106 protein-coding genes, 1 pseudogene and 1 riboswitch (2 of these 108 cut by a window edge) are annotated in these 113,968 nt (G+C 63.7%); of the genes and pseudogenes, 46 read left to right on the top strand and 61 right to left on the bottom strand.

Translation table 11 applies throughout. The annotated features are described in order from the left end of the window. A protein-coding gene (locus GGR44_RS09965) for an NADP-dependent malic enzyme (RefSeq protein WP_183955434.1) crosses the window boundary here: on the bottom strand, positions 1–1,885 show its 5' portion. 377 nt of this gene lie to the left of the window's left edge; only the first 1,885 of its 2,262 coding nucleotides appear in the window; it begins with the start codon at positions 1,883–1,885; its stop codon lies off the left edge, out of view. A gap of 123 nt (positions 1,886–2,008) precedes the next feature. Between GGR44_RS09965 and mutS the strand changes: the two genes are divergently transcribed. Both mutS and GGR44_RS09955 read left to right on the top strand, forming a co-directional pair. Beyond that, positions 2,009–4,630 carry a DNA mismatch repair protein MutS gene (mutS, locus tag GGR44_RS09960; RefSeq protein ID WP_246344527.1) on the top strand — a complete coding sequence of 874 codons (2,622 nt, stop codon included), beginning with the start codon at positions 2,009–2,011 and terminating at the stop codon, positions 4,628–4,630. 9 nt (positions 4,631–4,639) lie between these two features. Next, entirely contained in the window at positions 4,640–7,402 is a 2,763-nt protein-coding gene (locus GGR44_RS09955) for a [protein-PII] uridylyltransferase (protein ID WP_183955433.1), read from the top strand. A 9-nt stretch (positions 7,403–7,411) separates the two neighbouring features. On the opposite strand, the gene putA is transcribed toward GGR44_RS09955, so the two are convergent. Then, a complete protein-coding gene (gene putA, locus GGR44_RS09950; RefSeq protein ID WP_183955432.1) occupies positions 7,412–10,519 on the bottom strand; it encodes a bifunctional proline dehydrogenase/L-glutamate gamma-semialdehyde dehydrogenase PutA in 3,108 nt (1,035 codons plus the stop codon). A gap of 93 nt (positions 10,520–10,612) precedes the next feature. Between putA and GGR44_RS09945 the strand changes: the two genes are divergently transcribed. Next, complete coding sequence (locus GGR44_RS09945) at positions 10,613–11,092, top strand: Lrp/AsnC ligand binding domain-containing protein (protein WP_183955431.1); 480 nt, start codon at positions 10,613–10,615, stop codon at positions 11,090–11,092. Positions 11,093–11,101: 9 nt separating this feature from the next. Here the strand turns inward: GGR44_RS09945 and GGR44_RS09940 are convergent, their stop codons facing one another. The 3 genes from GGR44_RS09940 to GGR44_RS09930 form a co-directional block, all read right to left on the bottom strand. Beyond that, on the bottom strand, positions 11,102–11,857 hold the full coding sequence (locus GGR44_RS09940) for a hypothetical protein (RefSeq protein ID WP_183955430.1): 756 nt from the start codon (positions 11,855–11,857) through the stop codon (positions 11,102–11,104). A gap of 83 nt (positions 11,858–11,940) precedes the next feature. Then, a complete protein-coding gene (locus GGR44_RS09935) occupies positions 11,941–12,969 on the bottom strand; it encodes an NAD(P)H-dependent flavin oxidoreductase (protein ID WP_183955429.1) in 1,029 nt (342 codons plus the stop codon). 237 nt (positions 12,970–13,206) lie between these two features. Next, positions 13,207–14,472, bottom strand: coding sequence for an aspartate kinase (locus tag GGR44_RS09930; RefSeq protein WP_183955428.1), 1,266 nt, complete (start codon positions 14,470–14,472; stop codon positions 13,207–13,209). A gap of 179 nt (positions 14,473–14,651) precedes the next feature. On the opposite strand from GGR44_RS09930, the gene ubiG reads away from it, so the two are divergent. From ubiG to GGR44_RS09910, 4 genes are read left to right on the top strand one after another with little or no spacing between them, the layout of a single operon-like run. Continuing rightward, positions 14,652–15,386, top strand: a complete 735-nt coding sequence (gene ubiG, locus GGR44_RS09925) for a bifunctional 2-polyprenyl-6-hydroxyphenol methylase/3-demethylubiquinol 3-O-methyltransferase UbiG (protein ID WP_183955427.1) — start codon at positions 14,652–14,654, stop codon at positions 15,384–15,386. A gap of 41 nt (positions 15,387–15,427) precedes the next feature. Then, the gene (locus tag GGR44_RS09920; RefSeq protein WP_183955426.1) at positions 15,428–15,682 is read left to right on the top strand and encodes a type II toxin-antitoxin system Phd/YefM family antitoxin; all 255 of its coding nucleotides are present in this window, start codon (positions 15,428–15,430) and stop codon (positions 15,680–15,682) included. Then, entirely contained in the window at positions 15,679–15,972 is a 294-nt protein-coding gene (locus GGR44_RS09915) for a Txe/YoeB family addiction module toxin (RefSeq protein WP_183955425.1), read from the top strand. Before GGR44_RS09920 ends, GGR44_RS09915 begins: the two co-directional genes overlap by 4 nt. A gap of 4 nt (positions 15,973–15,976) precedes the next feature. Then, on the top strand, positions 15,977–16,747 hold the full coding sequence (locus GGR44_RS09910) for a DUF3800 domain-containing protein (protein WP_183955424.1): 771 nt from the start codon (positions 15,977–15,979) through the stop codon (positions 16,745–16,747). Positions 16,748–16,939: 192 nt separating this feature from the next. Here the strand turns inward: GGR44_RS09910 and thiC are convergent, their stop codons facing one another. After that, complete coding sequence (gene thiC, locus GGR44_RS09905; protein ID WP_425511314.1) at positions 16,940–18,838, bottom strand: phosphomethylpyrimidine synthase ThiC; 1,899 nt, start codon at positions 18,836–18,838, stop codon at positions 16,940–16,942. A gap of 49 nt (positions 18,839–18,887) precedes the next feature. Continuing rightward, positions 18,888–18,993, bottom strand: a riboswitch (TPP riboswitch). Positions 18,994–19,092: 99 nt separating this feature from the next. On the opposite strand from thiC, the gene GGR44_RS09900 reads away from it, so the two are divergent. Continuing rightward, a complete protein-coding gene (locus tag GGR44_RS09900; RefSeq protein WP_183955423.1) occupies positions 19,093–20,775 on the top strand; it encodes a hypothetical protein in 1,683 nt (560 codons plus the stop codon). A 61-nt stretch (positions 20,776–20,836) separates the two neighbouring features. Here GGR44_RS09900 and GGR44_RS09895 read toward each other — a convergent pair whose 3' ends face one another. Next, the gene (locus GGR44_RS09895; protein WP_246344526.1) at positions 20,837–21,238 is read right to left on the bottom strand and encodes a hypothetical protein; all 402 of its coding nucleotides are present in this window, start codon (positions 21,236–21,238) and stop codon (positions 20,837–20,839) included. 215 nt (positions 21,239–21,453) lie between these two features. On the opposite strand from GGR44_RS09895, the gene GGR44_RS09890 reads away from it, so the two are divergent. After that, positions 21,454–21,912 (top strand): MEKHLA domain-containing protein, encoded by a 459-nt coding sequence (locus tag GGR44_RS09890; RefSeq protein ID WP_183955421.1) that lies wholly within the window; start codon positions 21,454–21,456, stop codon positions 21,910–21,912. A gap of 56 nt (positions 21,913–21,968) precedes the next feature. After that, positions 21,969–22,253: a hypothetical protein gene (locus GGR44_RS09885; RefSeq protein ID WP_343052321.1), complete on the top strand. Its 285-nt coding sequence runs from the start codon at positions 21,969–21,971 to the stop codon at positions 22,251–22,253. On the opposite strand, the gene GGR44_RS09880 is transcribed toward GGR44_RS09885, so the two are convergent. The 4 genes from GGR44_RS09880 to GGR44_RS09865 form a co-directional block, all read right to left on the bottom strand. After that, complete coding sequence (locus GGR44_RS09880; protein ID WP_183955420.1) at positions 22,234–22,569, bottom strand: DMT family protein; 336 nt, start codon at positions 22,567–22,569, stop codon at positions 22,234–22,236. The two genes, GGR44_RS09885 and GGR44_RS09880, sit on opposite strands and share 20 nt — an antisense overlap. 380 nt (positions 22,570–22,949) lie before the next feature. After that, on the bottom strand, positions 22,950–26,480 hold the full coding sequence (locus GGR44_RS09875) for an error-prone DNA polymerase (protein WP_183955419.1): 3,531 nt from the start codon (positions 26,478–26,480) through the stop codon (positions 22,950–22,952). Beyond that, complete coding sequence (locus tag GGR44_RS09870) at positions 26,477–28,063, bottom strand: Y-family DNA polymerase (protein ID WP_183955609.1); 1,587 nt, start codon at positions 28,061–28,063, stop codon at positions 26,477–26,479. Before GGR44_RS09870 ends, GGR44_RS09875 begins: the two co-directional genes overlap by 4 nt. Further along, a complete protein-coding gene (locus tag GGR44_RS09865; protein ID WP_183955418.1) occupies positions 27,969–28,847 on the bottom strand; it encodes an ImuA family protein in 879 nt (292 codons plus the stop codon). The genes GGR44_RS09870 and GGR44_RS09865 overlap by 95 nt, the downstream gene beginning before the upstream one ends. Before the next feature lie 107 nt (positions 28,848–28,954). On the opposite strand from GGR44_RS09865, the gene GGR44_RS09860 reads away from it, so the two are divergent. Together GGR44_RS09860 and GGR44_RS09855 are read left to right on the top strand one after the other, a co-directional pair. Continuing rightward, positions 28,955–29,695, top strand: coding sequence for a hypothetical protein (locus GGR44_RS09860; RefSeq protein ID WP_246344524.1), 741 nt, complete (start codon positions 28,955–28,957; stop codon positions 29,693–29,695). A 119-nt stretch (positions 29,696–29,814) separates the two neighbouring features. Continuing rightward, the gene (locus GGR44_RS09855; RefSeq protein ID WP_183955417.1) at positions 29,815–30,252 is read left to right on the top strand and encodes an acyl-CoA thioesterase; all 438 of its coding nucleotides are present in this window, start codon (positions 29,815–29,817) and stop codon (positions 30,250–30,252) included. A 2-nt stretch (positions 30,253–30,254) separates the two neighbouring features. On the opposite strand, the gene GGR44_RS09850 is transcribed toward GGR44_RS09855, so the two are convergent. From GGR44_RS09850 to GGR44_RS09820, 7 genes are all read right to left on the bottom strand, one after another. Next, entirely contained in the window at positions 30,255–30,632 is a 378-nt protein-coding gene (locus GGR44_RS09850; RefSeq protein ID WP_183955416.1) for a DUF983 domain-containing protein, read from the bottom strand. Then, complete coding sequence (locus tag GGR44_RS09845; protein ID WP_183955415.1) at positions 30,629–32,695, bottom strand: transglycosylase domain-containing protein; 2,067 nt, start codon at positions 32,693–32,695, stop codon at positions 30,629–30,631. Before GGR44_RS09845 ends, GGR44_RS09850 begins: the two co-directional genes overlap by 4 nt. Positions 32,696–32,795: 100 nt before the next feature. Beyond that, positions 32,796–33,191, bottom strand: coding sequence for a peptide-methionine (R)-S-oxide reductase MsrB (gene msrB, locus GGR44_RS09840; protein ID WP_183955414.1), 396 nt, complete (start codon positions 33,189–33,191; stop codon positions 32,796–32,798). Positions 33,192–33,239: 48 nt separating this feature from the next. Continuing rightward, positions 33,240–34,274 carry a DNA polymerase III subunit delta gene (holA, locus tag GGR44_RS09835; protein ID WP_183955413.1) on the bottom strand — a complete coding sequence of 345 codons (1,035 nt, stop codon included), beginning with the start codon at positions 34,272–34,274 and terminating at the stop codon, positions 33,240–33,242. Next, positions 34,261–34,770 carry an LPS assembly lipoprotein LptE gene (lptE, locus tag GGR44_RS09830; protein WP_183955412.1) on the bottom strand — a complete coding sequence of 170 codons (510 nt, stop codon included), beginning with the start codon at positions 34,768–34,770 and terminating at the stop codon, positions 34,261–34,263. Before lptE ends, holA begins: the two co-directional genes overlap by 14 nt. Before the next feature lie 98 nt (positions 34,771–34,868). Next, complete coding sequence (gene leuS, locus GGR44_RS09825; protein WP_183955411.1) at positions 34,869–37,397, bottom strand: leucine--tRNA ligase; 2,529 nt, start codon at positions 37,395–37,397, stop codon at positions 34,869–34,871. 102 nt (positions 37,398–37,499) lie between these two features. Next, on the bottom strand, positions 37,500–37,949 hold the full coding sequence (locus GGR44_RS09820) for a DUF3576 domain-containing protein (RefSeq protein WP_183955410.1): 450 nt from the start codon (positions 37,947–37,949) through the stop codon (positions 37,500–37,502). Between the two features lie 238 nt (positions 37,950–38,187). On the opposite strand from GGR44_RS09820, the gene GGR44_RS09815 reads away from it, so the two are divergent. Beyond that, positions 38,188–38,910 (top strand): hypothetical protein, encoded by a 723-nt coding sequence (locus GGR44_RS09815; RefSeq protein WP_183955607.1) that lies wholly within the window; start codon positions 38,188–38,190, stop codon positions 38,908–38,910. 165 nt (positions 38,911–39,075) lie between these two features. Here the strand turns inward: GGR44_RS09815 and GGR44_RS09810 are convergent, their stop codons facing one another. The 5 genes from GGR44_RS09810 to GGR44_RS09790 form a co-directional block, all read right to left on the bottom strand. Then, on the bottom strand, positions 39,076–39,309 hold the full coding sequence (locus tag GGR44_RS09810; RefSeq protein ID WP_183955409.1) for a hypothetical protein: 234 nt from the start codon (positions 39,307–39,309) through the stop codon (positions 39,076–39,078). A 453-nt stretch (positions 39,310–39,762) separates the two neighbouring features. After that, positions 39,763–40,143, bottom strand: coding sequence for a VOC family protein (locus GGR44_RS09805; RefSeq protein ID WP_183955408.1), 381 nt, complete (start codon positions 40,141–40,143; stop codon positions 39,763–39,765). Positions 40,144–40,158: 15 nt separating this feature from the next. Then, positions 40,159–41,382 (bottom strand): cytochrome P450, encoded by a 1,224-nt coding sequence (locus GGR44_RS09800; RefSeq protein ID WP_183955407.1) that lies wholly within the window; start codon positions 41,380–41,382, stop codon positions 40,159–40,161. Positions 41,383–41,471: 89 nt separating this feature from the next. Next, positions 41,472–42,635 (bottom strand): acyl-CoA dehydrogenase family protein, encoded by a 1,164-nt coding sequence (locus tag GGR44_RS09795; protein WP_183955406.1) that lies wholly within the window; start codon positions 42,633–42,635, stop codon positions 41,472–41,474. Between the two features lie 32 nt (positions 42,636–42,667). Continuing rightward, positions 42,668–43,381, bottom strand: coding sequence for a GntR family transcriptional regulator (locus GGR44_RS09790; RefSeq protein WP_183955405.1), 714 nt, complete (start codon positions 43,379–43,381; stop codon positions 42,668–42,670). A gap of 87 nt (positions 43,382–43,468) precedes the next feature. Between GGR44_RS09790 and GGR44_RS09785 the strand changes: the two genes are divergently transcribed. The 3 genes from GGR44_RS09785 (at position 43,469) to GGR44_RS09775 (ending at position 45,297) form a co-directional block, all read left to right on the top strand. Further along, entirely contained in the window at positions 43,469–43,915 is a 447-nt protein-coding gene (locus tag GGR44_RS09785; RefSeq protein WP_246344522.1) for a hypothetical protein, read from the top strand. A gap of 168 nt (positions 43,916–44,083) precedes the next feature. Beyond that, the gene (locus GGR44_RS09780; RefSeq protein ID WP_183955404.1) at positions 44,084–44,470 is read left to right on the top strand and encodes a carboxymuconolactone decarboxylase family protein; all 387 of its coding nucleotides are present in this window, start codon (positions 44,084–44,086) and stop codon (positions 44,468–44,470) included. An 11-nt stretch (positions 44,471–44,481) separates the two neighbouring features. After that, the gene (locus tag GGR44_RS09775) at positions 44,482–45,297 is read left to right on the top strand and encodes an SDR family oxidoreductase (protein WP_183955403.1); all 816 of its coding nucleotides are present in this window, start codon (positions 44,482–44,484) and stop codon (positions 45,295–45,297) included. Between the two features lie 44 nt (positions 45,298–45,341). On the opposite strand, the gene GGR44_RS09770 is transcribed toward GGR44_RS09775, so the two are convergent. Both GGR44_RS09770 and GGR44_RS09765 read right to left on the bottom strand, forming a co-directional pair. Then, positions 45,342–47,765: a TonB-dependent receptor gene (locus GGR44_RS09770; RefSeq protein WP_183955402.1), complete on the bottom strand. Its 2,424-nt coding sequence runs from the start codon at positions 47,763–47,765 to the stop codon at positions 45,342–45,344. Positions 47,766–47,904: 139 nt separating this feature from the next. After that, positions 47,905–48,555: a TetR family transcriptional regulator gene (locus GGR44_RS09765; RefSeq protein ID WP_183955401.1), complete on the bottom strand. Its 651-nt coding sequence runs from the start codon at positions 48,553–48,555 to the stop codon at positions 47,905–47,907. A 215-nt stretch (positions 48,556–48,770) separates the two neighbouring features. Between GGR44_RS09765 and GGR44_RS09760 the strand changes: the two genes are divergently transcribed. After that, on the top strand, positions 48,771–49,229 hold the full coding sequence (locus tag GGR44_RS09760) for a VOC family protein (protein ID WP_183955400.1): 459 nt from the start codon (positions 48,771–48,773) through the stop codon (positions 49,227–49,229). Between the two features lies 1 nt (position 49,230). Here GGR44_RS09760 and GGR44_RS09755 read toward each other — a convergent pair whose 3' ends face one another. The 3 genes from GGR44_RS09755 to GGR44_RS09745 are packed head-to-tail and all read right to left on the bottom strand — an operon-like array spanning position 49,231 to position 51,619. Next, positions 49,231–49,977, bottom strand: coding sequence for a TetR/AcrR family transcriptional regulator (locus tag GGR44_RS09755; protein ID WP_183955399.1), 747 nt, complete (start codon positions 49,975–49,977; stop codon positions 49,231–49,233). An 8-nt stretch (positions 49,978–49,985) separates the two neighbouring features. Beyond that, on the bottom strand, positions 49,986–50,354 hold the full coding sequence (locus GGR44_RS09750; protein ID WP_183955398.1) for a nuclear transport factor 2 family protein: 369 nt from the start codon (positions 50,352–50,354) through the stop codon (positions 49,986–49,988). A gap of 14 nt (positions 50,355–50,368) precedes the next feature. After that, positions 50,369–51,619, bottom strand: a complete 1,251-nt coding sequence (locus GGR44_RS09745) for an acyl-CoA dehydrogenase family protein (protein ID WP_246344512.1) — start codon at positions 51,617–51,619, stop codon at positions 50,369–50,371. Between the two features lie 207 nt (positions 51,620–51,826). Here GGR44_RS09745 and GGR44_RS09740 point away from each other — a divergent pair, with 207 nt between their 5' ends. From GGR44_RS09740 to GGR44_RS09730, 3 genes are read left to right on the top strand one after another with little or no spacing between them, the layout of a single operon-like run. Next, positions 51,827–52,663 carry an SDR family NAD(P)-dependent oxidoreductase gene (locus GGR44_RS09740; RefSeq protein WP_183955396.1) on the top strand — a complete coding sequence of 279 codons (837 nt, stop codon included), beginning with the start codon at positions 51,827–51,829 and terminating at the stop codon, positions 52,661–52,663. Between the two features lie 17 nt (positions 52,664–52,680). Beyond that, on the top strand, positions 52,681–54,258 hold the full coding sequence (locus GGR44_RS09735) for a phytoene desaturase family protein (RefSeq protein ID WP_183955395.1): 1,578 nt from the start codon (positions 52,681–52,683) through the stop codon (positions 54,256–54,258). Positions 54,259–54,268: 10 nt separating this feature from the next. Next, positions 54,269–55,363: a phosphotransferase gene (locus tag GGR44_RS09730; RefSeq protein WP_183955394.1), complete on the top strand. Its 1,095-nt coding sequence runs from the start codon at positions 54,269–54,271 to the stop codon at positions 55,361–55,363. Between the two features lie 40 nt (positions 55,364–55,403). On the opposite strand, the gene GGR44_RS09725 is transcribed toward GGR44_RS09730, so the two are convergent. After that, on the bottom strand, positions 55,404–55,790 hold the full coding sequence (locus tag GGR44_RS09725; RefSeq protein ID WP_183955393.1) for a hypothetical protein: 387 nt from the start codon (positions 55,788–55,790) through the stop codon (positions 55,404–55,406). A gap of 127 nt (positions 55,791–55,917) precedes the next feature. On the opposite strand from GGR44_RS09725, the gene GGR44_RS09720 reads away from it, so the two are divergent. The 4 genes and pseudogenes from GGR44_RS09720 (at position 55,918) to GGR44_RS09705 (ending at position 58,793) form a co-directional block, all read left to right on the top strand. Beyond that, positions 55,918–56,700, top strand: coding sequence for an SDR family NAD(P)-dependent oxidoreductase (locus tag GGR44_RS09720; protein WP_183955392.1), 783 nt, complete (start codon positions 55,918–55,920; stop codon positions 56,698–56,700). Between the two features lie 106 nt (positions 56,701–56,806). Then, positions 56,807–57,955: a protein kinase family protein gene (locus GGR44_RS09715; protein WP_183955391.1), complete on the top strand. Its 1,149-nt coding sequence runs from the start codon at positions 56,807–56,809 to the stop codon at positions 57,953–57,955. A gap of 36 nt (positions 57,956–57,991) precedes the next feature. Beyond that, positions 57,992–58,132: pseudogene (locus tag GGR44_RS17095) on the top strand (GMC family oxidoreductase N-terminal domain-containing protein); the annotation flags it as partial. 133 nt (positions 58,133–58,265) lie between these two features. Beyond that, entirely contained in the window at positions 58,266–58,793 is a 528-nt protein-coding gene (locus GGR44_RS09705; RefSeq protein ID WP_246344510.1) for an aldehyde dehydrogenase family protein, read from the top strand. On the opposite strand, the gene GGR44_RS09700 is transcribed toward GGR44_RS09705, so the two are convergent. The 6 genes from GGR44_RS09700 to GGR44_RS09675 all read right to left on the bottom strand — a co-directional run bounded on the left by GGR44_RS09700 (position 58,757) and on the right by GGR44_RS09675 (position 63,990). Beyond that, positions 58,757–59,134 (bottom strand): carboxymuconolactone decarboxylase family protein, encoded by a 378-nt coding sequence (locus GGR44_RS09700; RefSeq protein WP_183955390.1) that lies wholly within the window; start codon positions 59,132–59,134, stop codon positions 58,757–58,759. The genes GGR44_RS09705 and GGR44_RS09700 overlap by 37 nt on opposite strands. A gap of 109 nt (positions 59,135–59,243) precedes the next feature. Further along, the gene (locus tag GGR44_RS09695; protein ID WP_183955389.1) at positions 59,244–60,005 is read right to left on the bottom strand and encodes a glucose 1-dehydrogenase; all 762 of its coding nucleotides are present in this window, start codon (positions 60,003–60,005) and stop codon (positions 59,244–59,246) included. A 3-nt stretch (positions 60,006–60,008) separates the two neighbouring features. Next, a complete protein-coding gene (locus tag GGR44_RS09690; protein ID WP_183955388.1) occupies positions 60,009–61,313 on the bottom strand; it encodes an MFS transporter in 1,305 nt (434 codons plus the stop codon). Next, a complete protein-coding gene (locus tag GGR44_RS09685; protein ID WP_183955387.1) occupies positions 61,310–62,383 on the bottom strand; it encodes an SDR family oxidoreductase in 1,074 nt (357 codons plus the stop codon). The genes GGR44_RS09690 and GGR44_RS09685 overlap by 4 nt, the downstream gene beginning before the upstream one ends. Before the next feature lie 51 nt (positions 62,384–62,434). Then, a complete protein-coding gene (locus GGR44_RS09680; RefSeq protein ID WP_183955386.1) occupies positions 62,435–62,656 on the bottom strand; it encodes a hypothetical protein in 222 nt (73 codons plus the stop codon). A 119-nt stretch (positions 62,657–62,775) separates the two neighbouring features. After that, positions 62,776–63,990, bottom strand: a complete 1,215-nt coding sequence (locus tag GGR44_RS09675; protein WP_183955385.1) for an aromatic ring-hydroxylating oxygenase subunit alpha — start codon at positions 63,988–63,990, stop codon at positions 62,776–62,778. A 241-nt stretch (positions 63,991–64,231) separates the two neighbouring features. Here GGR44_RS09675 and GGR44_RS09670 point away from each other — a divergent pair, with 241 nt between their 5' ends. Further along, positions 64,232–65,326, top strand: coding sequence for a phosphotransferase (locus tag GGR44_RS09670; protein WP_183955384.1), 1,095 nt, complete (start codon positions 64,232–64,234; stop codon positions 65,324–65,326). A 30-nt stretch (positions 65,327–65,356) separates the two neighbouring features. Here GGR44_RS09670 and GGR44_RS09665 read toward each other — a convergent pair whose 3' ends face one another. Together GGR44_RS09665 and GGR44_RS16945 are read right to left on the bottom strand one after the other, a co-directional pair. Continuing rightward, complete coding sequence (locus GGR44_RS09665; protein ID WP_246344508.1) at positions 65,357–65,710, bottom strand: SDR family NAD(P)-dependent oxidoreductase; 354 nt, start codon at positions 65,708–65,710, stop codon at positions 65,357–65,359. Further along, positions 65,707–65,892: an SDR family NAD(P)-dependent oxidoreductase gene (locus GGR44_RS16945; protein ID WP_246344506.1), complete on the bottom strand. Its 186-nt coding sequence runs from the start codon at positions 65,890–65,892 to the stop codon at positions 65,707–65,709. Before GGR44_RS16945 ends, GGR44_RS09665 begins: the two co-directional genes overlap by 4 nt. Positions 65,893–66,139: 247 nt before the next feature. Here GGR44_RS16945 and GGR44_RS09660 point away from each other — a divergent pair, with 247 nt between their 5' ends. From GGR44_RS09660 to GGR44_RS09640, 5 genes are all read left to right on the top strand, one after another. After that, the gene (locus GGR44_RS09660; protein ID WP_183955383.1) at positions 66,140–66,490 is read left to right on the top strand and encodes an SDR family NAD(P)-dependent oxidoreductase; all 351 of its coding nucleotides are present in this window, start codon (positions 66,140–66,142) and stop codon (positions 66,488–66,490) included. A 23-nt stretch (positions 66,491–66,513) separates the two neighbouring features. After that, complete coding sequence (locus tag GGR44_RS09655; RefSeq protein ID WP_183955382.1) at positions 66,514–68,661, top strand: molybdopterin-containing oxidoreductase family protein; 2,148 nt, start codon at positions 66,514–66,516, stop codon at positions 68,659–68,661. A gap of 10 nt (positions 68,662–68,671) precedes the next feature. Then, entirely contained in the window at positions 68,672–68,926 is a 255-nt protein-coding gene (locus GGR44_RS09650; RefSeq protein WP_183955381.1) for a hypothetical protein, read from the top strand. Beyond that, complete coding sequence (locus tag GGR44_RS09645) at positions 68,923–69,087, top strand: nuclear transport factor 2-like protein (RefSeq protein WP_183955380.1); 165 nt, start codon at positions 68,923–68,925, stop codon at positions 69,085–69,087. Before GGR44_RS09650 ends, GGR44_RS09645 begins: the two co-directional genes overlap by 4 nt. A gap of 75 nt (positions 69,088–69,162) precedes the next feature. Then, the gene (locus GGR44_RS09640; protein ID WP_183955379.1) at positions 69,163–70,047 is read left to right on the top strand and encodes a helix-turn-helix transcriptional regulator; all 885 of its coding nucleotides are present in this window, start codon (positions 69,163–69,165) and stop codon (positions 70,045–70,047) included. A gap of 70 nt (positions 70,048–70,117) precedes the next feature. On the opposite strand, the gene GGR44_RS09635 is transcribed toward GGR44_RS09640, so the two are convergent. The 5 genes from GGR44_RS09635 to GGR44_RS17210 form a co-directional block, all read right to left on the bottom strand. Beyond that, the gene (locus tag GGR44_RS09635; protein WP_183955378.1) at positions 70,118–70,900 is read right to left on the bottom strand and encodes a hypothetical protein; all 783 of its coding nucleotides are present in this window, start codon (positions 70,898–70,900) and stop codon (positions 70,118–70,120) included. A gap of 42 nt (positions 70,901–70,942) precedes the next feature. After that, a complete protein-coding gene (locus GGR44_RS09630; protein WP_183955377.1) occupies positions 70,943–71,776 on the bottom strand; it encodes an SDR family NAD(P)-dependent oxidoreductase in 834 nt (277 codons plus the stop codon). 48 nt (positions 71,777–71,824) lie between these two features. Continuing rightward, on the bottom strand, positions 71,825–73,192 hold the full coding sequence (locus GGR44_RS09625) for a phosphotransferase (RefSeq protein ID WP_183955376.1): 1,368 nt from the start codon (positions 73,190–73,192) through the stop codon (positions 71,825–71,827). Next, positions 73,189–73,581: a nuclear transport factor 2 family protein gene (locus GGR44_RS09620; RefSeq protein ID WP_183955375.1), complete on the bottom strand. Its 393-nt coding sequence runs from the start codon at positions 73,579–73,581 to the stop codon at positions 73,189–73,191. The genes GGR44_RS09625 and GGR44_RS09620 overlap by 4 nt, the downstream gene beginning before the upstream one ends. 102 nt (positions 73,582–73,683) lie before the next feature. Beyond that, positions 73,684–74,241 carry an MBL fold metallo-hydrolase gene (locus GGR44_RS17210; RefSeq protein WP_425511313.1) on the bottom strand — a complete coding sequence of 186 codons (558 nt, stop codon included), beginning with the start codon at positions 74,239–74,241 and terminating at the stop codon, positions 73,684–73,686. 149 nt (positions 74,242–74,390) lie between these two features. On the opposite strand from GGR44_RS17210, the gene GGR44_RS09610 reads away from it, so the two are divergent. Together GGR44_RS09610 and GGR44_RS09605 are read left to right on the top strand one after the other, a co-directional pair. Beyond that, entirely contained in the window at positions 74,391–75,626 is a 1,236-nt protein-coding gene (locus GGR44_RS09610; RefSeq protein WP_183955373.1) for a cytochrome P450, read from the top strand. 430 nt (positions 75,627–76,056) lie between these two features. Next, on the top strand, positions 76,057–76,740 hold the full coding sequence (locus tag GGR44_RS09605) for a TetR/AcrR family transcriptional regulator (RefSeq protein WP_183955372.1): 684 nt from the start codon (positions 76,057–76,059) through the stop codon (positions 76,738–76,740). Positions 76,741–76,879: 139 nt separating this feature from the next. Here GGR44_RS09605 and GGR44_RS09600 read toward each other — a convergent pair whose 3' ends face one another. The 6 genes from GGR44_RS09600 to GGR44_RS09580 form a co-directional block, all read right to left on the bottom strand. Beyond that, positions 76,880–79,231 (bottom strand): TonB-dependent receptor, encoded by a 2,352-nt coding sequence (locus GGR44_RS09600; RefSeq protein WP_183955371.1) that lies wholly within the window; start codon positions 79,229–79,231, stop codon positions 76,880–76,882. Between the two features lie 247 nt (positions 79,232–79,478). Then, positions 79,479–80,027, bottom strand: a complete 549-nt coding sequence (locus GGR44_RS16935) for a class I SAM-dependent methyltransferase (protein ID WP_246344504.1) — start codon at positions 80,025–80,027, stop codon at positions 79,479–79,481. 15 nt (positions 80,028–80,042) lie between these two features. Beyond that, complete coding sequence (locus tag GGR44_RS16930; RefSeq protein ID WP_246344502.1) at positions 80,043–80,381, bottom strand: hypothetical protein; 339 nt, start codon at positions 80,379–80,381, stop codon at positions 80,043–80,045. A gap of 175 nt (positions 80,382–80,556) precedes the next feature. Then, complete coding sequence (locus tag GGR44_RS09590) at positions 80,557–80,931, bottom strand: limonene-1,2-epoxide hydrolase family protein (RefSeq protein WP_246344500.1); 375 nt, start codon at positions 80,929–80,931, stop codon at positions 80,557–80,559. Between the two features lie 124 nt (positions 80,932–81,055). Then, entirely contained in the window at positions 81,056–83,458 is a 2,403-nt protein-coding gene (locus GGR44_RS09585; protein ID WP_246344498.1) for a TonB-dependent receptor, read from the bottom strand. Positions 83,459–83,592: 134 nt separating this feature from the next. Continuing rightward, positions 83,593–84,207, bottom strand: a complete 615-nt coding sequence (locus GGR44_RS09580) for a TetR/AcrR family transcriptional regulator (protein ID WP_183955370.1) — start codon at positions 84,205–84,207, stop codon at positions 83,593–83,595. Positions 84,208–84,380: 173 nt separating this feature from the next. Between GGR44_RS09580 and GGR44_RS09575 the strand changes: the two genes are divergently transcribed. The 3 genes from GGR44_RS09575 to GGR44_RS09565 are packed head-to-tail and all read left to right on the top strand — an operon-like array spanning position 84,381 to position 88,258. After that, positions 84,381–85,757, top strand: coding sequence for a hypothetical protein (locus tag GGR44_RS09575; RefSeq protein WP_183955369.1), 1,377 nt, complete (start codon positions 84,381–84,383; stop codon positions 85,755–85,757). Between the two features lie 10 nt (positions 85,758–85,767). Next, positions 85,768–87,183, top strand: a complete 1,416-nt coding sequence (locus GGR44_RS09570; RefSeq protein ID WP_183955368.1) for an acyl-CoA reductase — start codon at positions 85,768–85,770, stop codon at positions 87,181–87,183. Positions 87,184–87,190: 7 nt separating this feature from the next. Further along, positions 87,191–88,258: an aldo/keto reductase gene (locus GGR44_RS09565; RefSeq protein ID WP_221214335.1), complete on the top strand. Its 1,068-nt coding sequence runs from the start codon at positions 87,191–87,193 to the stop codon at positions 88,256–88,258. On the opposite strand, the gene GGR44_RS09560 is transcribed toward GGR44_RS09565, so the two are convergent. From GGR44_RS09560 to GGR44_RS09540, 5 genes are all read right to left on the bottom strand, one after another. Then, a complete protein-coding gene (locus GGR44_RS09560) occupies positions 88,259–89,971 on the bottom strand; it encodes an N-acyl-D-amino-acid deacylase family protein (protein ID WP_183955367.1) in 1,713 nt (570 codons plus the stop codon). 15 nt (positions 89,972–89,986) lie between these two features. Beyond that, the gene (locus GGR44_RS09555; protein WP_183955366.1) at positions 89,987–91,444 is read right to left on the bottom strand and encodes an acyl-CoA reductase; all 1,458 of its coding nucleotides are present in this window, start codon (positions 91,442–91,444) and stop codon (positions 89,987–89,989) included. 8 nt (positions 91,445–91,452) lie between these two features. Continuing rightward, the gene (locus GGR44_RS09550) at positions 91,453–92,868 is read right to left on the bottom strand and encodes a long-chain-fatty-acid--protein ligase (RefSeq protein WP_183955365.1); all 1,416 of its coding nucleotides are present in this window, start codon (positions 92,866–92,868) and stop codon (positions 91,453–91,455) included. Between the two features lie 195 nt (positions 92,869–93,063). Beyond that, positions 93,064–93,951, bottom strand: a complete 888-nt coding sequence (locus GGR44_RS09545) for a helix-turn-helix domain-containing protein (RefSeq protein WP_183955364.1) — start codon at positions 93,949–93,951, stop codon at positions 93,064–93,066. A 90-nt stretch (positions 93,952–94,041) separates the two neighbouring features. Further along, positions 94,042–95,355, bottom strand: coding sequence for a spinster family MFS transporter (locus GGR44_RS09540; protein ID WP_246344495.1), 1,314 nt, complete (start codon positions 95,353–95,355; stop codon positions 94,042–94,044). 301 nt (positions 95,356–95,656) lie between these two features. On the opposite strand from GGR44_RS09540, the gene GGR44_RS09535 reads away from it, so the two are divergent. After that, entirely contained in the window at positions 95,657–96,457 is an 801-nt protein-coding gene (locus tag GGR44_RS09535) for an SDR family NAD(P)-dependent oxidoreductase (RefSeq protein WP_183955363.1), read from the top strand. Between the two features lie 33 nt (positions 96,458–96,490). On the opposite strand, the gene GGR44_RS09530 is transcribed toward GGR44_RS09535, so the two are convergent. The 5 genes from GGR44_RS09530 to GGR44_RS09515 form a co-directional block, all read right to left on the bottom strand. Next, complete coding sequence (locus GGR44_RS09530) at positions 96,491–96,652, bottom strand: hypothetical protein (RefSeq protein ID WP_183955362.1); 162 nt, start codon at positions 96,650–96,652, stop codon at positions 96,491–96,493. Next, positions 96,622–96,861, bottom strand: coding sequence for a DUF6282 family protein (locus GGR44_RS17205; protein WP_221214333.1), 240 nt, complete (start codon positions 96,859–96,861; stop codon positions 96,622–96,624). Before GGR44_RS17205 ends, GGR44_RS09530 begins: the two co-directional genes overlap by 31 nt. Before the next feature lie 348 nt (positions 96,862–97,209). Next, a complete protein-coding gene (locus tag GGR44_RS09525; RefSeq protein WP_183955361.1) occupies positions 97,210–98,562 on the bottom strand; it encodes a phosphotransferase in 1,353 nt (450 codons plus the stop codon). Further along, complete coding sequence (locus tag GGR44_RS09520) at positions 98,559–98,987, bottom strand: limonene-1,2-epoxide hydrolase family protein (RefSeq protein ID WP_183955360.1); 429 nt, start codon at positions 98,985–98,987, stop codon at positions 98,559–98,561. Before GGR44_RS09520 ends, GGR44_RS09525 begins: the two co-directional genes overlap by 4 nt. A gap of 24 nt (positions 98,988–99,011) precedes the next feature. Then, positions 99,012–101,369 (bottom strand): TonB-dependent receptor, encoded by a 2,358-nt coding sequence (locus GGR44_RS09515; protein ID WP_183955359.1) that lies wholly within the window; start codon positions 101,367–101,369, stop codon positions 99,012–99,014. A gap of 223 nt (positions 101,370–101,592) precedes the next feature. Between GGR44_RS09515 and GGR44_RS17160 the strand changes: the two genes are divergently transcribed. Further along, positions 101,593–102,477, top strand: coding sequence for a helix-turn-helix domain-containing protein (locus tag GGR44_RS17160; RefSeq protein WP_183955358.1), 885 nt, complete (start codon positions 101,593–101,595; stop codon positions 102,475–102,477). A gap of 1 nt (position 102,478) precedes the next feature. On the opposite strand, the gene GGR44_RS09505 is transcribed toward GGR44_RS17160, so the two are convergent. Together GGR44_RS09505 and GGR44_RS09500 are read right to left on the bottom strand one after the other, a co-directional pair. Further along, complete coding sequence (locus GGR44_RS09505; protein ID WP_183955357.1) at positions 102,479–103,756, bottom strand: MFS transporter; 1,278 nt, start codon at positions 103,754–103,756, stop codon at positions 102,479–102,481. Positions 103,757–103,927: 171 nt separating this feature from the next. After that, positions 103,928–104,800: a LysR family transcriptional regulator gene (locus GGR44_RS09500; protein WP_183955356.1), complete on the bottom strand. Its 873-nt coding sequence runs from the start codon at positions 104,798–104,800 to the stop codon at positions 103,928–103,930. A gap of 144 nt (positions 104,801–104,944) precedes the next feature. Here GGR44_RS09500 and GGR44_RS09495 point away from each other — a divergent pair, with 144 nt between their 5' ends. The 9 genes from GGR44_RS09495 to GGR44_RS09455 all read left to right on the top strand — a co-directional run bounded on the left by GGR44_RS09495 (position 104,945) and on the right by GGR44_RS09455 (position 113,805). After that, entirely contained in the window at positions 104,945–107,356 is a 2,412-nt protein-coding gene (locus GGR44_RS09495) for a membrane-bound PQQ-dependent dehydrogenase, glucose/quinate/shikimate family (protein WP_183955355.1), read from the top strand. Positions 107,357–107,403: 47 nt separating this feature from the next. After that, positions 107,404–108,870, top strand: a complete 1,467-nt coding sequence (locus GGR44_RS09490) for an aldehyde dehydrogenase family protein (RefSeq protein ID WP_183955354.1) — start codon at positions 107,404–107,406, stop codon at positions 108,868–108,870. Positions 108,871–109,047: 177 nt separating this feature from the next. Continuing rightward, the gene (locus tag GGR44_RS09485) at positions 109,048–109,509 is read left to right on the top strand and encodes a cytochrome P450 family protein (protein ID WP_183955353.1); all 462 of its coding nucleotides are present in this window, start codon (positions 109,048–109,050) and stop codon (positions 109,507–109,509) included. 198 nt (positions 109,510–109,707) lie between these two features. Continuing rightward, complete coding sequence (locus GGR44_RS09480; RefSeq protein WP_183955352.1) at positions 109,708–110,364, top strand: hypothetical protein; 657 nt, start codon at positions 109,708–109,710, stop codon at positions 110,362–110,364. After that, the gene (locus GGR44_RS09475) at positions 110,361–110,963 is read left to right on the top strand and encodes a cytochrome c oxidase subunit 3 (RefSeq protein WP_183955351.1); all 603 of its coding nucleotides are present in this window, start codon (positions 110,361–110,363) and stop codon (positions 110,961–110,963) included. The genes GGR44_RS09480 and GGR44_RS09475 overlap by 4 nt, the downstream gene beginning before the upstream one ends. Beyond that, positions 110,960–111,220: a cytochrome C oxidase subunit IV family protein gene (locus GGR44_RS09470; protein WP_183955350.1), complete on the top strand. Its 261-nt coding sequence runs from the start codon at positions 110,960–110,962 to the stop codon at positions 111,218–111,220. Before GGR44_RS09475 ends, GGR44_RS09470 begins: the two co-directional genes overlap by 4 nt. 378 nt (positions 111,221–111,598) lie before the next feature. Continuing rightward, positions 111,599–111,925, top strand: coding sequence for a nuclear transport factor 2 family protein (locus tag GGR44_RS09465; protein WP_183955349.1), 327 nt, complete (start codon positions 111,599–111,601; stop codon positions 111,923–111,925). Next, the gene (locus tag GGR44_RS09460; protein WP_183955348.1) at positions 111,868–113,157 is read left to right on the top strand and encodes a cytochrome P450; all 1,290 of its coding nucleotides are present in this window, start codon (positions 111,868–111,870) and stop codon (positions 113,155–113,157) included. The genes GGR44_RS09465 and GGR44_RS09460 overlap by 58 nt, the downstream gene beginning before the upstream one ends. Before the next feature lie 156 nt (positions 113,158–113,313). Continuing rightward, a complete protein-coding gene (locus GGR44_RS09455; protein ID WP_183955347.1) occupies positions 113,314–113,805 on the top strand; it encodes a hypothetical protein in 492 nt (163 codons plus the stop codon). A 14-nt stretch (positions 113,806–113,819) separates the two neighbouring features. On the opposite strand, the gene GGR44_RS09450 is transcribed toward GGR44_RS09455, so the two are convergent. Further along, positions 113,820–113,968, bottom strand: partial view of an SDR family NAD(P)-dependent oxidoreductase gene (locus GGR44_RS09450; protein ID WP_183955346.1) — the end only. It continues 610 nt past the right edge of the window; only the last 149 of its 759 coding nucleotides appear in the window; its start codon lies off the right edge, out of view — the gene reads right to left on this strand; the stop codon is at positions 113,820–113,822.

Raw genomic sequence — 113,968 nt, 5'->3', positions numbered from 1 at the left:
CGACGCGCGGATCATGGCCCATGCGGCGGGCGACCGCCACCGTGCCTTCGGCGATGTCGGCCAGTTCGCTGGCCGTGGGCCGTTCATTGACGGTGGTGTCGGCCAGGAACACGGTCTGGTTCTTTGACACCATGACATGAATGCCAAAGGGGGTGCGGCCTTCGGCCGGGTCGATCACCCGCTTCACCTCGCGCATGGTCTGCGCATAGGGGCGGGTCATGCCGGAAATCATGGCGTCCGCATGGCCCATCTTCACCAGCAGCGCGCCAAAGATGTTGCGGTCGCGATTGACCATCCGCTCGCAATCGCGGCGCAGATAGCCGCGACGCTGGAGCCGGGCATAGAGCAGGTCGACCATGGCGGGCACCAGCGGCGAATTGACGCTGTTGTGCAGCTCGAACCCCTGGGGATCGCGGACGCCCAGCGCCTTCAGCTTGTCGAACACCTGATCGCGGCCGACCAGCACCGGGATGCCGTAGCCAAGGTCGCGGAACTGGATGGCGGCGCGCAGGACCACTTCCTCTTCCGCTTCTGCGAAAACCACGCGCTTGGGATTGGCCTTGGCCACTTCATAGGCGCTGGTGAGGACCGAGGTGGTGGGGTTGAGCCGCGCCTTGAGCGACTGGCGATAGGCCGCCATGTCGGGAATCGGCTTTTGCGCAACACCGCTGTCCATCGCCGCCTGCGCGACGGCGGAGGGCACGACCTCCATCAGGCGCGGGTCGAACGGCGCGGGGATGATATAGTCGGGGCCGAAACTGTGCGACTTGCCGTAAGCCTTCGCCACTTCTTCCGGCACCTGTTCACGCGCCAGTTCGGCAATGGCGTGGGCGGCGGCGACCTTCATCGCTTCATTGATCGTCGTCGCGCGCACATCGAGCGCGCCGCGAAAGATGAAGGGGAAGCCAAGGACATTGTTGACCTGGTTGGGATAATCCGACCGGCCGGTGGCGACGATGGCGTCGGGGCGCACCGCCTTCGCATCGGGCGGGGTGATTTCCGGGTCGGGATTGGCCATGGCGAAGATGATCGGCTTTTCGCCCATCCCCTTCACCATCTCCTGCGTCACCGCCCCGGCGACGGACAGGCCCAGAAATACGTTCGCGCCCTCCATCGCATCGGCCAGCGAGCGCGCGTCGGTCCGCACCGCATGGGCGGACTTCCACTGGTTCATGCCCTCGGTGCGGCCCTGATAGATGACGCCCTTGCTGTCGCACATGATGACGTTTTCATGCGGCACGCCGATCGCCTTGATGAGTTCGGTGCAGGCGATGGAGGCGGCGCCCGCGCCGTTCACCACCACCTTCATGTCCTTCATCTCGCGCCCGGTCAGCATCGCCGCGTTGATGACGCCGGCTGCCGCGATGATGGCGGTTCCATGCTGATCGTCGTGGAAGACGGGGATGTTCATCCGTTCTTTCAGCGCCTGTTCAATGATGAAGCATTCGGGCGCCTTGATGTCTTCAAGATTGATGCCGCCGAATGTCGGCTCCATCAGTTCCACCGCTTCGATGAAGCGGTCGACATCCTCTGTCTTGAGTTCGATGTCGATGGAATCGACGTCGGCGAACCGCTTGAAGAGCACGGCCTTGCCCTCCATCACCGGCTTGGACGCCAGCGCGCCCAGATTGCCCAGGCCCAGGATCGCCGTGCCGTTGGAGATCACCGCGACAAGATTGCCCTTGGCGGTATAATCATAAGCGGTGGCGGGATCGGCGGCGATGGCGCGCACCGGCACGGCGACGCCGGGGGAATAGGCCAGCGACAGATCGCGCTGCGTCGCCATCGGCTTGGACGCGATGATCTCGATCTTGCCCGGCCGCATGGTCGAATGGAAGAACAGCGCCTCGCGCTCGGAAAATTCCACACTCGACTTGTCGGTCATCGCTCGCCCATCCTGTGTCAGTCAAATCGGCCCTAGCGGCAAGGGATGCTTGGGGGCAAGCGCGAGAAAGGCTTTTTTCCGCACCCTTCCACCAAAGGGCGGTTCGGGCTATCGGCTGATGCGATGTCCGACAAGATCGCCCAGCCCACCCCCATGATGGCGCAATATTTCGCGCTGAAGGCACAGGCCGACGACTGCCTGCTTTTTTACCGCATGGGCGATTTTTTCGAACTGTTCTTCGACGACGCCAAGGCCGCGGCGGCGACGCTGGACATCGCGCTGACCAGTCGGGGGGAACATGACGGCGCCCCCATCCCGATGTGCGGCGTGCCGGTGCACAGCGCCGAATCCTACCTCGCGCGGCTGATCCGCGCCGGGCACCGGGTCGCTATCGCCGAACAGACCGAGAGCCCGGCACAGGCGAAGGCGCGCGGCGGCAAGGCGCTCGTGAACCGGGCCATCGTGCGCTATGTGACGGCGGGCACGCTGACCGAGGATACGCTGCTCGATGCGCGCAGCGACAATATGCTGGTCGCGCTCGCTCCGCTGGCAAGCGATGACGCGATCGGCCTTGCCGCCGCCGACATTTCCACCGGCCGGTTCGAAACCATGACGCTGCGCGCCGCCGACCTGTCCGCCGAACTCGCGCGCCTGCGGCCGAGCGAAACGATCATGCCCGAAGGCGCTGACATCGCGCTGGCCGACGCCCATATATTCAGCCGCGCGGCCTTTTCCAGCGCGGGCGCGGAAACCCTGCTCAAACGGCTGTTCGGCGTCGCCACGCTGGACGGCTTCGGCCAGTTTTCGCGCGCCGAACTGGCGGCGATGGGGGGCCTCGTCACCTATCTCGACCATGCGGGCAAGGGCGCATTGCCCTTCCTCGCGCCGCCGGTCCGCCGGACCAGCGACGGCCATGTCGCCATCGACGCGGCGACGCGCGAAAGCCTGGAGATCACCGCGACGCAGGCGGGGACGCGCGCGGGCAGCCTGCTCGCCGCCATCGACCGGACGGTCAGCGGCGCGGGCGCGCGGTTGCTGGCGCAGGATCTGTCGGCGCCGCTGATGGACGAGGGCGCCATCGGAGAACGGCTCGACCTGGTGCAGTTGTTCCACGATAGCGCCGCCACGCGCGACCATCTGCGCGCCGCCTTGCGCGCGCTGCCCGACATCGGCCGGGCGTTGGGGCGGATCGCCATGGGTCGCGGTTCGCCCCGCGACCTTGGCGCGCTGCGCGACGGCCTCAATGAAGCGCGGATGCTGCGCGAAAAACTGGGCCGGATGGAGGCGCAGCCGCCGCTGCTGCGCGCGTTGCTGCCCGCGCTCGACGGCCATGGCGCGCTGGTCGACCGCCTGTCCCGCGCGCTGGTGCCGACGCCACCGACAGAAACGGCGAGCGGCGGCTATATCGCCGATGGCTATGACGCGGCGCTCGACGAACTGCGCGCCATGGCGGGTGACGGCCGCCGCGCCATCGCCGCGCTGGAGGCGCAATATCGGGCGCAGACCGGCATAGCCAGCCTCAAGATCCGGCATAATGGCGTGCTCGGCTATCATGTCGAGGTGCCCGCCCGCGCCGCCGACCCGCTGATGCAGGCGGACAGCGGCTTTACCCACCGCCAGACGCTGGCCGGGGTGGTGCGGTTCAATTCCATCGACCTGCATGAACAGGCGGGCCGGGTGGCGCAGGCGGGCGCGCACGCACTGGCCGCCGAAGCCGCGCATCTGGAGGAACTGATCGAAATGGCGCTGGCCGACAAGGCGCGGATCGCCGGGGCGGCGCAGGCGCTCGCCCGGCTGGACGTCGCCGCAGCGCTGGCCGAACGCGCGGCCGAAGGCGGCTGGACGCGCCCGTATTTCGTGCCGGGCCAATGTCTCGACATCGTCGGCGGGCGTCATCCGGTGGTGGAGGACGCGCTGGCGCGGCAGGGGCAGGCGTTCGTCGCCAATGACTGCCGCCTGGTCGCGGACGATCGGCTGTGGCTGGTCACCGGCCCCAATATGGGCGGCAAATCGACCTTCTTGCGCCAGAATGCGCTGATCGTGCTCCTCGCGCAGGCGGGCGGCTTCGTGCCCGCGCAGGCGGCGACGCTCAGCCTGGTCGACCGGTTGTTCAGCCGCGTCGGCGCGTCCGACAATCTGGCGCGCGGCCGGTCGACCTTCATGGTCGAGATGGTCGAGACCGCGGCCATATTGGCGCAGGCGACCGAACGCAGCTTCGTGATCCTGGATGAAGTGGGCCGGGGCACGTCGACCTATGACGGGCTGGCGCTCGCCTGGGCGGTGGTGGAGGCGGTGCATGAGGTCAACCGCTGCCGGTGCCTGTTCGCCACCCATTATCACGAACTGACGCGGCTGGCCGAAAGCCTGTCCGCCCTTTCGCTGCACCATGTCCGCGCGCGCGAGTGGAAGGGCGATCTGGTTCTGCTGCACGAAGTGTCGCAAGGTCCGGCCGACCGCAGCTATGGTCTGGCCGTCGCGCGGCTGGCGGGCCTGCCGCCGATGGTGCTGAAACGCGCGAAGGATGTGCTCGCCCGGCTGGAGGCGGGCAAGGCGAAGACCGGCGGCATCGCGGCCGGGCTGGACGACCTGCCCCTGTTTGCGTCGGTCGCGGCGCAGGTGGAGCAAAAGGTCGATCCGCTACGCGCCGCCATCGACGCCATTGATGCGGATTTACTCTCGCCGCGCGACGCGCTCGATCACATATATCGGTTGAAACAACTGGCCGCCAGCGAGCGGCCGGACTAGAAACAGGCGATGGTCATGCACTTTCCCGCCCTCGGGTCACGCCGGGCGATTATTGATCGCCGCGCGATTTCGGACAATATCGTCGCGCTGGCGCAGGCGCATAATGGCGACCCGATGAAATTGCGCTTGGCGATCGTCGGCGAACTGCGAACCGCGCTGGAACAGGGGCGCAAGGAAGTGGCGCGGAGGCTGGAAGCCAAGCCGACGCGCGGGCGCGAAACGGTGAGCGCCTTCGCCTTCCTGATCGACCAGATATTGCGCCTGCTTTACGACGCAACGACCCACCATCTTTATCCGGCAAGCAATCGCAGCACTGGCGAACGCATCGTCCTGATCGCGGTGGGCGGCTATGGCCGGGGCGAAATGGCGCCCTACAGCGATATCGACATCGGCTTCATCACGCCATGGAAGCCCACCGGGTGGACCGAGCAGGTGATCGAATCCATGCTCTATTCGCTCTGGGATCTGGGCTTGAAGGTCGGGCATAGCAGCCGTTCCATCGACGAAACGATGCGCATGGCCAATGCCGACCTGACCGTGCGCACCGCATTGCTGGAGGCGCGCTATATCTGGGGCGACCGACCGCTTTATGAGGAAACCGCCGCGCGCTTTGGTGCGGAGGTGGTGCAGGGCACGGCGCGCGCCTTCATTGCAGACAAGCTGGCCGAGCGCGAGGAGCGCCACAAGCGCATGGGCGACAGCCGCTATGTCGTCGAACCCAATGTCAAGGAAGGCAAGGGCGGGCTGCGCGACCTGCACACATTGTTCTGGATCGGCAAATATGTCCACCGCGTGCAATCCGTCGCGGAGCTGGTTGACTCGGGTCTGCTCACCCAGGCGGAACTGCGCCAGTTTCAGAAGGCTGAGGATTTCCTGTGGGCGGTGCGGTGCCACCTGCACACCATCACCGGCCGGGCGGAGGATCGCCTGACCTTCGACCTGCAACTGGAGATTGCGACACGCATGCGCTTCACCGCGCGGCAGGGCCAGTCCGGCGTCGAGCGGTTCATGCGCTATTATTTCCTCAACGCCAAGACGGTGGGGGATTTGACGGCGGTGTTCCTGGCCCATCTGGACGACCAGTTCGCCGCGAAGGGCCGCCGCTATATCCCCGCCTTTTTCCGGCGGCCCAAGAAGCTCGACGGCTTCATCCTCGATCGCGGTCGGCTGGCCTTGCCCGACGATAATTTCTTTCGCGACGATCCGGTCCGCCTGCTGGAGATATTTGCGCTGGCCGATCGCCATGGTCTGTCCATCCACCCGTCGGCCATGCGCGCGGCCAGCCGCGACGCGCCGCATATTACGGCAAAGGTGCGGCGCGATCCCCGCGCGAACGCGGCCTTTCTGGATGTGCTGACGAGCCCGCGCGACCCGGAAACGGTGCTGCGCTGGATGAACGAATCGAGCGTGTTCGGCCGTTTCATCCCCGATTTTCGCCGCGTCGTGGCGCAAATGCAATTCGACATGTATCACCACTATACTGTCGACGAGCACACCATCCGCGCCATCGGCCTGCTGTCGCGCATCGAAAAGGGCGAGCTGGCCAGCGAGCATCCGCTGTCGTCCGAAATCATGGCCAAGCTGATTTCCCGCCGGGCGCTCTATGTCGCGGTGCTGCTGCACGACATCGCCAAGGGCCGGGGCGGCGACCACAGCATATTGGGCGCGGAAGTCGCCGAACATCTGTGCCCGCGCCTGGGGCTGAGCGATGCTGAGACCGAAACCGTCGCCTGGCTGGTGCGATACCATCTGTTGATGTCGGCCACGGCGTTCAAGCGGGATCTGGCCGATTACAAGACCATCCTGGATTTCGCCGATGTGGTGCAGAGCGCGGAGCGACTGAAGCTGCTGCTGTGCCTGACCATCGTCGATATTCGCGCCGTGGGGCCGGGCGTGTGGAACAGCTGGAAGCGGCAGCTGCTGGGCGACCTGTATGAATCGGCGGAAGAAGTGCTGCGCCTGGGGCACAAGCTGCGCGGCCGCGAGGAACGCGTCGCCGCCAAACAGGCCGCGCTGCAACAGGCGCTGGGCCTGTCCGATGACGATTTTCGTCAGTTCGCCAAGCGCCTGCCCGAAAGCTACTGGATCGCCGAGCCTGACGACATATTGGTGCACAATGCGCGCCATATCCTGGCGTCGGACGGCAGCCCCCTGTCCATCGCCGCCGAATATTATCCGCAGCGCGGCGCGACGCTCGTCACCGTCTACGCCACCGACCATCCGGGTCTGTTCTATCGCATCGCGGGCGCGATCCATCTGGCGGGCGGCAACATCATCGACGCGCGCATTCACACGACGCGCGACGGGGTGGCGGTCGACAATTTCCTGGTGCAGGACCCGCTGGGCGGCGCTTTCCACAGCCCCGAACAGCTACAGCGGATCAAGGTGGCGATCGAGGATGCGCTCGCCAATCGCCATCGCCTGATCACCAAGCTGGAGGCCCGCCCCCTGCCCCGCACCCGGGCGGAGGCGTTCCGCATCGCCCCCAATGTGCTGATCGACAACAAGGCGTCGAACCGCTTCACCGTGGTGGAGGTCAACGCCCGCGACCGGCCCGCCCTGCTGTTCGCGCTGGCCAACGCGCTGTTCCAGTCGAAGGTCACGGTGCACAGCGCCCATGTCGCCACCTATGGCGAACGGGCGGTCGACACTTTCTACATCACCGACCTTCTGGGCGGAAAGATCGAGGCGAAGGGCCGGCTCCAGACGCTGGAGCGCCGCCTGCTGGAAGCCGCGGGCGGCGATGTCGACATTGCGCTGCAAATGGCCTGATGTCAGAATCTACAGATTGAGCAGCGCCGGGTCGCCCCCCTGTGCGGCGATGTTGACCGACAGGGCGCGTTCGACGGCATAGCGCATCAGCGCATGGGGGCCGCCCGCCTTGGGTCCGGTGCCCGACAGCCCCTCCCCGCCGAAGGGCTGGACGCCGACGACCGCGCCGATGATCGAGCGGTTGACGTAGCAATTGCCGGCGGGGACGAGATCGCGCACCTCGCGCGCAAAGCCCTCTACCCGGCTGTGGATGCCCAGCGTCAGGCCATAGCCGCGCGCCGCCAGCGCCCGCGCCACGGCGGGCAGGTCGGCCCGGCGATAGCGATGGATGTGCAGGATCGGCCCGAACACCTCGCGCTCCAGAAAATCGGGCGTCGGTATTTCGGCGATTAGCGGCGCGAAGAAGCTGCCCCCTGCGGGCGCATTCTCCATCGCCTTTTCATGCAGGATCGCCGCTTCGCGCGACAGGCGATCGCGATGGGCGATCAGGGCGGCGCGCGCCTCCTCATCGATCACCGGACCGACATCGCTCGCCGGATCGGCTGGGTCACCGATCACCAGAGCATCGAGTGCGCCCTTCAGCGTCTCGATCAGGTGATCCGCCGATTCCTCCGGCACGAACAGCAGGCGCAGCGCCGAACAACGCTGCCCCGCCGATCCGAAGGCAGACAGGATGACATCGTCGACCACCTGTTCCCTGAGCGCGGTCGTGTCGACAAACATGCCGTTCAGCCCGCCGGTTTCGGCGATGAAGGGGATGATCGGCCCCGGCCGCGCGGCGAGCGCGCGGTTGATGCTGGCGGCGGTGTCGGTGCCGCCGGTGAAGGCGACGCCGTCGACGCCGGGGTGCGCCGTCAGCACCGGGCCGATCACGCCGCCTTCCCCCGGCAGCAGCGCCAGCAGATCGGGGGAGAGGCCGGCGCGATGGAACAGCCGCACCGCCGCGCCAGCAACGAGCGGCGTCTGCTCAGCGGGCTTGGCGATGACGGCGTTGCCTGCCGCCAGCGCGGCGGCGATCTGGCCTGTGAAGATGGCGAGCGGGAAGTTCCACGGCGAAATGCACAGGAACACGCCGCGTCCGCGCAGCTCCATGCTGTTGGTCTCGCCCACGGGGCCGGGCAGCGGCGCCAGCCCCGCAAATTGCCGTTCGGCAAGGTCGGCATAATAGCGGCAGAAATCGACCGCCTCACGCACTTCGGCGACGCCGTCGTTCAGCGTCTTGCCGGCCTCCAGCGAGAGGAGCGCGACCAGCGAGTCCGTCTCCGCCTCCAGCGCGTCGGCCATGGCGCGCAGCGTCGCGGCGCGGGCCGGGCCGCCCGCCCTGTCCCACTTGGGCTGGGCGGCGCGGGCGGCGGCGATGGCGCGGTCCGCCATGTCTGCGGCGGCCGGCCAGACGGTGCCGATGCGGCGGCCGTCGGTGGGGCTGGTCACGGCCTCGCCATCGCCCGCCTGAAGCAGCGTTCCGCCAATGATCGGGCCGGAAAGCAGATGCTCCTTCGCCATCAACAATCGCTCGCGGTCGGCCACGGCGCGCGCTGCGGCGATGCTGTAATCGCGGCCGGGCGGATTGCGGCGGCTGGCCCCGTAGATGTCGCCGGGCGCGGGAATGCGCGGGTGGCGGCCGGGGTGCATCGTCACCGTCTCGATGGGGTCGGCGACGATACGGTCGGCGGGCACGGCCTCATCCAGCAGGGCGTGGACGAAGCTGGTGTTCGCGCCATTTTCCAGCAGGCGACGGACCAGATAGGGCAGCAGATCCTCATGCCCGCCCACCGGCGCATAGGCGCGCAGGCGCAAGGGGCCATAATGCTTCTCCGCCGCATCATAGAGCCCCTCGCCCATGCCGTGCAGTCGCTGATGCTCGACGGCGACGCCCGCGTCGGCCGCCATCGTCCGCACGGCCGCCAGCGTGTGGGCGTTGTGCGTCGCAAATTGCGGATAGAGATGCGGCGCGGCGTCGATCAGCGCGCGGGCGCAGACGAGGTAGGACAGGTCGGTCGCCGCCTTGGTCGTGAAGACGGGATAATCGGGCCGCCCGGCGACTTGCGCCTTCTTGATCTCGCTGTCCCAATAGGCGCCCTTGACCAGCCGCACCATGATGCGCCGCCCGGTCGCCTGCGCCAGCGCGGACAGGCGGGCGATGACGTCGCGCCCCCGCTTCTGATAGGCCTGCACGACGATGCCCAGCCCCTGCCATCCGGCCAGTTCGGGCGCGCGGGCGAGCCGTTCGAAGAGTTTGAGGGAGATGACGAGACGGTCCGCCTCCTCCGCGTCAATGGCGAAGTTGAGGTCGTAGCGCGCGGCCAGCCCCGCCAGCCGCAACATGCGCGGATATAGCTCCGTCCAGACCCGCTTTTCCTGCACAGCCTCATAACGAGGGCAAAGGGCCGACAGCTTCACCGACACGCCATGGCCGTTTTCCGGCCCCGCGCCATCGGCCGCACGACCCACCGCCTGGATCGCGGCGGCGTAAATCTGTTCATAGCGTTCCGCGTCCGCCGCCGTGCGCGCGCCTTCGCCCAGCATGTCGAAGGAACAAAGCATAGCTTCCTTCTTCGCGCGGGCCAGCGCCGCATTGATGGTGCGGCCGAGCACGAACTGTTCGCCCATGATCCGAACCGCCGCGGCCACCGCCTGCCGGATCACAGGTTCGCCCACGCGCTGCGTCAGCCGGGTCAGCCAGCCCTTGAGGTCGCGGCGCGGCTCATCGTCGACATCGATCAGCTTGCCGGTCAGCATCAACCCCCAGGTGGAGGCGTTGACGAACAGGCTGTCGGACTGGCCCAGATGGCTCGCCCAGTCGGCCGAACCGATCTTCTCCGCGATCAGCCGGTCGCGCGTCTCCGCATCAGGCGTGCGCAGCAGCGCTTCGGCCAGACACATGAGCGCCAGCCCTTCCTTTGTGCCCAGCGAAAATTCAGCGAGGAAACTTTCCACCACCCCCTGTTTGCGGGCCGCCCTGCGCGCCGCCTCCACCAGAGCGACGCCGTCGCGCACCGCATCGGCGCGTTGGGCAAGGGACAAGGAGGGCGCGGCGAGCAAGTCGGCGACCGCCTCCCCTTCCTCCCGATATTTGCCGTCGTCCAGACTGTCCCAGGGGGAAAATGTGGGGATCATGCGCGCTCTCCAAAGGGCTTTGTTTGATATTATGTCTTTTTCATCCGAAGGTGCTTCGTATCTTGTCCGTGAAAATGGATATGGGAGGCAAAAATGGCGTCATCGGACGAAGAAATTACCCTGGATGACGCCAATCGCCGAATATTGCGGATATTGCAGGAAGACGGCCGAATCACCAATCAGGCGCTGGCGCAGCGCGCAGGCCTGTCCCCCGCCGCCTGTTTCGAGCGCGTCAAAAGGCTGCGCGCCAGCGGCCTCATCCGCCAGTTCACCGCCATATTGGAGCCCGCCGCCGTCGACCGGGCGCTGATGATCTTCATCGAAGTGCTGCTCGACCGCACGACCGACGATGTTTTCGCCGCCTTTGCCGCGCATGTGCGCGATGTGCCCGACGTGCTGGAATGCCACATGGTCGCGGGCGGGTTCGACTATCTGCTGAAGGTGCGGGTGTCGGACATGGCCGCCTATCGCGCCTTTCTGGGCGAGATATTGGCGGCGATGCCCGGCGTGCGCGAAACCCGCACCTATGCGGTGCTGGAGGAGGTCAAGCAGACCAGCATGTTGCCGCTCTGATCCGATGCTTCAGGGCTGACCGGTGGACGTAGACGGCAGCGAGAAGGGCAAGGGCGGCGGCGGGCTACCTGCGGGCGCGGCCGGTGGCGCTGGCGGTTCCTCATCATCCGGGCCGAGCACCATCACCTGCGCGCCGAAACGCTTGCGCCATTCCGCCAGCCGCCGCAGATAATCGGCATAGGCGGCGTAAAATTCCTGAAACGGCTTTTCCAGTTCCGCCAGCGCGGTCGGCGCATAGCCGAGCAGGGCGTCGGACGTCATCCCGTTGACGATCGTGATGACATCCAGCGACTTCTGGCAAAAGGCCTTCTGCACCGGCGGCAGGGCGAAGAAATTATAGACAGTGGTGTTGAGCTGTTCGCGCGCCGCGACGAAATTGGCCTGATTGCGGCCGAAATAGATCGCCTCGATAGCATTGTTGGCGTGGGCAAGAGGGGCCGCGTGGATCCGCAGCATCTGGTTATACTGCACCCGCACCCGGTCGCCCCACTGCTGGCAGGAGAGGGCGGCGACATTCAGCGCCATGCGCACGTGCCACAATGCCTGTTCGCCGCGCATCCCGCGATTGGGGGTGATGTAGCTGCCGTCGGCCGCCTGGTCGGGCAGGTCCATGTCGGGCGCCGCGCTGTTGGGCGGGGTCGGCATGATGGTCGGCACGACCGGCGGCGGCGGCGTGGGCGGCGCTTTCTCCTTCACTGCACAACCGGCCAGCGCGAGCGCGCAGGCGAGCGGCGGCAACAGAAACAGGCGACGAAAGGCACGCATCAATGGTCTCCGGTCAGGCAGACATCGTTAATGCCCTGACCGGCGCGACAAGGGAATAGCTGTTTGCTGCAACGCAAACCGGATCAGACAGCCCGACGCTCCAGCGCGGCGGCCGCCTGCTCCATCAGTTCCGCGATGATGGCCGCAACCGGCTCTTCCTTCGTCACCATGCCGACCGACTGGCCCGCCATCAGCGATCCGCCTTCGACATCGCCGTCGATCACCGCCTTGCGCAGCGCGCCGGCCCAGTAATGTTCGATCTGCAACTGCGCTTCGCCCATGTCGACCACGCCGCCGTCCAGCAGGTTGGCGACTTCGCGCTGCTTGGCGGTAAAGGCTTCGGTGCCCGCGTTCCTGAGCGCGCGCACGGGGATGACCGGCAGACGCGGGTCGATCTGCACACTCGCCACCGCATCGCGGGCGGAGGCGCGGAAAAACGCCTTCTTGAACGCCGGGTGGGCGATGCTCTCGCTCGCGCAAGCAAAGCGCGTGCCCAGTTGAACCCCCGCCGCGCCCATTTCCAGATAGGCGGCGATCGCCTCGCCCCGGCCGATGCCGCCCGCCACGAACACCGGCAGAAGCTGCGCCATTTCGGGCAGGATTTCCTGCGCCAGCACGCTGGTCGCCACCGGGCCGATATGGCCGCCCGCCTCCATCCCCTCGATAACCAGCGCGTCGACTCCCGACCGCGCCAGCTTCTTCGCCAGCGCCAGCGCCGGGGCGAAGCAGATCAGCTTTGCGCCCGCCTTGCCCTCTCTCGGCGCCTTGATCGCCTCTATGCTGCCCTTGGGCGGCAGGCCGCCGGCCAGCACGACATGACCGACATCATGCTTCGCGCATATCTCGATCAGTTCGAACAACTGCGGGTGCATGGTGATGAGGTTGACGCCGAACGGCCTGTCGGTCAGCGCCTTCGTCGCCGCGATTTCCGCGTCCAGCAGCGCGGGCGTCATCGCGCCGCAGGCGATGACGCCGAAACCGCCCGCATTGGACATGGCCGACACCAGATGGCGCTCGCTCACCCAGCTCATCGCCCCGCAGAGAATGGCGGTGTCGCAGCCCAGAAATTCGGCGCCGCGGGCCATCAGGGAAGCGAGTTTGGCGGTAGTCATCTGTCGTAAGCCTTCGAGAATCAAAAAAGCATCTCCGAACGGGACGCCCGGAGATGGATCCCCGCCTTCGCGGGGATGACGATTGAAGTAAAGAGGGAAGCCGGCTTGGTCGATATTTGGCTCAGGCCGAGGCGAAAATGTCGCTTTTTGAGAATCGGCGCGCAGCGTGCTTAAAGCACGTGAGCACCGGAAGCGCAGAAAAGTGGCATTTGCAGCCTAGCATCAGCCAAATAGCGATCAAGCCGCCGGCGCGTCGAGGCCATAGGCCGTGTGCAGCACGCGCACGGCCAGTTCGGTTTCGTCCTCGTCGATCAGCACCGAAACCTTGATCTCGCTAGTCGAGATCGCTTCGATATTGATGCCGCGGTCGGCGAGCGTCTTGAACATGGTGGCGGCGACGCCCGCATGGCTGCGCATGCCCACGCCGACAACGCTGATCTTGGCGACTTCGGCGTCGGTGATGATGCGGCGGAAACCGATGGCGTCCTTGCGCGCTTCGAGAATGTCGACGCTGCGGGCGAGGTCCGCGCGCGGCACGGTGAAGGTGACGTCGGTCTCTTCCTTCTCCTTACTGTCATTCTGGATGATCATGTCGACGTTGATCGCGGCGTCGGCCAGCGGCGTGAAGATGCTGGCGACGGCGCCCGGCCTGTCGGGCACGCGGGTGACGATGATCTTCGCCTCATTCTTGTCATGGGCGATACCGGTGATGAGCTGACGTTCCATCTTGCTGTCCTTGAGCTTGGCTTCCAGTTCCGCGTCGCTGACGATCAGCGTGCCGGGCAGGTCATCCTGGGTGGGATCATCGAAGGAGGACAATACCTGAACGACCACGCTTTCCTTCATGGCGAGGCCGACCGAACGGGTCTGGAGCACCTTGGCGCCGACCGAGGCCAGTTCCAGCATTTCCTCATAGGTGACGAGGTCGAGCTTGCGCGCGCGCGCCACGATGCGCGGGTCAGTGGTGTAGACGCCGTCGACGTCGGTATAGATGTCGCAGCGGTCCGCCTTCACCGCCGCCGCCACCGCGACCGCCGATGTATCCGAGCCGCCCCGGCCCAGGGTGGAAACGCGCTGATCGGCCATCATGCCCTGAAAACCGGGGATGACGGCGACCTGCCCCGCCTGCATCGCGGCGACCAACGCGCCGGTGTCGATACTTTCGATCCGCGCCTTGGCATGAGCCTCCACCGTGCGGATAGGCAATTGCCAGCCCAGCCAGCTGCGCGCGTCGACGCCCATGGCCTTGAGCGTCATCGCCAGCAGGCCGCTCGTCACCTGCTCGCCAGCGGCGACGACGACATCATATTCGGCCGGATCGTAAAGCGGCGAGGCTTCCTTGCAGAAGCCGACCAGCCGGTCTGTCTCGCCCGCCATGGCGGAAACGACGACGGCGACCTCATGCCCCTGATCCACCACATATTTGACGCGCGCGGCCACGTTGCGAATCCGCTCCATCCCCGCCATGGAGGTGCCGCCGAATTTCATTACGATGCGCGCCATTTCCGTGCCGAACCCTGCCGTTGCCGTGAAAGATTATGTCGCCAGTGGACAAAAACGGCGCTCCTATTAGCAGCAGCGGCGGATATGGCAAGCAATCCGCGCGGGCGCGGGCGGCGTGGCGCATTGGTTTGCGTTGGCCATCCTGCTAAAGACCACGATTGCCAGGAAAGAAAGCGACCATGACCCCCTCAGCCCCCGCCACCATCGACCCGAAGGAAGCCGCGCATTTTGGCGCGATGGCGGCGGAGTGGTGGGATCCCAGGGGCAGCAGCGCGATGCTGCACAAGCTCAATCCGGCGCGGCTGTCCTACATCCGCGCGGCGATCGACGCGCGCTGGCCGGGGAGCGAGCATGGATTCCGGCCCTTGCGCGGCAAGCGCGTGCTTGACGTGGGGTGCGGCGCGGGGTTGCTCGCCGAACCGCTGGCGCGGCTGGGCGCGGCGGTGACGGGGCTGGACGCGGCGCCCGAAAATATCGCGGCGGCGCAGGCCCATGCCGCGACGCAGGGGATCGCCATCGATTATCGCGCGACTCCGGTCGAGGAACTGGCCGAGGACGGATTTGACCTGGTGACGTCGATGGAGGTGATCGAGCATGTCGCCGACCCCGCCGCTTTCGTGCGCGCGCTGGCGGACAAGCTGGCGCCCGATGGCCTGATGATCCTCTCCACCCCCAACCGCACGCCCATGTCGCGCATCGCCATGATCACCATCGGCGAAAGCGTCGGCGGCATCCCCAGGGGGACGCATGACTGGGGCAAGTTCATCACGCCCGAAGAACTGACCGCGCTGCTCGACGCGGCGGGGATGGAGGTGACCGACAGCAGCGGCCTCAGCTTCGACCCGCGCACCGGCTTCACGCTCAGTGACAACAAGGCGATCAACTATCTGCTGACGGCGCGAAGGAAGGGGTGATCGCCCTTGTCAATTTGTACAAATTTATGTACGAATAAGCCATGCAAACTGTCAGCGTTTCCGAAACCCGCGCCAATCTGAAGGCCGTCCTCGACCGCGTTGTCGCAGACAAGGCGCCGATCCAGATCGTGCGCCCCAAGGGCGAGGGCGTGGTGATGATTGCCCAGAGCGAATGGGAAGGGATGCAGGAAACCATCCACCTGATGGCCTCCCCCCGCAATGCGGAGCGCCTTTTGGAAGCCGTTCGCGGACTGGAAGCCGGCGGCGGCGAGGAGCATGAGCTGATCGAACCGTGAAGATCGTCTTCTGGTCCACGGCGTGGGAAGACTATCTTCATTGGCAGGACACGGACGCGAAGATGATCGCGCGGGTCAATGCCCTGCTGAAAGAGTGCATGCGCGATCCGTTTCGCGGCACCGGCAAGCCCGAACCGCTCGGCGGCAATTTGTCAGGCTGGTGGTCGCGGCGGATCAATCAGGAACATCGGCTGGTCTACAGGGTCAGCGGCACGGGCGATGCACAGGCGCTGGAAGTGGCGCAGTGCCGGTATCATTATTGGACTTCATGCACTGACAGTGTAAATTGAACAAATGCATCTCCTTTTCATCGATGAAAGCGGAACGCCTCCAAAACCAACGAACAACGATCAATCATATTTCGTTATTGCAGGCTTGGTTATTCCAGAGGACCGCTGGCAGGGAATGAACGATAAGTTGAGTGGTTTGAAGCTGCGTTTGCAGTACCGTGGCGAAGTAAAATGGCGATTCTTTGCACCAAACAATCATGATCCCGAAAATCCCATGAAAGATTGGGAACAAGACCGACGAAATAATTTCCGAAATGACATTTTCTCAATCATAACGGAAACAAAATCATGCAAGATAATTGCGTGTGTGAGTGAATCCCCTACCGCGTATGGACTCGGAAACGTAAATTCGCAAGACGATTTATATTTCAAGACATATAAACCTGTAACTGAAAGATTTCAATATCTTCTTCAGGACATAACGCGCGCGAGCGGCAGAGATACATTCGGCATGATTGTAGCAGATCACCGAGGAAAAGGCGACGATGATAGCATGCGTCATAGGCATGAAAGACTTATTCGCGAATCTGGTCAATATACATCGCAATACAAAAATTTTATTGAAGGCTTATTCTTCGCACCATCCCATTTAAGTGTTGGCATACAACTTGTTGACATGGTAGCAGGTGCTACTTGGCGTGCGCAAGCCCATAATGATCGCACATGGTTTGATAAATTGCGGACATCATTCCGATCCTCCCCTCAAGGGAGGATTGATGGTTACGGGATAGCCCGTTTTCCAAAGCGCGGTTGGCAAGGCCAGATTTTGGATTGACGCCGGGTGAGGCCATAGCCTCAACGTGCTAAGTGACGCACTCCCGGCCGCTTCAATATAGACAAAACAGCTTCGTCATTCAATCCATTCAGCGCCATGTTGGCACACTTAATCGCGATAGAAGGGCTGTTCGACTCATTCCTGGACCTGTGGCAAAGGTGGAAGGCATAAGCATCCTCCCACCCCAAAATATCAATCCCGCTCCCTATCACCCGCACCCATATACAGTTCCCGCCCGCTCTCATTGTAGAGCTTGCTCATCTCGGCCATGCCCTTCTCGGCCTCTTCGGCGGCGATGAAGCCGGTGCTTTCCTGATTCTGTTTCGCCGCAAAGTCCCTCACCTCCTGCGTGATCTTCATCGAGCAGAATTTGGGGCCGCACATGGAGCAGAAATGGGCGGTCTTCGCGCCCTCCGCAGGCAAAGTCTGGTCGTGATATTGCTCGGCCGTGTCGGGGTCCAGCGACAGGTTGAACTGGTCGCGCCAGCGGAATTCGAAGCGGGCGCGGGACAGGGCGTCGTCGCGCACCTTCGCCGCCGGATGGCCCTTCGCCAGGTCGGCGGCGTGGGCGGCCAGCTTGTAGGTCACTACGCCCACCTTCACGTCATCGCGGTCGGGCAGGCCCAGATGCTCCTTGGGCGTGACATAGCAAAGCATCGCCGTGCCATACCAGCCGATCATCGCCGCGCCGATGCCGCTGGTGATATGGTCGTAACCCGGCGCAATATCGGTCGTGAGCGGCCCCAATGTATAGAAGGGCGCTTCCCCGCACGCCTCCAACTGCTTGTCCATATTCTGCTTGATCTTGTGCATGGGCACATGGCCCGGCCCTTCGATCATCACCTGCACATCCTGTTCCCAGGCGCGCTTGGTCAGTTCGCCCAGCGTGTAGAGTTCGGCGAACTGCGCCTCGTCATTGGCGTCGGCGATGGAGCCGGGGCGCAGGCCGTCGCCCAGCGAATAGGCGATGTCATAGGCCTTCATGATCTCGGTGATTTCGTCGAACCGCTCGTAGAGGAACGATTCCTTGTGATGGGCCAGGCACCATTTCGCCATGATGGAGCCGCCGCGCGACACGATGCCGGTGACGCGCTTCGCCGTCAGCGGAATATAGGGCAGGCGCACGCCCGCATGGATGGTGAAATAGTCGACGCCCTGCTCGGCCTGCTCGATCAGCGTGTCGCGGAAAATTTCCCAGGTCAGTTCCTCGGCGATGCCGCCGACCTTTTCCAGCGCCTGATAAATGGGCACGGTGCCGATGGGGACGGGCGAATTGCGGATGATCCATTCGCGCGTGTCGTGGATATTGCGGCCGGTGGACAGGTCCATCACCGTGTCCGCGCCCCAGCGGATCGACCAGACCAGCTTGTCGACCTCGCTCGCCACGTCGGAGGCGACAGCCGAATTGCCGATATTGGCGTTGATCTTGACCAGGAAATTGCGGCCGATCGCCATCGGCTCGCTTTCGGGGTGGTTGATGTTGGACGGGATGATGGCGCGGCCGCGCGCGACTTCATCGCGCACGAATTCCGGCGTCACATAATCGGGGATTTCCGCGCCCCAGTCCTGCCCGTCGCGGACATATTCGGCAAGGCGCGCGCGGCCCAGATTCTCGCGCTCCGCCACATATTCCATTTCGGGCGTGATGATACCGCGGCGGGCATAGTGCATCTGGCTGACGTTCGCGCCTGCCTTCGCGCGCAGCGGGCGGCGGGCGGCGGCGGGGAAGCGGGCAACGCCGCCGCTGCGGTCGGGGCCCTTCATGCCATTGTCTTCGGGCTTTATTTCCCGCGCGTCATAATCCTCGACATCGCCGCGCGCCACGATCCAGTCGCGGCGCAGTTTCGGCAGGCCCGCCATGATGTCGATCTGCGCGTTCGGGTCGGTGTAGGGACCGGACGTGTCATAGACTCGCACCGGCGCTTCGCCGCTGCCCGGCTCCAGCGCGATTTCGCGCATGGCGACGTTCAGGGGACCGACATGAATCTTGCGGCTGCCCCGGATCGGACCAGTGGTGACGTTCATTGCGGCCTCCCGGCCGATAACGCCTCCGGCGTCGGGCATCTCGGTACGGGCGGGAATATCGGCCATCATGCTCTCCATCGCGGCGCAGGGCATGGCGTCGGTCCTGTGCGGCGCCTGCCGCGACCAAAACCCTCCCTCCGCCGATATTAGTCGGTTCAGGTTCAGCGGGTCGCGGGGCGTAACGCCCGCCTCTCAGCCACATGGCTCCCCGGGGAATGGGGGGAAGATAGGGAAGTCGGCGGGCGGGGGCAAATGCTTTTGCGTGGGGGCGATGAGGAGGCGCGCTTGTGCGAGGGCGACGGGTGGGCGATAGTGGGGGGATGGCGGGGATTGGATCGCGCGAAGAACTGGAAGCGTGGCTTAAGGACAAGCCGCGCGAATGGGCGCAGGTCATTGCTGCGCGCGCGGCGTTGCGGGCCCTGCCGTTCGGGCTGGGTGTGATACCCGGCCGCGATGGGCTAACGGATCGCTTCGCGCTCGCTCTCTTCCGAGCTACCGCAATATCATGGGCGGCGCGCAATTTTCCCACCTATGATATCGTCTCCGCCGCCGCCAAAGCCGCAGCCAACGCGACCGCAGCCGCCAACGCTGCAGCAGCCAACGCCGACGCTCGCGCCACCATCGCCGCAGCCGCCAATGCCGCTGCCATCACCGCCACTGCCAACGCCACCGCCCGAGCTGCAATCGCAGCCGCCAACGCTACGTCCGTCAAAGCCGACGCCAAATTCTGGAAAGCCGTGGACGCCGATTGTGATCGGCTGACGAAGCGGACGGACATGAACGGAGCAGCGCATGCGATGAACGGTCTCCCGCTTTGGCTCAGCCCGGCGCCCGACGTATGGGCCAGAGCGCTGGATAGAAGAAGCGGTGCTCTGCTTGACCACGATCCCAGCTTCCAAGTCTGGACAGACTGGTACCTGCGCCGGGTTGATGGCCTGGATGCCGCTTTCGACATTCCCGGCGACATCAACCGCAAGGAAGACAAAGCCATCCTCGCCCGCCTCGCGGACGCCACGGATGAGGATTTCTGGGGCAAGGGCGCGCACCATGTGAACACCACGCTGCAAGGATGGATCGACGAGGCGCGGGCGGCGGCTGAATTGCCTTTGCCCGAGCAGGAGGATGGCGCGACCGCCTATGACCTGAACGATGCGGGCCAGGTCGACCGGCTGCCCGCCAGCGATCAGCAGCATCTGCGCGATGCGCCGGACCAGCGGCGCAACTATGCCGACATTCGCGAAGCGGCGCAGGAACTGGCGGAGGAGGGGCAAAGGCTTGGCGGACGCCTGCGCCGTGCGCTCGACCGCTTCCTTGCGTCCTTGCCCGAAGCGTTCGAACAGGCCGAAGCCTATCTTGTCTGGCGCGACGGCAATGCGCTGCGCCGCATCCATCGCGCCCACCGGCTGGTGGCCGACAGCCGGGAGCCCGACGACGCCAGGCTGGACCCGATGGTGGGCGAGATGCTGGGCGGGCTGATCGACCTTTATAACCTCTTCGCCTTTGGCGATGACGGCTTGCGGACGCTGGACGAGCGCAGGGTCGCCGCGCAGGAACGGGCGAGGGCCGATGTCGAAAGGGCGGCGGCAAAACCGCTGGTGGAAGCCGCCCTGCGCGCGCCCGATGTGGCGACCGCCCGCGCGCTCGACGATCTGAAGGCGGAAACCGAAGCCGAAACCCTGCCGCCCGGCGACCCCTATGCCGATCAGGCGGCCGATCAGGCAAGCCGGGTGCGGCGCAACTGGTTCGCGGCGCTGCTGTCGGGCGGGAAGCGCGCGCTCAATGAACTGAACAAGAGCGGCAAGTCTGTGCGCGTAGGCATCGAAGGCGCCGTTGGTGCGACGATCATCTCAGATTTAACGGGCGTTACGCAGATTTATCGGCCTGTTCTGGATTTCATCAAGGACAATGCCGAGGCGCTCACAAATTATGCCGTCATTGCTTATGGCAACAACCCTGCTGTGGCTCGCTTGATCGAGGCAATCCTCAAATTATGGCCATTCTGATCGGCAGCGGGATCCCGGCTCTTCGGCCGGGATGACGGAGCGCGGACGCTCCCTTCACCGCTCAATGAAAACTCATCATCCCCGCCACGACCAGCACCGCGCCAACCAGGGTCGTGAAGATGGACCAGCCGCGATGCATGTGGGTCAGGCATTTGACCCAGAATTGCGAATAAATGTCGCAAAAGCCCAGGATGACCAGCGCCTCTATCATCATCAGGCCGCCCAGCGCCTTCATCACGCAGGCCAATATGTCGTCGGGGAGCCAGGGGTTGAGGAAATAGACCGCCGCGCCGACCATCATTTCCAGCATCCCCGACAGGAATTGCAGGGTCGGCGACGCGACGATCTCACGCACCATCACCTGCCATGTGTCGGGTTGCCGCAGCGCCCCCACCCCGACGGACAGCGCCGCCAGCCCCAGCAACAGGGCGGTCCATGCCGGTGCGTTGGCCAATCCTTCCATGATCATCTCCCCAAAATCCCCTTTTGCGGCGAGCATGGCGCAGGATCGGGCAGGGGTCCACAGGGATGAATACTTAGAGCATTTTCAAGATGACCGTATCCGGTCATCGGCTCGGAAAATGCGGCAATCAAAAACAGGAGCATTTTCGCTCATAGTGAAAATGCTCTAGCCGCCTGCGGCTTGCGCCATGGGTGTGGCCCGGCCATGAACGGCGGATGGACGATGCGCCCGCCCTCTATCGCAACACCGCCGGGCGGATCGCGCTGATCGCCGACAGCTTCGCCCGGTTGCTGGGACGGCCGCTGGTCGATGCGGGGCGCGATCCGGTGGCGGCGCTGTGGAACGCCCCCTGCGCCATCGTCGCCCATGGCGTGGAGGCGGACCCGATCTTCTTCTTCGGCAACCGCGTCGCGCTCGCCCGCTTCGAATGCGACGTCGCGACCTTCACCGCCATGCCCTCGCGCCTGTCGGCGGAGGCGCCGCTGCGCGAGGAACGGCAGGCGCTGCTCGACCGGGTGCGCGACCATGGTTTCATCGACGATTATCGCGGCGTGCGGATTTCCGCTCGCGCGCGACGCTTTCGCATCGAACAGGCGATCGTGTGGAACCTGATCGACGACAACGGGACGCTGCACGGGCAGGCCGCCTGTTTCGACCGCTGGACAATGGTTTGACCTAAAGCACGGGCGGAACACTGGACAGCGACGCGCGGAGCATCGAGAAGGGGGGCGTGGACGAGCATGACCCCGAAAGCAAGGCGGCGCGCAAGGCGTTGCGGCATGAATTGCGGATGGTGGCGGTGCGGCCGCGCCGCTGGGGGCTGTGGCTGTTGACCATCGGCCTGCTGCTGATGCTGGCGCCCGGCGCATGGGGCGTACACAGCCTGTGGGGATGGTCGCCGCTGTTCCTGGGCATGGTGGCGGCCTGCGCGTCGGCGCCCTTGCTGGCGATCAGCATATGGCTGCGGCGGCGCTATGCCCGGCAAAGGCGGACGCTCATTTCCCCGCGAAGATGAAGGCGACCGCCCCCATCAGGCAGGCAAAGGCGCCCAGATGACGCCAGGTGAGCGGCTCTTTCAACACCAGCACCATGAACAGACCGAAGACGAGGATGGCGATGGCTTCCTGCGCGACCTTGAGCTGGCCGCCGCTCCAGCCATGGGCATAGCCGATGCGGTTGGCCGGCACCGCCAGGCAATATTCGATGAAGGCGATGCCCCAACTGATGAGGATGACCACCAGCAACGGCTTGGTCGCGCCGCCCTTAAGGTGCCAGTACCAGGCGATGGTCATGAAGATGTTCGACAGGAAAAGCAGGGCGATGGTGGGCATGGCTATCGCTTAGGCCAAAGGGCTGCTCCTGTCGCCTTTCCCATGTCTTTAAAAAAGAAGCGAAAGGGGGAGAGCCAGCGTCACCCGACAGGCTCGATCCCCCGTTGCATTCGCATCGCCTTGCCGGTCTTCCCGGCGGCATCTCTCCCATGATTTTATATGGCGCTGCGTTTGCGCGATCAGCCTTAGCGAGTCGCGACGATAAAAAAAAGGCCGGTCAGAGACCGGCCGTGAAAGTTTTAGGAGAGGATGCCTGAAAGGCACGCTCTATGTGTTGGAAATCCGCCATTGCTGCAACTGCGAAAAATCGCAGGGCGATTGCAAAAACTGCAAGTTGAAAGGCGATTCACGCTTTCCGTAAGGGAAAATGGCGATTCGAATCAGTGAAAATCACGCGAGCGGGGCAGGATTCGCACGTTGCGAGGGTGCCGCGCACCCATGTTCGGGGGTGATTCGGGCGCAACCTGACCCGAATCGACACCCGCATGCGCTTCGTGCAACCGGGCCAGATCGGCGCTGCGGTCGACAATTCGGCTGGCCATCAGGTGGACGACCCCTTCCTTGCTCCGCTGAACCTCCCCCTCCACCAGCATCAGGCGGCTGGCCATGACCGGGCGGCGCTGGTTTTCGAACAGGCGCGCCCACAGCAGGACATTGGCGATGCCGCTTTCATCCTCCAGCGTGATGAAGATGGCGTTGCCCTTGCCCGGCCGCTGACGCACCAGCACCACCCCGGCGGTGCGGACCCGCGCGCCATTTTTCGCGGCGACCGTCTGCGCGCAGCTCAATACGCCCTCCGCCGTGAAGAGCGGGCGCAGGAACTGCATCGGATGGCCTTTCAGGGACAGGCGCGTGACCTGATAATCGGTGGCGACCTCTTCGCTCAGCGGCATGGCGGGCAGCATCGCGTCCGCCTCCTCCCCCAGTTCGCGGGCGCGGGCGGCGGCGAACAGGGGCAGTTCCCCGGTCGGCGTGCGCCGCGCTTCCCACAGGGCGGCGCGCCTGTCCCGCCCCAGCGAGCGGCAGGCGTCGGCATCGGCCAGCAGGCGCAGCGCGCGCGCGGGCAGGTGCGCGCGACGGGCCATATCCTCCATGTCGGCAAAGGGCGCGGCGGCGCGGGCGGCGACCAGTTGCCGCGCCCAATCCTCCCGAAAGCCGTCAATCTGGCGCAGGCCGATGCGCAGCGCCAGCGCGCGCCCTTCGCCTTCGCCGCGCGCGGCATGGCGGGCGCGGGCCAGCGGCTCCAGACTATTGTCCCAATGGCTGGCGTTGACGTCGGGGCCATGGACGGTGACGCCATGTTCGCGCGCGTCGCGCACGATCTGCGCCGGGGCGTAAAAGCCCATGGGCTGGGCATTGAGCAACGCACAGGCGAAGATCGCGGGCTGATGGCATTTGATCCAGGCGGAAATATAGACCAGCCGGGCAAAGGACAAAGCGTGGCTTTCGGGGAAGCCATAGCTGCCAAACCCCTCGATCTGGCGGAAGCAACGCTCGGCAAAGTCGCGTTCATAACCGCGCGTCATCATGCCATCGACCAGCTTGTCGCGGAAATGATGGATCGTGCCGAGGTTGCGGAAGGTCGCCATGGCGCGGCGCAACTGGTTCGCCTCCACATCGGTAAAGCGCGCGGCGGTGATGGCGAGCTTCATCGCCTGTTCCTGAAACAGCGGAACGCCACAGGTCTTGCCGAGCAGGCGCTTGAGTTCATCGGGCGGGCCATGATCGGGCGCGGGCGCGGGAAAGACGACCGGTTCCTCCCCCGACCGGCGACGGAGATAGGGGTGGACCATGTCGCCTTCGATCGGGCCGGGCCGCACGATCGCCACCTGGATGGTCAGGTCATAGAGATTGCGCGGGCGCAGGCGCGGCAGCATGTTGATCTGGGCGCGGCTTTCCACCTGGAACACCCCGATGCTGTCGCCCCGGCACAGCATGTCGTAAACGGCGGCGTCGTCAGCGTCGATGTCGACGGTCAGATGATGATCGCCCAGCCCTTGGGCGCGCATCAGGTCGAACGCCTTGCGGATGCAACTGAGCATCCCCAGCGCCAATATGTCGACCTTCATCAAACCCAGCGCGTCGATGTCATCCTTGTCCCATTCGATGAAGCTGCGCCCGTCCATGCCGCCATGATGCAGCGGCACGGTTTCGTCGAGCCGCCCGCGGGTGAGGACGAAACCGCCGACATGCTGCGACAGATGCCGGGGAAAGGGGCTGGCGAGCAGGCGGGCGACCAGCGTGTGCAGCCGGGCGATTTCGGGATTGGCAAGGTCGAACCCGGCCTCCGCGATCCGCCGGTCGGCCCCTTCGCCCGAATAGCTGCCCCACACGGTGCCGACCATGCGGTCGGCGATGTCGGCGCTCATCCCCAGCGCCTTCGCCACTTCGCGCACCGCCCCGCGCGTGCGGAAATGGATGACGGTGGCGGCGATGCCCGCGCGGTGGCGGCCGTAACGCTCATAGATATATTGCATCACCTCCTCGCGCCGCTCATGTTCGAAATCGACGTCGATGTCGGGCGGCTCGTCGCGTTCCTCCGACACGAAACGGGAAAAGAGCAGGTCGTGCCGCTGCGGATCGACCGATGTGACGCCCAGCAGGAAACAGACCATCGAATTGGCGGCAGAACCCCGCCCCTGACACAAAATCCCCTGCATCCGGGCAAAGGCGACGATGTCGTAGACGGTCAGGAAATAGGGCGCATAGCCGCGGGCGCGGATCAGGGCGAATTCCTCGTCCAGCAAGGCCTGCACCGCCGGGGGGATGCGCGGGCCGTAACGGGCATGGGCGGCGCTGACCGTCAGTTCCTCCAGCCATTGCTGGGCGGTCCACCCTTCGGGCACGGGTTCGTCGGGATATTCATAGCGCAACTGGTCGAGCGAGAAGCCGACGCGATCAAGGAAGCGCACGGTCTCCGCCACCGCGCGCGGGCAGGCGGCATAGAGGCGCGCCATCTCCGCCGGGGCGTGAATATGGCGTTCGGCATGGGCCTCCAGCGCGCGACCGGCGGTGCCGATGGTCTTCCCGGTGCGAATGCAGGTGAGGATGTCCTGCACCGGGCGGTCCTCCGCCACGGCATAAAGCGCGTCGGCCGTGGCGATCAGCGGCGCGCCGGTGCTGACGGAGAGCGCATCCAGTTCCGCCAACCGCCGGGCGTCGCGGCCGTCGCGGCGCAGCGGCGCAGCGAGCCACACCCGCCCCGGCGCGATCCGCAGCAGGCGCGTCAGCAGCGAGGAGAGGTCGGCGGGGCGCGGCGGCGGGACGAGGCTCAAATGCCCCTGCCTGATCGCTTCGGGCGGGAGCCGGTCGGCCGCTTCATAATCGACCGGGTTGCGATGCGCGGTCTGGGCGGTCGCCGTGCCATCGGGCAGGACGATCAGCAGAAGATCGTCAGCATAGGCCGTCAGGTCGTCATAATGAAGGATGCAGTCGCCCTTCACCGAGCGCAGATTGCCGACCGTCAGCAGCTTTGTGAGTTCGCCCCAGCCCCGGCGACCGGCGGGATAGGCGACGATGTCGGGCGTGCCGTCGGCAAAGACGAGCCGCGCGCCGACGATCAGCCGGGGGATAGCCTCGACGTCCAGGCCCGCCTGCATCGCCGCCTTTATCGCTTCACGCCGGGCGACATGGGCGCGCACCACGCCCGCCACCGTGTTGCGATCAGCGATGCCAATGCCCGCCAGCCCCAGTTCGGCGGCGCGGCCGACCATCTCCGCCGGATGGGATGCGCCGCGCAGAAAGGAAAAGCGGGTGGCGGCGATCAGTTCGGCAAAGGGCGGTTCGGCCAGAGCCGCCCCATTTGCGGAGCCGGATGCAGCCAGCCGCATGGCATCGTCGCGGCGGCGCTCGCGCGGGTCGCCCGATCCTGGCCGGGTCGGGTCCGGCCCCTTGCGGCGGCGGCCGCTCATGCGAACAGGCCGTGGAGATACCAGCGCGGATGGGTCGCTTCCCGCCCGTAAAGGCCGTCGCGGAAAATCCAGTAACGGCGGCCGCGCGCATCCTCCACCCGGTAATAGTCGCGGGTGCGGCCGGTGCTGTCGCCGCTCAGCGCGCCAGCGGCCGCGCGCCACCATTCGGGGGCGATCCGTTCGGGCCCTTCATAACGGACGATGTCGTGCAGCGCGCGACGCCAGCGGAAACGGTGGGGCGGGCCATCGGGCGCCTGCGCCACCACCTCTATGCCCTGGGGCGGATCGAACAGGTGGATGGGGCGCATCGGCGGATCGCCCTGCTCCCCGCGCACCGGCCATGGCGCGGGCGCGGCGGCGTCCAGCGCAGGCAGGGCAAGTTGCGCCTGTTCGGGAATATGGCTGTCGCCCGGCGCCAGCCGCTGCACCTGCGCGCGCCCGGCGCGGATCGTCAGCCGGTCGACCAGCGCGGCGACATCGTCCGCGCCACGGCGCGCCTCCCCCCCTTCCAGCGCCAGTTGGGTGGCGGCCATGGGTTCGGCGCGCGGCACCGCCAGACGCAGCATGTCAAAGCCGAATCCGGGGTCGAGCGGATCGGACAGCGTCTCTATCCGCTCCTCCACCAGCCGCATGATCGCGGGCGCGTCGCGCACCGGCAGGCTGGTTTCGACGCGCAGGGGAAAGGCATGGCCATCGGTGCGGAAAAAGGTCGCCTCGAACCGGCGGCCGCCCTGCCCGCGTTCAGCGAGCCGCTCGCCCGCCTCCGCCGCCATGTCGTTCAGGGTCTTGAGCGCATGGGCAGTGCTGGCCATCGGTTCGGCGAAGCGGCGCTCGACCATGACGGCGGCCAGCGGGCGACGCGGGGCGAGCGGGCGGCTGGCCAGCCCCAGCAGGCGATGGAGCGCATCCACCGCCTCCTCCCCGAAACGGGCGGCCAGCATGGCGGCGGGACGGGCGGCAAGATCGCCGATATGGCGCAGCCCCGCCCGGCGCAGCGCGACCGCGCTCTCCGGCTCCAGCCCCAGCGCCTCCACCGGCAGGCGGCGAATGGCGGCCCCTTCATCGGGCGCGGGCGCGGCGGGGAAGCGGGCGAGCGCATGGGCGGCCTCCGCCGTGGCGGCGATGGCGTGGCGCACCCGCATCCCGTGCCGCTCCAGCCGGTCGGCGGCGGCGCGGGCCAGCGCCTCCTCCCCACCCCATAAATGGCCGCAGCCGGTGATGTCGAGCATCAGCCCGTCGGGATGGTCGATGGCGGCGACCGGCGTATAGCGGGCGCAACCGTCGCACAGCCTCTCCAGCCAGTCCTGGTCGGCATGGGGATCGGCGTCGAACAGGCGCAGTTCGGGCACGCGGGCGCGCGCATCGGCCAGCGTCATGCCCGGCGTCAACCCCAGCGCCAGCGCGTCGGCGTCCAGCGCGCAAAGGCGCATGGCCCCGCGCACCGGCTCGGCGATCACCGCCGGGCCGTCGCCGTCCGCTTTCCACAGGTCAGGCCGCGCGATCCGCAGCCGGTCGACCGGCAGGAAGGGGAAGGCGAGCGCCAGATAGCGGCGCTCGCTCGCCGCCATGTCCGTCTCCTCCATGTCCCCCGCGTCCATGTTCCCCATGCCCATGTCCAAGGTCATCGCGTTCATGGCTTTCTTCCTCGAAAACGCCCCTTTCCCCGTTCCACACCAGCCGCCATTCCATGCCGTCCGGCCCGGCGCGGCGGCGCAGCAGGGCCATGTCGAACGCAGCGGCTCCCGGTATCCAGTCCGGCGCCGACCCCGCCAGAGACGGCGAAGGCGCGGCGGCGACGCGCCACCGGCTTTCCGCCGCGCTGGCCGTCACCGGCGCGTCGACCAGCAACAGCAGGGCAGTGACGCCCGACTCCTCCGCCGCCAGCGCCAGACGGCGGCTGGCGGTCAGATTGAGCCGACGCTGCGCCCCGTGCGCCTCCACCACCAGCGCGGCCAGACCGGAACAGCGCAGCGCGTCGAGCGCCGCCTGCAACAACATCGCCTCATCGTCCATCATGCCCAGCAGCAACCGGGCGGGATCGACCCCCATGGCGGCAAGGCCGGGACCATAGGGCAGGCCGCATGTCCGCGCCGCGCCCGCGCCGCGCAGCCACAATATCGGCGCATCGGCGGCAGCGCCCTCTCCCGCCAGCCGGGCGAGCAGCAACGCCATCGCCGCACCCGCCCCAACGTCGCCCGCCGCGCAGCAAAGTTCATGCACCCGCCCGCGCGCGAGGCCGCCGCCCAGCGCGCGATCCAGCCCGGCATGACCCGTGGCGAATCGTCCGCCGATTCCGGCTGGCCTGCCCCGGTCCAGGGCGGCTATGGTGCGCCGCAACGCGGCCAGGGAGAGCGCCGACTCGTTCATTGATATGTTCCCGTTTTGTTCTATTTTGCCCTGAAGCACGGCGCTGTCAATCGGGCGACGTCCTTCCATGCCGGTCCCGCACCCGAAAAGGCCTGAACGACTTTCCCATGCGATCGCATATCTCAGGTTATGGACAGGGGACGATAAGGCGGCGGCTGACGTCGCTGCTGCTGGCGGTGGCGATCAACGCCCTGTTGCTGCTAGCGTTGCTGGCCATCAACCCGCAACTCATCCAGCCGCGCAAGGAAAGCCGGACGCCGGTGAGCTTTTCGATGGACCCGTCGCCCGAACCGGCGCGACAGAATGACAGCCGCCGGGACAAGGCGGAGGAGAAGGAAACCGTCAAGGCGCCGCCGACGCCGGAAAAGGCCAAGGCCCCCGCAGAGCAGGAAGCCCCCGCCGCCAAACCGGAACTCCCCTTTCTGGTGCTCAGCAGCAAGGATTTCGCCGGGGCGGATATCCGCGCCCTGTCCAAAGGCGCGCCGGGCAAACCATCGGGCGGGGATAGCGCCGCCACCTATGGCCCCGGCGAAGGGCCGGGCGGCGAGCCATTGTTCAACGCCGACTGGTTCAGGCGGCCGACCGATGCCGAACTGTCCACCTATATCCCCGCCAATGCGCCGCCCGATGGCTGGGGGATGGTCGCGTGCCAGACGGTGGAAGGCAACCGCGTCGAAAATTGCCGGGCGATCGGCGAAGCGCCCATGGGGTCGGGCTTTGCCCGCGCGGTGCGACAGGCGGCCTGGCAATTCCGCGTCATCCCGCCGCGCATCGGCGGGCGACCGCAGATCGGCGCTTGGGTCCGCATCCGCATCGATTATGTGCGCGGCGTCGCGCGCAGCAATTAGGGTGAAAAATGCCCCGCAACCTGTGTCAAAAAGGTCGCATATGCGGGGCTTTCGCGCCGCATGGAGTTGCATAATGGCCCTGTGGGAGTAAGAGCCGGGGCAGAGGAGAAAAACAGGATATGGCCAAACCCGAATCCTGGCGGCTGGACCCCGACGCCTATGCCTTCGTCACCACGCTGGATACGCGCTTCGGTGACCTCGACACTATGGGCCATGTCAACAATGTCGCCATCTCCGCGATATTCGAAACGGCCCGCATCCGGTTCCACCATCATCTGGGCCGTCACCCGCAGGAACAGGGGGTGCGCTGGCTGGTGGCCGCGGTTTCCCTGAACTATGTCGAGGAATCGCACTTCCCCTACCCGTTCCACATCCATTGCGCGATCGGCCATATCGGCCGGACGAGCTGGACCATTTCCTCCGCCGCCTTTCAAAAGGGCGTGTGCGTCGCCACCTGCGACACGACGGTCGTCACCCATGGCCCGGAAGGCCGCCGCGAAATCGACGCGACGCTGCGCGAGGCGATGGAGCGCAACGCGCTGAAGCGGCCGGAATAGCTTTATCGGAATCCGTGCATCCGGCGCGACCATTGAAAGGCGATGACCGCGCCCTTGGCCGGTTGGATCAGCGCCACCGCCAGCACCAGCGCCAGCCCCGGCCATAACGCCGCCTGCACCCCCAGCGGGATGGCGAGCGCCGCATTCACCTCTATCATCAGCGGGACCAATATGTGGCCCAGCAACAGGATGACGAGATAGGCGGGAAAATCGTCGGCGCTATGGACGTTCCAGGGCTGGCCGCAATGGGCGCAAGCCGCCGCCGGTTTCAGGAAAGAGGCGAACATCCGCCCCTCGCCACAGGCGGGACAGCGTCCGCGCAGGGCCAGCGCCAGCGCCGGGCCAAAGGGGCGATCCCCGGCGGGCGAACGATCGGTCATGGCTGCGGCGCCGCCGGATCGCGGGGCGGCTGGTTGTTCCGGCCCCGGCCCAGCACATTGTCGATCCACTGCTGGTCGATCCGCGCGGGCGCCTCGCCCTCGCCATCGCCATTGTCGCGCGACGAACGGTCGATCGGCATCCCGTTTTCATCGACCATCATGCCGCCTTCCGGGGCGCCCTCCATGCCATTGTCGGGCTGGCCGAAATAGGCTTCCTCATCGGGTTCCAGCTGCCATTCGGGCAGGGTGACTTCGGTTTCGAACTGTTCGACCGGCCGCTTGGCCACGGCGACCTTCATATAGTCGGCGAAGGCGCGCGCGGGCGCGCGGCCGCCCTGAAGCACGGGCACGGCGCGGGCATCGTCGCGGCCCATCCACACGCCCGTGGTGATGCCGCTGGAAAAGCCCAGGAACCAGCCGTCCTTGTTGCTGCTGGTGGTGCCGGTCTTGCCCGCCACCGGGCGGCCAATCTGCGCCGCCTTGCCGGTGCCGGTGCTGACCGCCGTCTGCATGAGGTCGGTCATCCCCGCCGCGACCCAGGGGGCGACCAGCACCCGGCTGGTGTCATCCTCATGCTCGTACAGCAACCGCCCGTCGGCGGTCGTCACCTTGGTAATGCCATAGGGGGTGACAGCGATGCCCTTGCGCGCGATGGAGGCGAAGGCGCGGGTCATGTCGATCAGGCGCACGTCCGACGTGCCCAGCACCATCGACGGGTGGGTGTTGATGGGCGTGGTGATGCCGAACCGGCGGGCCATGTCGGCAATGGTGGCAAAGCCGACCTCCACGCCCAGTTGCGCGGCGACGGTGTTGATGGAGTAGGCAAAGGCGGTTCGCACGTCGATGTCGCCGGAAAAACGCCCGGAACTGTTGCGCGGCTTCCACCCGTTGATGTCGACCGGCTTGTCGGTAACGCCAGTGTCCGGGGTATAGCCCCCCTCCAGCGCCGCCATATAGACGAACAGCTTCCATGCCGAACCCGGCTGGCGCGTGGCGGTGGTCGCGCGGTTATAATTGGACGTCACATAGTCGAGACCGCCGACCATGGCCCGCACCGCGCCGTCGCGGTCCAGGCTGACCAGCGCGCCCTGCGCCCCGGCGGGCACATTGGCCTGCACCGCCGCCGTCGCCGCCCGCTGCATGGCGAGGTCGATGGTGGTGTAAACCTCCAGCGGCTCGCTCTGCTCCTCGATCAGCACGTCAAGCTGCGGCAACGCCCAGTCGGTGAAATAGCGGACGGAATTCTGTTTCGGTTCGGGCGCCAGCTTCACGCCCCGTATGTCGGCGGCGGCCTGCTGCGACGCGGTGATCGCGCCATTTTCGCGCATCAGGTCCAGCACCACGCCCGCGCGGCCGATGGCGGCATCGGCATCGGCGGTGGGGGAATAGCTGGACGGGGCCTTGACAAGGCCCGCGATGATCGCGGCTTCGGGCAGGTTGAGCGCGGTTGCGGGATGGCCGAAAAACTTGCGGCTGGCCGCGTCAATGCCATAGGCGCCGCCACCGAAATAGACCTTGTTGAGGTAAAGCTCCAGGATCTGGCGCTTGGAGAATTTGCGCTCCATCGCCATCGCCAGGATCATCTCGCGCGCCTTGCGGCCGAACGTATAGCTGTTGTTGAGGAAGATGTTGCGCGTCACCTGTTGCGTGATCGTCGACGCGCCCTGCATCCGCCGGCCGGTGCCGCGATTTTCGATGGCGAACCAGGCGGCGCGGGCCATGCCGATGGGGTCGATGCCGGGATGGTGATAGAAACGCTTGTCCTCGGTCGACACCATCGCGTCGACCATCACTTCGGGGATCTGGTCATAATTCAGCCAGCGGCCGAAACTGGGGCCGATCGACACGATCACGCTGCCGTCGGCGGCATGAACGCGGATCATCTGGCCATTGGGGGAGGATTTGAGGCTGGCATAGTCGGGCAGCGACTGCATCGCCACGAACACCGCGACGACGAGCGCGATCAGCCCCGCCAGCGCGCCGATCGCCCCGATCTTGATGCCCCTGATGAACCAGCGTTTCAGCCGGCCCGGTTCCGCTTTGCTCTTGCCAGATCGTGCCATGATAGTGCCGCCCCGCATAAGGCCAAAACAGGGCCGCGACCAGCCCTTCCCGAACGCCGCTGAAAGAGGATCGCGGCTTTACCAGGGCTGAACCAGCCGATCAGTCGGCCGGGCGGAAATCCAGCGCGGCGCTGTTCATGCAGTAGCGCAGGCCCGTGACGCCCGGCCCGTCGGGGAAGACATGGCCCAGATGACCGTCGCATTTGGCGCAGCGTATTTCGGTGCGGATCATGCCATGGCTGGCGTCGCGAACTTCCTCCACCGCATCGGCGTCGACGGGCGCTGTAAAGCTGGGCCAGCCCGACCCGCTGTCATATTTCTCGTCGGAGGAGAACAGCTCCGCCCCGCATCCGGCGCAATAATAGGTTCCGTCCGCCTTGTTGGCGTTCAATCGCCCGCCAAAGGCCCGCTCCGTCCCCGCTTCGCGCAGGACATGATATTGTTCGGGGGTCAGGCGGGCGCGCCATTCGGCGTCGGTCAGGTGCAGCTTTTCCATGAACGCCAATATGGGCCGCGCGGCTCACGCGATCAAGCCGTGGGGCGATCAACGCGCGCGCGCGGCCTGTCGCGCGATGGCGAGCAACTCATGCTGCACTAGAACGTCGCCCGCGCCGCGCCCGCGCGTCATCCGTTCGGCCGCGGCCAGGCGGTGGATCACCCGGGCGATGCCGGCCGCGTCCCAGATGTGCAACTGGCGGATGACGGCCGGCTTTTCCCTCCAGAAGACCGCCTTGTTGGCGTCCACCACGATGTCGGGGCTGCCTCGGCCCTTGTCGACGTCGATCCGCAGGCCCGCGACCAGCATCGCGCGGGTCATCAGCGGGCGGATGACCGCCGCCATATGCGCGCCCGCCATGCGCAGCCGCGCCAGTTCGCGGTGCATGGCGCTAAGGTCGCCGCCCAGCACCGCATTGACCAGCGGCATGGCGTCGTCATCGGCATTGTCGGCGGCCAGTGCGTCGATGGCTTCCGCCGTCGCCTCGCGCGGCCGGTCGGGCGCGGCGTCGAGATAGAGGGCGATCTTCTCCACCTCATTGCCCGCCAGCGTGCGGTCCGCGCCGACCGCGTCATTGATCCGCCGGGCAAGCTCCGCTGAAAGCCGCAGGCCGCTTTCGCGCGCGGTGGCCATCAATATCTGGTCCGCTTCCCGCGCATTGGGCTGATAGGAAATGGCGGCCAGCGCGCGGGGCGAGTCGAGCACATATTTGAGCAGTTTCGAGCTTGGCTTGAGCGCGCCGGCGACCGCGACCACCGGATCGCCCGCCGCCTGCGCCTCCAGCAGCGCCTGCACGGCGGGCAGCGAATCTTCGGCAATGCCATTGACGCGGATCCAGCGTTTGTCCCCGAACATGGAAAAGGACGCGGCTTCGTCGGCCAGCTGCGCCGGGTCGTCGCGCAGCCGGGGGGCGTCGATGTCGATCCGCTCGGCGCCCTGCCCCATGGCGCGCTCCAGCCGCTTCATGTGGGCGTGGCTGGTCGCCTCGTCCGGGCCGTAAAGCAGGAAGAAGCGATAATCCCCGGCCCCCTGCGCCGCCGCGTCCAGCGCCTTTTCGATCTGGGGCCGCTTATCGGCCTTCATGGCCGCCATTTTGCGCGGCATAGAGCGCCAGCCGCATGACGATCTGGTCCGCCACCGTCTGCGCCAGCCGTTCGAGTGCCGTGTCTTCGGCCGCTATGGTCGCATATTCGCTGGAGGTCACGTCGATGCCCGCATCCGACCCGGCGGTGTCGTCCAGCACCTGCGCGCCCGTCGCTACGTCGATCAACTGGTATCGCGCGCGCAGCGTCCGCCGCTCGCGCGTGACGGCGGCGTCGGCGCGCAGGCCGAAACCGCTGATCTGGTCGTCCAGCTTCACCACGAGCTTATAGGCCGGGCCATCGCCGCCGCGCATGGTCGACAGCCGGTCGTTGAGCGCATTGCGCGTCAGCCAGCCCGCCTTCCCCTCGATCGCGGCGACCTCCACATTGCCCAGCGACCGGGCCACCGCGCCCTGACTCCCGCCCGAATAGACGGGGCGCAGGCCACAGGCGGAAAGAGCGGTGAGCGCGATAAGGAGCAGGGGCCAAGGCTTCATGCCAACCTCCATAGCCGTTCGCCCTGAGCCTGTCGAAGGGCTTTCCTGCTTTCGCAGGAAGAGCGGGGCTTCGACAGGCTCGACCCGAACGGATGTTATCAGATGACCAAATTCACCAGACGATCCGGCACGACGATGATCTTCTTGGGCGTCGCGCCGTCCAGGATGCGGACCACATTGGGCGCGGCGAGGGCCAGCTTTTCCAGTTCTTGCCTATCCGTCCCCTTGGGCACGGTGATGGTGTCGCGCAGCTTGCCCATCACCTGACAGGCGATGGTCACTTCATCATCGACCAGCAGCGCCGGGTCCACGATGGGCCATGCCGCGTCGGCGATCAGGCCGTCTTCGCCCAGCTCAGCCCAGGCTTCCTCCGCCAGATGGGGGGTCATCGGCGCGATCAGCAGCGCGAGCGCGCGGATGGCGGCGTTGCGCGACGCGGACGGCGCGGCCTTCTCCACCGCGTTGGCGAGTTCATAGATTTTCGCCACCGCCTTGTTGAAGGACAGCGCCTCGATATCCTTGGCAACGCCGTCGATGGTCTGGTGCAGCTTGCGGTCGAGCGGCTTGTCCTGCCCCTGCGCCGCCGCGTCGACCGTGCCGAACAGCCGCCACAGGCGGTTGACGAAGCGCCACGATCCTTCGATGCCGCTTTCGGTCCAGGGCAGGTCACGCTCCGGCGGGCTGTCCGACAGCATGAACCAGCGCACCGCGTCCGCGCCATATTGGGCGATGATGTCGTCGGGATCGACGACATTCTTCTTGGACTTGGACATTTTGATCACCCGGCCGACCTCAACCGGGGCGTTGTCCGCGATCAGCGTCGCGCCGTCAGACGTGCGGCTGATCTCGCCCGGCGCGAAATAGACGGGGGGCAGCCCCTCGCCCTGTTCGCGGCTGTAGGTTTCGTGGGTCACCATGCCCTGGGTGAACAGGCCGGTGAACGGTTCGGCAAAGCCAAGCTGCCCCATATGCTGGAGCGCGCGGGTCCAGAAACGGGCGTAGAGAAGATGCAGGATCGCATGTTCGACGCCGCCGATATACTGGCCGACGGGCAGCCATTTTTCGACCGTTTCCCGATCGAACGGCCTGTCCTTGGGCTGGCTGGCGAAGCGGATGAAATACCAGCTTGAATCGGCGAAGGTGTCGAGCGTGTCGGTTTCGCGCATAGCGGGTTTGCCGCATCGGGGGCATGGCACATGCTTCCAGGTCGGGTGGCGGTCCAGCGGATTGCCGGGAATGTCGAAGCTGACATCCTCTGGCAGCACGACCGGCAACTGATCCTTCGGCACGCCCACCGGGCCGCAGCTTTCGCAATGGATGACCGGGATCGGCGTGCCCCAGTAACGCTGGCGCGACACGCCCCAGTCGCGCAGGCGGAACACGGTCTGCCCCTGGCCCCAGCCTTCGGCTTCGGCACGGGCGATGACGGCGGCCTTGGCCTCCTCCACGCTCATACCGTCCAGGAAGCGGCTGTTCACCAGCGCGCCGGGGCCGGTATAGGCCTCGTTCCCGATGGACTTGTCCGCTTCCCCTTCGGGCGCGACGACGCGCTCCACCGCCAGCATATATTTGCGCGCGAAGTCGAGGTCGCGCTGGTCGTGCGCGGGCACGCCCATGACCGCACCGGTGCCATAGTCCATCAGCACGAAATTGGCGATGAACACGGGCAAATGCCAGTCGGCGTCGAACGGGTGGGCAACCGACAGGCCGGTGTCGAAGCCGAGCTTTTCGGCCGTTTCCAGTTCCGCCGCCGTGGTGCCGCCCGCCTTGCACTTTTCAATGAAGGCAGCGACGTCCGCATTGTCGGCAGCCAGCGCCTGCGCGACCGGATGGTCCGCCGCAATCGCCACGAAGCTCGCCCCGAAAATCGTGTCGGGCCGGGTCGAATAGACTTCGATTTCGTCCTCGAACGGCGCGACCGGCTGAAATTTGAATTGCAGACCGACCGACTTGCCGATCCAGTTTTCCTGCATCAGCCGCACTTTTTCAGGCCACTGGTCGAGCGTCTTCAACCCTTCCAGCAGGTCGTCGGCAAACTGGGTGATCTTGAGGAACCACTGGGACAGCTTGCGCTTTTCCACCGGCGCGCCCGACCGCCAGCCCTTGCCGTCGATCACCTGTTCATTGGCCAGCACGGTCATGTCGACCGGGTCCCAGTTGACCGCGCTTTCCTTGCGGTAGACGAGACCCGCGTCCAGCATGTCCAGGAACAGCGCCTGTTCATGGCCATAATAGTCGGGGTGGCAGGTCGCGATCTCGCGGCTCCAGTCGAGCGCGAAGCCCAGCTTCTTGAGCTGCGCCTTCATGTTCGCGATATTCTCATAGGTCCATTTGCCCGGATGGACCTTCTTTTCCATCGCGGCGTTTTCCGCCGGCATCCCAAAGGCGTCCCAGCCCATGGGGTGCAGCACTTCATGGCCCGTCATCCGGCGGAAGCGCGCCAGCACGTCGCCCATGGAATAGTTGCGGACATGGCCGATATGGATGCGCCCCGAAGGATAGGGGAACATCTCCAGCACATAGGAGCGCGGCTTGTCGCTGCTGTCCGACGCGCGGAACGTCTGCTTCTCGTCCCAGGCGGCCTGCCAGCGGGCATCGGCCTCAAGCGGGTTGAAGCGCCTTTGCATGGTCTGTCCCTTGTAAATAGCGTGGGACCGGCCTTCCTGCGCAGAAGCCCGGTCCCTTATGATGATATGGTCAACGCGCGGGCGCGTCGGGGAGGGGGCGTTTTAGCCGGCGATCGCCATGCGGCGAAGATCGCGCGCCTTGGTGAGGATGATTTCCTCCAGCTTCTGCACGGTCGCGGCGGCCACCGGCGCGTCGACCCACTGCCCGCCTTGCAGCACCTGACGGCTGGCGGCGACGCGCAGGGCGTCGGCGCGCAAATCCTGATCCAGGATCGACACGGTCAGCTTCATCCGTTCATTGGGGCTGTTGGGGTTGGCATACCAGTCGGTCACGATCACGCCGCCGTTCGAATCGGTCTGCACCAGCGGCATGAAGGAAATGGTGTCGAGGCTGGCGCGCCACAAATAGCTGTTGACGCCGATGGTCGTAACCTTCGACGCGGCCAGATCCGCCTTGGGCCGGTCCTTGGAACCGCCGCCGCAGGCGGCAAGGGGCAGAAGCGCGGTCGCCATCAGGGCGGCGGCAAGCGGGGCGGGAAGGCGGCGAGACATGCGCTTGTCCTCAAGACATAAAGATGGAACCGGCAGCATCTATAGAGAAGCCGCGCCATTGGGCAAGGGGCGAGGCAGGCGGATAATGGCGGGAGGACGCTGCGTGGACCCCGTCATTCTGTGTATTTCGCGCAACAGTAGCGGCATAAAATCGCTGCGCGGCTCTAGCCAATTGCGGGTTCGGCGGTGTAAAGCGTTTCTCGAGAACAGAAACACGGGGACAAGAGAGTCGCTTATCATGCGTGCGTACAGGGGACATTTGCTGGCAATCGGTACGGCCTGCGCCGTGGCCGGGCTTATGTTGTCTCCCGCCATCGGCGCAGCGGGCAGCGGTTCGTTCATCCGTTCCGGCGAGTCGCCTGTATCGCTTCAGGCCCTGGGCAGCATTTCCTCCTTCACGCCGACGATCAAGGATGCGCGCCTCGCCGCTGCCTATGCCCGGATGGCGGCGTCGTCCAGTGGTCGCGGTTTTCGCTTCACCCCGACCAGCGGTTCGTTGAGCGGGGAGCGTTCCATCACCGTGATGGTTCGCGCCAATGATAATAGCGCGCCGATCGTCAGCAGCATCGCGCCGGTCAACATCGCGCCCGTCGCCTTCAGCCTGAACAGCGATCGCGGCTGGCGTCGTTTCGCCCTCCCTGAAGCGGTCGGCCGCAAGTCGCTTGATCCGGTGCCGGTCGAAACGATGGTGGATGGACGCAACTTCTCGCTGGAACAGGGTCGCAAGGACCGGTTCAGCACAAAGCTGCTGATGGAAAATCGCCGCGAGCCCACAATTGGCGTTCGTCAGGGTGACAAGGATTATTCGCTGGGTCTGGCCAGCTCCTATTCGCTGACCAGGAACCTGAATGTCACCGCCGGCGTGCGGTATGACAATGCCGCCGCGCAGCGCATCAGCCCGCTGACTGACGACCGTCAGGATGGCCAGGCCGTCTATCTGGGCACCGTATTCAAGTTCTGATCCCGGCTATTCCCCCCATGGAAATTGCCTGGCAATTCATTTGATTCAAGGTCGGTTCGGCGCGGACATCTGATGGCTTCATCATACCGCTCGCCGCATGTCATCCCTGAAGCCGGCATTTCGTGATCGCTCACAAGCCTTGGCCGCCAATTGGAGTGCGGCGCCCTAGACTGTTGCGGCTACCCTGTCGCCGATGCGGCAGTCGAGATTCGCCAGGCGGACGCACTTCATGCCGACGACGCCATCCACGCTGCGCGCCGTAACGACCACCTCATCGGGCGAACATTTCGGATTAGCGTGTGGCGCGATGTTCAGAACGACCGCAGACGTCTTGTGGACAGGTTGATCGGCGCAGCCACAAGCTGGGAAAATCAGGGGCAAGACGATGATGGGTTTCATCCGACTGCAATCCCATGCGCTGCGCCACCATGCCCTTCACAGCATCGCGCTCATATGTCACCCGTTCACCCTGAGCAGGGACTGAACTTGTCGAAGGGCGCAGTGGCTGCCCGCACCCATCGGTAGTATCCCGCCTGCCGAAGCAGACAAGCGCTACCGCGCCATGTGGAACGACACGGCCATGGACCGCATGATTGAGGCCATATCGCCTGCGGCAATCCAAGGGCGGTTCAGTTCCGATTGATCCCGCGCCGCGTTGCCAGAACCCCGGGGCGCTCTTGACCATATTATATCACTCGAAGGATCGTCTCCGTCGTTGCCGCGCTGAGTTTGGAAACTGTCCCATCGCGCGCTTCCATTGCTGGCTGGGCCATGCACCATCAAATGCCGGCACTGAACCCATAGGTCCGTTGGCCCGGGCGTGCGCGCGGTCGCACACCCCCGGGCCCAGGATCATTCCGGCGCGTAGCAATAGGCGCAGAATTTATTGCCTACGCCGTCCCGCACATAGGCGCCATATGCGTTCGGCGCGAAGGCCCGCAACCCCGGAGGCCCGTCGCATGCGCCGCCATTGGCCAGCGCAGCGGCATGAAACGCATCGACAGCCGCGCGCGACGGCGCGGCAAGGCCGATGGTGCCGCCATTGGCATAGGTGGCTTCCCCGCCATTGGCGGGTTTCGTCACCATGATGGCAGGCTGCTCGGCGCCCCAGACCGACATTTTTTCCGCATCGAACAGCCGCTTCATCCCCAGAGGGGCAAGAACGGCGTCATAAAAGCGGCGCGACTGTTCAACGTCGTTCGTACCCACCGATACATGTGTGAAAACGCTCATACTCTCTCCTTCGCTTTAAACAGCAGGCGTCCAGACCAATGGCAACGCCACGGGCTGGATCATTCCCAGATGGCATTCGACCTGATGACCCGGCGCGATGCGGAACTCGGGGATACGCGCGAGGAATTCCTCCATCGCGATCCTCAACTCGCGCCGCGCAAGATGCATGCCCACGCAGGTATGGATGCCGAAGCCGAAGCCGACATGCCGGGGACGCCGGTCGAGGCGAACCTCGGTCGGCGCGTCAAATTCGTCTGGGTCTCGCCCGGCCAGCGTGGTGGACATCGCCACCTTGTCACCGGGCATGAACCGGACGCCCGCCACCTCCGTCTCCTTCTTGCAGGTCCGGAAGGTTGTCACCGCCCCATAGGCCCGCATCAGTTCGTCTATGGCATGGGGGATTTCCGACGGGTTGGCGCGCAGGAAAGCCTGATCCTCCCTATCGCCGCCCAGATGTCGGAAATGAAGGCCCATATTGGTGGAGACCGTGTCGAGCCCTCCGATAAACAGGTTGAACATGAAGCCCAGCAATTCGTCGTCCGTCAGCGCACGACCGTCGATCCTGCCCTGGACGCCAAACGTAATCAGGTCGTTGCGCGGGTTGGCCCGCCTGTCTTCTATCTCGCTTCCCAGATAAGCGAGCACATTATTCGTGGCTTCCGCGATCTTCGAGAGGTCGTGATTATGAAGAAGGTTCATCTCCCATTCCATGAATTCAGCGACGCGATCGAGCGGCAGCCCCATCAATTCCATGAAGACCTTGATGGGAAATTCGAATGCGAATTCGCTCATGAATTCGCATTCGCCGCGCGCGGCGAACGCATCGACATATTCGACCGCATATTGCCGGATCTTGTCCTCCAGCGCCGCCATGGCCTTGGGCGTGAAGGCCGGATTGACCATTTGCCGGAATGGCCCATGGGCCGGCGGATCGAGTTCCGCCGGCGAATTGATCCAGTTGCCCCCGACAAGCTTGGAAAATGGCGAAAAATCGGTCGACGAAAAATGATCCGTGTCGAGATAGATTTCGCGCAGATGCGCCATGCGCCGCGGCACCCAGGCCGCGGTTCCGCCGGGATAGGCGTGCGTCGCATAGATGATGTCGGGGCCTTCATGAACCTTCATCGTCATGTCATCGAAAGGATCCCTGGTCGTCGTCGTACCGAAGATGAAGGGAAAATCCTTCCTGACCAGCTCGGAAGGCACATGATCCGGAATCGGCTGCTCGGGAAACATCATCGCTCACTCTCCTTGAACTTCCAGCAGTGCGCCGTGATTCTGGGTCCCGGGCGACGATCAAAAGCCATCGGCCCGGGCGCACCTGTCTTTCAGAAGGACCGCGGCAGATCCAGGCTCTCCGCGATGCCGTTGCGCACCATTTCGTTGGTGATCGGTCCGATGCGCCACAGGCGGCTGTCGCGCCAATATCGTTGCATGTCGGTTTCCGCCGAATAGCCCATGCCGCCCAGAATCTGAATGCCCATGTCCGCCGCCGCATTGGCGTTTTCCGACGCCATCAGCTTGAGCATATTGGCCTCTATCCCAACATTTTCGCCGCGGCTCTGCTTGTCGGCGCAAAAATGCAGCATCAATTCCGTCGTCTTCTGCATGGTCGCTATGTCGGCGACATAATGCTGCAGGCTCTGGAACCGGCCGATGATGCCGCCAAACGCCTTGCGCTGCTTCATATAGTCGAGCGCGTCTTCCAGCACGCCGTCGATCACCCCCAGGCAAAAGGCGCCCACCATGATCCGTTCATTGTTGAGCGTGGGCAGCAGCATGTACCAGGCCTTGTGCGGTTCGCCCAGCACCAGATCGTCGGGCACGAAGGCATCTTCGAAGTGCACCGAACATGACCCCATTGAGCGCATGCCCAGCTTGGCCAACGGCGTGATCTTCACCCCGGCGGTTTTGGTCGGCACCCAGAACAGGGTCAGGCCCTGATGTTTCTTCTCAACCGTTCTGTCGCTGCGCGCGATCACGAGAAGATAATCGGCCACATGAGCCGAAGAGGACCAGATTTTCTCGCCGTTGATCTTCCAGCCGCCGTCCACCCGCTCGGCGGTCGTGGCCATTGCGCCCAGCAGGTCGGTGCCGCCGCCCGGCTCGGTAAAGGCGATGGCGGCCTTCAACTGGCCCGTGGCGATCAACGGCAGATATTTCGCCTTCTGCTCGGCCGAACCATAAAGGCCGATGGACTTGGAACCGGCGAAACTGGTGATGCCCCATATCCATGCCAGCCCGCCAAGCGAGCGGGCCAGTTCGCGCGCCAGCAGCATCTGCATCACGACATCGCCGCCCTGCCCGTCATATTCCTCGGCGATGCCGACGCCATGAAAGCCGGCTTCGGTAAACTTGTCCCACAGCGCGAAAGGATAGTTATGCTCGTCCTTTTCAAGGGCGCGCGCCCAATCCTTGGGCGCTTCATTGTCGACCCAGCGCCGCACCATGTCGCGGAACGAGCGATATTCCTCAGGAAGTTCGAAATCCATTGTCAGTCCTTCAGATTGTGATCCGGTTCGATTCAGGCGCCGGGTTCCGCTTCGCACAGGGCTATGAGGCGAGCAGACATACGGTCGAGATGGTCCAGCACTTCGTCGTGCTTTCCCGCCTTGAATGCGCGCAAGATCGCCTCATGCTGGCTGAGGCCCGTTGCCGATAGCGTCGCAATGCCGTGCAGGAATATGAAGCGTGCGATCAGGCCGCGGCGATCCAGTGTCGAACGCAGCAGTTCGCGGCTTGCCGACGCCTTGATGAAAATGGTGTGGAAATCCAGGCCCGCGATGATCGCGGCCATATGTTCGCCGCTCTCGATCGCCGCCCGATAGCGCATAATGGCCCTTTCCAGCGCCGCCACCTCGATCGCGTCAATGCAGGGCATGCCCCAGACATAGCCCAATCGCCAGAGTTCGGCCTGCACCCGGATAAGGTCGCGCGTTATGGCGAAATCGACGGGCGTCGCCCGTTTCAGCCGATGAGCCTCGATCTCGACCAGCCCCTCCGATGCCAGCGTGCCGAGCGCCTCTCGCACGGGCGTTGCGCTGACATTGAGCTCCTGGGCGAGCGCCGTTTCGCGCAGCAACGCGCCGGGCGGGATGACACCGGACACGATTCGCGAGCGCAGCACGCCCGCCACCGCCTGACGACGAGTCGCCGGTGTCAGCAGAGCAGGCGCAGATTCCCGCTCTTCGTATCTGAGCTCCGCAAAGAGCCCGTCCGAGATTTCGCGAAGTTCCATATTCTATAGAATGACGCTATTTGCATCGCCGCGTCCCTCTCTAACGATAGGGTTCCGCTATTTGACCTGCCGGTAGGACGACCCGATATGCGATGTCCCAAATGCAAAGCGCCTCGCGAGGGTTATGGCCGATGGTGCCATGCCTGCGGCTATGCTGGCGGCGATATACGTCGCGCCCTGTTGTGGACAGCGTTGCCTACGCTGCTGATCGGCGTTGTTCTGGGCGCGCAAATTGTCCATCAGCAACTGTCCCGGCGGGGCAGCAGCCGGAACGAATATAGCAACGCTATCGAAATTCAGGATCGGGCGGGGCGCAGCGCAGCCTTCGCTCAATTGATGCGTGACGCCGGACAGACGTGCGTGAGCACGACCAAATCCCTGTTCAGGGGCGACATCGGCACCAATGCGACATGGGCGCTGCGCTGCAAGGACAGCGGTGACTGGCTTGTTTTGATCGCGTCCAACGGCGCCACCCGTGTCGCCAGTTGCGGCCCGCTGGACAAGGCCGGCACACCGTGCTGGACCCGCCTTTAGACGTTTTCCGGACCTGTCTTCCTAATCCGGAACCCGTTGGTTTTTGACCATGGGTGCCAAGCATATGCCCGCCTCTAATGGCTTTTGCCAGAACGGCCTTTGCATGATCGCCGGCGCCCGCTGGCGACCCGTGCGAAGATGAATTGTCACGACCAGAGAGGATCGATCATGGGTGAAAAACGCGACCAGGCCATGCAGCTTTTGCAGAAAATGCTTGCTCCGGAAATTTCGGCACAGCTCGCCAAAGGTCCGAGCGGTCCGAAATTTGCCGGCGACCTTGGCGAGATGTCCATGAACAACATCTTCGAACCGCTGTGGACCAACGAGACGCTCGATCCCCGGACGCGCAGCCTTGTGACGGTTGCGATCCTCATCGCGCTGCGAGCGACCGAAGAGCTTGAAATCCATTTCCCCGCCGCCATCCGCAACGGCGCCACGCTGGATGAACTGGAACAGGTCATCTACCAGGCCTCCGGCTACGCGGGATTTCCCGCAGCGCATAGCGCCCGGCAGGTGGCGATAGCGGCGCTCGAACGCGCCGGCATGCTCGGTTGAGGCGCGGCGTCATGGACGATTTGCAGGACAAGGTCGCAGTCATCACCGGCGCGGGCAGCGGGATAGGCCGCGCCACCGCGGGCGCTCTGGCGAAACGGGGGGTGTCGATACTCGTTGCCGATATCAATGAGGCGGGAGCCAGCGACGCGGCGGCGGAAATCACGGCGGCCGGCGGCAAGGCCAGCCCCGTCCTCTGCGATGTGGCCGACGACGCCGCGTTCGAAATGCTCAAGCAGGAAGCGCTTTCGCGCTTTGGGCGGGTCGATATCGTCATGAACAACGCCGGCGGCATGACCAGGGGCCTTCCTGAACATGTGCCGCTGGACGAATGGCGCCGGGTCCTCGACATCAATCTGCTGTCGGTGGTGCGCAGCAATCTGGCGTTTCTGCCCCATCTGATCGCGCAGGGAAGCGGCCATATCGTCAATACGGCGTCGTTCGCCGGCCTGATGACCTATTCTTTCGATCGCCTGGCTTATTCGGCGGCCAAGGCGGCGATCATCCAGATTTCAGAGGGGCTCGCCATCTATTTGCGCCCCCAGGGCATCGGCGTCACGGTATTGTGTCCGGGGCCGGTGAAGACCAACATCATGTCCGGGCTTCGTTCCTTCGGGCCGCCCACGGATACGCGCGGGCCGGGGCCGGCATTCGAACTCATGACTGCCGAAGCGGTGGGCGAAAAAGTCGTGGAGGCGATCCTCGCCAATCGATTCATGCTGCCCACGCATGAAAATGTGCGCGATTTCCTGATCGATCGGGCAAGCGACTGGGACGCCTTTATCGATCGGCAGATCAACGCCCCCCATATCGTCGCCCGGGCGACCTGATGAACAAGGGCCGGACCCGCGAACGGGCCCGGCCCCTCCCCCCTTTAGAAGCGATAGCCCAGTTCGATGCCGTACATGCGCGGCTCATTGTATGACCGGGTGAATATGCCAAGGCTGGCCGAGCTGGCCGAGCTGGCATAAGCATAGGTGTCGTTGAACAGGTTGCGGACGAACGCCGCAGCCGTCAGACCGCTGCCGCCGATACCGCTCCATTCCAGCCGGGCATTGACATTTTCATAGGCAGGGAAACTATCGTTGCCATTATAGAAGCGGCTCTGCTGATAATAATCCGCGTTCAGGACAAGCTCGCCGTCCGCCGGGCGGACAGGCAGCACCCAGCGCGCTGAACTGGTCATCGACCATTTCGGCGATGCCGGCGTCAGCGAGGGCAACTGGAGCCCCGGAATGTTCGGCAGAGTATTGGAGAGGATCGTCTGCTTCACATAAGCGAGGGTGTTGGTGAAGGAGAGATTGCGGCTCGGCTGGAACATCACCTCGCTCTCGAAGCCGGTCAGGCGGCGCTTGCCAACGTTGATGCCGATCGAGCTCGACTGCGGCGCCGACGAATCGGTCGACGGCACGATCGCCGAGGTGTTGAACGGCACGACGGCGTTGGAGTAAGTGCCCCGGAAGGCCGACACGTTGAACCGCATCCGGCCCTCACCCAGCCGGAATTCCGACTTGATGCCCACTTCCACGTCCTTGAGCGTTTCCGGCTGATAGGACTGGTAGGGGCGAAGGTCGGCCGGGTTGGGCTGAGGCAACCCGTTGCTGCCGATGCAGATTCCGTTGGAATTGCCCGTCGTGCAGGGCGTCGTGAAACCGGGATAGTTCAACCCGCCTTCGCGATAGCCCTTGCGATGCGTGACATAGGCGAAAATGTCGTCCGTCACCTGCCAGTCCAAACCGATATTGTAAGTGGTCGCGCTTTCCTTCACGAGCGCCTGGCTGGCGCCGGTTGTCGCCGCACATTCATCCGGCCCCACAGACGGTTCCGCCGCTTCGATGGCCGATGTCGGCACAGGGATGTTCGGCGTGACCGAGCAGGCGCTTTGCTTCGTCTTGTTATAGCGAACGCCGCCATTCAGCTTGATGGTATCCGTGATCTTGAAGCCCAGCTGCCCGAACACCGCCTTGTTGGTCTTGTTGGTATAGGCAATGACCCAGGGCGCGCCTGGAGCCGCAACCGGGAAGTTCGACCCTGACAGGCCCCATGGCTGCTCCTTGATGTAGAAGGCGCCAACCAGATAATCGAGCCGATCGTTCATGACGGTGCCGAAGATATGGAATTCGTCGCTGAACTGTTCTTCCCGCACCCGGTTCGACGCATTGATGATGGGCAGCGGCAGGAAAGCGACGCCGTCGGTATTGAGGTCGGTTTCCAGATGGGTGCTGCGATAGCCGAAGATGTTGCGCAAGGTCACGCCTTCGGCGATATCGAACTCCGTCTTGTTCGACACGCCCCACAGGTCGCGATCGAGCCGGGGATTGATGTCCGAGTAGCTCGCGCGCACGCCCAGTTGCTGCTGCAGGGCGAAAGCCGTATCAATATCGTTACCCGGCGGCAGCACGCCGGGAATGGCGCCGCAGCCCGGATTGAAGGCGTTGATGGTGTTGCAATCATAAAAGTGGGCGAGTTGCGGTATCCGCACCAGTCCTGTCGGCAGAACGGCGCTGAGGATGGAGCCCGTGCCTGCTTCTCGCGCCTGGAACCAGTCGAAGATGGTCGTGTTGCGGAACGTGTCCGAGGGCTCGATCAGCAGCGAAGCGCGGAAGCTGTTCTGATGGATATCGTCCATATCCCGCCCGCCGGACAGGTTCTTGGTATAGCCGTCCCGCCGCGTGACCTTCCCCGAGACGCGCAGGGCGACCTTGCCATCGATGATCGGGACGTTCAGCGCCCCTTCCAGATCCTTATAATCATAATTGCCATAGCTGCCGCGCACATAGCCTTCGAAATTATAGGTCGGCGCCTGTGGCGTGATGATCACCGCGCCGCCAATGGCGTTGCGCCCGAACAGCGTGCCCTGCGGCCCCTTCAGCACCTGAACGCTGTTTAGGTCATAGGTAGGGACGTTGGACCCCTGGAACGGCAGCGGGATATCGGCGAAATAGTTGATGACGGCGTTCGGCGCGTTGCCGATCGGAATACGCTGAAGCCCGCGCATCACGACGTTCATGTTGCCGCCCCCGCCCTGGTGGACGAAGCGGATGCCGGGCGCAACGCTGGTAAGGTCGCTGAGGGATCTGACGCCCTTTTCGATAAGGGCTTCCGAGCCCAGGGCAACCACAGAGACGGGGGCCGACTGGGCATTCTCCTCGCGGCGATTGGCTGTCACGATGATGTCGCCGAATGAGGAATCAGCCTCCTGGGGCGCGGCGTTGCCCGTGGATTGCGCCAGTGCGGATGGCGCAGCCACCGCTCCCAACGCCATCATGCTGACCTGAAGATAATATCTTCCTTTCATATTCCATCCTCCCTTTAAGCACGGCGCTATCGGCCGAAATTTCAATTGAACAGGCAGCACAGCCCGGCTGTTCGCCGGGTCTCTTCTTGGGATGATCGCTCATCCATTTTGCTCCGGATCGGCTGGACAAGCCGCCCCTTCAGAGCGCAGCCTCCGACGGAGAAAAAACCGAAAGCGCCACGCCGGCGCATCCGTTCAGAAACAAATCGACCGCATTTTCGGCGGACGCCCGGCTATCGCGGTAGCGATCAACGCTCGACGGCTCCAAAATGACGTTGTTGGTAAAGAAGATGGTCTGGATGAAATGGCGGGCTAAAAAGGGCCCATCGCCGCCGGCGAGCATCCGCCGATCTATCATATCCTGAAAATATTCCTGCAACGGCGCACCCTCGTCCGATCGCAATATGGCAAGGCAACGCCCGCTTATGTCGGGATGGGATATGGATGCGCTCAGCAGCACCCGCACGAATTCATAATAGGGGCGCGCGCCGAAAACGGGACGGAACATACGGCGGATATGCTGTTCGGCAAATTCAACCAGAACATCGCGCACCGGGCGATCCCTTCGCAGAAGCGCTCGTGACATGACCGGGTTGCTTCCGGCCGCGTCGATCATGCACTGCGCGAACAGTTCCACCTTGTCGCCAAAGAGTTGATAGATGGCGATCTTGCCCACGCCAGCGGCCTGCGCAATATCGTCGAGCGTGGCGCCAGAATAGCCGCGATCGAGGAATATTTCGGTAGCCCGGTGAAGGATCCTGATCCGCCTCTGTGGAGAGTCTGTTTCCACCGCTACGGAACCTTCAAAAGCATTGCAAAAGGCCGCAATGTTTGAAGCAACCCGGTTGACCCAGACGCCATTGCAGCATGCTCTCCATCCCTGCCGGATCTTTATCTCGACCATGTCTATTTAAGCCGCCCAGCACCACGGGCCCCCTATCATTCGAAAGGGTTATGTTCACTTGGAGCATCTATGCTGGCTTGTTTTTGACAGGGAGATGGCCGATGGATGCAGCAGCGGGCGCGTTCGGGCCATTATTCCAAATTGGTTATGTCACCCGCGACATTCGGGCCGGTCTGGCGGCGTTAGATGCAATGGGGGCGACCCGCTTAGACCTGTTCGAGGATTTTCGCGATACCGACGGCAATCCCGTCATGATACGCGCCCTTTCCCACCTCATGCTGGGGAATGTCGAGGTCGAGTTGATCGAACCTCGCCCGGATTGGCCGTCCGTCTACATCGCCGCCCTGCCCGAACGCAGCGACCAGATCGCGCTGCACCATCTGGGCTATCGCCAGCCCGATGTGAAAGCATGGGAGGAGGTTCGCGAACGCGCGCTGGCGAGCGGCCTTGCCATTGCGATGGAAGGCGCGACGCCCCGCGCGCGCTTTGCCTATCTGGATACGTGCGACAGCGTCGGCCATTTCACCGAGATCGTATTCCGCGAAGAAGCGGCGATTTGATTCAGTCAGACCGAAGCCCGCTCGGCGAACCGATCGAAGAAGGCCCGCCTTCCCCGTTGCTCCGCCACCAAGGAAGCATGGGCGCGGCTTTGAAAATAGCCCGCCAGAAATAGTCGCTGGCCTGCGCAATGGCCGAGGGATCCGCCTGCAACCCGATGAAGGTGCGTTCAATCATCTCGTCAATATAGGCGCGCGGCTCGACCGACCGCAGCACAAGTCGTCGCCGTCCCTCGATCGTCATGCCCACGATCAGGTCGACCGCAACATCGATCGAGCGGAAGCGCATCTGTCCCTGGTCGCGGGCGGCCATCAGCGCATCGCGGACGACGAGGTCGAACATGCTGGCCCGCGCGAAATAATCGACATAGTCCACGCGGCAGGTAAAGCCGCCCCAGCGCGGATCGTGCCAGGCCCGCACCATCGCCATGGATGCGCCGCCCACGGCCCTGACGAGGGGGTCAGGCACATCGTCGAACAGTCCGCGAAATTCGGCCATCAATTCCGCCAGCATCCGCTCGCCCAGTTCATTCACCGCAGCGTCGAGAGAATCGAAATATTTATAGAAGCTGCCGCGCGACACATTGGCCGCGCGGATCACGTCATCAATCACGAGACTGCCGCTGCCCTGCCCCGGCTGATACAGGTCGAGCACGGCATCGAGCAGCCGCTCGCGCATCCGGGCGCGCCTGATCGCGGCCGCCGCCGTGCGCGGGTCGACAGCGGGGGAAACAGACGCGGCGTCGGACATGGCCCCCTTTATTGCATCGGGTGGAAATAGCGCGCAAGCAAGCTGCCATCCTCGCCGAATATATAATGTTCCATGCTGTGCACACAGACGGGATGCCCGTCATATTCGCCTTCGTTGCGGACATAGATGACCGCTTCGTTGCCGCTCACCTTCACATCCTCGACGACCAGCTTCCATCCGACATATTGCCTGCACAGCGCCTCCAGCTTGTCCCAGCCCTCCTGCACCGGACCGGTGGCCGGATCCTGAACCTTGAAACCGCCCGGTGCGATCGCCCGGAACGCCGCCATGAAATCATCGATGCGGCCCTCGCTGAACATGTCGGCCTGGGTCTTCAGGAATGTCGCGATTTCCTGCGGCGTGGGTTGAGTCGTCATATGTCCTTCTCCTGTCACTTCGTTTCCGCCCAGAGCGGAGCTGGCGCAATGGCGGGCAACAAAGCGATATTGGACGGCTGCCCCGTGATCGCCCGACCATAGAGTTCGAGCGAAAGCTGTCCGTTGAGCGCATTATGGCGGGTGCCGACGCTAAGGTCGCGCCATATCCGCTGCAGGGGGCTCGACAGGGCGAAGGCGCCCGGCCCGGCGACATCCATCAGCCGATTGCCCGCCGTCCGCACCAATTCCATAGCATAGCCGCAATCGGCCTGAATCTGCGCCTTGTCGAAGCCGGACAGCACGCGATGCTGCGCGGTCTCGTCCAGCATCCCGGCGGCCCGGCGGATATGCAGCCAGGCAGAATCGATTTCCATCGCCGCGCGGCCGATCATGCCGATCAGAGCCTCCGAACCGCTTTGCCCTGCATAGGTCCAGCCCACCACCTGCCGCTTGGGCATCGCCTGCGCCACGCCTTCGAGCAAAGCCGTCGCCGCGCCCAGCATCGGGGCGAGCACGCCCAGAGGAAAGAGCGGCTCCATCGGCCAGCGGTCGCGCGGCTCCAGCCCTTCCATCGCCAGAACCGCCTCTGCCGGCGGCGTACGCGACGTCCAGAGGATCAACTCCTCTGGCACGAACAAATGCTGCGCGACGATCATGTTGCTGCCGGAACCGGCCATGCCCGCGACATGCCAATCATCCTCGATCGAACAGGCGGGATCACGCAGATCGAGAAACGCCATCGCCCGTTCAGCGCCCTGATCGGTTTCGATCATCACGCCGTTCAGCGCCCAATCGGCGTGCAGGCAGCCCGATCCGTAACCCCAGCGTCCCGACACGCGATAGCCGCCCGGCGCTGCAACCGCCTTGCCCGAAGGCGCGGAGGCGCTGCAGAACAGTTCGTCGCCGGTCGGAAACAGGCGTTCCATGATGGCCGGCGGCAGCGCGAGCGCGCTTCCGGTGACGCCCGACAGCAAGCCATAGGCCCAGGCGGTGCCGACGCAGCCCTTGGCCAGTTCGGCGACCGTCTCGATATGGGTGATCAGCTTGTGACCCGGCCCACCGGCGCGCGCAGGCGCGGTGATATGGAACAGGCCTGAGGCACGCAACGCTTCCATGACCGCCGGAACGATACGCCGCTCCCGTTCGCAAGCAGCGGAATGCTCCTGCAGCAATGCCCGCATGGATGCTGCAACGCCCACAGGATCGGCTACCGAGGCGACCTTTCGTCTTTCGATCGCCTGCTCTTCCATCGCCAAGCCACTCATCCGCATCTCCTCTCACATCACCGTGAAAAGAAATAATGACATAATTGTCATTATACTGCAAACACTTTCGAGCGGGGGATCGGCCACATCGCCAATCGGCCCCGACCTACCTCCCGATAGGCAGGCGTAAAACACATGTCTTCTAGGGTTCGCGCCACAACCTTAAGCGCCCATACAGGCATGGTGCAAAGAGAGGACTTTCACCCGATGCGTAAAATCGACCTTCCGCCCTTCGATTCCGCCGCTTTCGCCGAAAAATACGGCCCCTGGGCCATGATTGCCGGCGCTTCGGAGGGCACTGGCGCTTGCTATGCGGAGCAGCTTGCCGCCATGGGCCTCAATCTGGTTCTGGTGTCGCGCCGCCAGGAAGCGCTCGATGCCCTAGGTCAGCGCCTCGCCGCCGCCCATGGTATCGAATATCGCGCCCTAACCGGCGACCTGACCCACCCGGGCATGGGATCGCGCCTGGTCGAAGCGACCGCCGATCTGGACATCGGCCTCTATATCTCCAATGCGGGCGTGGATGGCGCGGGCCACAGCTTCTTCGGTTCTCCGGTCGACCGTTCGCTCAAGCTGCTGACGATGAATGCGGCCAATGTGCTGGAAGCCGTCCACGGCTTTGGCAATCGCTTCCTCCAGCGCGGCAAGGGCGGGATCGTCATCATGTCGTCGGGCGCGGGCCTGGGCGGGCAACCCTGGCTGACCATGTATTCTGCGACCAAAGCATTCGAGCTGAACTTCGTCGAATCCCTCTGGGCCGAACTCGATGGCCAGAATATCGACATCGTCGGCGTGGCCGCGCCGATCATGGACACGCCCACGCTGCGCCGCGCGACCGAAGGTCTGGGCATGGACTATAGCACAATCTACGATCCCAATGACGTCTGCGCGCTGGCGCTGGCGCAATTGGGCAAGGAACCGCTGGTGATCGTGCCGGACGGCCCCGACGAAGAGAATATCCCCCAGATCCAGGCCGATCGCAAGGCCCGGCTCGTGGCGCTGGCCGAATGGGGCAAGGCCTACACCGCCGCCGCAAACGCCTGACCGAAAGGATATTGAGCATGACGGATCAGGTCGACGTCGTCGTCATCGGTGCGGGACATAATGGCATGGCCGCCGCCGGCTATCTGGCCCGCGAAGGCAAGAAGGTCGTGGTGGTCGAGCGCATGGCCAAGGTTGGCGGCATGACCAGCTCTGGCTATATGATTCCCGAGGCGCCGGACCATCTGGTCACGCCCTGCGCGGTCGAATTGTTGTTCGCTCGCAAATCCGGCATCATCGAAGATTTCGAACTGCACAAATATGGCCTGCGCACGGTCGATCCCGATCCGACCTATGCCTATCTTCATCCGGACGGCAGCTCGATCGCGCTTTTCTATGATTATCATCGCACGGCGGACGATATCGCGCGGATCAACCGCAATGACGGCAAAGCCTATCTGGAGTTCATGAAGACGCTGAACGTCATGATGGACATCGGCTTCCCGCTGATGATGGCGGAGCCCGGGCGACCGGACGTCGGCAACCTGTCGAAAATGATCGGCAGCGCCGTTCGCAACGTGCGCCTGAAGGACGAACTGATCGCGATGTCGAAAGCGACGGCGGACCAGATTGCCTGCGAACGGTTCGAACATCCTGCGACCATCGCCCTGCTGCTGGGCATCGCCGCTGGCGCAGGGCCGATCGACGACGATGGCAACGCGGCAGCCTATATGATCTTCGCCGTCACGCATAAATATGGCACAGGCAAGCCGATCGGCAGCCTTCAGTCCTTTTCCGACGCCCTCGCCCGCAGTATCGAGGCGTCGGGCGCGACGATCCAACTCAACGCCGGCGTCGCGGAAATCCTGGTGGAGGATGGCGCCGCCAGGGGCGTGCGGCTGGAGGACGGTCGGGTCATCCGGTCCAAGATGGTGATCGCCACCTGCGATCCGCGCACCGCGATGCGGCTGACGACGCCCGGCGGCGTGCCCCGGACGCTGATGCAGCGGATCGAACATGCGCCCGCGAACCGCTCCAACGCGGCGCCGTTCCTGGCCAATGTCGCCATGTCGGGTCCGCTGACGCTCAAGAAGCATCAGGACATGCGCCATGACGACGCCGATCTGAACAAGGCGGTCGGGCTGGTCGGCACGCCGGAGGAGGTGCGCGAGGCGTTCGCCGCGGCCCGTCGCGGCGACATTCCGGATCGCCACGCGGTCTCGCTCAGCCCGCTGTCCAATTCCGACCCGACGCAGGCGCCTCCGGGCGGATCGCTCGCCTATATCTACCTGCCGGGCATGGCCGTCGATGCCCGCGAAGGCTGGTCGCCCGCGCTCAAGGACAAGACCATGTCCTCGATCCTCAACCATCTGGGCGAATTTTACGATGGCTTCGACACCGAGGTCGGCCGCTTCGTCGAGACGGCGCGTGAGCGCGAAAAGCGCCTGAATGTCACCAACGGCTGCGTCACCCATATCGACTTCGGCGCGCTGCGGTCCGGGGTGCACCGGCCGGCAACCGGCTTTGGCGGCCCCAAGCCGCCCTTCCCCGGCTTCCTGATCGGCGGCGCGGGGGCGCATCCTGGCGGCGGCGTGTCCGGCATTGCGGGACGCATCGCGGCAAAGCGGGCGTCGCGCGAACTCAAGAAAATGAAATAAGGGCGACCGGATGACGACCATGCCGAATCCGGTCGGCATTCCCGCCAGGCTGGAGGACGTCACGCCGCAATGGCTGACGCGGATCATGCAGGCGCGCTATCCGGGCATCGTGGTCGAAGCGATGGACGAGGTGTTCCTGCGCAACAGCCACACGACCAAATATCAGGTCAGGCTGACCCTCAACGACGTCGGCAAGGCGGCAGGCATTCCCGAAAATGTCTGCCTGAAGGCGAATTGGGCGCAATTCGACAGTCAGGGCATCTGTCGCCTTGAAGCCCGTTTCTACGAAGATTTCCGCCGCCATGTCGCCTTCCCCGCGCCCCTGTCCTTCTTCGAGGCCTGGGACCCGCGGCCGGACAGCGGCCAAGGGCTGGTCGTCATGGAGGACCTGTCGATCGAAGGCGGCCATTTCGGCATCAGCACCGATCATATGGGCGTGGAGGAAGCCGCGCGGGCGATAGCCAGCCTTGCCAGGATACATGGCGCCTTCTGGGACAGCCCGACCCTTCATGCAGCGGACTGGCTGCCGGTCTCGATGGCGAACCCGGTCGATGTCCAGCAGTTGAACATGATGTACAGCTTTGCCGAGCAGAACCACGCACGGCCTGACTATCAGTCCTTCCTGCCCGGCTGGATCAAGAATGACCTGTCCCGACTGCACAGGGTGTTCGACGCGCTTATCGATTTCGCGCAGACCAAGGAGCAGGGGCCCTGGTGCCTGGTCCATGGCGACAGCCATCAGGGCAACAGCTATGTCCGCCCCAATGGCGAGCGTGTCTGGCTGGACTGGCAGTTGGTGCGCAAGGGCAGGCCGATCCGCGACTTCACCTATTTCATCCTTGGCGCGTTGACGATCGAGGAACGTCGCGCCAACGACCGCGAATTGCTGCGCCACTATCGCCGCTGCCTCGTCGAAACGGGCGCCCAGGGCGTGCCGGACGACGACACGCTTTGGGAATATTACCGGCGCTGGCCGCCTTATGCCATGCAGTCATGGCTGGCGAACATGGACGAATGGGGGCAGAAAGGCGCGCATATCGTCGAGCGCATCTATGTCGCTGGCGAGGATCTGGGCACGGTGTCGGCGCTGGGCGTCCATTTCTGAACGGAAAAGGGCCGATTTGCAGCAACGCTGGCAGAATGTCCTACCAGCGCCGCCGCATCTGGAACGCGGTGCGCCGCTGACGCAGGCTCTTCTCCCACTCCATAGCGTCGACCATCGGCGTATCGCGGGGCAAGGCATCGCACAGTGAATCGAGGCGCACGGTGCGCAGGCTCGGTGGAGGCCCGCTGGATGCCTCCGTCCAGCGGAGCATGATGGCGCGCTGACGATTGCCGCCCGGATCAAGCCAGTTGTAAACGCCGGGGTCCTCCAGCGCGATCACCGCCCGGCAACGGGCGTCCGCATCAATCCGCGCCCGCTCGCCATTCAGGCTGGACTGGTGGGTCATCCAGTCGACCGTGCTCCAGGTGAGGTCGCCCAGTTGCGCATTCCAGTCCCGCACCCGGTCAGGCAGTTCGGTTTCCAGCAACAGTGCGTGCCTGCGGGAATATCGAACAGGCCTTGATAAAATGCTGGCCCGCCACGCCCCCCACCACCCGACAGGTGAGATCACGCGCCCGTCATGGCCGGATCGCCACAAATGACAGGAGAGGTCGATGCCGCTGGATTATGCCGCGCTGTTCGGGCTGGAGGGAAAGGTGGCGGTTGTCACCGGGGCCGCCCAGGGCATGGGAGAGGGCATCGCCCTTATGCTGGCCAATGCGGGCGCGGCCGTCGCCCTGACCGATATTCAGGCGGATGCGGTCGGCGCGGCGGCCGACCGGATCAATGCCGCCGGCTTGCGCGCTTCGGCCTATGTGATGGACATGGCTGACGAAGCGGCGATCATCGCCGGGCTGGACGCCGCCCGCGCCGAATTCGGGCGGCTCGACATCTTGGTCAATTGCGCCGGATTACAGGACCGCAATTTCCTGCAGAACACCAGCAGCGCCTTTTTCGATCGCATGATGGATGTCAATTTGCGCGGTCCCTTCATTGCCTGTCGTGAGGCGGTTCGGATCATGCGCGCCGATGGCACGAAAGGTCGGATCGTCAACATCGCATCGAACAGCGCCTTTCATGCGACAGCGCCTAGCCTGCTCGCCTACGCCACGTCAAAGGCGGGCGTCGCGGGCCTGACACGGTCGGTCGCCATGGAAACGGCGGCGGAAGGCATCACCGTCAACGCGGTCTGTCCCGGCAATACCCAGACGCCCGGCCAGATGACTTCTACCGGTCCGGTCTTTCCGCCCGAACAGATCGCCAAGTTCATGCCGCCCGTCGGCAGGGTCGGCCAGCCAGCCGACATTGCCGTCGCCGTCCTGTATCTCGCCTCGCCGGCCGCATCCTACATCACCGGACAGACGCTGGTCGTCGATGGGGGGCAACTGACCTGTTAGCCCGATCCTGCCGTCGCATGTCCCCTGACGGCGATTATGCGTCCCAAACCTGCCCCGCCCCGGCGGCCAAAGAATATCCAACCAGTTTAAAGAGAGGAATCCCATCATGAATGCCGCCGAAGCCGAACCCGATGCCGTCATCGACCGCCATCTCGTGGCACGGCCCTATCCGGCGCGGACAACGCCCCTGCCGCATGGGCGGTTCACGCCGGATGCGGAATGGCTGGGTTCGCTCATGGCCCATAAATATCCGGGAGTCGTCGCCCAATCCATGGAGGTGGTGCAACTGTTCGACAGCCATACGACCAAGCTGCGCGTCGCCGTCGAATGGAACGATGCGGGCAAGGCCGCAGGGCTGCCCCGCAACCTGTGCATCAAATCGAACTGGTCCGGCATGTTCGACAATGTCGACATCCACGCGCTGGAGGCCCGCTTCTATCATTTCCTCACGAGCGAAATGACGGCAAACACCGCCACCTGCTATTATGCCGACTGGGATGATGATGGTTCCGCAAGGGGCGTCATCGTGCTGGAGGATCTGAACGAACGTGGCGGGAAATTCGGCCATTCGACTCAACATGCGGGCGTAGACGGCGTGGCGAGCGCGCTCGCCGACCTTGCAAAACTCCATGCCGGTCTGTGGGACAGCCCGCTGATCACGCCCGACGCCGCGCCCTGGCTGCCGACGTCCATGCATATCCCTGTCGATTATGATCAGGTCCGCATCATGTGGCACTGGATCGGCGAAAATCTGAAAGACCCCAATTTCCGCGCGATCGCTCCCCAACATTATCTCGACGATCCCCGTCGGGTGGAGCGCGCCTATGACCGGCTGGTGGACTTCGAACGGGCTTTCGATGCGCCTTATTGCATCATCCTGGGCGATTGCCACCAGGGGAACACATATATGCTTCCCAATGGCGAACGCATGTGGGTCGACTGGCAACTGGGACGGCGCGGACGTCCTTGGCGCGACCTGACCTATTTCACGGTCGGTTCGCTGACGATCGAAGAACGGCGTCATAGCCATCGCGACCTGATCGCGCATTATCGCGACTGCCTGATCAAGGAAGGCGCGACCAACGTGATCGACCTCGACACGATCTGGAACGAACAGATCCCGCGCTGGGTGATGTATGGCATCCAGGCGTGGGTGGCGAACATGGATCATTGGGGCCAGAACGGATTGCCGATGAACGAACGCTTCTTCGTGGCGGGTGAGGATCTGCACAGCTGGACGCTGCTGGGGGAATGATGGACCGGGCCGGCCAAAGCGGGCGATCAGCAAGTCTACGGGCGGGGCGAGGTCATCGTCAGCGCGGGCGCCGTGCAAAGCCCCAAATTGCAGCAACTGTCCGGCATCGGCCCCCGCCAGTTGCTTGAAAGGCTTGGGATTGAGGTGCGTGTCGATGCGCCAGGCGTCGGCGCGAACCTGCGCGAACATCGCTATCTGGGTTTCACCTACAAGGTGCGCGGCAACAGCCTCAACCAGAAGCTGTCGGGCCTCGGCCTTGCCTCATCCGTGCTGCGTTGTCTTTTCGCATCGCAGGGTCTTTTGACCCGGCATGCAGGTCGCCAATCCGCTCGATCACCTGCTCGTGGCGCTGGATCATTCGACGCGCGACGACAGCGTCCGCCTGCCGGTCGACATCACCCCGGACCCGTTCAATCCCGACGGACCCAAGAAGATTGGCGGGACCGCCGTGGTCCGCGAGCCGGTGGGCGTGATCGCCGACATTACGGGCTATAATTTCCCCTTCCTCATCAACCTGGCGAAAACCGTTCCCGCGCTGCTCGTGGGCAACACGCTGGTGCTCAGGCCGTCCCCCTTTATCCCCTTCTCGGCATTGCTGTTCGGCGAAATCGCGAACGAGATCGGCCCGCCCAGAGGCGTGCTCAACATCGTCACCGGCGGGCCGGATGTCTGCGCTTTACCCCGCTTGGATCATCAGCCGTCAAGGGCGATCCGTGCGACCACCACGGCCCTGCCCCGGACGGCGCGAAAACCGGATGAAAGTCGCCCCGGCTTCGTCGTTGCGTGGGGACAGGTCGCCTTTCAGCCCGCCTTGTCCAATATCTGCCTTGCTATCTGACGGGCGCTGGCCGCCGCGGGAAAGCCCGCATAGCCGCTGGCATGGTAGACGACCTCTTCCAGTTCCTTGCGGGTCACGCCATTTTTCAACGCGATAGGAAAATGATAATGAAGTTCCTCCGTAGCGCGCAGGGCGATCAATATGCCCAATGTGACCAGACTGCGCTCCCGCCGTCCGAGGCCTTCCCGGGACCACAGCGTGCCGAAGGCATATTGCACCGCCAGTTCGCCAATCTCCCCGCCGAACTCGTCGCTGTCCGCGGCGGCCTTCATGCCCGCCACCGCTTCCGGGCCAAGCATGTCGTTGACAACTTCATAACCCATCTTGAGCACATCATTCATGGACCACACTCCCATTGTGTCATTTTCGATCACGGCATTGCAAATGCGGCTTCGACATCAGAAGATTTTTCGCTCGACTTCAGACGACCTGCAACCAGTCAGGGTGAAATCAGGCGGTTTGCCCCGATGAACCGCCACTGGCGACCAGCGCCTGCCCGGTGATGAAGGACGCCCGGTCGGAGAGAAGCCACAGCGCCGCCTCCGCTATTTCGAGAGGCGTTCCCATCCGGCCCATCGGCCCGAACATGCGATCAGGCGCGATCCCCTGATCCGCGATGAAATCACGCATGCCTTCGGTATCTGTCGAAGTCGGGCAGACCGCGTTGATGCGGATGGACTTCGATGCGAATTCGCTCGCAGCGCTTCTGGTTATGCCGATCAGTCCGAATTTGGAGGCGGTGTAGGGAATCATCCTGGGCGTGGCGGCCAGACCCGCCAGCGACGCGGTATTCACGATCGTGCCGCCGCCCTGCTGCAGCATCTGGCGGATTTCATGCTGCATACACCACAACACGCCGGTCAGGTTGACGGCGAGATAACGGTTGAACATCGCGGCGTCGACGTCGAGCAGCGATAATGGCGTATGGCCGATGCCCGCGTTGTTGAAGGCGCAATCCAGCCTGCCATAAGCCTTGACCGTGGCGGCCACGAGGGCGGCGACATCCGCCTCGCTGGTCACGTCGGTGGCCATTGCCTGCGCTTCGAACCCCTGGCTTCGCAAGTCGGCGGCGACGGCTTCGACGCCATCGCCATTCACGTCCGAAAGCATCAGTCGTGCGCCTTCCCGCGCGAAAAGCTCTGCCGCGGCCTTGCCGATTCCCGCTGCCGCGCCTGTGATCAACGTGGCTTTGCCGTCCAGCTCCTTTGCCATAACTTATCCCTTCTCGATGCTTTTTTCTGTTACTGACCGCCGCCAGCGGCTCATTGCGACAAGATAGGCGGCTGCCGCCAAGACCTGTAAACCCGCAAGAATGGCCATCGCGGGCCGCAGGCTGTCCGAGCCCATGGTGGGAAGGTAGATGTCGGATATCCGGCCTACGAGCAACGGCCCCAGACCCGACCCGATCAGGTTGCACAAGACGGCGAACAGACTGAAGGCGACGCCGGTCAGATGCGGCGGCGCCATTTCTCCGATCGCGGCGTTGCTGGGACCGGAATAGGCGATCGCCGTAATCCCCCAGAGGCTGAGCGCGATCATGGCGACCAGCGTCGTTCCCGCCGCCACCGCAGCGATGGCGGCCACACCGTTGGCTATGGCGCAAAGCGCGATCACCAGCAGCAGTCCGCCGGGCCGGCGCGCCTCCGCCTTGTCGGCGATGACCGCCAGCGTCAGGCTGCCAGCCGTGCCGAACACGCCCAGCCCCAGCGCCACGGCGGCGCCCGCCTGCGGCAAGGTCAGTTCATGCACCCGCATCAGGAAAGATACGAGCCAGGCGCCAATCCCCGCATTCACGGACGAAAAGAGGATGGAGCCAACATAGACGGGCCGCAGGCGCCTGTCCTTGAGCAGTGCCCAGACATCGCGCATCATCCCGGTGCCGTCATGCTGCCGCGTCGCTGCGCGCGGCGGTTCGGGAATGATCAGCAATATCGCCAGCGCCAGCACAAGACCCGGCGCCCCGTAAATGAAAAAGACCGACCGCCAGCCATAGTGTGTGGCGATATACCCACCGGCCATGAAACTGACGATCACGCCCAATCCTGCGCCAGCGAAGAACAGGCTGGAGACGGTCGCGCGCTTTTCCTTGCCGAACAGGGGATGCAGGATCGAGAGCGACACCGGCGCGCCGCCCGATTCCGCCGCGCCGACCAGGACACGCGCTGCGGCGAGGTGCCAGAACTGCGTCGCCATGCCGCACAGCACGGTCACGCCGCTCCATATCGCCACCAGCGACGCGAGCAGCCTGACCCGATGCGTCCGCTGGATCATCCAGCCGATCGGGATGCCCACGACGGCATAGGCGACGCCGTAAAGGATTCCCGTGGCAAGCCCGACCTGCGTGTCGGTCAGCCCGAATTCAGCCTTGAACAATTCCTGCGTGACGATGATCGCGTTGCGATCGAGCAGATAGAAGAAATAGACCAGCGTCGTGAGCGCGAGAACCACCAGACGGCGATTGCGGCTGGGCAGCGGACCTGCCTGTTCCGCCGCCTGCTCACCGCCTGCGGCAGGGATCACGCCTTGTCGCCGTGCTGCAACGTCCCTGTCAGGCCGCCATCGACCAGAATGTCGGTGCCCGAAATGAAGGAGGCCTTGTCAGACGCCAGGAACTCCACGACGTTGGCGATTTCCAACATGGTCCCCTCCCGTTCGATCGGCGTCGCCGCCAGCAGGTTGTATTTCATGGGCTGCTTTTCGAATTCCAGCGCGCCCATCGGGGTTGCGATCAACCCCGGCGACAGCGATACGATCCGGACGCCTCGCCTGCCGAATTCCTTGGCCCGACGCTTGCACATGCGATTGAGCGATGCCTTGGAGAGGAGATAGGCGTTCGACGAAGTCGCCTCTTCCGCCCCCACCAGCTCCTCCAACTTGTCGATCATTCCTTCCAGAAGCGGCGCATCAAGCAAAGCCTGAACCTCTGGCGACAGCGGCTTCATATGGCCGGCCATGGACGAGATGTAGATCGCGCACCCGCCGCTTTCCAAGATCGGCAGGAATGCTTCGGCAATACGTGTAGCGCCCACGATGTTGACAGCAATGAGGGTGCGAAAATCGCCCATGCTGGGGGACAGGCCCACGACATTGGCTAGCGTGCGGACATTCCCAGCCTGCTTCGCGGCCGCCGCCAGCGCGTCAACCTGCGTCTGGTCCGTCACGTCGCAGGCGATGGCCTGCGCGTCGTAGCCGTCGCCCCACATCGCTGCGGCCATGCTGGTCGCGTGGTCCAGATTCCTGTCCGCCAGCAGGATCCGATGACTTTGTCCCAGGCGGCGGGCGACGGCCATGCCCATGCCGCCTGCTCCGACGACGACCGCCAGGGGCCAATCCGGTCGCTCGCTCGTGCCGACTTTCACCATGATATTGCTCTCCCTCAACGCTTTGGCCATCACTGGGCCTCCGTGGCGCATGGCTTCGGCAGGAAAAAACATTATCCTCTCCCTGCCGGCCTGCTCCGCATTCAGACGATATGCGGGCTTTCCACCTTGGCGTGGGCAGGCAGCCCTATCGACCGGCAGGATGCGGCAGAACTCTCGGGTTTTAGCGGATGCGTGGCGCCTTGCCCGCCGCTCAAGCTCATCGCCCAAACCAGCGGCCACGGCGTTTTCATCGGGCCCGTGAATGTTGCCGAACCCAGTTTAGGGAATGATCGTCATGTCGGGATAACGGCGTTTCAGTTCTTCGCGAATAACCGCAAACGCAACATCGCCACCCCACATCCACGACCAGATCTTGGCATTGGCCTTGCCCGAAAGGTCGTCCAGACGATCTGCAAAGACGGTCGCCACGCGCTCGCGCTGACCAAGCGGCCACACGATCTCGATCGCCTCGCTACCGTCAACGACGCAGTGATTGTTCATACCACTCTCCCGCAGATCGAATCCTGGCTTGGATCCTGTTATCCCGACGAGTGTTCGGCGCGACGACGCGATGCAAAGAAGATACTGAAGTCGCCGCTTTTTTCGTCAACGGCGCCCGATCATGCGCTTCGGGGCGCCATGAAAGATGCGATGCGCGGGTCTACCCGAAGGTCGGCCGGCACGCGCTCCGCCCCGATGCGGCGGTCGATCTCTTCCTCGAACCAATAGAGCGCGCGTTCCTGATAGCCGGCCCAGATCGACGGGATCGCGCCGTTTCTGAGCGATTGCTGGATGTTTTCGAACAGGCACAAGTCCTCCGACAGGATATGTTCGGTCGCCTTGCGCATGCCCTGCCAATAGTCCCTGTCAGCCTCGCTGTCGGATTCCCAACCCATCTGCCGCACTTCCATGATCGACCGATCCGGACCCGCAGGCCAGAAACATTGCAGGTTGAAGCCCACCGGGTCGAGGGAGAAGAAGGTATTGGGAAATGTCGGCAAGGCGATGGTGTTTTCGAGAAACACCTGCGCGATGTCGTCCGGCCGCACCGGTGGCGTCGCGAACAGCGACTCCCCTCCCTTCTTGCGCGTCCCGAACCGCATATGGCCGCCTTCATAGAGAGCGATCACGAAACTGCGCGAATCCAGATGGGGGGCGAGCGTCGTGGGATGGACCGTATTGACATGATAGATTTCGAGAAAATTATGATAGGCGATCTTCCAGTTGCAGGACATTTCTATGGTGAAATGATCTTTGACCACCATCCGGTCGAGCGGATATCCCTCGGTCAGCGCCACGAATTCGCCCAGAAAATCAAGCAAAGGCTCGGCGTCATCATCGAAGTTGATGAATATGAAGCCCTGATAGGTATCGCACCTGACTTCTGTAAGACCATTGTCAGCCTTGTTCAGGCAGGCGAAGTCATGCTGGCTGGGGACCGACTTCAGCGCCCCGTCCAGATCATAGCCCCAGGCATGATAAGGGCAGATGAAGCGCATCGCCCGCCCCTTGGGTTCGAGCAGAAGCGGTGAGCCGCGGTGACGGCAGGCATTGTGGAATGCGCGGATTCGTCCATCCTTGCCGCGCGAAATGATGATGGAGCGGTCCAGATGCTGGAACAGGCGATAAGAGCCGGGCTCCGCCAGTTCCGATGCGATGCCGGCCAGCAGCCAGCTCCGGTTCCAGACCCCTTCCCTCTCGAGAGCTTCAAACCGCGGATCGGTATAGCGACCCGCTGGAATGGGCGGCAAGGCCGGGAAATCGGATGGATGTTCCGATCGCTTGAGCTGCTCGTCCATCGTGCGGTTGAGCAATTCCAAGGCGGCTGCGCGCATCTCTTCTCTCCTAGACCCTTCAGGCTCGTTTGCCCCAGACTGGGCGCATGGCGGATCAAGAAACCTATATTCGGATAGGGTTCCTGCCAGCGCGACACTTTCATACCGCCTCGGAAAGCTCTGCGATCTCTTCGCACGACTTCCGGCGCGCCCGACAGGGAATCGCCGTGCAAAAGGCCTCGCCACCTGTGCTGCCGCTCGGCATAACAAAAAAATGGCGCTGGCAGAGGAAAGGACCGACATGCCTCTGGATCATCCAACCTCGACGGCTGGCATCACTGTCGATTATATCAACGCCCTCATGGCCACGACCATGGTCGATGCGCGGGTCGATGGGGTCCGGATCGTCGACGCCAAGACCTATGGCGAACAGATGGTGTCGACCGCCGGACGGGTGGTGATCGAAGTCGATTATGCCCCCGGCGGGCGCGCGGATCTTCCCACGCGACTGGTGCTGAAACTGACCCGCGCAGTCGATCAGATCATGGCGCCCTTCTACGCCAATGAGGTGGCGCTTTACGTCGGCATCCGGCCGGAACTCGACATCGAAGCGCCGCGCTGCTTTGGCGGCGACTTCAATCCGTCGACGACCCATTTCGGTCTGTTGCTGGAGGATCTGACCGCCCGCGGCGCCCGTTTCCCCAATGTCACGATGCGCACCGGCCCGGACGATATTCGGCCGCTGCTCGATCAATTGGCCCGCTTGCACGCGGGATTCTGGCAATCTCCCCGTTTCGAAAAGGATTTGCGCTGGGTCGAAAGCCATATCAGGGGCGGCGTCGCCACGATGATGAACGAGCTTGCGCCGGCCTATATCGCGCATGAGGTCGAGACCGAAAATTTCAAGCGCGAACTGGTTCAGCGCCTGCGCACCACGCCCGACCGCCTGCTCGCGGGCGTGCAGGCGGTGCAGCGGCATCAATCCACCCTGCCCCAGACGCTGCTGCACGGCGACACCCATCTCGGCAACACCTATAGCCTGCCCGACGGGACGGCGGGCTTGCTCGACTGGCAACTGACGGTGCGCGGCCATGCGATGCATGACGTCAACTACATCATCACGACCGGCCTATCGATCGGCGACAGGCGGACGCATGAACGCGACCTCCTCGCTTATTATCTGGACCGGCTGGGTCAGGAAGGCGTCATGGAACGCCCGTCCTTCGACGATGCCTGGGAAGAATATCGGCGCACTCTGGTCTGGGGCGTCTATATCGGCTGGCTGACCACGCCGGTGGTCAATTATGGGTGGGAAATCAACGTCATTAATCATCTGAGGCTGACCACGGCCTATGAAGACCTGGACACAGCGAAACTGGTCGAGGCGCTGCTTTGAAGTCGCAGCAGGCGCCTCATTCGCTCACGATCATAATTGGTTGCTTCCCGGCGCCTGAAACAGCCTCTGGAAGTCCACCATCGTCGGCTGATGTGCGGTAAAGCCGCCATCGACCGGGATCATAGCCCCGTTGATGAAGCGGGATTCGTCGGAGGCGAGAAAGGCCACGACATTGGCGATATCGCGCGGGCTGCCCAGTTCGGGATTGAGATGATGGTCGCGCAGCACGTCCTTCACCGCCTGAGGCGTCGTCTCGATAGCGTTATCGCTCAGGACGAAGCCGATGACATTCGACCGGATACCCTGCGTGCCATATTGGGTGGCCAGGAAACGGCTGAGATTGATGAGCGCCGCCTTGGACGCGCCATAGGCGGTCAGGGTCATTTCCCCCAGCAAGGCAAATCCCGACGCGGCATGGATGAGCGAGCCGCCTCCACCCTTTCCGCCAGAATGTCGGCAAGGATGACGGTCGCGCCGCGCCGCGCCAGCACGCTCGCCACTTCCCTGCCTATGCCCTGCGCGGCGCCCGTGACGATCGCCACCCGCTCTTCCAACGCACCAGCCATATGATATGCCCTCCGTTTCCCCGACCAGCGCGGAAACCGACGCGGATCGCACCTGCAGAACGGTAGGGAAAAGGCTCCGGCGGCTCCGCGCCAAGGGGCGGTGTCGACCTGTCGATACCGGCGGCGATTGCCAATCTGCATCAATCGGAGGCGGGATAACATCTTCCGGCTTTGGAGATAGCATCGGCCATGTTCCCACCGAGCGGCTTTGGCTAGTCTGCTTTGAAAAGGCAGAGGGAGCGACGATATGGGACGACTGCAAGGCAAGGTCGCGATCATCACGGGCGCAGGGTCGGGCATAGGGGAAGCCACCGCCCGTCGCTTCGCCGCAGAGGGCGCCTATCTGCTCGTTCAGTCGCGGCAGACGAGCAAGGCGGAGGCCACGGTCGCTGCTATCCGCGACGCAGGTGGAACCGGCGCCGCAATCTGGGACCGCACCCTGTCGGTCAACCTGCTGGCGCTCGCGTTGATGCGCAAATATGCCATACCGCATATGGTCGCGGGCGGCGGCGGGTCTATCCTGTTCAGCGGTTTCGGCCGCAGTTCGCAGCGTGACATGCTCTATACCGCCTATGCCGCCGTGAAAGCCGGACAATGAACCGGGAAGCAGGAGAAGAGGATATGCGCGAGGAACGAACCTTTTGCCGGATTTGCACGGCCCATTGCGGGCTGGTGGTTGCAATCGACGATGATGGCCGCCCGGTCGCAGCCCGTGGCGACCGTGACGATCCGCACAGCCTGGGTTATATCTGTTCCAAGGGTGCGTCCGCCCCGCAGGCGCATACGCATGAAAGCCGCCTGCTGCATCCGGTGAAACGCATGGCCGACGGCAGCTTCCGGCCAATCCCGCTGGACGATGCGCTGAACGAAATTGCGCACCGCCTGTCGGCGACCGTCGAACGCCATGGACCCGACGCCCTAGCCGCCTATCGGGGCACGGGCGGTTTCTTCACCACGGCGGGCCTCGGTATCCTGCAGGGATTTCTGGACGCATTCGGCTCGCACAAACTCTATACGACACTGACGATCGACCAGTCCTGCAAGGTCGTTTCCGCCTATCGTCTAGGGATCTGGCCGGCGGGCCTCCATTCCTTCGCCACGTCCGACGTGGCGATGATGTTCGGGGGCAATCCCTTCGTATCGATGGCGCAGTTCGACGCGCGCAATCCCGCCAAACGCATGGCGCAGGCGAAGGCGCGCGGCCTCAAGGTCATCGTCATCGATCCGCGCCACACGGAAACGGCCCGCCACGCCGATATCTTCCTGCAACCGCTGCCCGGTCACGACGCGGCCATCGCTGCTGCCATGATCCGCATTATCCTGGCCGAAGGGCTACATGACGCGCCGTTCTGCGCTGAGAACGTGACCGGCCTGGACGCCCTGCGCGAAGCGGTCGCCCCCTTCGACGCCTTCAGCGTCGCGGCGCGCGCGGGCATCTCGGCCGAGGATCTGATCGCGGCCACCCGCCTGTTCGCCGGAGAGGGGAAAAGGGGAACCGCCTTGTCAGGCACCGGGATCGGCATGACGCGGCATTCCAACCTTGCCCAGCATCTTGTCGACACGCTCAACATCCTGTGCGGGCGGTTCGTGCGTGCCGGTGAACGCATCGACAATCCCGGACTGGTGATGAATCCCGGTCCCAAGGCGGCGCAGGTCGTCAATCTTCCCCGGCCATGGGAAACGGGGCCGCGCTCGCGCATCGGCGACTTCGGCCTGATCGGCGGAGAGATGGTGACCGGCACCCTGGCCGACGACATATTGCGCCCGGGGGATGGCCAGGTGCGGATATTGTTCAATCATGGCGGCAATCCCGCCGCCGCCGTGCCCGACCAGCGCAAGATGACCGAGGCGCTGAAATCGCTCGACCTGCTGGTCAGCATCGACCCGGTCATGTCGGAAACGGCACGCCTGTCTCATTATGTCCTGCCCCCCAAATTGCAGTTCGAGCGGCCCGACATTCCGATCTACCTGTTCGAGGCGGCATTGTTTCCCCAGCAATACACCCGCTACAGCGCTGCAATCGCCCAGCCGCCGGCCCAGGCGGAGCTTTGCGACGAATGGCGCGTTTTCTACGAGCTGGCGCGGCGGGCGGGCCGCCCGATCGACTTCATGGGCTCGCCCCTCGACATGGACGCGCCGCCCAGCGAAGACGATCTGATCGCGCTGACGCTGCGCGACGCGCCGGTGACGCTGGAGGAACTGCGGCGGCATCCGCAGGGCTATTTCCATTCCCAAGAGACGCTGGCGGACCCGGCCGACCCCGCCACTGCCGGGCGCTTCACCCTCTTCCCGCAGGACGTGGCGGCGGAAATGGCGGCGATGACGGCGGATTTTTCGGCCGAACCTGATCGTCGCTTCCCCTTTCTGCTGTCAAGCCGACGATCGCGCCACCGGATGAATTCGATCGGCAACACCCTGCCCGACCTGCAAAGACAGTTCAGGCGCAATCACGCCTATATGAACCCGGACGATCTGCGCGCCCTCGACCTTGTATCGGGCGACGCGGTGGAGATCATGTCGGATCACGGATCAATCCTGCTCGACGCGCAGGCGGACGACACGGTGCGGCGCGGCGTTGTGTCCGTCTCCCATGGTTTTGGCGGCCTGCCCGATGACGGCGGCGACTGGCGCGACAAGGGCGCGTCCCCCAATCTCCTGATCAGCACCGACCGGGACATCCAGACCATCAACGCCATGCCCCGCATGACCGCCATTCCCGTCGACATCCGTCGCCATGTCGACACCGCGCCGATACCGGAAAGCTGCTGAGGACCAGATTATGACATTATTGGGTGAAGACCAGCCTGAATCATTGGACGAAGCGGCCGCCCGGCTGGAAAAGACCAAGAAGATCGCGGTCGGCCTGCTCGATGCGATGGCCCATGGCGACAAGGCGGAATTCGACCGGCTGCTCAGCCCGAAGGCGACCTGGTGGGTCATCGGCTATGGCGAATTTGATCGCGCAACGCTGCTGCATCCGCTGACGCGCACCCTCGACCGCGCCACGCAACGCCGCCACGCCGTGCTGGGGTGACAGCCGAAGGAAACCGGGTCGCCGTCGAGTCCGAATCGGAATTTCACTTTCCCGAACGCATCTACCGCAACAACCATCATGATCTGGTCTTCATCGAAGGCGAGCAGATCAAAAGGGTAATGGAATATCTCGATCCCCGGGCCTACGCCGGGGAGATTTGAACAACCTGCCATCTGGCAGGACGCACGCGACCGGCCCCTTGCGTTATGCTCTCCCGCAAACAGCTGGAGAGGGTGATGGTTGCCTCGATCGACCAGACTCTGCAAACCGATGCCGACCTTAGGGTGCGCGCCGAAGCGCATCATGTCGGCCAGCTTTACGAGATCGGCGCCTATACCGCCGATATCGCCCAGGATTGCGAGGGGCGCTTCCGGTCCGACTGGCACTATCTGCAAATGTCCATCAGGGATGACCCGCCGATCTTCAGCCAGTTCGTCCCCCAGGCGACATCCCAGTGGCATCGCAATGGCCGATGCGTGTTCGTGCCGGCGCGACAGACCGTTGACTGCCGCATTTGCGCGGGATCGCGAACGATGCTGTCGTGCCTGATCGATCCAGCCCTGCTGAAGGACGAAGAGGGGCGCGATGTCCCGTGGAACAGCCTGCCGCCAGATCGCGCGGCCGACGTCGTCAGTCCATGCCTTCATCTCATCTTGCAGCGGATATTCGACGAACTGCTGCGCCCCAGCTTCGCCGGGTCATTCTACATTGAAACGGCGGTCGCATTCCTGGGTGCGGAAATCGTGCGGTGCCTCGATCCCGCCGCTCGGAAGCAGTCCCACCGGAGCGGGACGCTTACGACAAAGCAGATGGCTTTGCTCCGTGAGCGGATCGAAGCCACTGGCGAACGTCCGCCGACATTGCTGGAACTGGCAGAACTGGTGTCGCTCAGCCCGGGCGTGTTGTCGGAACGCTTCCAGCGCAGCACGGCGCGCACCCTGAGGACCTATGTCGCTGAAAAGAAGCTGGAGAAAGCCCGGGCGCTGCTGACGAAACGCGGCCTGATGATGAAACAGGTCGCCTATCTGAGCGGGTTCAAAAGCGCTGCGGCTTTCGCGACAGCTTTCCGCCGGGAATTTGGCCTTACCCCCAGCCAGTTTCAAGCCGGCATTCCGGATTGAAAGCGGACGCCTACAAGAGTTTGTTTGGAAATGCGCTTTTGGCGCATCCGCACTGGCCCGGCCTGATCCCTCAGCTCATGGCGAGTTTTTCCGCGCCGCCGGTGCGAACGCGGTCGCCCATGCGCGCGCGGGCTCGCTCCTCTTCGGCCAGGCCCGCGGCGGTGGGATGCTGGACATCGTCCTTGGTCAGGCGGGGAGTCGCCCTGTCCCACTGCGTGATGCGCACGCCTTCGGGCGCCAGCATTCCGCTCTGCGCCAATATGGCGTCGGCACCGGTCCAGGCCTGGCGGGCGGCCTCGCCGTCATTGACCCTGTATATCGCGACATAGCGATAGTCGGGGGTCATCGGGATCATCTGGCCGAAAGTCCGGTATTTCAGAAAGGCGGCCGATTTGACGCCGGGCCGGGCCACGGCCTGCGGCAAATAGCGTTCCGCATAATATTCCCAGAAGGCGTCGTCTTCGCCGGAGGCGGGATTGAATTCCTCCAATATGACGCCGCCAGTATGGGCCATTTCCGGATCATTGTCCTGAAACAGCAGCGGATAATAATGGAAATCATAGAGCATGCTATCATCAATGGCGTCGGACACCTGCATCCGCGACGTCAACGCATTGTCCAGATGCTCCCGGCTGAAGCGGACCGGGTCGAAGACGTCGTAAAAGGCGAGATATTGCCAGTCGAACCGTTCAGGCCGACATGGCTGGTCGGCAGCCAACCGAAAGCGCTGCGCAGTGGCCGACCCCCGAAAGCGGAGCGCATCGCGGATATGGATATTGGTGTACCAATCCTCCATATCGGCTTCCCTGCCCGGAACGGCTTTGGTCAACACGACCAGCACGGCATCGATCATCTTGTCACCTTCCTGTCCTGCCCTATTACGCGCCCGGTCCGATCAGGCCGACCGCATGAAATTCGTGGGCGCGCCCATCATCTCCCGATAGGATATGGGTTGCTTGCCGTCCGTGTCCCGTATTCCATAGCGCGCGCCCAGTTCAGCGCCGATCAGCGCGCACCCCGACAGGGAAGCAAGCTCGGGGTCCGCGCAGAGCCGATCGAGGACAAGGCCTGAAAATTCCGGCGTCTCCCAATTGGGCAGCGCCGCGCGCAGGTCTTCGGGCATCATTTCGGGCGGCATGGCCTTCACCGCATCGGTCAGGATGAAGCCCGGCCAGAAAGAGACGACGGATACGCCATGCGGGGCCAGATCGACGGCCATGTCCGCTGTCATCTTGTCGGTCCCGGCCTTGGCCGCGCCATAGGCCGGTCCGTGGAAATAGGACACCGCGCCGTAAAAGGAGATGTTGGCGATCAGGCCCTTGCCGGCCGCCACCATCATCGGCGCGGCATAATAGGCCGCCACATAGCTGGATCGCAGGCCGATGGTGATCATATCCGCCAGCTTCAGCGGCTTTTCCCAAAACCCCCCTGGCGCGATCAGCTCAGGCCCATGAACGGCCGCGACATTGTTGACGAGCAGGTCCAGCCGCCCGTCCGTCCGCTCGCTGAGGGACGCCAGCGTCCTCCTGACCGCGTCGTCGTCATTATGATCGCATTCCAGGGCAAGGCCCTTGCCACCGGCACGCTCGATCTCCGCGACGACCTCCGCCAATTGCGCCGCGTCGCGTCCGGTCACCGCGACCATATGGCCGCCCGAAGCAAGGCCGCGCGCGATTCCCCGCCCCAGTCCGCGGGTCGCGCCGGTCACCAACACGATCTTCTGATCCATATCCACTCCCGTCAGCATTCCGATATTCTGACCTAACCCCTGTCGGCCCTATCGCGTCGCGGGCAGGACGACATTACGGGCCGCTTCACCCAGCGCCGTTGGCCCGAACAGTTGAAGCCGCCTGCCCTCGATCGTCGCAAGCAGGTGGATCAGCGTTGCATCCTCCTGCGGTCCGGCCGTTTCGATATGGGTTTCCAGCGCCTGAGCGGCGGCGTCCCAGCGGTCGAACGAACGGCCCAGAAGCGCGGAAACGTCCGCGATATTGCGCGCCACCATCGCCGCGCCATGATCGTCGGCGCGCCGCGCCCATTCGATCAGTTCCGCGACCTGCGTCTTGTGCCCTTCGGCCGCCTCGCCCGTGACCGGCAGGGTGGCGAGGGTGTCGGCCAGTTTTGCCAGCAGGGGCGCATTATCCCCGCTGCGTTCTTCCAAATCCGGCAAGGACGGCAGTTCAACGCCTGACAAATGCGACAACGCCAGCAGGATGGAGCGCCGCAGCGACAGGTCGAACATCAGATAGACGGAATGCGGATCGCCCGGGCATGGCTTGCCGACGGTTCCCGTGAACTGCATCGTCCCCAGCAGGGAAAATTGGAGGACGTGAAAAACCACCGCTTCATGATCGACAGGCTCGCCGGTCGCTTCCTCATAATAGCGCACCAGTTCGGGCAGCGGGGCGCCCAGCGGTTCATAGCTATTGCGCATCCCCATGGTCGCTATATCGACCAGCGGGTCGCCGATCATCGAGAATTCGAAGTCGTAAAGCTTGGTCATCGCGCCCTTTTCCACCAGATACTGGCCGGAATCGAACTGGATGAAGCTGGCACGATGGCGATCGCGTGGCAGGTTGCGGCCCAGCCAGCGGATCACGAATTCCAGCAGCGGCTCCGGCCGGCTCTTGGTCCGCCGGTAGTGGGGCATATAGGCATCCAGACCCGCCAGCGCGATGGCCTCCGCGCCCTGGGGCCGATGCAGTCCCGCCTCCAAGAACGGTTCAACCGGCAATCCATGCATCGCGGCGACCGCCTGCATGTAGGTGCGGCCGACGGCGCTTTTGGTCGAGGCGTCCAGCGTCGAAAAATCGCGCCTTCCCTCGATAGCCTCCATCACGATACAGGGCGGACTGGGCAGATATCCGAGGATTTCCGGCACCGGCAGCCCCTGCCTGTGCAACAGGTCGATGACGTCCGCCTCGCGCTTGAGGTCGGGGAAAATGGAGACGTCGCCGCCGCGATCACCGCGCAGATGCAGCCTGCGGACGGCGTCGCCCTGCTTTACATCGACGAACCAGGACGGACGCCAACGGACCAGCCGTTCCAGACCGACCACCGTGCCGCCAGTCTGTTCCTCCACAAAGGCGGTGATCCGTCCGACCGCCGCATCGTCATAATTGTTGAGCGCCGTCGCCTCCGTCATGGGGCTTGCTGTCCGGCGGAAAAGGCCTCGGCCACGGCGCGGGTGTCCATATATTCCTTGCCTGAAACGATCTGGCCGTCACGGATCATCAGCAGGTTGTGATATTCGTTGCGATAGACGCGGTCGGGAAACACCATCTCGCCCCTGACCTCCACGGCGACCCGGTCCCCTTCGGCGGTGATCCCCACGATCTCCGCCGTGCGCCGTTGCGCGCTCAGCAATCCGCCCCTGACACTGGCGATGAAATCGGCGCGGCTCATGTCGCCATGGCCCAATATCCACCAGCGGCAGTCGGGATGCTGCAAAGCCTCGATCGTCTCGATATCGCCCTGCTCGACCGCCTGCATGTAGCGGCGCGCCACCGTCTTGTTAGCCTCCAGATCGGCCATGCTCTCCTCCGCAACGACAGCTTCACAGCCCTCGGGTCTTTGCCGGGAGCGTTAGCGCGTTCATTACCCCCTTCCTTGCCAGCCCTATTAGCTGGCGGAACCCTATCCACGGGCGGGCGGCCTGCTGCCTTTCGCTCCACACTGTCCTGCCTCGACAAGATCAGCAAGGCCCGCGTCCAAAATGGGTTGGACGCTGTCCTCGAAAACGCCGAGATTATAGTCGATGACCGCATGATCTTCCCGCCCGATCCCCCAGCGTTCGACTTCCCGCCGGACGAGAAGGAAGCGGGCGTTGGGAAAGGTGGGAACCCAGCGGCCATATTGCCTGCGCGTATTCCAGCCGCAATGATCGCAAAGCAGATGCGTGCAAAATATGATGTCCACTTGTCCCGGGGAAATCCCCGTCGCGCGCAGGCGATCCAGATAAGGCGTTTCGAGCTGGTGAAAATGAGGCATTACCGGCCGGTCGCGCCCGTTGCCGGCGCAAGGATCGATCAGGATGACCACATCCTGACGCCGCAATATCCAGCTCTGGAATACAAGTTGAAAGCTTCGGGGGGCGGAACCCGTATTGGCGCCGGCTTCACCAGTCAGCAGAGCGAAGGGCACGTCGATGCGCGCTTCCTCCACCCGTTTCACTTCCAGGTCGCCACAGCGCATGCAACAGCATCCCTCTCCTGACGTCGGGATAGGGATGAGGGCGGAAGAACGACAGCGGAACATCACGGAACTGCCCGGTTTTGCACCTTGGCAAGACGGCCGCGACTGGTCGATAATTGGGGTATAACATCATCTATCTGGAGCGAAGGATGGCAACGCAATTCGTCGAAAGCGTGGAAGGGCTGGAATTTTCAGATTTCGATCCTTTCAGCGCTGAATTTCGGGAAAACCCCGAAAAATATCATCCCTTGCTGCTGGCGCAATCTCCCGGATTCATCACCATGGAAGGCGTCCCGTCGGCTTACATCGCGGGATTCGCCCAGTGTCAGGCGGTGCTGCGCAACTTCAAGGGATTTTCGAGCCTGAAGCCCAAGGGGCTGCCGGGCATGGAGCGGATCGACTTTTTTAACGGCCTGCCGGTGATGAACTATTCGGACCCGCCAGATCACACCCGTCGCCGCAAGGTTGTGAACCCCGCCTTCACGCCGAAGCGCACGCAGATGCTGAACGAAAACGCCGCTATCATCATCGATTCGATGATCGACAAGATCATGGCCAACGGCGGCGGATTCGAAGCGCTCGGCGATTTCACCAAGATTGTGTCGATCGACACGCTTCTGCGCCATTTCATGGGGATCGAAGACAAGGATCAGCCGATCTTCATGAACTATGTCATGACCCTGCCGTTGCTCGACAAGATGCGGCCGGGCGACCCCAAGCCCCAGGCCTATCTTGACGCCTGGGCTGCGGGCGCAGCCTATTGCAAGGAGCAGCAGGAACTGGCGCGCAGGGGCGAATGCCGCAACCTGATTGGTGTCATAGCCGAAGGCGCCGAGGGCGGCGCCATCGATGATGACGAGATGATGGCGATGATGATCGTCCTGCTCATCGGCGGCGTATCGACGGTCGCTGGCGCCGCAGCCGCTTCGCTAATGAACCTGGCCAGGAATCCAGATGTTGCCGAGCGCGTTCGGCAGGATCCTTCGCTTGCGATCAACGTGCTTGAGGAAAGCATGCGCCTCGATCCTCCGGTCTCGCTCGTGATGCGTTTCGCGACCGACAATATCGAGGTTGGCGGCAAGGTCATCCCCAAGGGCATGCCCACCTATGTGATGCTGGGGGTCGCTTGCCATGATCCGTCGGTCTATCCCGACCCTTACAAGTTCGACATCGATCGGCCCAATGTGAAGGACCATATCGCGTTCGGGCATGGCATGCATACCTGCATCGGCAACGCGATCACGCGCAACGTGGTCCCGCTGCTGATCCAGAAGGTGGTCGGGAAGATGCCGAACCTGCGCCTGGCCGATCGGCCCGACGCTCTTGAATGGGACACCTCCACGCCCCGCGCCCGCCACATCGGCAAGCTCTACTTGCAGGCCTGAAGCGCGGTTTAAGATCAAAGGAGCCTGATACAGCCATCCGGGCTGCGGCAGGCTCCTTTTCATGGGCTGTCCTGCACCAGCGGTGTTTCGACAAAATTCATTCCGGATACAACCAGCGTTCTGCCCGCGGGGCTGGCCTGAATGACATCCCGATAGGCGGATCAAGCCGGAAGGCATGCTCCCCGATCGACCTATCCGTCACTGGCGCCTCATCGGGCGCGTGATACGCATTGGAGGGCTCTGCTAGTGATACCCCGTAACCAGGGCATCTGGGCCAACATTCGCCCGACCGCCCGTCCGACGACAGGCGGAAGAAGCGATGCGTGGGCGCATCCATTCTTCCAGCCAGATGCACGCCGCATGGGCATTGTGACCTAGACATGCTGGGAGAGCATCTGCCGTATAATGAACACCGAGTAGGATGGGTGCGATGAACTCTATGGCAAGCGGCGGGACAGTCCCACCGACGTCACCTCACCAGCCGAAAGTCCGTCAGATGAGCGAGGCGGGCGACGCGCGCCGTTTGCGCATTCTTTGTGCCGCATCCCACGAGTTTCTGGCCAAAGGCTTCGAGGCCGCCAATCTGGATGACGTCGCTCTGTCTGCCGGTGTCGGCAAAGCGACAATCTACAAATATTTCCACGACAAGTCCGACCTGTTCATCCACTGCGTCCTGGATTCCGTGACCCGGGCGGCCACCCCATTGCGGCAGGTATTGGATGCGAACGGACCGCTCGAGGAAATATTGTGCCGATTTGCGGCGATGCACATAAACAGGATGATCCAGCCGGTATTCGGGGGTCGCCCCTTCTATGAAATGGCCAGAACCCTCGTCGGCACCTCTATCAGCCACGTCGACCTGGCCAGACGATGCAAGTCGGTATTCCGGGAAAATCTCGGCGTTCCCCTATTCGATTTCTTCAGGGAAAAGATAGCCCGAGGCGAGATGAGGGGCGATGCCCGCTTTTTGAGCGAGCATTTTGCGCAGTTCATCTTCTTTACCAATTCCGTCATTCTGGAACCGGAAACCGCGCCTCATCCAGACGAAGTAGACGAACTCGCTCACAAGATCGTCGATCTGTTCCTCAACGGATGCCGGTCGAAACCGATGTGAGAGCCTGATCGGAGTCAGGTGATAGAGTCAGGTTTCCCGCCGGGTGCGAGCGACAAGTCTGTTAAGACATCATCCCAGGCCTTGGCCAAAGGCCTGAATGAACTGGCGACCGGATAGATCCGGCCGCCAGTCGCTGTCCTTATTGACCGAAGCGATAGCGCAGGCGCACGCCATACTGCCGCGGCGGCCCCATGATGACCGACTTGAAGCCGGCGCCAGGGCCGTCGAAGGCACCGTTCTGCTCATACACCCTGTCGAACACATTGTTCATGTACAGGCTGATGTCGGCGTTGCTGCCAAACACATTGTTATAATCCAGCCTTGCGTTGACCAGCGTATAACCGTTGATCGAAGAGTCGGTGAACGCAATATCGCTGGTCTTGTAGAGATCGGCATGAGCATTGATTTCGGTGCCGTCACCCAGCGGAACGGCATAATCAGCACCCAATGTGAAGGTTCTCTTTGCCACAAAGTCAAAGCCGATGGCCGCGTTGGCAGGAACATAGGCGGCGAGTTCAGGCGGAACGTCGAACCCGGTGGACTTGGGATCCAGGAAGTTTGCGCCATAGTTCAGGGTGAAGTTGCCAATCCTCAGGAAGCCATCGATGTCGATGCCGCTGATGCGCGCCGTCCCCGCCGTGATCAGCAGTGTGCCAGACTGGGGGTCGTTTGCGACATTGCAGTCGCCGTCAGGCGAGATCGGCGGTGCAGCGCCGGGCACGCAGTTCGCCAGAATCGTCCGGACGCCGGTCAAGGAGGCGGCAATATTCTTGTGCCAACCGATGAAGCCCGAGATGTTGAAGCGGAGGCGCACATCATCGGCCAGATCCCAGTCGCTGCGCATGCCGAGTTCGACATCGGTGACCTTTTGGGGTCCATAGCTCTGGAACTTGACCAGCGTACCGCCCAGGGTCGGGTTGTTGATGCCGCCCGCGCGATAGCCGCGCCGGGTGGCGGCATAGAAGAACAGGTCGGATGTCGCCTGCCAATCAAGGCCCGCTTGCCAGGTAGGCGCGCTGAACTTCACGCTGTTGGTTGCCGGCAGCTGAAGCACCGGATTGCTGGCGTTGCAATCTTCCGGGTCCACCTGACCGAAGGTGACCGTGTCGGTCGCGGTGCAGGCGGTAATCTTGTCCCAGGTATAGCGGACGCCGGCATTGGCGCGCAGGCCCTCAAGCAGATTGTCCAGGCGCACGTTCACGTTGCCGAACAGAGCCTTGCTGGTCTCATTGTAGAAGCTGTAGTTGAACGTATTCAGATAGGTCGTGGTCGTGCTGAGCACATTGCTGCCCGTCCCGGTGGGACCAAATGGCTTGCTCCTGAGATAAAAGCCGCCGAGCAGCCAGTCGACCGCTCCTGCCGTGCCTTTGAACTGAACTTCGTTCGTATACTGCTCGGTATTGTTGATCGCGCCTGCGTGGAAAACGGTGAAGCGGGCGCCACCTAGAGCGGGGTTGCCCGAAACCAGCGGGCCAAAACCGGCCACATTGGCATGATAGTCGACTTCCGTGCGGCGATAGCCGAAAATATTGGTGAACGCGACATCGTCGGTGATGTCTATGTCGGTGCGATTGGTGATGCCCAGACGCCGGCTTCTGTTGAGCGGCTCACCCGTGACTTCGACAATTCGAACGCCACGGGCTTGCTGCGCGGCCAGGAAAGCGAGCGCGGCGGGCCGCAAGGCGAGGGGATTATCCAGCAGCGGGCTGCCGGGGCGGATGTTGCGGATCACGAAGGAATCGCCATTATAATCATTCTTATAATAGTCGAAGATCGTGAGGTTCTTGATGCCATCGACGGGTTCGATCAGCAGCGAAGCGCGGATGGAGCGCGAATCCGTGTCGTCGAAATTCTTTCCGTTGACCAGATTCTTCGTGTAGCCATCGCTGGTTTCCGCACGCCCAGCGAGACGCAGCGCGACTTTGCCATCGACGATCGGGATGTTCAGCGCGCCTTCCAGAGAGGCGTTGTTGAAGCGCCCGTAGGAACCCTGGACATAGCCTTCCACATTATAGGTGGGCGCGGCGGGATAGAAGAGAACGGCTCCACCGATGGTGTTGCGGCCAAACAGAGTGCCCTGCGGCCCCTTGAGAACCTGAACCGAACCCAGATCATAAGTCGCGACGCTGCTGCCGAAGGTCGGCTGCGGCACGTCGGCGAAATAGCTTACCACGGCAGGCGAGTTGAAGCCGCTGCGCGCCTTTGCCATGCCGCGGATCTGGAATACCGAGTTTTCGCGGCCGCCCGAACCGCCCAGATAAACGCCAGGCGTCTTCATCATGAGGTCTGCGGTATCCCTGATACCCGCCTTCGTCAGTTCCGCGCCGCTGAATGCGGTCACGGACACTGGCGTCGACTGAAGGCTTTCCTCAACGCGCCGAGCGGTGATGACGATATCGTCGGCTTGATTCGACGGACGGGCGGCGGCCGAGTCCTGCGGCTCGGGCGCCGTCTGGGCATGCGCCACGTCGGCAAGAGCGAGCGATCCCAACGAACAAGCGATAGACAGCAGATGTTTCAATATTGCCTCCCCAAAAAGATTCGAAGTCGCAACATTACTGCAGCGCCCCGATACCCTACGATCTGGAGCGCTTCTGCCGGTTTATCCGAATAATGCGACAGGGTAAGACGCACGAGTTCCCGGTTTGATATCGTCGGAACCGGACCGCACGCGCTGAACCGAGGATTGCGCCTTGCAACCGTCAGCCATCTGCACCGAAAGCCCGGAATGCTGCGCCTTAACCGGGTTTGCTGATCGACATGATCACGATGACGGAATGGCCGGGTTGGGGATCAGCTTCGATGCGCGCCGCCAAACGCTGCAGGAGACTATTGGTCAACTGCGCGCGATCGCGGCCTGCATCCAGCCGGGCAGAGAAATTGGGGCCGTTCGCGGCGCACATCATATTTGCCCATTGCCGCCCGAATGCAGCGGCATCGCCGGTCTCCTGCAACGCATCCCAATAAGGGTCGGGCGCAGGCACCGCCGAGAGATGATCGAGGGCCAGTCCGACAACCTGGCCAGCCTCGAACGGTGCGGCCAGCTGATCCAGGGATCGACCGGCGGAGGGCGAAGCCATCCTGAGCGTTTCTTCTGCGGTGAGCAGCCTCTCACGCTCCATATCCACAATGGACCGCCAGAAATTTCCGGCCATCCATTCGAACCCATGCCCGTCCGCACCGCGCCCCATGAACTGGCAGACCAGACGTCCGCCGGGCCGCAGTTCGGCCGAACGCGCGCGCTTCCATAGACTGGCTATAGACCGCCCAGCCATGATCGGCGACATCGACGGGGCTGCGGCTCATCCAGTGGAGCGAATGGGAGGACCAGCCAAGATCCATGCTGTCCGCGGCCAAAATGCTGTCGAAATAGGAGCGCCCGATGGCCGATGAATAGAGGTTTTCCGACCTACAAGATCGATCGCCAGCAGGGTGAAAAGCGAGGCGAAGTCGTTGGAGGGCAGGTCGGCATGCACGTCCTGCACCGGGCGTTCCAGGTCTTTTGCCTGAACAAGGTCGGTGGCGCCGCCATGGGCGGCATCGGCCAGAAGCGGCAGCGCCGACCGCAGATTGGCGTGCTGAAGAGCGCAATGGCGGTTATATAATCCCTCGCCGGCCATTGCGGCTACGGTGCCGGACATCGCTTAAGACATGAAATGTTTCCGCGATGCTTGGCGTGTAGACGGCGCTCTTTTCCGCGGACAAGCCGTAATGGGGAATGACCGGGGTGATGGCGTCAGCCAGCGCGGCGAGATTTCGCCAGGCATTGGCACGCTCTGCGTCCATACGGCTTTGCGTTGGGTCTTGTCCCCGCCTTCAAAATCCACTGGTGTCGAAATAGTCGCGCCATGCGACGATGTATGGCCCGTCCATCTGCAATGCGCCCATCAACCGCAAGGCGACCATCTCCGCTCCGTCCGCGCCATAGAAGATGTCGCTTCTTTCCGTCAGGACCGTATCACCGCAGGCTGCGGCGTGATGCACAACGACCTCGCACCGGGTGAACGGGATCTTTTCCAGAAACCCTGCGACAAACTGAACGGCCTGGTCGACACCCACCGTGGAGGCGACCCCGACATTTTCCCATCGCGTTTCGGCGGTGAACCGGCACCGCATGGCCGAGAGCATATCGTCGGGCGAGCCGCTGCTCTCGCGGAAAAAGGCCAGCACTTCTTCCAGTGGTTCAGGCATGATCATCCCCTGTCGTCTCGATACCACGGCATCATGCTGCGACCAGAGAGCGAACGGCCCTGTCGGAAGATAGCGCCCCGCCTCATGCGGCGGGGCGCTCAATCCATTTGTCAGGCTGGTCCGTTCAGGAGCCGAAGCGGTAGCGCAGCGTCACGCCATATTGGCGGGGCGCTCCGAAGATGGCCGAATTAAAGCCCAGGCCCGACCCCGACACAGCGCCGATCGCCTGATAAGTCTTGTTGAAAAGGTTGGTGACATAGACGCCGACGTCAAGCGGCCGCCCGGCCACATTGCGCCAGTCGACCCGCGCGTTGACGAGATCATAGGCCGGAAGCGACGAGTTCACGAAGCTGAGCGGGCTGGAGTGATAATAATCGGCGGTGGCGCCCAGTTCACCCATTTCGCCAAGTGGCAGATTATATTGCAGCCCCAATGTATAGGTCCGCTTTGCGACCAGATCGAACGGGATTTCCTGCTGCTGCAAATAGGGCTGGATTGGCGCCGGCGCTTCGAGCGAACGCGTCTTTGTATCGAGGAAATTCGCGCCATAGGTAATGGCCAGGCGATCCCCGAACGCGATGCGTCCATCAAGGTCGATGCCCGCAACGCGTGATTTGCCCGCGTTGACCAGCATTGTTCCCGACTGGGGATCATTGGTCGGATCGCAATCGCCGTCCGGCGAAATCGGGGCGGGATTGTCGGCGCCTAGCTGACAGGCCCCAGCCTGCGTGATGAGGCCGCTGAGCGCGATCTGGACGCCATTATACCAGCCGGAGAAGACGGAGGCGTTGAACCGCAATTTGACGTCGCCGCCCAGATTCCAGTCGGTGCGGACGCCTGCTTCAACATCCGTGACCTTTTCCGGCCCGAAGGACTGATAGGGCGTCAGGCGGCCGCCGAAGCTCGGCGTGTTGATGCCGCCCGTCCTGTATCCGCGACGAGACACGACATAGGCGAACAGATCGGGCGTGACTTGCCAGTCGAGGCCCAACGTCCATGTGGGGGCAGAGGATTGGGCGCGGTTGACCGACGGTCCCACCAGCAAAGGACTGGAGGGACATTCATCAGGCTGCAGGTTGGGCGGCGCGACATTGGGGCCAGCCATCGTGCCTTGCGTGGCGATACATGCCACCTGCTTGTCCCAGGTATAACGCACGCCAGCATTGAGACGCAGACCCTCCGCCAGCGAATCCAGCTTCACATTGATGTTACCGAACAGAGCGCGGCTGTTTTCCGTATAGAAGCTGTATTGGAAGGTCGCCAACGGATAGCTGGAGAAGAAGCCGACATTGTTCCCGGTTCCGGTCGTGCCATAGGGGCGGCTCTTGAGATAGAAGCCGCCGACTAGCCAGTCGACCTTGTCGTCAAGCACGCTTCCCTTGAGCTGCAACTCTTCGGTATATTGTTCGACATGATTGATCGCCCCGGCGTTGAGCAGGGGCAGGGTCAGGCCCGGCGCAAAGACGCTGGCGAGCCGGGGAACCCCGTCGGTGTTGATGTTATATTCGACATAAGTTCTTCGATAGCCGAAGATGTTGGTCAGTTCGATATCGCCTAGCGTGATGTCGGTCCGGTTGGTCAGGCCCCAGCGGCGGGTTCTATTCATGGCGGGTTCGGCGTCGCTGTCGACGACGCGAGGACCACGGGCGCGCTGCGCCGCCAGCTCAGCGAGCGCGGCTTCCCGCACACCCAGAAGATCGAGCAGACTCGGGTTGGCGTCGACCCCCGTCAACAGGACGGCATCGCCGGTATAATAGTTGCGATACCAGTCGAAGATCGTCAAATTGCGGATCGTGTCGGTCGGTTCGGCCAGCACGGACACGCGGAAAGCGCGCGAGTTCACATCGTCCAGATCGCCGCCGACGCCGATGTTGCGGGTATAGCCGTCCCGCTTTTCATAGCGTCCAGAAAACCGGACGGAGAGCCGATCTTCGATGATCGGCAGGGTCAGCGCACCTTCGAGTTGCCGCCGATCATATTTGCCATAGCCGCCCTCCAAATAGCCTTCCAGCTTGTAGCTCGGCGCGGCGGGGTAATAGAGCACGGCACCGCCCGTCGTGTTGCGGCCAAAGAGGGTGCCTTGCGGCCCCTTGAGCACCTGAACGGACGCCATGTCATAGGTGGAAACGCCGCTGCCGAACGTCGGCTGGGGCACATCGGCGAAGTAGCTGACGACGGCGGGGGCATTGGACCCGCTCAGAGCCTTGCTCTGGCCGCGTATCTGGAAGACCGAATTTTCCCGGCCGCCCGAACCCGACAGGAACACGCCGGGCGTCTTCATCATCAGGTCGGCGGTATTCTGGATGTTGGCCGACCGGAGCATCTCTTCGTTGAAGGCGACGATCGACACCGGGGTCGACTGGATATTTTCGGACTCGCGGCGGGCGGTCACGACGATGTCGTCAGTCGACACGCCCGCTGGGCGATCCGCGCTGGCCTCCTGCGCCAGGGCCGTGAACGGCACGCTCAGGCAGACGCCGGCGGAAAGCAGCAGACGAGCGTGATGGCGACGCATGAACTCTGACATGATCCTCTCCTCCCAGCCGCAGGGTTTGGGATTGATTGACATTATATCTTGCCTGCGGCGGCGGCGGCCAGAATGAAGGCGAACGTCTTATACGCAGCCTATCCTAGGGAAGGGAGCGCCCGCTCATTCGACTCTCAAGCGGCTATCGAATCTCGAACGACCTGCATGATCTCGTTCCAGAAATGCTCGTCATCTTCATGGCCCAGCGTGCCCTGCGCGACGCGCTGCCCCACATAGATCGCAGCCTGCAACAGATACAGGACCGCCAACGTATAGCGCTGATGAAACAGAGGATCATCCAGGTGAGGACAGCATTGCCGTAACAGCCAGTTGAGATGCCGGGTTGTTTCCGGCTGCCGCTCCTCGCGAAAGATCGGGTTTTGTGGATTGGTAAGGATGAGATGCAGGATCATCTGCGCGAAAATCCTCCTCCGCTGCCCTTGAAACGCCTTGAGCACCGGGCGCAGCAGCGCATCGAGTATCTCGCCAAGGTCCCGGGGCGACCGGCCCAGGGCGTGTAGCCAGGCGACACGCGCCCGATCCGCCTCTGCCTGGCGCAGATCGTAGATCGCCTCGATCAGCTTATCCTTGGAACCGAAGTGATGGTAGATGGCTGAGTTGTTGCCCTGGCGCGCGCGTCGCAGGATCTCCCGGACAGATGTGCCGTCCACGCCGCGTTCGGCCACCAGTTGCTCGGCAGCCAGGATCAGCCGCTGCGCGCCGGCTGGATAGTCATCGAAGCGATTCATCCCATTGGCATAGCCGCACTCGCCGCAAGGGCCAACATAAGGCGGTTGGCGCCGGGTTCGCAGCATCCGAAAGGTCGCCCTGAAAACATTATGTCCTCGCCGTGCAAGCGAATGGAGCGGCGGAACTGGCCACGCCGACTATACTCGCCACAGGATGTAAGGAGGAGTTATTGATGAGCGCCATCGACGAACTGATCGGACTTGCACGATCGTCCGATCCGTTCCGCAATGCCCCGGCCAATCTCGCGGAATTGCAACTGGAGGCTGCTCGCGAGCGCTTTTCCGAGCGACGGCAGCAGATCAGGGTGCTCGACAAACGCGCGCGCGAGGCAGGGATCGACACGATCGACAGCTTCGCCGACCTTGTTCCCCTGCTCTTTGCCCACACCAATTACAAAAGCTATCCCGAGGCCTTCGTCGACAACGGCCAGTGGAAGAACATGAATCTGTGGCTGGGCACGCTGGCCACCTATCCCACCGACAACATCGACGTCACGGACGTTCGCGACATCGACGACTGGCTGGACCGCGCGAAAGCGGCTGACCATCATGTCTTCGCATCGAGCGGAACGTCCGGCAAATCGTCGTTCCTGGACCAGTCGGCGCTGGATCGCGACCTTTCCCTGTCGGCGTGCGTCGCGGCGGCCGACCTGTCGACGCCCGCCTATGTCGCGGATCATAGCCGTTCGGTCTTCACCATGATGCCGCCGCGCGGCACGCACAAGATGATCGATTTCTGCAACATCCATTTCCCGCGTTGGGCGGCGCCGGGTGAGCTCCACCGGTTGAGCGACGATCCGATCCGCGCCTTCGACGCGATGCGGCCAGCGCAGCTGCGCCGCCTGCTGGCCGCCGGCAAGGTCGGGCCTGGCGAAATCGCCGCCTATGAAGCGGAGGTGCAAGCACGGCAGGCCAGGCGCGCGGGTGAATTCGACGCCTGGATGGACTTGCTGGAAAGCCGTCGGCACCGCCCGCTCTATATCGGCGTCATGTATGGCGTCGCATGGCAGATCGTGCAGGCGTTGCGCGCCCGTGGTGTCAAGGATGGCGATTTCCACCCCGACACGCTGATGAGCTTTGGCGGAGGCACCAAGGGCGCGGCGGTTCCGCCGGACTATCAGGAACAGATCATGCGCTTCTTCGGCGTGACGCCGGACCGCATCACCAGCTCCTATGCCATGGTCGAAATGAGCGGCTTTTGCGCCAAGATCCAGCCAACCCAGTCCTATGCGATGCCCCCATGGATCGTGCCGCTGATCCTCGACAAGGCGGGGGAAAAGCTGCTGGGCGCAACAACCGATCACGGCGCCGTGGAAGGCCGCATGGCGTTTTTCGACATATTGGCCGACGGGCGCTGGGGCGGCATCATTTCGGGCGACAAGGTGCAGGTGGAATTCGGCTCCGGCCTCGAGGGCGTCAAGACCCCGGTGGTCCACTCGATCGCCCGCTACGCCGATCTGGAAGAGGGAGAGGACAAGCTGAGCTGCGCCGGATCCATCGATTCCTACGTGCGCGGATCGATCTCCGCGCCGCAGCCGGTCGCTGCCTGAGGAGGCTGTCATGTTGCATGAAATCATTGAAAATAATAAGGACAAGCTGCTCGTGCCCCATGTCATCAAGGGCGTGGTGCAGCTTGACGCCGCGGTCGAGCACCGCTCTCGCGCCACGGGCAGTTCCGTCATGACCCCGGCGATCAATCTGGATTCGCTGATCTGGTCGCGCAACGAAGCTGGCCCGGCATTTGACACCCCGCTTGCCGAGATTGTCGATTTCCTCGTCGAAGTCGGCAAGGCGCTCGACTTCGACCGCAACATCCATCTTCAGGAAGCGGCCGCCAATAATCTGCGCTGCAACACTCTGGGCGCGCGAATCCTGGAGAATTGCTATCGCGACATCGCATGGTTCTTTACCCGCGACGCCGTGGAGGCGGAGGCGGAACAGTCGCTGGGTTCGCTCGACGTGCTCGACGGATGGGCGCGGCGCCAGATACAGGGCGCCGCCTTCGACATTCGCGCCTTCCCGCCGCGAATGGTGCATGTTCTGGCTGGCAACGCCCCCATCGTGCCGCCGGTCACGATTGTCCGCGGCGCGATCAGCAAGGGCGTGCATCTGTTGAAGATGCCGTCCAACGACATGTTCACGGCGACGGCCTTGCTGCGGACAATGGCCGATGTCGGCCCCAACCACCCCGTCACCCGCTCATTTTCGGCGGCCTACTGGCGCGGCGGCGACGTCAGCATCGAAAACCATATCCTGCGATCGCAATATTTCGACAAGCTGGCGGTCTGGGGTGGCGAGGCGGCGGTGCGTCATGCCATGCAATATGCCGCGCCGGGATTCGAGATCATGTCGTTCGACCCCAAGGTCTCGATCTCGCTGATCGGCCGCGAAGCCTTTGACGGCGAACCCCTGACGGCCATCGCCGAACGCAGCGCCGCCGACATCATCGCCTTCAATCAGGATGCGTGCAGTTGCGCCCGCTTCCAGTTCATCGAAGGATCAATGGAGCAGATCGACGCCTATTGCGAGGCTCTGGTCGAGGCGATGGGTAAGGATATCCGTTATGGCGCGGGTCCCGATGGGCCGCTGCCGCCCGCCATGCTGGTTGACGAACTCGACATGCTGGGCAATCTGGAGCCGGTCTACCGCCTGTTCGGCCAGCCCGATGGCCGAGGAATGGTCATTCGCTCCAGCGAGCCTGTGTCCTTCAATCCGGGCGGCAAGCTCGTCAACGTGATCGCGGTCGACCGCCTTGCCGACGCCATTGCGCACGTCACCGTCGCCACCCAGTCAGTGGGCGTCCATCCGCCGTCCCGCATTGCCGAGGTTCGCGATGGCCTGTCGTCGGCGGGCGCGCAGCGCATCGTTGCTTTGGGCAATATCAACAACGGAAAGTTCGGCGGCCTGCCGCACGACGGGGGATGGCCGGTGCACAGGATGATGCACTGGGTCGTCACCGAAGCAGCGAAAGATTGACTTATCCATGACGCAGACAAACAGCCATCCGCTCGCACTCGACACCTATCGCCTGCTCGGCCGATCCGGACTGCGCGTGTCGCCGCTGGCGCTGGGCACCATGACCTTTGGCGAGGAATGGGGCGGCGATGAAAGCGAATCGCGCCGCATTTTCGACGCCTATGTCGACCGGGGCGGCAATTTCGTCGATACGGCGGGCTATTATGCCGATGGCGTATCGGAAATGCTGACCGGGAAGTTCGCGGAGGCCAAGCGCGAACGGCTGGTCCTCTCCACCAAATATTCGCTGACCCGGTCGGTCGGCGACCCCAATGCCGCGGGCAACAGCCGCCGCAACATGGTCCAGACCGTCGAAACCAGCCTGAAACGACTGCGCACGGACCGGATCGACCTGTTCTTTCTTCATGTCTGGGACGATATGACACCCGCTGACGAGATATTGCGCGCGTTCGACGACCTCGTATCGCAGGGCAAGATTCTCTATCTTGGCCTGTCGGACACGCCCGCCTGGCAAATGGCGCGGCTGCAGACGATGGCTGAACTGCGTGGCTGGAGCCAGCTGGTGGCGCTGCAGGCGGAATATAATCTGATCGAGCGCACCGCCGAACGCGACCTCATCCCGGCCGCAAAGGCGCTGGGAATAGGCGTGATGCCTTGGTCGCCGCTGGCAAGCGGCATGCTGTCGGGCAAATATGCGACCGGCGGCAGCGCCCATGACGGGGAGGCAGGGGGTCGCGGCGCGATGCTGCAGGCCGCCGGACGCGTCGATGCGCGGGTCGTGGCGATCGCTGACGCCGTGAAGGCGACCGCCGATGAGATGGGCGTCACGTCCGCGCAGGTGGCGATTGCCTGGACCCTCGCCAATCCAGCGGTCGTCTCGCCTTTGGTGGGCGCCCGGACCATGCGGCAATATGAGGATAATGTCGCCGCGCTCGGTATATCGCTGGACAAGGCCCAACTGGAACGGCTGGACGCCGCAAGCCGAATCCCGCTTGGCTTTCCCCACGATTTCCTCGCCACGCCCTTCATCCAGCATGGGTTGACGGGTGGAACGACGATCCATCCGCGCCCCTGATCAGGCGGCGCGGACCAGCCTTCCGGGACGCGCGCCGGTATCGGCGCCGTCCCGCCGGGTCACCACGCCGCTGACCAGCGTGGCGCGATAGCCAGTCGCCTGCTGGGACAGCCGGCGGCCCCCGCCCGGCAGGTCATGCACCACATGGGGGGCATGCAGGCGAAGCGCGCCATGGTCGATCAGGTTGATGTCGGCCTTCAAACCCGGCTTCAGTCGCCCTCGATCCCCCAGCCCCAGGAAATCGGCGTTGTCGGCGCTCAGCGCCTTCACCGCCGCCGGGATCGTCAGCCGTTCGCCCGCGCGATCGCGCGCCCAATAGGACAGCATGGTGGTTGGGTAGCTCGCGTCGCAGATGATGCCATAATGCGCCCCGCCATCGCCCAGCCCTACGATGCTGTAGGGATCGCGCATCATCGCCAGCGCCGGATCGAGCGTTTTTTCCGCATAGTTGGAAAAGGGCATGAGGATCAGCGCGCGCCCGTCCTGCTCCAGCATCAGGTCATAGACGAGCGCCGCGGGCTCCAACCCCCGCTCGGCCGCCAGCGCAGAGATGCTCTGGTCGGGCGATGGCTCATAATCGGGTTCGGCGCCAAGCGGATAGATATTGTCCCATGCGCGCAGCAGCCGGTGGAGCGGAGTCGGCGTCTCGTCCGGCTCCTCCGCGATCAAGCGCGCACGGAAAGCCGGATCGCGCATGATCGCCACCTTCTCGGCCAGCGGCAGGTCGGCCACCGCGCGATAGGTCGCACAGTGGCTGAAGGCGTTCGCCGACGTCGACAGGCCGCACATCGCGCCCATGGGCCGCGGAAAGACCTGCGCAAGCACGGGCGCCGCACCGCTTCGATTATGGTCGGCAAGGGCGTCCATGGTGCGGCGCCAGCCCTGCGGATCGGTCGACCATTGCGCGAGCGAATAGGTCACCGGACGGCCGGACGCATCCGCCATCCGCTTCATCAAATCGATATCGCTGCTCCAGTCGGCCGTATCGAGATTGGGGATCATCTGAAGCACGCCCCGCCCTGTTCCCCCAACCGATCGCGCAATCGCCACCAATTCGTCGGCTTCGGCCCGGAAAGACGGAATGAAGGCGCCGTCGCCGCGCCGGTGGACCAGGGAGCGCGACGTCGCAAAACCCAGCGCTCCGGCCGCCATGCCTTCCTCCACCAGTTGCGTCATGCGCGCGACATCCGCCGGGGTGGCCGGTTCCCGGTCAAGTCCCCGCTGGCCCATGGCGTAGACCCGCAAGGGCGAATGCGGAATATAAGCGCCGACATCGGCATCCCAGGCGCGGGCTTCGAGCGACCTCAGATAATCGGGAAAGCTCTCCCAGTTCCAGGGCAGCCCCTTCGCCATCACGGCTTCGGGGATGTCCTCCACCCCCTCCATGACATTGACCAGCGCCTCGCGGTCCTCCGGCCTGCACGGCGCGAAGCCGACGCCGCAATTGCCGATGACGACGGTTGTGACGCCATGATCCGCCGATGGGACCAGACTGTCCGACCAGGTCGCCTGGCCGTCATAATGGGTATGCACATCGACGAAACCGGGGGTGACGAGGAGGTCGCGGGCGTCGATCTCCTCGCGTCCCTGCCCGACGTCAACGCCGATGCCCGCGATACGCCCATCCACGATGGCGATGTCCGCTTCGAACGGATTGCCGCCCTCCCCATCGACAATCGTCCCGCCCCGGATCACAAGGTCGAAATCGGCCATGTCGCTTCCTTCCGATCAGCCCGCGAGCGCGGCCAGCATGGCGCCCGACGCCTGTTCCTCCGTCACCCATTTCACCATCCGGCGAACGGGTTCGATGGCGTCCTGCCTTTCCATATTATGCTGCATCGTGGCGGCGCCGCCCAGCGAGACGATCCTCTGCGCGCCCTGAAATGCCAGTCTATCGCGCAACGCGGTCTTGAGGCTGTCGGGATAGATGCCCACCGTCTGGGTATAGGCGTTCACCGCGCGCACCGCCGTTTCCGTGCTGTCGATCGGCACAATATTGCCCACGCGGCAGGCGAGCGTACGGGAAAAATCCACCGGATAATCATCCTGGCTGACGATCACCGCCCCTTCATTGGCGCGGCCGCCGAAAATGCGATATTCCTCGTCATTCAGGCGTATGCCATCGATCTCGGCCTTGAGTGCGCCGTCAAACGCCTTGTGCGGCGTACTCAGATGGTCCGGCAACCGCTGCAAGGCGTCGAATGTCAGCCGTCCCAGCCGGTTGGCGCGCTCCAGCCCTTCCTCGTCCGTGCCGCTTTCGACATAGATGACGCGGGCCGACACGCAGCCTTCCTGGTTCTGCGCGCCGATATCGAGCGCCAGACGCCGCGCCACTTGCCCCAGCGTACCCTCATCGGCGAAGGCCTCCCGACCGATGATCGTGCCCGACAGCTTGGGATCCTGGGTGATGAGGTCGATTCCCGGCTGGAGATATCGGGTGATGTGCTTGACCGAATCGAAACCGCCCCAGGCGATGATCTTTTCAACGCCGCGCGGATCGTAGATGGCCGATTCCACCTGCTCGTCGCCGCCCTTCCAATAGGCGACCGAAACATGTTTCGATAGCGGATGGTCGGGGTCCATCTCCACCATGGTGCGCACGAGCGCCGCGGCGGTCAGCGGATCGTTCGACGGCAGCTTGATGATGGCGTCCGAACGGGTCAATGCGTTGCGAATGACTGTCAGGATCGAGACGATCGGCGCGTTGCCCGCGATCACATGCACGGTCCGCGCGCCAAAGGCGCGGGTGCGCGCGGTGAGGCCGGGGAACCTGCTTGGACCCTGATCGACCCAGCCTTCCAGATAATCGACCCCGCAGGACCGATCCATCATCCGCCGCATCTCGCCCCGGTCGAACGCCGCGCCAATATGCTGGAAATGGGTGCGAAGGATGCTCTCCGACAGGCCGGAGGTTTCGCAGGACAGGCGAAACGCATCCTGCAAATGGCGGTTCTGCCCGAAATCCAGCCGCTCCCCCAGGGCGACGAGGAAGTCCAGTATCTCGTCGAAGCTCAGTGCATAGAGATCGGCCATGGCCGAAGGGGTGCGCAGCGGCAGGCGGGACACATGTTTGGCGATGTCGGGGGCCGAGAAGCTGACGCCGCCCCGGCGGCCACCATAGCTGATTTCTGCATCATCAATAATCTGGCCCCGGATGATGAGGGGAACGCGAAAATCTTCGGTCATGGCTCTTCTCACATCGACAGTTCAGCAAGAAATTCGAGGGCGCGATCATGCGCTTCGGGCGCACCGGCGCAGACGATGCGGTCGTCGCCGCCCTCTTTCTCGCTGTAACGACGCACCGGCGGAATGACGTGGGGTCCGGTGCGGCCGCAAGCGCAGGGCTTTTCCCAGCCCGCCAGCGTGATCTCATCCCCCGTCACCAGCCCGGCCCAATAGGTATTGGGCATCAGGTCGAACGAGGCGAAGCGGCCGGTCAGGCCGTCCTTGCGCGGCAAGGGCTTGCCGGTCGCCGGGTCGAGCAGGAACGGGATCTGGATCGGCGGGATGTGATAATGGCCATGCTCGCACATCATCGACAGACCCATCTGTTCGGATGTGGCGTACATTTCATAGATGGTATCGAAACCCAGAAATTCGAGCACGCGCTCACGCCAGTCGTCGGGCAGTTCCTTGCCCTTCTTGCCACCGCCGGTCAGCAGCACGCTGCCCTTGCCGAAGACGTTCTTAAGGCCGCGCTTCAGCCCCTCCTCCGCCCAGTCGTAGAGGATCGCCCACATCGCCGTCACATAGACGTCGCGCCCACGGAAACGTCGCTGCGCCTCGCTGAAGAAATGCTTGAGGTCGTCGGGCCGACGCCGCTCCAGTTCCAGCAGCGCCTCCCGTCGTTCCAGCAGGACCGGCGGAATGTCGATCATGCCGGCCTCACCCCGCGCCTCCGCCGCACGCAGGCGGCCGCCCAGCGAGGCGATGTCCGCGCTGAACCGGGCGTTGGGATAGAGGAACAAGGTGTTTTCCTCGCCCTTGGCATAGAGATCGACCTGAATGCCGTTACCGCGCTGCATCGCGGCTGCGCCGTAGCGATAGCCTGGAATGATGATCGGCATCCCGTCCTTCAATATGTCCGGCCCCCGGCCAGGCCACCAGTCGCGGATGATGATCGCGGAATGGATGATCGTTTCGCGCCACTGGGCCTTGGTGCGGGGCACGAAGCTCAGCTTACCGGTGGTGCCGGACGTATGCTGGATGGTCAGGTCAGTTTCAGCGTCGAGCAGGTCGACCCAGTCGTCGATCGTCTCGATACCGCTGGCATCGACGTGGGAAATGTCGCTGATCGTCAGTCCCGCAAGCCATTTGGTCAGCTTGTCGAAACGGCTCCGTTCCAGATAGCTGATCGGATAGGATTTATAGACGGTGTGCGGAAACAGCAGCGGCGCCAGATCGTCGATCGTCTCGATAGTCTCGATGCCCTGCTCGCGCGCCAGCTTGTCCAGCACCGAGAGGCCGGGCCGCAATTCGGCAAAGCGCTTGCGCGCGCCTTCCAGATGAAGCCTGTCGATTTCCTCCCGGCTAAGCGTGAAGGCCTGCGCATAGGGCGCGTCATGAAAACTGGTGGGGTCGGCGATCAGACGATCGAGGTAGCTGGTCATGCAGAGTGTCCGCCTTTCTTTCAAAGCGGATTGTGCCGGTCGTCCTGCCGTCCCGGCAATGCCGATGCCTACCGTCGGCGCGCCCAAACATCGCCATGCGGACATGATGCGACCATCGCCATTCGCCAGCGGCATAGCAATTGCGCGCGCCACTCCCCTGGAGCAGGGCGCTTGGGTCAGGGAAGAGCCCGTCGATCAGCCCATGCCGATCCGCGCCTCGCGATATTCGCGCGGCGTCATGCCCGTCGCCTTTCGGAAAGCGGCGGAAAAGGCCGCCGCGCTCTGAAACCCGCAATTGCCGGCGATCATCTTGATCATCAGATCCTCGTGCGCCAGTTGCTCCTGCGCCCTGACGATCCGGCGGCCGGCGATATAATCTGTCAGCGTCGTGCCGGTCGTGGCCTTGAAGGTGCGGATCAGATGGCGCGGGCTGGTGCGGATTTCCGCCGCGAGATCCGCCACTGACAAGCTGCCCGCCAAGTCGGCCTCTATCCGATCCTTGACGCGCCGCAGCCGCCAGCCCGGCATTTGTCCATGGGCGCTGCGATCATCATATTGCGCGCTGCGAAAATGCCGGCACAGTTCAACGACCAGCATCAGCGCCATGCTTTCCAGCAGGATGTCCTGCCCGAAACCGGGATTGCGCAATTCTTCCACCAAACGCGCGAGTCCCTGTCGCACCCGACCGATCTGCACATCCTGACATGGCGACAGATGAGCAACACTGTCATCCTCGAACAGCTGCATGGCCCGCTCATTGGCGAAGGTCAGACATAATAGGCTATGCTCACCGGGTTCGCTGAGCGTCGCGAAGGCGCCGCCCTTGGGCAGAAAAACGATATCGCCCGGAGGATCGGCAAGTTGCCGTTCGCTTTTGAAGAAACGCGACGCGGGACAGCGCGGGCCGATGGAAAAGTCGAGATAGTAGGAATCAGGCCGAAAAACCGACCGGCTGCTCTGGGTCCAGCCGAAATGACGGATGTCGGCAAAAATGCCATTGGTATGGATTTGCCGTTCGACATGGAAATGCGACGCCGTGTGCGGCGCGCATAGGGGTATGGTCGCTGCGGCTTCCTCTCGCATCCTCCACCTCTTCATGCCGTCGGCAGGCTTTTATAAGCCGCCGGTAAAGGCGCCCATATTATTTGCCCGTTGGTCGCAGATGGCAAGCGATTACCGATGGTCGTCGCTGACATCGTCCGCCATCCATCGGCTCGCCAGCGCGAAAAGGCCGGCGGCAAGCACGAAAAAGCAGGATCCGAAGCTGAGCGAGAGGCGCAGTCCCTGCGCGCTGGCTGCCGCACAGGCCTCCGTCGCACGCCGGGCGCAAGCGGCAGGATCGAGGCCAGCGGAAACGCGCGCCGCCTGCGCCAGCATGTCGCTGACGAAGCCTACCAGCGGCGGGCCGAAGCCATATCCTATGACGGAACTGGTGGCGATGATGATCGCTGACGCCATGGCGCGCATGTGCGGCGGGGCGACGTCCTGGCCGTGCGCATACATGGCGGGCATGTAGAAATGCTGGCCCATCGAAGCGAACAGCATCAGGGCTATCGCCATGCCTACCGTTGGCAGCTGAAACGCGACCGCGTAGAGCGCCCCGCACCAGAGCAGGCCGAGACAGGGGAGCCATGCCCTGATCCGGGGATAGCGACGCCGCCCCAGGTCCATCACTGGCCCGCCGACCAGCGTGAACAGGATGCCGACACCCCCGATCACCAGACCCATCAACAGAGAGGCCGTTCCCAAGGGCAGGCCATGGGCCCGCATCAGAAAGGAAACCATATATTGCTGGTTGGCATAGCTGCCGACGCCCGCAATCCCGCCCGCAAGTGCGACCAGCGCAAAGCTTCTGCGTCCGAGCAGGTGGCGGGTGGTATGAAGAAAGGAGGAAGATCGGGACACATGGCGCCGATGCGGTTCGGGGACGGAAAGGCTGAACAAAATCGCCAGCAACAGGCCCGCCACACCGCATATGATGAAGGTCGCCCGCCAGCCGTACAACGCAATCAGGGCGCCGCCCGCCACCGCCGCGACGATTGCACCGAACGGACCGGCGACCGCAAAGATGGCGATGACGGTCGTGCGCCGCTCCGCCGGAAAGGCGTCGGAGATGAGCGAGTGGGACGCGGGCGTGCATCCCGCTTCGCCGATGCTGACCGCCGCCCTGCCAATCAGCATCTGGACGAAATTGGCCGCAACGCCGCAAAACGCCGTCATGGCGCTCCACAGGGTCAGCGACGTCGCGATGATGCCGACCCGTCGACCCCGATCAGCCGCCCTGGCGATCGGAAAACTGAACAGGGTGTAGAGGATGGCGAAGGCAGGCCCGCCGATCAGACCCAGCTGAAAGTCGCTGAGGCCAAGATCGACCTTGATCCGTTCCTGGGCGACCGAAAAGAGCAGGCGGTCGATATAGTTGAGGCAGTTCAGCAGGAACAGCGCGATGATCGTCCAGACCAGAACCCGCCTGTTAGCGATCGGCAACGGCCCCTCTGCCGGCATCAGCGCCGGCGTCCCGCCCCTGGATGAAGGATATTGCATCGCTCCCCTCTGTCATGACCCTTTCCCCCATCCTTATGTCAGTGTGGCGGCGCATGCGTCGCCTCGGGCTATCGCCCGCGCGCCGACTATCGCTGCGCGGACATATTCGTTCGACCGGCCCGCATCGCTCGAACCTGTCCAAAGGTAGAAGGCATGACGGCGCGATGCCTCATCATCACTCGCCGGAAAACGGCGCGACCTGGCTGTCATGCCTGTCGCCGCAATGGAGAGGAATAGCGGGAAGATGAAAAGACTGGAAGGCAAGGTTGCGATCGTCACCGGCGGCGGCGGCGGCATCGGCGCTGCCGTTGCGCGCCGTATGGTTGAAGAGGGCGCGCAGGTGGTGATCGCCGATCTGTTCGAAGACTCCGCCGTGAAAGCCGCCGAACCGCTCGGAGAGATGGCGCTCGCGGTGCAGTTCGACGCTGCGGACGCCGCGTCGGTCAAAGCCATGGTCGAGCGGGCCGTTGGCCATTTCGGCCGTCTCGACATTCTTCACAACAATGCGGCGATGACCGATCCGGTCAAAAGTCCCCAGGACACCACCGCTCCGGACATACCGCTTCCCATCTGGCAGGAAATTCTCGATATCAACCTGACCGGCTATCTGCTGGGCTGCAAATATGCGATCCCGCACATGGTCGCCGGCGGCGGCGGATCGATCATCAATACAGCGTCCAATTCCGGCAGCGCCGGCGATCTGGCGCGTATCGCCTATGGTTCGACCAAGGCGGCGATCATCGGCCTCACCAAATATGTGGCGACCCAGCATGGCCGACAGAATATCCGCTGCAACAGCATCGCACCCGGCGTCGTGCTGACGCCCGCGCTCGAAAAGACAGTGCCGGGGCTGAAAGAAATCATCCAGCGGCACATTTTGACCCCGGAATTCGGCACGCCCGACGACATCGCCGCGCTGGTGGCGTTCCTTGCCTCGGACGAGTCCCGCTACATCACAGGCGAAAACATCTCCATTTCAGGCGGCGGACTGGTCCACCAGCCGCATTACGCCGACCTGCTCGCTTTCATGGAGGCGGGAGCCTGAGCCGGGCGGCCACGCCGCCCGCGCCCCGCTCTCTCAATCCGTCATTTGTTGGAAATAGCGGATGGTCAAAGGGCCATCCGCTACCTGACAGGTTTCCAGGCTTGGTATGGCGATCGGGCGATCGGGCGTCTGAAAGTGATTGGCGATGTCAGCAAGCACTATCTCTACGCCATTGCCCGCAAACGCCTTCGCCATGGCGCCCCCCAGCAATCCTGCGCCGCCAGCGCCGGTGACAGGAAACTATGCGATTTCAGCACGATGGCTCGGTGACCGCTGGCCAATGCCTCCCGCGCGGCGTCCAGTCCGGCTACCCTATGATCGTCTGGCCGAAGAGGCCCGCCAACAGCATCGGGACCAAAATGGCAATGCAGATCGATTGCATCGACAATCCTGAGGCCTGTCATGGACCCGCTCCACATCATACCGCCCGACAATATGCCGGACGCCACCGTTGGTCCCATCATCCGGCAGGGGTCGCTCGGTCTATTGCAAGACAGAATATTATCGGACGACTTAGGCTGGATGACGCTTGCAATCTAATATCGCGCGCCCTTTTGGCGCGACGGACAATGACATGGGGTTATCGAGATAGCGCCCGAGGATCGCACAATTGGTTTTTCATTGCACGGCGGCTCGTCGCCAAGGCCCATGCAATTCATGCGACCGGTGTCGAGGTCACCCGCATCCAAATACCGCGTTCGGCGACCAACAACGCAAGGTCGCTGACGCAATCCGTTCTCCTCCCGCTCAGTTCAGCGCCGTCGACGGAGGGGCTGAAGACCGCGGTTGACGATGGGGGCGGGATAATCCTCGAGCAACTGAAGCTGCCGCATGGCGCGCCGATGAAATAGCCGGACCAGAGCCTCATCCTGCTCCGGGCTGGCCTGAACGACGAAATCCTCCAGGATGCTGTCGAGATTGACGGCGGGGTCGGCATCAATGCCCAGCAAAGCGCGCGCATCGGCGCGATCGGCCGCGTCGATCGGAGCGGCCAGCGCGTTCGCATTACGTACATAATAAGCAAGCGCGAGGGCCGGAGCCTGGCGAATGAACCCCGAAGGTTGCAGGTCTGCGCACTGCGCGACGAGGTCTTCGAAAGCGCCGTCATGAACTGTCGACGCCTTTTCGACCTTTTCGACCGGATCGAGCGCGATGCCCTTCGCTTCCGCGACCGCTTCGATCGCGCCGCGCGAAGAGGCGAGGAACCAGGACAGATATTCCACCAAGGCCGGGTGCGGTCGCGGGGCCAGCGCCGGGGTCGATATCATCGGCACGGCGATGAACAGCAGCACGGTATAATAGCTCAGGGCGGCCTGATCGAGCGGCTCGCCCATCTCCCGCTCATAACGGGCCAGCACCGCTTCCACGTCGGCGATCGGCTCGTTCGTGTCGCGCAGACGGATCGAGGCGATGTCGAGCATCGGATCGGCGAGCTTCACCAGTTCCAGGTCGTAGATCGCGGTAACGCGCCCGCCATCATGGAAAAATTGCGGCGCGTCGCCAATCACCGGCGCCAGCCGCTCGCGATGGAGCGGCAAGTGGCGTCGCAGCCAGCCCCGACAGAAGGCGATCAGCGCATTGGGGGGATGCGGCGTTTCGTCATATATGCCTTCGGCAAATTCCAGATATTCGGTGGCGACCGCCTCTGCGCCCACCGGCGCCTCTATCCCCATCGCAGCGAAGGGCGCGGGATCGAGCCGATGGATGTCCGCCATGATCGCGGCATAATCTTCGACCATGCTCTGAAGCTGGGGGTCGCCGTCCAGATTGCCGAGGAAGGGCGTATCGGCCAGGTTCTCCATGATGATGGCGCGGGGGTTGTCGCACCAGCCGAAGAGCCGGGGCACCGGAATGCCGGAGGCGGCAAGATGGCCCAGCGCGTCAAATTCCCGGCGCAAAGGACGGTTGTCGAGCCCACTGCCGCGTTCGCCCCGAACGTGCAGGCGCAGCTGTTCGCCGCCCCGATCCACATCCACTTCCCACGCCTGTCGCCAACGGGCGATCGGTTCGAACCGCGTGATCGCGCCGCCTATGTTCGCGGCGATCCACTCGCGGATCGCATCGGCGCCATCACCTGTCGCGCCACCGGCAGTCATGGCCGTCATTTGCCCGATCCCGCGGCGACCTGGCTCGCGATATCAGCCGGGTCCCAATAGTCGCGCCAGCCGCTGATCCGCCCGTCACGCGTTTCAAAGACGCCGCAGACCGAAACGACGACGTCGAATTCATGCGGAAAGCCGGTCAGTTCATTCGCCAGCATCGTGACCCTGTCCCTCCGCTCGGTCAACACTACAGAGCCGGTGACGGCGATGTGCATGAGGTCGCACCGGCAGTCGCGGTAGAGCATGAACTGTCGATCCAACTCGGCCGCCACCGCAGCCGGACCGACAATGGGCGGCCGGGCGGGGACCAGCGGGAAATAATAGCCGTCGTCGGTGAACATTCCGGCGATGGCGTCAAAATCCGGTTGGCCCTCCGCGTGCAGCGTCGACAGGAAAGTGCGGACAATGGTTTCGGGGTTGGCGGTCATGTGATGAGCATCCAGTCCTTGATGTCAGCGATAGCCGCCAAAGCGGTAGCGCAGTTCGACGCCGACCATGCGCGGTTCGCCCAGATAGTTGACGGTGACGCCAAGTGTGGCGCCGCTGACGCCGCCGGCTGAAACATATCGTTTGTTGGTGGCGTTACGAACGAAGACCGAAAGGTCGATCGGCTTGTTTGCGATATCGTTCAGGCCCGCGCGCAAATTGAACAGGCCATAGGATGGTGCGAGATAATTGTTCAGCAGAACCTTGCCGGAATAATAATAGTCCGCGTTAAGCACGAGCTTGCCAGCGATCGGATCAATGGCGGTCTCATAACGGACACCGGCTGATATACTGGTTTTGGGGCTGTATTGGAACGGCACTTCAGTCCCGACGATATAGGGGCTGAGCACCGGATTGGCGCTGAGCGACCGCGTCTTGGGATCGAGAAAAGTGCCTGAAACATCAAGGCCGAGACCAGTCAGGGGTTCAACATGGAAGTCGAATTCCACCCCCGATACGCGCGTCTTGCCAAGATTGGCGAGCAGCCCGCCGCTCGCCGGATCGTCGCTTGTGTCGCAATTGCCGTCAGGCGAATAGGGAAACTCGCCCCGGACCGGGTCGCCCACGATACACCCCGCAGCGGTGCGCACGCCAGTCAGGCCGATCTGGACATCCGAATAATCGGCGCGGAAGGCCGATATGTTCAGGCGACCGCGCACGTCCCCGACATTCCATTCGGACCGCATGCCGATTTCCAGATCGGTGACCTTTTCCGGTGCGAAGCTCTGATAGGGGATCAGCGTGCCGCCGAGCTTGGGCGGGTTGATGCCGCCCGTGCGATAACCGCGCCTTGACGTGACATAGAAGAAGAGATCGTCGGTCGCCTGCCAGTCAAGGCCGATGGTCCAGGTTGGCGCATGAGATTTCGACGTCAGCACCGCTCGCTTGCCGATGGCTGCGCTGCCGCCATAACAGGCGTCGGCGTCAACCAGATTGCCCAGCCCGGCAAGGTCGGTGCCCGTGCAGGAACGCGCCTGGTCCCAGGTTTGGCGGTAGCCGGCATTGAGAGTGACGTCCGCCACGATCTGAAAGGCGATGTTGGCGAACAGCGCCTTGCTGGTCTGGCGGTAATATTCATAGCCGAAGGGCGTGCCCGCGGTCCCGGCGACCTTCAGCGCATCAATGTCCGATCCGGTTGGGCCGTCCGGCGTGCTCTTGAGGTAGAAGCCTCCGACCAGCCATTTGAGCCGATCGTTGAACAGCGTGCCGGAGGCTTGCAGTTCGTTGGTATATTGTTCGATGTCGCTGCGAAGGCCGCCATTGACATAGGCGACCCGCAAGCCCGCCGGGAAAACCCCGCTCCCGTCCGCCGTCAGCGCATCCACGCCGTCGACGTTGAACATGACGTTAAGGTCAACGGCGCGATAGCCGAAGATGTTGGTGAGCGTCATGCCGCCCAGGCTGAGTTCGGTACGGTTGGTGATACCGATGCGCTTTAGCCGCTCGAACGAGGGCACGTCGCTGAACGTCGTGCGCCTGCCAGCGGCTTTCAGCGTCGCGAGTTGGGCAAGCATCGCGCCGCGGATGCCGGCCAGGTCGAGGAGGCTGGCGCCGGGAAGCACTTCGTCGAGCACGCCGCCGGGACCGTTGGTCGAGCTCTTGTAATAATCGACGATCAGAAGGTTGCTGATCGTGTCGCCCGGCTCGACCAGCAGGGAGGCGCGGATCGCGTCGGAATGGACGTCGTCGGGATTGCCGCCGATGCCCAGGTTTCGGGTATAACCGTCGCGCCGCCGCATCTGGCCACCGACGCGCAAGGCCACCGCCTGGTCCGCGATGGGCAGGTTGATGACGCCTTCCAGCGCGCGCATGTCGTAATTGCCCAGACTCCCCTGCGCATAGCCTTCGAGCGACCAGCTCGGCCGCGCCGGTGAGAAGAGGATTGCGCCTCCGGTGGTGTTGCGGCCGAACAGCGTGCCCTGCGGGCCTTTGAGCACCTGAACAGACGCCATGTCGAATTGCGCCGTGGCGCTGCCAAGCGTGGGGTCGGGCACTTCGGCGAAATAGCTGACGACCGAAGGCTGGCCGAAACCCAGCGTCGCGCGGGTCTGGCCACGGATCGAATAGATGGTGTTGGTGCGGGTGGAACTCCCGACCAGATAGACGCCGGGCACCGACCGCATCAGGTCTTCGGGAGTGGATATCGACGCCTCGCGCAATGCTTCGTTCGAAAGCGCAGCAATACTGACGGGCACCGACTGGATGCTTTCGGCCGACCGGCGCGCGGTCACGATGATGTCGTCCGTGGCATTCGAAGCTGGATCCGTCGTCTGCGCCATGCCGCTGCCGTTCCAGCACAGCGCGACGACGGCGCAGGCCGTCATCCTGACAATATTTTGTGAAGTCATAATCCCCTCCGCAGGCAAGATAGTCCGACCGGTTCACTTCCCGATCTGTGTCTCTCCTTCGTGAGGATGCCGGGCGTTTCCCGCAATCGGTCCGCCTTTCGGCGAATGTCGTGAATGTTTGGCGCAATTACATGGAAGGCGCTGCCATTTGACTCCGCCAGCCGACGCAGCGTAAAATGCGGAAACACAGGAGAGGTAAGTGGCTGAAACAATCGACCACTGGACTGACAGGGTCGTCGAATCAGCGGGCCCCCAATTCACCTTGAGCGAGGGCGAACGGTCCGGGGCATTTTATTATGCGCGGGTGAATGACATGCATTGGCCGATGGGCGGCATGGTTTCGGTCGCCTCCAAACTTTGCTGGATCGATATGATCCTCATGGATGACAGCTACGACCGGACCTATCTTGATCGGTTCGACGGCGCGGCCTCGATCAACGGCCCGCTCAGCTTCGCACCGCCGGGCACGCGCATGCGCCATCGTTGGGATCAGCCGCGGCTGCGCACGCTGACTTGCCTTTTCGATCCATCCCGCATGACGTCGCTGACCCCCTTTGACTGGGACTGGAGCGACTGCTCACTGCAACGCGTTGACAGCGCCGCCAATGTGCGGTTGCAGCGGCATATGCTGATGCTGGCCGAGGAGCTTCAGTCTCCCGGCTTCGCCAGCGACATTCAGATTGAATCGCTGCTCACCCTTGTCGCATGCGAATTGCGGGGTCTGGCCGGCTTGCCAAACGGCGCCGAAACCCGCGATCGACTGGGCGAGCGCGAGATGCGCAAGGTTCGCGACCTGGTGGAACAGGCCGGCGCCAGCCTGTCGGTTCACGATGTCGCCGCCACGCTCGATCTTGGCGCGCGTCATTTCAGCGCCTTGTTCAAGGCGACCACCGGCCAGACGTTCCGCAGCTATGTCGCCGACCGCCGCATCCAGATGGCGCGCACGCTGCTGAAAGAATCCGACCTGCTGATCAAGCAGGTCGCCTACCGGTGCGGCTTCGGCGGCACGGCGGCCTTTACCGCCGCGTTTCACAAAGCGGTCGGCGTTTCGCCCGTCGCCTATCGCGATGGCAATGCAGAATAGGTCAGGCCGCGGCTGCCGCAAGCGGCCTGCCGATCTTTCGGGCCCCCAGCCAATAGACCGACGCCGTCAATAGCTGCAACATCAGGATGATCGCCATTGCGGAGCCGAGCGACTGGCCGCCGGGGGATCGAGCGGCCGTCATGTCGGCGATCGCGCCAATCGCAATCGGGCCTATGCCCGAACCGACCAGGTTGGCGAGAACCGCGAACAGGGCGAAGGAAATGCCCCGCTGCTGAGGCTTCGCCAATTCACTGATCGCCGCATTGGTCGGCCCGGAAAACAGCGCCCCGCTCGCCCCGAAACCGCAGACGCCAAGGATTACGACGACCAGGTTGGCGGACAGAATAGCGGACAGGCCAAAAACCAGGTTTACCAGCGCGGCGACCGCCACGACCAACAATATGCCCGCCAGTCCGAAGCGGGACCGCGCCTGGTCGGCCAGGACGCCGCCCAGCAGCAGGCCAGCGATCGAAAACAGGCCTATCCCCACCGCGACGATCGTGCCGGCGATTTCCAGCGACAGCCCGTGCTTGCGGACAAGGAAGGAAATGATCCAGATGCTGAAGCCGGTTGCGGCAAGCGTGTAGAGCCCGGCGCCGACATAGATGTAGCGGAGGATCGGGTGACGCAGGATTGACCAGGCCGCAGCCGGAATTTGCGCCAGGGTGACGGCGCGGCCCTGACCCGTCACCGCATGGTGGGGCAGTTTCATGGTCGTCAGCATGATTGCCGCCAGCAAAAGGCCAGGCAGTCCCGACAGGATAAACAGGGCGCGCCAGCCCCATTGGGCGGCGACATAGGCCCCGACAGAAAAACTGAGCAGCGCACCAAGGCCTGTGCTCGCGTAAAAGGTGCTGGCCGCGCTCGCCCTTCGTTCGGGCGGGAAGACGTCCGCAATGATCGACATGGACGTCGGCCCCCCGCCCGATTCTGCCGCGGCGACGCCGATGCGGGTCAATAGCAGGTGGACATAAGCGGTGCCCAGGCCACAAAGAACGGTGAGTGCGCTCCACACCGTCAGCAGGGTGGCGAGCAATGATCGCTGGTTAAACCGATCGGCTGCCCAACCCAGGGGAATGCCCGCCAGACCATAGCTGATGCCATAGGCTGTGCCGGTGATCATGCCGACCTGCGTGTCGGTCAGGTCGAACTCCTTCCGCCAAAGCTCCTGCGAAACCACGATCGCATTGCGATCCAGCGTGTAGCAAAAATACACAAGGCAAAGGATGATCAGAATATAGGTCCTACTGCTGTCCTTCGTGACGTTCCCGCCGGCCATATGCAACTCCTCCCGGCGAGCGAGCATAGAGGTGAGGGCGGGCGGGCGGCAGGGGTTGCGCGTCTTCCAATTGCAAATCGATTGTGCTGAATGACGGCATGGAACCGGCTGGGCGGCAAATCATGGCTGGCGATTGAATGGAAATGGGCGGCGCTTCCCGTTGCGGCGCGATCATGGGAAGCATGACCTGACCAGTGCGGCGACCGACTGTATCCGCGCGAGTCGGGCGACCTCCTTATGGATGAGCAGCCATAATTGCAGGGACGCCGCGAATGCTTCGGGCAGTATTTCCCGCAGGGCGGGTCGTTGGTCAGCGACGTAACGCGGCAGCATGATGATGCCGCCGCCCTCGGTCGCGACCGCCGCCTGCACCAGGATGTTCGGACTGGTGAAGGCCAGCCTGACATTCTGCTCAAATTCCGAAAGCATCTTGGCAAGACTTTGCGCGATCGGCGAGGACAGGGGATAACCGACGAACCTGTGCGATTTCAGGTCCTCGATGCTCCTGATCGGCGCATGCGCCTCCAGATAGCTCCGGGCCGCATAGAGCCTCATCGTCACCGGGCGAAGCGCGGAAATGCGGTGCTCTCCGCGATCTGGCCTGTCCCATACGACCGCAATATCGGCCTCCCTCCGGCGAAGGTCGACGGCATGGGTCAGGCTGACCATCTCGACATCCAGGTCCGGGTGCGCGGCCTGGAAGCGAGCGAGCCGGGGCGCCAGCAGCAAGGCGGATATGCCATCCGGCGCGCCGAGCCGCACCAACCCTTCAATACGCTGGTCGGCGTTATGCAGCCTCTCGATGGCCTCCTGCGATTTGCGCTCCATATCCTCGACCACGGGAAGAAGCTGCATGCCCGCCCGCGTTGGCTTGTGCGCCCCGTCGACCCTGTCAAACAGCGCCACGCCAAGCTGCGCTTCCAGCGCGGCAAGCCGTCGGCGGACAGTCGCGTCGCTGAGTGCGAGCGCCCGGGCGGCGGCAGGGATATACTGGGCGCGCGTGACTTCCAGAAAAATGCGCAGATCATCCCACTGCCGTTCCAAGCACCCCTCCCGACATTTTTGAACATAATGCGATCAAATTTGAACATATACAGGCTCAAGGGCGGTTCGCTAGACATTGCCGACGCAAAAAATGGGGCAGGAGAGGCACAAGGAATGTTGGGATCGGACCATGATGCGACCCGGATGACATCCAGGGCCCCTATATTCCGCCGACCCTATTTCTTTGCCGGCTTCCTGATCCTCGTCGGGGCCGTTCTGGCGGTGGGCGGAACCCAGCTCCTGACATTGGGGGGATCGCCTTATTATCTGATCGCCGGGTTGATGACGCTTGTCAGCGGCATTCTGGTGGCGTTGGGTCGGCGGAGCGGCGCCTTGCTGTTCGGCATCCTTCTGCTGGGCACGGTTGCATGGGCCGTCGGCGAGTCGGGTTTCGCCGGCTGGTCGCTCCTCGCCCGGCTGGCCGGCCCTTGCGCCATCGGCCTTTGGTTCATCCTGCCGTGGACGGCGCGGCGACTGCATCCGCAAAGCAAACAGCCGCTTGGCAAGCGGTTCGGTATCGCGCTGGCCGGTCTCGGGCTGGCCGTCGGGCTGGGCGCGATCGCCAATGCGATGTTCGTCGCGGATCGGCCCGATCCCATGTTCCAGGCGGGCATGGCGGCGCAGGCGCCGGGGCCATTGCCGCTCGCCCCCGCAACGGACGGCTCCGGCGAGGACTGGCCGATCTGGGGCGGCGACGCGGCGGGCACGCGGTTCAGCGCGCTTGCCCAGCTCACGCCCGCCAATGTCGACAAGCTTGAACTTGCCTGGACCTATCATTTCGGCCCGGCGCCAGCCGGTGCGCCGGCCTCGCTGGAGGTTACGCCGCTCAAGATCGGCGACACGCTCTATCTGTGCAACGACTATAACGACATCGTCGCGCTGGACGGGGAGACGGGCAAGCAGCGTTGGCGCTTCCATGCCAACACCAATGTAAAGGGGGCCACTTACGGCCATTGCCGCGGCCTTGCCTATCATCGGGTTACTGGTGCTTCGGGCGCCTGCGCGGAACGCATCTACACCAACACGGTGGATGCCCGCCTGCTTGCCGTCGATGCCCGCACCGGGCGCGCATGCGCTTCGTTCGGCCGCAACGGCGTCGTCGACCTGCAGGCCGGCATGCCCAAGGCTCCGGCAGGCTATTATTATGTCACATCGGCGCCGACCATCGCCAGGGGGCGCATAGTGCTGGGCGGCTGGGTGGCCGATGGCATGTATTGGGGCGAACCATCCGGTGTAATCCGCGCATTCGACGCCGTCACGGGCGAGCTTAGCTGGGCGTTCGACGTTGGCCGCCCCGACCGGACCGGCGCGCCGCCGCCCGGCGAAACCTACACGCCCTCGACACCCAATAGCTGGGCGCCGATGAGCGCGGACGAAAAGCTGGGGCTGGTCTTTGCTCCGCTCGGCGGCGCGCCGCCCGATTATGCGGGGGCGCAGCGGCGGCCGTTCGACGAGGCATGGTCGAGTTCGGTCGTCGCCCTGGACGCTGAGACAGGGCGTCCCCGGTGGCGTTTCCAGACGACCCATCACGACCTGTGGGACTATGACGTTGCTTCCCAGCCGACGCTGATCGACCTGCCCACCGCGCAGGGCATGCGTCCTGCGCTGATCCAGCCCACAAAGCGGGGCGAACTGTTCGTGCTCGACCGTGAAACCGGCCGACCGATCAAGCCTGTGACCGAACATCCCGTGCCGCAAGGGGGCATGGCGCCGGGTGAACGGGCCTCGCCGACCCAACCTTTTTCGGATGCCATGCCATCTTTCCGCGGCCTGACTGTCGAGGAACGGGACATGTGGGGCGTCACCCCCCTCGACCAGCTCTGGTGCCGCATAAAATTCCGCGAGGCGCGCTATGAAGGCACGCTCACTCCGCCGGGATTTTCGCCCACCATCGCCTATCCCGGTTTCCTGGGCGGCATGAACTGGGGCGGGGTTTCGATCGATCGCGACCGGCGGCTGATGATCGTCAACACCAATTATGTCGGCAATTATGTGCAATTGGTGAAACGCGAGGAGGCCGACAGGCTGGGCGTCCGACCCATGGGCATGGGCGCCCCCCCCAAGCCTGAAGGACAGATGATCCAGCCGCAGATGGGAACGCCCTTTGCCGTCCGTTCCCTGCCCTTCCTGTCTCCCCTGTTCGCGCCCTGCCAGGCGCCGCCATGGGGACGGCTCAGCGCCGTCGACCTTAACAGCGGCAAGCTGCTGTGGTCGCATCCGCTGGGCACCGCGCGCGACAGCGGCCCGCTCGGTCTGCCGTCCTTGCTGCCTTTCAGGATCGGCACGCCCAATCTGGGCGGATCGGTCGTCACCCGGGGCGGCCTGATCTTCATCGCGGCGACACAGGACAAATATCTGCGCGCCATCGACACCGCGACAGGCAAGGTTCTGTGGCGCGGTCGCTTGCCCCAGGCGGGTCAGGCAACCCCCATCACCTATATGTCGCAAGCGAGCGGGCGTCAGTTCGTCGTGACGGCGTCGGGCGGACACGCCTTCCTCGGCACGAAGCCTGGCGACGCCATCTATGCCTATGCGCTTCCCAAGGAGAAGCGCTGATCCATCCACCGACGCCTGCCGTGCGTGCTGCAATGAGAGTTAATTCGATGAACGATCGCTCGGTCCCTACCGTCCACCTGCATATCGGCGACGAGAAGCGCACCACCGGCTCGGGCGGAACGCATCACCATATCTATCCTGCCGATGCATCCACCACCGGCACGGTGCCGCTCGCGGGCGCGGAAGAAACAGACGAGGCCGTCGCGGCGGCCGCCACTGCCTTCACGACATGGCGGCGGTCCGACCCGCAGGAACGGGCGCGTATGCTGCGCCGCCTTGCCGATCTGGTTCGCGCCAACGCGCAAGAGTTTGGCCGGCTGGGCGCGCTCGACAATGGCACGCCCGCGCTGTTCGCGATTTTCGGCGCTTCGATAGCCGCCAACTGGATCGAATATTATGCCGGCTGGGCGGACCGGATCGAGGGCCAGGTCAACGGGACCGTCATGGGGCGCGGCGAGCTGGGCTACACGCTGGCGGAACCCTATGGCGTCATCGGTCTCATCATCACATGGAACGGTCCGCTGATCTCGCTGGGCATGAAAGTCGCTCCGGCGATCGCGGCGGGCAACACCGTGGTGGTGAAGCCGTCGGAAATGACGCCCTATTCGGGCGAATTGTTCATGCAACTTGCAGCCGAAGCGGGCATCCCCGCAGGCGTCATCAACATGGTGCCCGGCTCGGTCGCCGCCGGCGAGGCGCTGGTGCGCCACAAGCTGGTCGAGAAGGTGAGCTTTACCGGCGGGCCAGTGACGGCGCGCAAGATTCTTGCGGCCTGCGCTGAGCAGATCAAGCCCGCCGTGCTGGAACTGGGCGGCAAGTCGGCCAATCTCATCTTTCCCGACGCCGATCTCGATCCGGCCTGCGCCTTTGGCGTGGACGGGTCGATCGGCATGATGAGCGGCCAGGGCTGCGCTTTTCCGACCCGCATGCTGGTGCATCAGGACATTTACGACGAAGTGGTCGAACGCACCCTGGCGCGCGTCGCGCAGATCAAGGTCGGCGATCCCTTCGCTCCGGAAACGACGTCCGGCCCGGTGGTGAACGAAGCAGCGCTGCATCGCATCCTCGCCACGATCGATCGGGCGAAGTCCGACGGTGCGGGCAAGCTGGTCGCCGGGGGCAATCGCATCGGCGGGGCGCTGGCATCGGGCTATTTCGTCGAGCCCACCGTGTTTACCGATGTTGACCCTGACTCCCACCTCGCACAGGAAGAGGTGTTCGGGCCGGTGCTCGCCATCACGCGCTTCAAGGACGAGGCGGAGGCGATCCGCATCGCCAACAGCACCGATTACGGCTTGTCCGCTTATATCCAGACGCGTGATCTGGGGCGTGCGCTGCGCCTGTCGGAAGAATTGCGTAGCGGCGTGGTCCTCGTCAACGGATCGCAGAATATCCAGCCGCAGCGTCCCTTTGGCGGGCTGGGCGTCAGCGGTTACGGGCGCGAGGGCGGCAAGGAGGGACTGGCGGAATTCCTGCGGGTCAAAACCGTCGGGATCGCCATGCCATCGACCTGATCGCACAGTTCTCCCGACCATAACGACCTGCGGCGCAACGACGACCCGGGCTTCGTATAGGAGAGGGAAACATGCCGGCCAAAAGTGCATTCATCGACAGCGATCCTGCGCTCTGGGCAAAAATGGCGCAGGATCGCGCGCAAAGTCCGGTCGCGCACTTCAGGGAAAAGGACGACTTTGAAATGTTATCAGGCGTCCACCTATCTTCTGGTACGCGAGGTTTCGCGCAACCATCAGCTTTTCCTGAACAGTCCAGGCGTCATTCCGCGAGGCGCCGAACCGGAAGAGGAGCAGGTGCTCAGCTTCGTTGATCCACCGCGTCATACCCTGCATCGCAAGCTGATCGGCAAGGCCTTCTCGGCGGCGCGCGTGAACGAACGCGCAGCGCGGATTCAGCAGGTGGCCGATGACCTGATCGATGCAATCGTCGCGAGCGGGAGCCGAACCTTTCTCCCCCAGAAGATGTTCACGCGTCCGCTCCCGGCTCAGATCTTCGCTGAACTGCTGGGCGTGCCTATCGCCGACCGTGATCGGTTCCTGCGCTGGGCGGAAATCGGGGAGGCTGGCCTGGCTGACAATGGCTTGCGTGGTCTTGGCGTTCAATCGCATGCGATTGAACGTGGAGAACCTCGCCCATAACTCCCTCCGCTGGGATGGCGTCCAACCGCACCATCACATGTCGGGACTAAACGCTTAGGCGGTATTAACCGCCTGGCCCTGTCTTCAGATATGTTTGTGCACATCGCTGTTCGGGCACACCCTGCCGAACATCCGCAATGTGGGAGGTGGATAATGAAACAGGGTGCACTGAGACTGGGCGTTTTTGCCGGACCCTTGATGGGTACGTTGTTCTTCATCGCGATGTGGCCGTTGATGCACATCTTCCCGCCCTACAGCCCGATGCTGGGCGTGGAAGAGGTTGCGGCGCATGTGCAGGAAAACCGTACCGGTTTTCTGGTCGGAGGCATCCTGCTGATGACGGCGGCGTCGATCGTCTGGCCATTCATCACCGTCATCGTGCTGTTCCTGAAGAAGATCGAGGGCGAAGTGCCGATCTGGACGACGGTAACGGCGCTGGTCTTCACGTTCGGCCAGTTTACCGTATTCCTGTGCGGGCTGGCGTTCACCATGGCGGCATTCCGTCCCGACGCATCGCTTGAGATGGTGCGGACGTGGAGCGATCTCGGCATGTTCCTGCTCGTTATCCCGGCCATTCCCGGCACGACGCAATATCTCGCCACCGGCGCGGTGATCCTGCAGGACCGTCGCGCGCGGCCCATCCTCCCCCGCTGGTACGGGTATCTCAACATCTGGGTTGGCATTCTGAGCGCCCCCGGCGCGGTGGTCGGCCTGTTCAAGATCGGGCCGTTCGCGTGGAACGGCATCGCTGCCTTCTGGATTCCCGCCATCGTCTTTGGCGTGTGGATCACGGCGACGCAGTTCACCCTGCTGGCGGCAATCAAGCGCAATGCACTGGCGGACGATCAGCAGTGAACCCTGCGACGGACGGAAACGAAACGGCTCTCCGGGGGCATGTCCCCGGAGAGCCTGGCCTTTGGGTTCTCATTTTCGGCGATCTGCTGGTCTTCGGGGTGCTGTTCGTGACTTATGCGGTCAGCCTTGTCGGAGATCCCGACGCAATGGGTCTGTCACAGCAAAAGCTGAGCCGTGGTCTGGGGCTGGCGAACACGATCCTGCTGCTGACAAGTTCGTGGTTCATCGCGCACGCGGTGAACGCGGCGCGGCGCGGCTCGCCGCGGGCGCGGCGGCTGATCCTTGCGGCGCTTGCGCTGGGGACGGCTTTCGTCGGCGTCAAGGTGGTGGAGTGGGGTGGGCATATCGGCCATGGCGATACGCTCAACAGCAGCAGCTTCTTCACCTTCTACTTCATGTACACCGGGATTCACCTGCTCCACGTCCTGATCGGGCTTGGCGTGCTGACCTGGCTGGCATGGCAGTGCGACAGCAGCGGGGCGTGGACCGGACCTTTCGCGGTGCTGGAAGGCAGCGCGGTGTTCTGGCACCTCGTTGACCTCTTGTGGGTGATGCTGTTCGCCCTGCTTTACCTGTTGCGGCATGGAGCAGCGGTATGACCTGGATATCCAAACGGCTGACCGTTTTCTGGCTGGTGCTGGTCGTTGTCAGTGTGCTTTCGTTCGAATCGTCATTGTTCGGGTCGAAGGCGGCAGGGGCGATAGTCATCGTCATCGGGCTGCTCAAAGCGTGGATCGTGGGCAGCGAGTTCATGGAAATCCGCAGCGCCCCGCTGGTGTTGCGGGCTTTGTTCGGTGCATGGCTCGTTGTGCTTGGCGCGGCGTTGCTGGGGGTGTTCTACATCCTGGGCGGGTAACGCTCCACCCCCGCCGCTGCGATAAGCCCATGCTTGGCGCCGGCATTTCGACACGATCACGCAAGGGCCGGTCCGGCCATATTGCGGTCAGCGCGGCAGAAACCCGCTGGCCGCAGCGCGACGCGCCCGCGGGCTATCTGTTCGGCGGGCTGGCTCCCCTTGGCCATGCGCCAGCGCGCAGGCCAGCGCCGCGCCGAAGTGTCGTAGGGTTCGCCCGTCCCCAATGCCGTTACCGGCTTCCTGATCCGCGTGGCACGCCTGCTCGATCACCATCATCCGACGGAATGGGCGACGATGTGCGCCGGTTCGTGACCAACGTTTCGGTGCGGGAGACGGACCTGCCCGACGAATATGAAGTGTCGAGCTATCCCTTTTCTGATGCGCAACCGCGCCGAAGCCAAGGATTACAAGCAGCTTTCGGCCCAACGCAACGACCGGCCGCGCGTGACGGCGGACGGGTTCAAGATCGCCCGCCGGTCGATCATGATCGACCAGGTCATGCTGGGCATGCCCAACTTTGCAATTTTCCTCCGACCCTTTGCCCGCCGGACTTGTTCCTTTCAACCGATAGGTGCAAGCTCGGCGGGCAAACCGCACATGCCGACCGTTAATCGCCCTGCGGCGAGCCCTGAGGAGTGGCGACTACAATGGACCAGATCACCGTCGATCCGCTTGATCGCATGGTTTCCGACTATACGCTGGTGACCAACGGCTATTCCGGCAATGCCCCGGCCAATCCCTATCCGATGTTTGAGGAACAGCGCGCGCGCTGCCCGGTCATGCACGGCGATCTGCTGAAGCAGCACAGCATCCCCAGCATGGCCGATTACATGATGACCGGCCGGCCTACGATTACGCTGCTGCGCTACAAGGATATCCACGCGGTCCTGATGGACCCGGAAAACTGGCAGTCCTACATCGTCGGCGATGGCTTTGGCGCGGCGGTGGACAACATGCTGCTGACCGCGATGGACGGCGAGGAGCACGACCACATCCGCGCGCTGCTGCAGCGGCCCTTCATCCGCTCTGAAATCCGCAAGCTGATCGACACGCTGATCAAGCCGGTGCTGATGCAGGAGTTCATCGAAGAACTGCGTCCGCGCGGCAAGGCCGACCTGCTGCGCGATCTTGCCCTGCCCTTCCCGATCCGGGCGATGTACCAGTACTTCGGCTTCCCGCACGACAAGGATCTGCTGCAGAACCTGGCAAGCTGGGCGATCCAGGTGGTGGCCGCGCCGCAGACCGATCCGGCCGTTGCAGCGATCACCATTCCGCAGTCGATGGTCGCGGGCCAGGCCATGTACGACACCGTCCTGCCGATCGTGCAGGCCTATCGCCAGCGTGGCGACATGCGCGCCGATATCCTTGGCCACATGATGCAGGTCAACGACGATGGCCGCACCTTCAGCGACGAACAGATCGCCGCCTTCATCCGCATGCTGCTGCTAGCCGCGGGGGAAACGACCACCCGCAGCATCGCCAACATGATGGTGCAGCTTCTCGAAAACCCCGACGTGCTGGAAGAAGTGCGTGCCGACCGCACGCTGGTGCCCAAGGCGGTGATCGAAACCATGCGCCGTGATCCCACTGCGGGCGCGGTGGCCAGGGTCGCGGCCAAGGACATGGAAATCGGCGGCAATGCCGTGGCCAAGGGGACGGCGGTGCTGCTGTCCATCGCCTCGGCCAACCGCGATCCCGAAGTCTATGAAGACCCGGACCGCCTGTGGCTCAAGCGCCCGATGCGACCGCTGCTCAGCTTCGGCTTCGGGCCGCACATGTGCATAGGCATGCACATGGCGCTGGCGGAAATGGAGGTGGCGCTCGACGCGATGCTCGATCTGCCGAACCTGCGCTTCGACCCGGCCTTCCCGCACCCGCAGATCCGCGGGTTGAACATGCGCGGCCCCGATGCGGTGCCGGTGCTGTGGGACGTGTGATCGCGCGCAACCCGGTTCGCTGAACTGCAAAAACGAAAAGAGGTCGAAACCGGGGAAGTCCGGTTTCGGCCTCTTTGCTTTGGGGCGCGGATCGCCGACAGCGACCGAATTGACCGGGAAGCTCTTGAGCAACATGTTGGGCGCGGCAAAGTAGCGTTGCCTGGTCAGGTTGCGGGCGAAGACGCCGATGTCGAACCCGCCCACGATGACGTTGAAGCGGTCGAAATTGCCAAGGAATTGGACTTCATCGGTCAGGCACTGGCGCTGGATCAGGGCCGATGCGTGGAACAGGGTGAACGGCACGCCGAACAGCGCTCCGGGCAGCGCCGTCGGCCCCAGCGCGGCGGTGTTGATCGACTGATCGCTGCGGTTCTTGCGGAAGCCGAAGATGTTGCGCAGCGTGAAATCGCCGAACGAGGCCATCGGAACATTGGCGAAATGGGTGACGACGCCCGGCGTGACTTCGCCGGTCGGGATCTGGCCGATGCCGCGCAGGGTGACGGCGGTGTTGTCCTTGCCCCGTTCGGAGGAGAAGGTCAGGCCCGGCGAGATCGTGCGGATATCGGCAATCGTCAGCACCGCAAGCCCGTCCGCTGCCGCAGCAGCAGGCACGGGCTTGCGCCATATCCGGTTTCAGGCCAGCGGTGACGCCGGCGGCGGGGTCAGCCCGCGGTTATACCGCTGTCTGCGGTGTAGCAGGCGCCATGGACCGTGCGGGCGCGGTCGGACGCCAGAAACAGCATCGGCTCGACAATGTCTTCCGGTTGCGCCGGGGGGCGCAACCCGATGTAGCGGGCAATCAGGCTCTGGT

Origin of the sequence: Sphingobium fontiphilum, assembly GCF_014196635.1 — a bacterium.
In the GTDB taxonomy this organism is placed as follows: Bacteria; Pseudomonadota; Alphaproteobacteria; order Sphingomonadales; family Sphingomonadaceae; genus Sphingobium; species Sphingobium fontiphilum.
The sequence above is the reverse complement of the archived record's forward strand: the minus strand, read 5'-3'. Positions and strand labels throughout refer to the sequence as shown.

What these genes read in the sequence shown, in the direction of transcription:
- mutS (WP_246344527.1), top strand. Translation starts at nt 2,009, where the DNA reads ATGTCCGACAAGATCGCCCAGCCCACCCCCATGATGGCGCAATATTTC.
- GGR44_RS09955 (WP_183955433.1), top strand. Translation starts at nt 4,640, where the DNA reads ATGGTCATGCACTTTCCCGCCCTCGGGTCACGCCGGGCGATTATTGAT.
- putA (WP_183955432.1), bottom strand. Translation starts at nt 10,519, where the DNA reads ATGATCCCCACATTTTCCCCCTGGGACAGTCTGGACGACGGCAAATAT.
- GGR44_RS09945 (WP_183955431.1), top strand. Translation starts at nt 10,613, where the DNA reads ATGGCGTCATCGGACGAAGAAATTACCCTGGATGACGCCAATCGCCGA.
- GGR44_RS09940 (WP_183955430.1), bottom strand. Translation starts at nt 11,857, where the DNA reads ATGCGTGCCTTTCGTCGCCTGTTTCTGTTGCCGCCGCTCGCCTGCGCG.
- GGR44_RS09935 (WP_183955429.1), bottom strand. Translation starts at nt 12,969, where the DNA reads ATGACTACCGCCAAACTCGCTTCCCTGATGGCCCGCGGCGCCGAATTT.
- GGR44_RS09930 (WP_183955428.1), bottom strand. Translation starts at nt 14,472, where the DNA reads ATGGCGCGCATCGTAATGAAATTCGGCGGCACCTCCATGGCGGGGATG.
- ubiG (WP_183955427.1), top strand. Translation starts at nt 14,652, where the DNA reads ATGACCCCCTCAGCCCCCGCCACCATCGACCCGAAGGAAGCCGCGCAT.
- GGR44_RS09920 (WP_183955426.1), top strand. Translation starts at nt 15,428, where the DNA reads ATGCAAACTGTCAGCGTTTCCGAAACCCGCGCCAATCTGAAGGCCGTC.
- GGR44_RS09910 (WP_183955424.1), top strand. Translation starts at nt 15,977, where the DNA reads ATGCATCTCCTTTTCATCGATGAAAGCGGAACGCCTCCAAAACCAACG.
- thiC (WP_425511314.1), bottom strand. Translation starts at nt 18,838, where the DNA reads ATGGCCGATATTCCCGCCCGTACCGAGATGCCCGACGCCGGAGGCGTT.
- GGR44_RS09900 (WP_183955423.1), top strand. Translation starts at nt 19,093, where the DNA reads ATGGCGGGGATTGGATCGCGCGAAGAACTGGAAGCGTGGCTTAAGGAC.
- GGR44_RS09895 (WP_246344526.1), bottom strand. Translation starts at nt 21,238, where the DNA reads ATGGAAGGATTGGCCAACGCACCGGCATGGACCGCCCTGTTGCTGGGG.
- GGR44_RS09890 (WP_183955421.1), top strand. Translation starts at nt 21,454, where the DNA reads ATGGACGATGCGCCCGCCCTCTATCGCAACACCGCCGGGCGGATCGCG.
- GGR44_RS09880 (WP_183955420.1), bottom strand. Translation starts at nt 22,569, where the DNA reads ATGCCCACCATCGCCCTGCTTTTCCTGTCGAACATCTTCATGACCATC.
- GGR44_RS09875 (WP_183955419.1), bottom strand. Translation starts at nt 26,480, where the DNA reads ATGAGCGGCCGCCGCCGCAAGGGGCCGGACCCGACCCGGCCAGGATCG.
- GGR44_RS09870 (WP_183955609.1), bottom strand. Translation starts at nt 28,063, where the DNA reads ATGGAGGAGACGGACATGGCGGCGAGCGAGCGCCGCTATCTGGCGCTC.
- GGR44_RS09865 (WP_183955418.1), bottom strand. Translation starts at nt 28,847, where the DNA reads ATGAACGAGTCGGCGCTCTCCCTGGCCGCGTTGCGGCGCACCATAGCC.
- GGR44_RS09860 (WP_246344524.1), top strand. Translation starts at nt 28,955, where the DNA reads ATGCGATCGCATATCTCAGGTTATGGACAGGGGACGATAAGGCGGCGG.
- GGR44_RS09855 (WP_183955417.1), top strand. Translation starts at nt 29,815, where the DNA reads ATGGCCAAACCCGAATCCTGGCGGCTGGACCCCGACGCCTATGCCTTC.
- GGR44_RS09850 (WP_183955416.1), bottom strand. Translation starts at nt 30,632, where the DNA reads ATGACCGATCGTTCGCCCGCCGGGGATCGCCCCTTTGGCCCGGCGCTG.
- GGR44_RS09845 (WP_183955415.1), bottom strand. Translation starts at nt 32,695, where the DNA reads ATGGCACGATCTGGCAAGAGCAAAGCGGAACCGGGCCGGCTGAAACGC.
- msrB (WP_183955414.1), bottom strand. Translation starts at nt 33,191, where the DNA reads ATGGAAAAGCTGCACCTGACCGACGCCGAATGGCGCGCCCGCCTGACC.
- holA (WP_183955413.1), bottom strand. Translation starts at nt 34,274, where the DNA reads ATGAAGGCCGATAAGCGGCCCCAGATCGAAAAGGCGCTGGACGCGGCG.
- lptE (WP_183955412.1), bottom strand. Translation starts at nt 34,770, where the DNA reads ATGAAGCCTTGGCCCCTGCTCCTTATCGCGCTCACCGCTCTTTCCGCC.
- leuS (WP_183955411.1), bottom strand. Translation starts at nt 37,397, where the DNA reads ATGCAAAGGCGCTTCAACCCGCTTGAGGCCGATGCCCGCTGGCAGGCC.
- GGR44_RS09820 (WP_183955410.1), bottom strand. Translation starts at nt 37,949, where the DNA reads ATGTCTCGCCGCCTTCCCGCCCCGCTTGCCGCCGCCCTGATGGCGACC.
- GGR44_RS09815 (WP_183955607.1), top strand. Translation starts at nt 38,188, where the DNA reads ATGCGTGCGTACAGGGGACATTTGCTGGCAATCGGTACGGCCTGCGCC.
- GGR44_RS09810 (WP_183955409.1), bottom strand. Translation starts at nt 39,309, where the DNA reads ATGAAACCCATCATCGTCTTGCCCCTGATTTTCCCAGCTTGTGGCTGC.
- GGR44_RS09805 (WP_183955408.1), bottom strand. Translation starts at nt 40,143, where the DNA reads ATGAGCGTTTTCACACATGTATCGGTGGGTACGAACGACGTTGAACAG.
- GGR44_RS09800 (WP_183955407.1), bottom strand. Translation starts at nt 41,382, where the DNA reads ATGATGTTTCCCGAGCAGCCGATTCCGGATCATGTGCCTTCCGAGCTG.
- GGR44_RS09795 (WP_183955406.1), bottom strand. Translation starts at nt 42,635, where the DNA reads ATGGATTTCGAACTTCCTGAGGAATATCGCTCGTTCCGCGACATGGTG.
- GGR44_RS09790 (WP_183955405.1), bottom strand. Translation starts at nt 43,381, where the DNA reads ATGGAACTTCGCGAAATCTCGGACGGGCTCTTTGCGGAGCTCAGATAC.
- GGR44_RS09785 (WP_246344522.1), top strand. Translation starts at nt 43,469, where the DNA reads ATGCGATGTCCCAAATGCAAAGCGCCTCGCGAGGGTTATGGCCGATGG.
- GGR44_RS09780 (WP_183955404.1), top strand. Translation starts at nt 44,084, where the DNA reads ATGGGTGAAAAACGCGACCAGGCCATGCAGCTTTTGCAGAAAATGCTT.
- GGR44_RS09775 (WP_183955403.1), top strand. Translation starts at nt 44,482, where the DNA reads ATGGACGATTTGCAGGACAAGGTCGCAGTCATCACCGGCGCGGGCAGC.
- GGR44_RS09770 (WP_183955402.1), bottom strand. Translation starts at nt 47,765, where the DNA reads ATGAAAGGAAGATATTATCTTCAGGTCAGCATGATGGCGTTGGGAGCG.
- GGR44_RS09760 (WP_183955400.1), top strand. Translation starts at nt 48,771, where the DNA reads ATGGATGCAGCAGCGGGCGCGTTCGGGCCATTATTCCAAATTGGTTAT.
- GGR44_RS09755 (WP_183955399.1), bottom strand. Translation starts at nt 49,977, where the DNA reads ATGTCCGACGCCGCGTCTGTTTCCCCCGCTGTCGACCCGCGCACGGCG.
- GGR44_RS09750 (WP_183955398.1), bottom strand. Translation starts at nt 50,354, where the DNA reads ATGACGACTCAACCCACGCCGCAGGAAATCGCGACATTCCTGAAGACC.
- GGR44_RS09745 (WP_246344512.1), bottom strand. Translation starts at nt 51,619, where the DNA reads ATGAGTGGCTTGGCGATGGAAGAGCAGGCGATCGAAAGACGAAAGGTC.
- GGR44_RS09740 (WP_183955396.1), top strand. Translation starts at nt 51,827, where the DNA reads ATGCGTAAAATCGACCTTCCGCCCTTCGATTCCGCCGCTTTCGCCGAA.
- GGR44_RS09735 (WP_183955395.1), top strand. Translation starts at nt 52,681, where the DNA reads ATGACGGATCAGGTCGACGTCGTCGTCATCGGTGCGGGACATAATGGC.
- GGR44_RS09730 (WP_183955394.1), top strand. Translation starts at nt 54,269, where the DNA reads ATGACGACCATGCCGAATCCGGTCGGCATTCCCGCCAGGCTGGAGGAC.
- GGR44_RS09720 (WP_183955392.1), top strand. Translation starts at nt 55,918, where the DNA reads ATGCCGCTGGATTATGCCGCGCTGTTCGGGCTGGAGGGAAAGGTGGCG.
- GGR44_RS09715 (WP_183955391.1), top strand. Translation starts at nt 56,807, where the DNA reads ATGAATGCCGCCGAAGCCGAACCCGATGCCGTCATCGACCGCCATCTC.
- GGR44_RS09705 (WP_246344510.1), top strand. Translation starts at nt 58,266, where the DNA reads ATGCAGGTCGCCAATCCGCTCGATCACCTGCTCGTGGCGCTGGATCAT.
- GGR44_RS09700 (WP_183955390.1), bottom strand. Translation starts at nt 59,134, where the DNA reads ATGAATGATGTGCTCAAGATGGGTTATGAAGTTGTCAACGACATGCTT.
- GGR44_RS09695 (WP_183955389.1), bottom strand. Translation starts at nt 60,005, where the DNA reads ATGGCAAAGGAGCTGGACGGCAAAGCCACGTTGATCACAGGCGCGGCA.
- GGR44_RS09680 (WP_183955386.1), bottom strand. Translation starts at nt 62,656, where the DNA reads ATGAACAATCACTGCGTCGTTGACGGTAGCGAGGCGATCGAGATCGTG.
- GGR44_RS09675 (WP_183955385.1), bottom strand. Translation starts at nt 63,990, where the DNA reads ATGCGCGCAGCCGCCTTGGAATTGCTCAACCGCACGATGGACGAGCAG.
- GGR44_RS09670 (WP_183955384.1), top strand. Translation starts at nt 64,232, where the DNA reads ATGCCTCTGGATCATCCAACCTCGACGGCTGGCATCACTGTCGATTAT.
- GGR44_RS09665 (WP_246344508.1), bottom strand. Translation starts at nt 65,710, where the DNA reads ATGACCCTGACCGCCTATGGCGCGTCCAAGGCGGCGCTCATCAATCTC.
- GGR44_RS16945 (WP_246344506.1), bottom strand. Translation starts at nt 65,892, where the DNA reads ATGGCTGGTGCGTTGGAAGAGCGGGTGGCGATCGTCACGGGCGCCGCG.
- GGR44_RS09660 (WP_183955383.1), top strand. Translation starts at nt 66,140, where the DNA reads ATGGGACGACTGCAAGGCAAGGTCGCGATCATCACGGGCGCAGGGTCG.
- GGR44_RS09655 (WP_183955382.1), top strand. Translation starts at nt 66,514, where the DNA reads ATGCGCGAGGAACGAACCTTTTGCCGGATTTGCACGGCCCATTGCGGG.
- GGR44_RS09650 (WP_183955381.1), top strand. Translation starts at nt 68,672, where the DNA reads ATGACATTATTGGGTGAAGACCAGCCTGAATCATTGGACGAAGCGGCC.
- GGR44_RS09640 (WP_183955379.1), top strand. Translation starts at nt 69,163, where the DNA reads ATGGTTGCCTCGATCGACCAGACTCTGCAAACCGATGCCGACCTTAGG.
- GGR44_RS09635 (WP_183955378.1), bottom strand. Translation starts at nt 70,900, where the DNA reads ATGATCGATGCCGTGCTGGTCGTGTTGACCAAAGCCGTTCCGGGCAGG.
- GGR44_RS09630 (WP_183955377.1), bottom strand. Translation starts at nt 71,776, where the DNA reads ATGGATCAGAAGATCGTGTTGGTGACCGGCGCGACCCGCGGACTGGGG.
- GGR44_RS09625 (WP_183955376.1), bottom strand. Translation starts at nt 73,192, where the DNA reads ATGACGGAGGCGACGGCGCTCAACAATTATGACGATGCGGCGGTCGGA.
- GGR44_RS09620 (WP_183955375.1), bottom strand. Translation starts at nt 73,581, where the DNA reads ATGGCCGATCTGGAGGCTAACAAGACGGTGGCGCGCCGCTACATGCAG.
- GGR44_RS17210 (WP_425511313.1), bottom strand. Translation starts at nt 74,241, where the DNA reads ATGCGCTGTGGCGACCTGGAAGTGAAACGGGTGGAGGAAGCGCGCATC.
- GGR44_RS09610 (WP_183955373.1), top strand. Translation starts at nt 74,391, where the DNA reads ATGGCAACGCAATTCGTCGAAAGCGTGGAAGGGCTGGAATTTTCAGAT.
- GGR44_RS09605 (WP_183955372.1), top strand. Translation starts at nt 76,057, where the DNA reads ATGAACTCTATGGCAAGCGGCGGGACAGTCCCACCGACGTCACCTCAC.
- GGR44_RS16935 (WP_246344504.1), bottom strand. Translation starts at nt 80,027, where the DNA reads ATGTCGCCGATCATGGCTGGGCGGTCTATAGCCAGTCTATGGAAGCGC.
- GGR44_RS16930 (WP_246344502.1), bottom strand. Translation starts at nt 80,381, where the DNA reads ATGTCCGGCACCGTAGCCGCAATGGCCGGCGAGGGATTATATAACCGC.
- GGR44_RS09590 (WP_246344500.1), bottom strand. Translation starts at nt 80,931, where the DNA reads ATGCCTGAACCACTGGAAGAAGTGCTGGCCTTTTTCCGCGAGAGCAGC.
- GGR44_RS09585 (WP_246344498.1), bottom strand. Translation starts at nt 83,458, where the DNA reads ATGTCAGAGTTCATGCGTCGCCATCACGCTCGTCTGCTGCTTTCCGCC.
- GGR44_RS09580 (WP_183955370.1), bottom strand. Translation starts at nt 84,207, where the DNA reads ATGAATCGCTTCGATGACTATCCAGCCGGCGCGCAGCGGCTGATCCTG.
- GGR44_RS09575 (WP_183955369.1), top strand. Translation starts at nt 84,381, where the DNA reads ATGAGCGCCATCGACGAACTGATCGGACTTGCACGATCGTCCGATCCG.
- GGR44_RS09570 (WP_183955368.1), top strand. Translation starts at nt 85,768, where the DNA reads ATGTTGCATGAAATCATTGAAAATAATAAGGACAAGCTGCTCGTGCCC.
- GGR44_RS09565 (WP_221214335.1), top strand. Translation starts at nt 87,191, where the DNA reads ATGACGCAGACAAACAGCCATCCGCTCGCACTCGACACCTATCGCCTG.
- GGR44_RS09560 (WP_183955367.1), bottom strand. Translation starts at nt 89,971, where the DNA reads ATGGCCGATTTCGACCTTGTGATCCGGGGCGGGACGATTGTCGATGGG.
- GGR44_RS09555 (WP_183955366.1), bottom strand. Translation starts at nt 91,444, where the DNA reads ATGACCGAAGATTTTCGCGTTCCCCTCATCATCCGGGGCCAGATTATT.
- GGR44_RS09550 (WP_183955365.1), bottom strand. Translation starts at nt 92,868, where the DNA reads ATGACCAGCTACCTCGATCGTCTGATCGCCGACCCCACCAGTTTTCAT.
- GGR44_RS09545 (WP_183955364.1), bottom strand. Translation starts at nt 93,951, where the DNA reads ATGCGAGAGGAAGCCGCAGCGACCATACCCCTATGCGCGCCGCACACG.
- GGR44_RS09535 (WP_183955363.1), top strand. Translation starts at nt 95,657, where the DNA reads ATGAAAAGACTGGAAGGCAAGGTTGCGATCGTCACCGGCGGCGGCGGC.
- GGR44_RS09530 (WP_183955362.1), bottom strand. Translation starts at nt 96,652, where the DNA reads ATGGCGAAGGCGTTTGCGGGCAATGGCGTAGAGATAGTGCTTGCTGAC.
- GGR44_RS17205 (WP_221214333.1), bottom strand. Translation starts at nt 96,861, where the DNA reads ATGACAGGCCTCAGGATTGTCGATGCAATCGATCTGCATTGCCATTTT.
- GGR44_RS09525 (WP_183955361.1), bottom strand. Translation starts at nt 98,562, where the DNA reads ATGACGGCCATGACTGCCGGTGGCGCGACAGGTGATGGCGCCGATGCG.
- GGR44_RS09520 (WP_183955360.1), bottom strand. Translation starts at nt 98,987, where the DNA reads ATGACCGCCAACCCCGAAACCATTGTCCGCACTTTCCTGTCGACGCTG.
- GGR44_RS09515 (WP_183955359.1), bottom strand. Translation starts at nt 101,369, where the DNA reads ATGACGGCCTGCGCCGTCGTCGCGCTGTGCTGGAACGGCAGCGGCATG.
- GGR44_RS09505 (WP_183955357.1), bottom strand. Translation starts at nt 103,756, where the DNA reads ATGGCCGGCGGGAACGTCACGAAGGACAGCAGTAGGACCTATATTCTG.
- GGR44_RS09495 (WP_183955355.1), top strand. Translation starts at nt 104,945, where the DNA reads ATGACATCCAGGGCCCCTATATTCCGCCGACCCTATTTCTTTGCCGGC.
- GGR44_RS09490 (WP_183955354.1), top strand. Translation starts at nt 107,404, where the DNA reads ATGAACGATCGCTCGGTCCCTACCGTCCACCTGCATATCGGCGACGAG.
- GGR44_RS09480 (WP_183955352.1), top strand. Translation starts at nt 109,708, where the DNA reads ATGGGTACGTTGTTCTTCATCGCGATGTGGCCGTTGATGCACATCTTC.
- GGR44_RS09470 (WP_183955350.1), top strand. Translation starts at nt 110,960, where the DNA reads ATGACCTGGATATCCAAACGGCTGACCGTTTTCTGGCTGGTGCTGGTC.
- GGR44_RS09465 (WP_183955349.1), top strand. Translation starts at nt 111,599, where the DNA reads ATGCGCAACCGCGCCGAAGCCAAGGATTACAAGCAGCTTTCGGCCCAA.
- GGR44_RS09460 (WP_183955348.1), top strand. Translation starts at nt 111,868, where the DNA reads ATGGACCAGATCACCGTCGATCCGCTTGATCGCATGGTTTCCGACTAT.